This window comes from Buttiauxella cochleicola (assembly GCF_021282435.1).
Taxonomy (GTDB): Bacteria; Pseudomonadota; Gammaproteobacteria; order Enterobacterales; family Enterobacteriaceae; genus Buttiauxella; species Buttiauxella massiliensis.
In genome coordinates, this window is record NZ_JAJSOT010000005.1 from 284984 (window position 1) to 392545 (window position 107562).

78 protein-coding genes, 1 rRNA gene and 1 riboswitch (1 of these 80 running past the window's edge) are annotated in these 107562 nt (G+C 51.4%); of the genes, 34 read left to right on the forward strand and 45 right to left on the reverse strand.

The features are described 5' to 3' along the window. The 5 genes in view from LVQ77_RS14175 to LVQ77_RS14195 are tightly spaced (at most 26 nt apart) and all read left to right on the forward strand, a layout consistent with a single transcriptional unit that may run on beyond the window. A protein-coding gene (locus tag LVQ77_RS14175; protein ID WP_232904725.1) for a cadherin-like domain-containing protein crosses the window boundary here: on the forward strand, window positions 1-11864 show its 3' portion. The gene continues 865 nt to the left of window position 1, outside the view; 11864 of the gene's 12729 nt are visible here — the last part of the coding sequence; its start codon lies off the left edge, out of view; the stop codon is at window positions 11862-11864. A 26-nt stretch (window positions 11865-11890) separates the two neighbouring features. Next, the gene (locus tag LVQ77_RS14180) at window positions 11891-13798 is read left to right on the forward strand and encodes a TolC family protein (protein ID WP_232904726.1); all 1908 of its coding nucleotides are present in this window, start codon (window positions 11891-11893) and stop codon (window positions 13796-13798) included. Between the two features lie 8 nt (window positions 13799-13806). Next, window positions 13807-14634, forward strand: a complete 828-nt coding sequence (locus tag LVQ77_RS14185) for an efflux RND transporter periplasmic adaptor subunit (RefSeq protein ID WP_232865396.1) — start codon at window positions 13807-13809, stop codon at window positions 14632-14634. Continuing rightward, window positions 14634-15983, forward strand: coding sequence for an efflux RND transporter periplasmic adaptor subunit (locus LVQ77_RS14190; protein WP_232904769.1), 1350 nt, complete (start codon window positions 14634-14636; stop codon window positions 15981-15983). The genes LVQ77_RS14185 and LVQ77_RS14190 overlap by 1 nt, the downstream gene beginning before the upstream one ends. Continuing rightward, complete coding sequence (locus LVQ77_RS14195; RefSeq protein WP_232904727.1) at window positions 15977-18088, forward strand: site-2 protease family protein; 2112 nt, start codon at window positions 15977-15979, stop codon at window positions 18086-18088. Before LVQ77_RS14190 ends, LVQ77_RS14195 begins: the two co-directional genes overlap by 7 nt. A gap of 235 nt (window positions 18089-18323) precedes the next feature. On the opposite strand, the gene LVQ77_RS14200 is transcribed toward LVQ77_RS14195, so the two are convergent. Beyond that, window positions 18324-20888 carry an ATP-binding protein gene (locus LVQ77_RS14200; RefSeq protein ID WP_232904728.1) on the reverse strand — a complete coding sequence of 855 codons (2565 nt, stop codon included), beginning with the start codon at window positions 20886-20888 and terminating at the stop codon, window positions 18324-18326. Window positions 20889-21039: 151 nt separating this feature from the next. On the opposite strand from LVQ77_RS14200, the gene LVQ77_RS14205 reads away from it, so the two are divergent. The 10 genes from LVQ77_RS14205 to LVQ77_RS14250 all read left to right on the forward strand — a co-directional run bounded on the left by LVQ77_RS14205 (window position 21040) and on the right by LVQ77_RS14250 (window position 30601). After that, on the forward strand, window positions 21040-22566 hold the full coding sequence (locus tag LVQ77_RS14205; RefSeq protein WP_232904729.1) for a sugar ABC transporter ATP-binding protein: 1527 nt from the start codon (window positions 21040-21042) through the stop codon (window positions 22564-22566). Continuing rightward, on the forward strand, window positions 22556-23578 hold the full coding sequence (locus tag LVQ77_RS14210) for an ABC transporter permease subunit (protein WP_051880616.1): 1023 nt from the start codon (window positions 22556-22558) through the stop codon (window positions 23576-23578). Before LVQ77_RS14205 ends, LVQ77_RS14210 begins: the two co-directional genes overlap by 11 nt. 33 nt (window positions 23579-23611) lie before the next feature. Continuing rightward, entirely contained in the window at window positions 23612-24544 is a 933-nt protein-coding gene (locus tag LVQ77_RS14215; protein ID WP_232904730.1) for an ABC transporter substrate-binding protein, read from the forward strand. A 127-nt stretch (window positions 24545-24671) separates the two neighbouring features. Further along, window positions 24672-25355, forward strand: coding sequence for a D-lyxose/D-mannose isomerase (locus LVQ77_RS14220; RefSeq protein WP_232904731.1), 684 nt, complete (start codon window positions 24672-24674; stop codon window positions 25353-25355). Between the two features lie 37 nt (window positions 25356-25392). Beyond that, window positions 25393-26253, forward strand: coding sequence for a ketose 1,6-bisphosphate aldolase (locus LVQ77_RS14225; protein ID WP_232904732.1), 861 nt, complete (start codon window positions 25393-25395; stop codon window positions 26251-26253). A 155-nt stretch (window positions 26254-26408) separates the two neighbouring features. Continuing rightward, the gene (locus LVQ77_RS14230) at window positions 26409-27419 is read left to right on the forward strand and encodes a carbohydrate kinase family protein (RefSeq protein ID WP_232904733.1); all 1011 of its coding nucleotides are present in this window, start codon (window positions 26409-26411) and stop codon (window positions 27417-27419) included. 150 nt (window positions 27420-27569) lie between these two features. Continuing rightward, complete coding sequence (locus LVQ77_RS14235) at window positions 27570-28298, forward strand: fimbrial biogenesis chaperone (protein ID WP_232865388.1); 729 nt, start codon at window positions 27570-27572, stop codon at window positions 28296-28298. A gap of 38 nt (window positions 28299-28336) precedes the next feature. Further along, on the forward strand, window positions 28337-29338 hold the full coding sequence (locus tag LVQ77_RS14240) for a fimbrial protein (RefSeq protein ID WP_232865387.1): 1002 nt from the start codon (window positions 28337-28339) through the stop codon (window positions 29336-29338). After that, window positions 29331-29492, forward strand: coding sequence for a fimbrial biogenesis chaperone (locus LVQ77_RS14245; protein ID WP_232865386.1), 162 nt, complete (start codon window positions 29331-29333; stop codon window positions 29490-29492). The genes LVQ77_RS14240 and LVQ77_RS14245 overlap by 8 nt, the downstream gene beginning before the upstream one ends. Window positions 29493-29782: 290 nt before the next feature. Beyond that, window positions 29783-30601, forward strand: a complete 819-nt coding sequence (locus tag LVQ77_RS14250) for a fimbrial protein (RefSeq protein WP_232904734.1) — start codon at window positions 29783-29785, stop codon at window positions 30599-30601. Between the two features lie 936 nt (window positions 30602-31537). Here LVQ77_RS14250 and LVQ77_RS14255 read toward each other — a convergent pair. Further along, window positions 31538-32272 carry a response regulator transcription factor gene (locus LVQ77_RS14255; protein ID WP_232904735.1) on the reverse strand — a complete coding sequence of 245 codons (735 nt, stop codon included), beginning with the start codon at window positions 32270-32272 and terminating at the stop codon, window positions 31538-31540. Between the two features lie 270 nt (window positions 32273-32542). Between LVQ77_RS14255 and fdhF the strand changes: the two genes are divergently transcribed. The 4 genes from fdhF to actP all read left to right on the forward strand — a co-directional run bounded on the left by fdhF (window position 32543) and on the right by actP (window position 38994). Beyond that, window positions 32543-34690, forward strand: coding sequence for a formate dehydrogenase subunit alpha (gene fdhF, locus LVQ77_RS14260; RefSeq protein ID WP_232865383.1), 2148 nt, complete (start codon window positions 32543-32545; stop codon window positions 34688-34690). Window positions 34691-34898: 208 nt separating this feature from the next. Beyond that, window positions 34899-36857, forward strand: coding sequence for an acetate--CoA ligase (gene acs, locus LVQ77_RS14265; RefSeq protein ID WP_232865382.1), 1959 nt, complete (start codon window positions 34899-34901; stop codon window positions 36855-36857). Between the two features lie 167 nt (window positions 36858-37024). Then, window positions 37025-37339, forward strand: coding sequence for a DUF485 domain-containing protein (locus LVQ77_RS14270; RefSeq protein ID WP_232865381.1), 315 nt, complete (start codon window positions 37025-37027; stop codon window positions 37337-37339). Then, complete coding sequence (gene actP / locus LVQ77_RS14275) at window positions 37336-38994, forward strand: cation/acetate symporter ActP (protein ID WP_232865380.1); 1659 nt, start codon at window positions 37336-37338, stop codon at window positions 38992-38994. Before LVQ77_RS14270 ends, actP begins: the two co-directional genes overlap by 4 nt. Before the next feature lie 233 nt (window positions 38995-39227). Here actP and LVQ77_RS14280 read toward each other — a convergent pair whose 3' ends face one another. After that, window positions 39228-40784, reverse strand: coding sequence for a hypothetical protein (locus LVQ77_RS14280; RefSeq protein ID WP_232904736.1), 1557 nt, complete (start codon window positions 40782-40784; stop codon window positions 39228-39230). 60 nt (window positions 40785-40844) lie between these two features. Here LVQ77_RS14280 and LVQ77_RS14285 point away from each other — a divergent pair, with 60 nt between their 5' ends. Further along, on the forward strand, window positions 40845-42140 hold the full coding sequence (locus LVQ77_RS14285; RefSeq protein WP_232904737.1) for a Gfo/Idh/MocA family protein: 1296 nt from the start codon (window positions 40845-40847) through the stop codon (window positions 42138-42140). 30 nt (window positions 42141-42170) lie between these two features. Here LVQ77_RS14285 and LVQ77_RS14290 read toward each other — a convergent pair whose 3' ends face one another. Both LVQ77_RS14290 and LVQ77_RS14295 read right to left on the reverse strand, forming a co-directional pair. Beyond that, window positions 42171-42860, reverse strand: a complete 690-nt coding sequence (locus LVQ77_RS14290; protein ID WP_232865377.1) for an LrgB family protein — start codon at window positions 42858-42860, stop codon at window positions 42171-42173. After that, window positions 42853-43278 carry a CidA/LrgA family protein gene (locus tag LVQ77_RS14295; RefSeq protein WP_232904738.1) on the reverse strand — a complete coding sequence of 142 codons (426 nt, stop codon included), beginning with the start codon at window positions 43276-43278 and terminating at the stop codon, window positions 42853-42855. The genes LVQ77_RS14290 and LVQ77_RS14295 overlap by 8 nt, the downstream gene beginning before the upstream one ends. A 103-nt stretch (window positions 43279-43381) precedes the next feature. On the opposite strand from LVQ77_RS14295, the gene LVQ77_RS14300 reads away from it, so the two are divergent. Continuing rightward, complete coding sequence (locus LVQ77_RS14300) at window positions 43382-44272, forward strand: LysR family transcriptional regulator (protein ID WP_232904739.1); 891 nt, start codon at window positions 43382-43384, stop codon at window positions 44270-44272. Window positions 44273-44320: 48 nt separating this feature from the next. On the opposite strand, the gene LVQ77_RS14305 is transcribed toward LVQ77_RS14300, so the two are convergent. From LVQ77_RS14305 to soxR, 4 genes are all read right to left on the reverse strand, one after another. Next, window positions 44321-45967 carry a Na+/H+ antiporter gene (locus tag LVQ77_RS14305; RefSeq protein WP_232865374.1) on the reverse strand — a complete coding sequence of 549 codons (1647 nt, stop codon included), beginning with the start codon at window positions 45965-45967 and terminating at the stop codon, window positions 44321-44323. 394 nt (window positions 45968-46361) lie between these two features. Beyond that, the gene (locus LVQ77_RS14310) at window positions 46362-47711 is read right to left on the reverse strand and encodes an NCS2 family permease (protein ID WP_232904740.1); all 1350 of its coding nucleotides are present in this window, start codon (window positions 47709-47711) and stop codon (window positions 46362-46364) included. Between the two features lie 367 nt (window positions 47712-48078). Further along, window positions 48079-48741, reverse strand: coding sequence for a glutathione S-transferase family protein (locus tag LVQ77_RS14315; protein WP_232904741.1), 663 nt, complete (start codon window positions 48739-48741; stop codon window positions 48079-48081). Window positions 48742-49025: 284 nt separating this feature from the next. Further along, window positions 49026-49484, reverse strand: a complete 459-nt coding sequence (gene soxR, locus LVQ77_RS14320) for a redox-sensitive transcriptional activator SoxR (protein WP_232904742.1) — start codon at window positions 49482-49484, stop codon at window positions 49026-49028. 86 nt (window positions 49485-49570) lie between these two features. Here soxR and soxS point away from each other — a divergent pair, with 86 nt between their 5' ends. Further along, on the forward strand, window positions 49571-49894 hold the full coding sequence (gene soxS / locus LVQ77_RS14325; RefSeq protein ID WP_232865371.1) for a superoxide response transcriptional regulator SoxS: 324 nt from the start codon (window positions 49571-49573) through the stop codon (window positions 49892-49894). Between the two features lie 236 nt (window positions 49895-50130). Next, window positions 50131-50412: a YjcB family protein gene (locus tag LVQ77_RS14330; RefSeq protein WP_232865370.1), complete on the forward strand. Its 282-nt coding sequence runs from the start codon at window positions 50131-50133 to the stop codon at window positions 50410-50412. Window positions 50413-50482: 70 nt separating this feature from the next. Here LVQ77_RS14330 and LVQ77_RS14335 read toward each other — a convergent pair whose 3' ends face one another. The 3 genes from LVQ77_RS14335 to ssb1 all read right to left on the reverse strand — a co-directional run bounded on the left by LVQ77_RS14335 (window position 50483) and on the right by ssb1 (window position 53185). After that, entirely contained in the window at window positions 50483-51259 is a 777-nt protein-coding gene (locus LVQ77_RS14335; RefSeq protein WP_232865361.1) for an ABC transporter substrate-binding protein, read from the reverse strand. Window positions 51260-51273: 14 nt separating this feature from the next. Next, window positions 51274-52452 carry a M20 aminoacylase family protein gene (locus LVQ77_RS14340; RefSeq protein ID WP_232904743.1) on the reverse strand — a complete coding sequence of 393 codons (1179 nt, stop codon included), beginning with the start codon at window positions 52450-52452 and terminating at the stop codon, window positions 51274-51276. A gap of 193 nt (window positions 52453-52645) precedes the next feature. Next, entirely contained in the window at window positions 52646-53185 is a 540-nt protein-coding gene (gene ssb1 / locus LVQ77_RS14345; RefSeq protein WP_232865359.1) for a single-stranded DNA-binding protein SSB1, read from the reverse strand. A 228-nt stretch (window positions 53186-53413) separates the two neighbouring features. Between ssb1 and uvrA the strand changes: the two genes are divergently transcribed. After that, entirely contained in the window at window positions 53414-56239 is a 2826-nt protein-coding gene (uvrA, locus tag LVQ77_RS14350) for an excinuclease ABC subunit UvrA (protein ID WP_232904744.1), read from the forward strand. Between the two features lie 5 nt (window positions 56240-56244). Here uvrA and LVQ77_RS14355 read toward each other — a convergent pair whose 3' ends face one another. The 5 genes from LVQ77_RS14355 to dnaB all read right to left on the reverse strand — a co-directional run bounded on the left by LVQ77_RS14355 (window position 56245) and on the right by dnaB (window position 61844). Continuing rightward, on the reverse strand, window positions 56245-56598 hold the full coding sequence (locus tag LVQ77_RS14355) for an MmcQ/YjbR family DNA-binding protein (protein WP_064515391.1): 354 nt from the start codon (window positions 56596-56598) through the stop codon (window positions 56245-56247). A gap of 352 nt (window positions 56599-56950) precedes the next feature. After that, window positions 56951-57664, reverse strand: a complete 714-nt coding sequence (gene aphA / locus LVQ77_RS14360) for an acid phosphatase AphA (RefSeq protein ID WP_232865356.1) — start codon at window positions 57662-57664, stop codon at window positions 56951-56953. A 170-nt stretch (window positions 57665-57834) separates the two neighbouring features. Continuing rightward, window positions 57835-59028: an aromatic amino acid transaminase gene (gene tyrB / locus LVQ77_RS14365; RefSeq protein WP_232904745.1), complete on the reverse strand. Its 1194-nt coding sequence runs from the start codon at window positions 59026-59028 to the stop codon at window positions 57835-57837. Window positions 59029-59194: 166 nt separating this feature from the next. Continuing rightward, complete coding sequence (gene alr, locus LVQ77_RS14370; RefSeq protein WP_232904746.1) at window positions 59195-60274, reverse strand: alanine racemase; 1080 nt, start codon at window positions 60272-60274, stop codon at window positions 59195-59197. Window positions 60275-60437: 163 nt separating this feature from the next. After that, window positions 60438-61844 carry a replicative DNA helicase gene (gene dnaB / locus LVQ77_RS14375; protein ID WP_034492420.1) on the reverse strand — a complete coding sequence of 469 codons (1407 nt, stop codon included), beginning with the start codon at window positions 61842-61844 and terminating at the stop codon, window positions 60438-60440. A 78-nt stretch (window positions 61845-61922) separates the two neighbouring features. Here dnaB and LVQ77_RS14380 point away from each other — a divergent pair, with 78 nt between their 5' ends. Then, on the forward strand, window positions 61923-62906 hold the full coding sequence (locus LVQ77_RS14380; protein WP_232904747.1) for a quinone oxidoreductase: 984 nt from the start codon (window positions 61923-61925) through the stop codon (window positions 62904-62906). A gap of 214 nt (window positions 62907-63120) precedes the next feature. On the opposite strand, the gene dusA is transcribed toward LVQ77_RS14380, so the two are convergent. The 3 genes from dusA to LVQ77_RS14395 form a co-directional block, all read right to left on the reverse strand. Further along, window positions 63121-64119 (reverse strand): tRNA dihydrouridine(20/20a) synthase DusA, encoded by a 999-nt coding sequence (dusA, locus tag LVQ77_RS14385; protein ID WP_232904748.1) that lies wholly within the window; start codon window positions 64117-64119, stop codon window positions 63121-63123. Window positions 64120-64213: 94 nt separating this feature from the next. Further along, entirely contained in the window at window positions 64214-65521 is a 1308-nt protein-coding gene (locus LVQ77_RS14390) for a conjugal transfer protein TraF (protein WP_232865351.1), read from the reverse strand. 171 nt (window positions 65522-65692) lie between these two features. Further along, the gene (locus LVQ77_RS14395) at window positions 65693-66196 is read right to left on the reverse strand and encodes a cupin domain-containing protein (RefSeq protein ID WP_232865350.1); all 504 of its coding nucleotides are present in this window, start codon (window positions 66194-66196) and stop codon (window positions 65693-65695) included. 105 nt (window positions 66197-66301) lie between these two features. Between LVQ77_RS14395 and zur the strand changes: the two genes are divergently transcribed. Further along, window positions 66302-66817 (forward strand): zinc uptake transcriptional repressor Zur, encoded by a 516-nt coding sequence (zur, locus tag LVQ77_RS14400; protein ID WP_151994223.1) that lies wholly within the window; start codon window positions 66302-66304, stop codon window positions 66815-66817. Window positions 66818-66904: 87 nt separating this feature from the next. On the opposite strand, the gene LVQ77_RS14405 is transcribed toward zur, so the two are convergent. The 4 genes from LVQ77_RS14405 to LVQ77_RS14420 all read right to left on the reverse strand — a co-directional run bounded on the left by LVQ77_RS14405 (window position 66905) and on the right by LVQ77_RS14420 (window position 69763). Beyond that, complete coding sequence (locus LVQ77_RS14405) at window positions 66905-67114, reverse strand: CsbD family protein (protein ID WP_034492637.1); 210 nt, start codon at window positions 67112-67114, stop codon at window positions 66905-66907. 157 nt (window positions 67115-67271) lie between these two features. Next, window positions 67272-68603 (reverse strand): MATE family efflux transporter DinF, encoded by a 1332-nt coding sequence (gene dinF, locus LVQ77_RS14410; protein WP_232904749.1) that lies wholly within the window; start codon window positions 68601-68603, stop codon window positions 67272-67274. A 74-nt stretch (window positions 68604-68677) separates the two neighbouring features. Beyond that, a complete protein-coding gene (gene lexA, locus LVQ77_RS14415; RefSeq protein ID WP_064515371.1) occupies window positions 68678-69286 on the reverse strand; it encodes a transcriptional repressor LexA in 609 nt (202 codons plus the stop codon). A 108-nt stretch (window positions 69287-69394) separates the two neighbouring features. Continuing rightward, window positions 69395-69763 carry a diacylglycerol kinase gene (locus LVQ77_RS14420; RefSeq protein WP_064515369.1) on the reverse strand — a complete coding sequence of 123 codons (369 nt, stop codon included), beginning with the start codon at window positions 69761-69763 and terminating at the stop codon, window positions 69395-69397. Between the two features lie 126 nt (window positions 69764-69889). Between LVQ77_RS14420 and plsB the strand changes: the two genes are divergently transcribed. Continuing rightward, entirely contained in the window at window positions 69890-72319 is a 2430-nt protein-coding gene (plsB, locus tag LVQ77_RS14425) for a glycerol-3-phosphate 1-O-acyltransferase PlsB (RefSeq protein ID WP_232904750.1), read from the forward strand. A gap of 172 nt (window positions 72320-72491) precedes the next feature. Here the strand turns inward: plsB and ubiA are convergent, their stop codons facing one another. From ubiA to malK, 5 genes are all read right to left on the reverse strand, one after another. Continuing rightward, on the reverse strand, window positions 72492-73364 hold the full coding sequence (ubiA, locus tag LVQ77_RS14430) for a 4-hydroxybenzoate octaprenyltransferase (RefSeq protein WP_064515365.1): 873 nt from the start codon (window positions 73362-73364) through the stop codon (window positions 72492-72494). Beyond that, entirely contained in the window at window positions 73364-73873 is a 510-nt protein-coding gene (gene ubiC / locus LVQ77_RS14435) for a chorismate lyase (RefSeq protein ID WP_232865347.1), read from the reverse strand. Before ubiC ends, ubiA begins: the two co-directional genes overlap by 1 nt. Before the next feature lie 299 nt (window positions 73874-74172). After that, window positions 74173-75129: a maltose operon protein MalM gene (gene malM / locus LVQ77_RS14440; protein WP_232904751.1), complete on the reverse strand. Its 957-nt coding sequence runs from the start codon at window positions 75127-75129 to the stop codon at window positions 74173-74175. Window positions 75130-75277: 148 nt separating this feature from the next. After that, the gene (locus LVQ77_RS14445; RefSeq protein ID WP_232904752.1) at window positions 75278-76627 is read right to left on the reverse strand and encodes a maltoporin; all 1350 of its coding nucleotides are present in this window, start codon (window positions 76625-76627) and stop codon (window positions 75278-75280) included. Window positions 76628-76672: 45 nt separating this feature from the next. Further along, window positions 76673-77782 carry a maltose/maltodextrin ABC transporter ATP-binding protein MalK gene (malK, locus tag LVQ77_RS14450; RefSeq protein WP_064515357.1) on the reverse strand — a complete coding sequence of 370 codons (1110 nt, stop codon included), beginning with the start codon at window positions 77780-77782 and terminating at the stop codon, window positions 76673-76675. 393 nt (window positions 77783-78175) lie between these two features. Here malK and malE point away from each other — a divergent pair, with 393 nt between their 5' ends. From malE to malG, 3 genes are all read left to right on the forward strand, one after another. Beyond that, window positions 78176-79366: a maltose/maltodextrin ABC transporter substrate-binding protein MalE gene (gene malE / locus LVQ77_RS14455; RefSeq protein WP_232904753.1), complete on the forward strand. Its 1191-nt coding sequence runs from the start codon at window positions 78176-78178 to the stop codon at window positions 79364-79366. Window positions 79367-79557: 191 nt separating this feature from the next. Next, on the forward strand, window positions 79558-81102 hold the full coding sequence (gene malF / locus LVQ77_RS14460; RefSeq protein WP_232865343.1) for a maltose ABC transporter permease MalF: 1545 nt from the start codon (window positions 79558-79560) through the stop codon (window positions 81100-81102). Window positions 81103-81114: 12 nt separating this feature from the next. Beyond that, window positions 81115-82005: a maltose ABC transporter permease MalG gene (gene malG, locus LVQ77_RS14465; RefSeq protein WP_134186071.1), complete on the forward strand. Its 891-nt coding sequence runs from the start codon at window positions 81115-81117 to the stop codon at window positions 82003-82005. A gap of 91 nt (window positions 82006-82096) precedes the next feature. On the opposite strand, the gene psiE is transcribed toward malG, so the two are convergent. The 6 genes from psiE to pgi form a co-directional block, all read right to left on the reverse strand. Beyond that, on the reverse strand, window positions 82097-82504 hold the full coding sequence (psiE, locus tag LVQ77_RS14470; protein WP_134186069.1) for a phosphate-starvation-inducible protein PsiE: 408 nt from the start codon (window positions 82502-82504) through the stop codon (window positions 82097-82099). A gap of 238 nt (window positions 82505-82742) precedes the next feature. Beyond that, the gene (locus LVQ77_RS14475; RefSeq protein WP_232904754.1) at window positions 82743-84839 is read right to left on the reverse strand and encodes a YjbH domain-containing protein; all 2097 of its coding nucleotides are present in this window, start codon (window positions 84837-84839) and stop codon (window positions 82743-82745) included. Next, complete coding sequence (locus LVQ77_RS14480; RefSeq protein ID WP_232904755.1) at window positions 84839-85561, reverse strand: capsule biosynthesis GfcC D2 domain-containing protein; 723 nt, start codon at window positions 85559-85561, stop codon at window positions 84839-84841. The genes LVQ77_RS14475 and LVQ77_RS14480 overlap by 1 nt, the downstream gene beginning before the upstream one ends. Beyond that, window positions 85558-86196 carry a YjbF family lipoprotein gene (locus LVQ77_RS14485; protein ID WP_232865340.1) on the reverse strand — a complete coding sequence of 213 codons (639 nt, stop codon included), beginning with the start codon at window positions 86194-86196 and terminating at the stop codon, window positions 85558-85560. The genes LVQ77_RS14480 and LVQ77_RS14485 overlap by 4 nt, the downstream gene beginning before the upstream one ends. 62 nt (window positions 86197-86258) lie before the next feature. Continuing rightward, a complete protein-coding gene (yjbE, locus tag LVQ77_RS14490; protein ID WP_064515341.1) occupies window positions 86259-86504 on the reverse strand; it encodes an exopolysaccharide production protein YjbE in 246 nt (81 codons plus the stop codon). Window positions 86505-86877: 373 nt separating this feature from the next. After that, window positions 86878-88527, reverse strand: coding sequence for a glucose-6-phosphate isomerase (gene pgi, locus LVQ77_RS14495; protein ID WP_232904756.1), 1650 nt, complete (start codon window positions 88525-88527; stop codon window positions 86878-86880). A 211-nt stretch (window positions 88528-88738) separates the two neighbouring features. Here pgi and LVQ77_RS14500 point away from each other — a divergent pair, with 211 nt between their 5' ends. Together LVQ77_RS14500 and lysC are read left to right on the forward strand one after the other, a co-directional pair. Beyond that, window positions 88739-90544, forward strand: a complete 1806-nt coding sequence (locus LVQ77_RS14500; RefSeq protein WP_232904757.1) for a cation:proton antiporter — start codon at window positions 88739-88741, stop codon at window positions 90542-90544. A gap of 51 nt (window positions 90545-90595) precedes the next feature. Then, window positions 90596-90812: riboswitch (Lysine riboswitch) on the forward strand. 118 nt (window positions 90813-90930) lie between these two features. Continuing rightward, entirely contained in the window at window positions 90931-92286 is a 1356-nt protein-coding gene (gene lysC, locus LVQ77_RS14505; RefSeq protein WP_232904758.1) for a lysine-sensitive aspartokinase 3, read from the forward strand. Between the two features lie 45 nt (window positions 92287-92331). On the opposite strand, the gene LVQ77_RS14510 is transcribed toward lysC, so the two are convergent. Further along, complete coding sequence (locus tag LVQ77_RS14510; protein WP_232904759.1) at window positions 92332-92670, reverse strand: helix-turn-helix domain-containing protein; 339 nt, start codon at window positions 92668-92670, stop codon at window positions 92332-92334. Continuing rightward, complete coding sequence (locus LVQ77_RS14515; protein ID WP_232865333.1) at window positions 92667-93026, reverse strand: type II toxin-antitoxin system RelE/ParE family toxin; 360 nt, start codon at window positions 93024-93026, stop codon at window positions 92667-92669. The genes LVQ77_RS14510 and LVQ77_RS14515 overlap by 4 nt, the downstream gene beginning before the upstream one ends. A 235-nt stretch (window positions 93027-93261) precedes the next feature. Between LVQ77_RS14515 and LVQ77_RS14520 the strand changes: the two genes are divergently transcribed. Beyond that, complete coding sequence (locus LVQ77_RS14520; protein ID WP_064515331.1) at window positions 93262-93534, forward strand: YjbD family protein; 273 nt, start codon at window positions 93262-93264, stop codon at window positions 93532-93534. Window position 93535: 1 nt separating this feature from the next. Here the strand turns inward: LVQ77_RS14520 and rluF are convergent, their stop codons facing one another. The 3 genes from rluF to metH form a co-directional block, all read right to left on the reverse strand. Then, window positions 93536-94414 carry a 23S rRNA pseudouridine(2604) synthase RluF gene (gene rluF, locus LVQ77_RS14525; RefSeq protein ID WP_232904760.1) on the reverse strand — a complete coding sequence of 293 codons (879 nt, stop codon included), beginning with the start codon at window positions 94412-94414 and terminating at the stop codon, window positions 93536-93538. A gap of 144 nt (window positions 94415-94558) precedes the next feature. Next, window positions 94559-96187: a Na/Pi cotransporter family protein gene (locus LVQ77_RS14530; RefSeq protein WP_151994241.1), complete on the reverse strand. Its 1629-nt coding sequence runs from the start codon at window positions 96185-96187 to the stop codon at window positions 94559-94561. Window positions 96188-96423: 236 nt separating this feature from the next. Further along, window positions 96424-100107: a methionine synthase gene (gene metH, locus LVQ77_RS14535; RefSeq protein ID WP_232904761.1), complete on the reverse strand. Its 3684-nt coding sequence runs from the start codon at window positions 100105-100107 to the stop codon at window positions 96424-96426. Between the two features lie 184 nt (window positions 100108-100291). On the opposite strand from metH, the gene iclR reads away from it, so the two are divergent. Then, window positions 100292-101125: a glyoxylate bypass operon transcriptional repressor IclR gene (iclR, locus tag LVQ77_RS14540; RefSeq protein ID WP_151994243.1), complete on the forward strand. Its 834-nt coding sequence runs from the start codon at window positions 100292-100294 to the stop codon at window positions 101123-101125. On the opposite strand, the gene aceK is transcribed toward iclR, so the two are convergent. The 5 genes from aceK to rrf form a co-directional block, all read right to left on the reverse strand. Continuing rightward, complete coding sequence (gene aceK / locus LVQ77_RS14545) at window positions 101122-102864, reverse strand: bifunctional isocitrate dehydrogenase kinase/phosphatase (RefSeq protein ID WP_232904762.1); 1743 nt, start codon at window positions 102862-102864, stop codon at window positions 101122-101124. The genes iclR and aceK overlap by 4 nt on opposite strands. A gap of 59 nt (window positions 102865-102923) precedes the next feature. After that, a complete protein-coding gene (gene aceA, locus LVQ77_RS14550) occupies window positions 102924-104234 on the reverse strand; it encodes an isocitrate lyase (RefSeq protein ID WP_232865330.1) in 1311 nt (436 codons plus the stop codon). A 31-nt stretch (window positions 104235-104265) separates the two neighbouring features. Continuing rightward, entirely contained in the window at window positions 104266-105864 is a 1599-nt protein-coding gene (gene aceB, locus LVQ77_RS14555) for a malate synthase A (protein WP_232904763.1), read from the reverse strand. Window positions 105865-106123: 259 nt separating this feature from the next. Beyond that, on the reverse strand, window positions 106124-107053 hold the full coding sequence (gene metA, locus LVQ77_RS14560; protein ID WP_034457009.1) for a homoserine O-acetyltransferase MetA: 930 nt from the start codon (window positions 107051-107053) through the stop codon (window positions 106124-106126). A 389-nt stretch (window positions 107054-107442) separates the two neighbouring features. Continuing rightward, a 5S ribosomal RNA gene (rrf, locus tag LVQ77_RS14565) occupies window positions 107443-107558 on the reverse strand. Window positions 107559-107562: the final 4 nt, after the last annotated feature.

Genomic DNA, 107562 nt, shown 5'->3' on the forward strand with positions numbered 1-107562 from the left:
ATGCTGTAGGCAATTTGGTTAATGGTGCTCAATCAGGGAAGACACTGGAGTTCGTTGGCTCAGTTGCAAATGCGCAAGCCTGGTTAAACTCACTTAAATTTACTGCAAGTGATACTGAGCTTGGCAAACAGTCAGCTTCCACGGATGTGCAGTTTTACATCTTAAGCCTGTCCGGTAACGACAGCCTCGTCACACATATTACGGTAACCCCTTCCAACGATCCGGTGACGATTGTAGACAGCACCTTAACTGTGCCTGAACGTGGTACGGGCACCGTGATTACGGAAACCACGCTAGCGGCTATCGATCCTGATGTGCAGATTGGTGCGCAAAGTGCATCGCAAATTGTCTACAGCGTAACGGCAATACCGCAATACGGTTACCTGACGCTCAATGGCACGCGTCTGGGCGTCGGCTCGGTATTTACTCAGCAGGATGTGCGCGATAACAAGCTGGTGTATGTCCACACCGCAACGGGTACTGCGCAAAATACCGCTGATAGTTTTTCTGCCAAAGTGAACGACGGTGCCACGCCAATTAACCTTTCCGATACAGTCACTGTCACCCTTCAGATTGCGCCAGAAAACCAACTGCCAACCATATCCGGTGGCGGCATTGTCTTTGAAGGCCAGCCTGCAAACGCGGTGAATACCGGGAATGTTGGGCAATATATCGTTGCTGGCAGCGGTGGCGATACACAGGACGCCGTACTGACCTTAACCATTACTTCACTGCCAGAGTTCGGCACTCTTTATTTTAAGGGTTCACCAGTAGTTCTGAATCAGCAGATTAGCTATGCCGAACGTGATCAATTGACCTATGAAAACGACGGTGCAGAAGGCAATACGCAGGACAATTTTGGCGTACGTGTTACTGACCAGGGTGGCGGCACAGGAATTCCTGCCAGCAGCGATGCAGTGATTGCACTGACGATTCAACCGGTTGATGACGACCCGTACCTCAATCCAGATTCGACATTGCATGCGCAAGTCACAACAGGCCCGAATAACGTGGTGCTGCAACCAGAAATGCTGGCAGCACTCGATAGCGACTCGTCGGCAGATCGCGTGAGTTTTATCGTTGATACTCGAGGGTTAACACACGGTTATCTGACCTTGAATGGTCTGCTGATGAAAAGCGGCGACACCTTTACGATGGAAGATGTCGCCGAAGGTCGGGTTGTTTATACGCAATACATTGCTTCCCGTACCGGCGGGATAGACGTGTTTAATTTCCGGGTCATCGACCACTCCACTGCATTGCGCTGGAACCCCGATGGTACAACGTTCACGCGCCAGGGCGGGATATGGGATGGCGAGACGGCTAACGACCAGCTTACCCATATGCAATTCACCATCGACCTGGCTACCACTGATAACCCCAACAACCCTGACCCTGGTGGCCTGCCGATATTAAATGTCCCGGCAGAGACTACAAACTCAGGGTATATCGGCACCGATGTGCAAAACCCTGGCAACCCGTCGCATGGCGTGCTGAACGAGGGCGGGACATTAACGCTGTCCGGTACCGGGAAAATCACCGAAAACACGCCTGGCATGAGTTATGTCGTGCAGGGCGCGACGCCTGAGCAAATCGTTTACACCTTCCTCGGCAGCGCCAGCGGGCAAACTGGCCTGACTATCCTGAAAAGTGATGGTCAGGGTGGTTATCGAGTTATCAACGCGTTCGGCACGTTTACGCAGGCCGATTTGAATAAGGGGTTAATCAGCGTTCGCCACGACGGCGGCGAAAACTTCATGTTCGACGGCAGTTTCTCGGTTTCGGCAGGCCAGGTGACACTAGATTCACGAGGCAACCCGGTTGCGGTGACCTGGAACCCGACGCTGGTCGTGTTCGTCACCCCGATTAACGATGCCCCGGTGATTTCAGGTTCTTCAAACACCGTTTTAGCGGAAGGTGAAACAACCGTTATTACCAGCTCGCAGCTACAGTTGAGCGACCCGGATGATGTAAACAGTGGCTCATCGTGGGAAGGGTCGGCTTTGCGACCTGATGGCACAAGCAATAACTACGCTTACAACAACGATGTCAGCGGAGCAGGCGCACTCAAATTTGGCTTCCTGACGCTGCCTGCTGGCGGTGCGCTGCAATATTATAATGGCACCAGTTGGGTCACCATCACCAACGCGGATATCGGCACATTGCAGCTAGATGCCAGCATTTTGAAAGGCGATGGCACCAGCGGCCTGCGTTTTGTCAGCAACGGTTCTGAAGTCCGTAGCACCAGCTTTACCACGTATGCAGTGGATCGCTGGGGTTTGCAGTCGACTAACAACGCCACCGTGGGCATTACCATCACCAACGTCAACGATGGCCCGAAAATCCCGCAGACGCCTGACACCCCAGATATCGTGGTACCTCCAGATTCGCCAAACCTTGTGGGTGGCGTTGAAGGCCGGCCTCCGGCTAACAACCCGGCGACCGTGGTTGAAGGCGGCTATGTTCAAATCAATAGTTCGCAGCTTCAAGCTTATGACCCGGACAGCACCGCCGAGCAGGTGCAATATACCGTCACCACAACGCCAACTCATGGCCGCCTCGCGTACTCAACCGATGGTGTTAACTTTAGCGTCCTGGGCAACGGTTCAACGTTCACGCAGGCTGATATTAACAACGGTCGAATCTATTATCTGAATAACGGTGATGAAATCACCGGCAATGGTCAGAACGCCGATGGCTTTAATTTCACGCTTTCAGATGGTGATAAAGAGCAGGCCAATAACCACTTCGCCATTAATATTACGCCGACGAACGACAAGCCCACCGTCACCGCACCTTCCGGTCCTATTGATATCGGTCTTTCGCATGCGGTGAATGGTTTTACTATTGCCGACCCGGATATTACTGGCACGAACAGCTCGGTGAACATCCTCCAGACCACCGTGCGTTTGCTGCACAGTGATGGCAGCGCTTTCACTCAGGCCGAATATAACGGCATCAGGCTTTCCGCTAATGCCGCAAGCGGCGCAACGATCACCGGTGGAACGAACGGTTATCTGGTTCTGACAGGCACCGTCGCGCAAATCAACAGCGCGCTTGGCGGCTTAACCGTGCTGTTCCCGAACGACCGCAATGCCATCTACCAGGTACAAGTGATTGCCGATGACCGCTTGCGTACCGCAGATGGTCAACTAACCGGGCAAGCGAACGGCGGCCCAGTTAACCAACCGGCTAACCCGGCATTTGGCACATCACCAGGCATTGTCGATAGCCAAAATTACAACTGGTATGCGGATGGGGTTCCGGCAGCAAACGGCAATATCACTGCCAACCAGGTGGTAATTTTCGCCTCGGAAGTCAACGATCCAGGCCACCTGGTTGTCGGTAATCCCAATAAATCCACCTATGAAGATCAACCGACGTTTATCGGCGGTGATTTTGTCATTACTGATGTTGAGTCCACGGCCTTTGGCAAACCGGTAACCGTGACGTTAACCGTCCCACAAGGGCAACTGGGGATTGGCGGCTTAACTGATGACAGCAGCACGGTTATAAACGGTGTGACGATTAAGGGCGATAACTCTGGCCGACTTATTCTTACCGGCACCGCCAACGCTATTCAGGCATTGCTTAATGACTCGGTAAATGGGCTCACTTATCAAAGTGCTGCTAATGCTAACCACGACCAAAATGGTGCGGCAGCAGGCGATGTGACGCTCAATGTGCATCTGGATACGTCAACGGCGACCGTCGGCGACACCTCGGGCGTACCGCCTGCCGATGTGCAAATCGCAATAACCATTATCCCGGTGAATGACCCGCCGACCATCACCGCGCCGTCGGGCAGCGTCTTGCTCGACAACAACGCACCAGGTGGCAACAGCGTGGGCGGTTTTGTGATTGGTGACCCGGATATCACCGACGCAGGCGGCATTGCGGCGGGTGAAAACGATATTGTTCAGGTCACGGTGCGAATCACCGACGCGAACGGCAACCCATTGTCGGTTTCGCAGTATCGCGACCAGCAAAACTCTGCCATCACAATTTCTTCGCTCAATACCACGACCGGTGTGTTTGTGCAGAACGCCAGCCAGGATGGTGTTAACCCACCATCCAACGGGCAAAACGCACCGTTGGTGATTACCGGAACCCTCGCGCAAATCAACGCTTACCTCGCGCAATTGCAGGTCAGTATGCGCGGTGTAATCCTTGATGATGCAGACCAGTATTTCCGCGTCGAAGTGATTGTTGACGACCGGGTGCGTAGTGCGAACGGTAACCTGATTGGCGGTGCCAACGGGGGTAATAACGTTGCCGCAAATGGTGTAGGAACCACACTTCCTCCAAACACGGTTATCAGCCCTTACGCGGCGATTCCTGGCGGGCTTGAGCAAAACGTCGCATCAACTTACCGCGTCGTATTCCAGAGTAGTATCAACGACCCGGCGCAAATCACACTGGGAGGCAACCCGGCGCTGACGACTAATGAAAACAGCGCCACCGTCACGCTACCGCCGATTACCATCAGTGATTCGGATGCGGGCAGCGAGACCATGACGGTGACCGTGAAATTGCCCAATGGCTTTGTTTTTGTTACACCAACCGGCAGCGGCGGCACTGTTACGGGTGCTGGTACCGATACACTGACCTTTACCGGCTCTTATGCCCAGGTAAATACGTACCTGGCGGGTCTGAGAGTTACGCTGCCCGATGCACCAGGCAGTGCAAACCGCTCTGACTGGAACGGGAATTTCGGCGTGACCGTCACGGTCAACGATGGCGGCAACTCCGGCTCACGCCCTGACACGCTACCCGGCAGCGCGACCAACCCGCAACAAGACCCAGGACAAGTTTCTTACGAGGATGGTGTGGGCGGCACTTCATCGGCGCTCATTACCACGCGCGTATTCACCTTTACGGTCAATCCGGTTAACGACGCACCAGTGGTTGTCGGTACGCCATCGGTAACCATCCCGACTCTTGAAGAAGATACCCTCAGCGGTTCAGTTGGGGGCAAAACTGTAGGTTCACTGTTTACAGGTTTCTTTAATGACTCTCGTGACACCATTGATAACAGCGCGAATGGTGGAAATGGTGGCAGTAGCGCCGATTCGTTTTATGGCGTAGCCATCACTAACCACACCACCAATGCCGCACAAGGCGAATGGCAATATTCTCTTGATGGCACTACCTGGCTGGCGGTCGGTAACCGCAGTGACGCAAATGCGCTGATACTCACCGCCAACTCATCGCTGCGCTTTGTCCCGGCTCCAGACTATTTTGGTACTCCGTCAACGCTTGGCGTGCGCCTGGTCGAAACTAACAATAATGGCGATGTTTCCACTACGCCTGCGGTTCCGGCCAATGGTGCGGTGACCAATATCAGCGGCGCTGGTGGGCACGGCGGTACGTCAATTTACAGTGAAGCCCTCGTCACGCTTAGCACTATGGTCAGCAACATTAATGACCGACCAACGCTTGGCGATAAAACAGTTTCCATCGCTGAAGATACCAACGGTGCGCAAACCATCGGGAATATATTCCAGTCGGTTTATGGTGATGCCACCGATAACCAGACTGCAATTGCAGGCGGCGGCAACGCCAGCGGCCCACTGGGTTATATCGCGATTTATGGCGATACCACCGATGCCAGTAAGGGCCACTGGGAATACTTCAATGGCACAACGTGGGCTGCAATCCCATCTGATGTCACTGCAAACAATGCATTTGTACTGGCAAGCGACACGCAGATGCGATTTGTTCCCCTGCCAGATTACAACGGGCCTGTGACCGGGGGCTTGCAGTTACGCGCCTCAGATACCACTGACACAGCGTTAGCGGGTGTGTCTAACGGGCGGGTGAATTTCTTCGACTTCGCCAAAGACAACGACCCAACTTCGCACTGGTCGAATACCGCCACGCTTTCGGTCAACATCACGGCGGTAGCTGATGCTCGTGATGACACCTTCTCCACCCACTCCAACGTGCCGTTGGTGATGCCGGGAAGCGATCTGCTGCTAAACGATACATTCGGTAATACGGATAAAGTCGTTACGCAAGTCACTCAGCCGACAAACGGCACCCTGTCGTCTGTTAATGGCGTACTGACCTACACGCCGAACCCTGGTTTTGTGGGAACCGACAGTTATATCTATACCGTCGTAAGTGGTGGTGTGGAGGAAACCGCGAAGGTGACTATTAACGTCACCAACCTTGCGCCAGTTGTGGGCAACGAAATCCAGACCATTGATGAAGACACCCCTGCTACAGGCAACGTCTTAACCAACGACCGCGATCCCGATGGCGACGCGCTCACGGTGAAAACCTTCACTATTGATGGGATAACGTACGATGCGGGTGACACCGCAACACTTGCTAATAACCATGGCACGCTGACCATGAATGCCGACGGAACTTACACCTACAAGCCTGGCGGAGACTGGCATGGTGATATCGTCGTAAGCTATGTGGTTACCGATGGTAATAGCAATGGCAATACCACCGGGCAGTTGGGTGTGCATGTGGCCTCGGTTGATGACGCCCGCGATAATATCGAAATCGAACATACCGGTACCGTTATCACCACCGATGTGATGGCAAACGACACGTTCGTCAACCCGGACAAAACCGTCACAAGCTTTACCCAGCCTGAAAACGGTGTGGTGACTCTGGGGGAAGACAATAAGCTGATTTACACCCCGAACCCCGGTTTTATTGGTAGTGACAAATACACCTACACCGTGACCAGCGGCGGCATAGAAGAAGTTGCAAACGTGTTTATCTTTATGACTAACACGCCGCCAACCGCCAGCAACCAGTTTGCTGTGACAGACGAAGATACACCGGTTAGCGGAGATGTCTTGCGTTTGATTATTGACCCGGACGGTGACCCGCTGCATGTCGTCGACTTCCAGATTGAAGGCTCGCCTACGAACCATCCGGCAGGTGCAACAGTGACGATTGACGGCAGTGGGACTTTCGTTCTCAATGCCAACGGCAGCTATACCTTTACGCCTGTTAAAGACTGGAACGGTATCGTCCCGACCATCACGTTTAACGTTTCCGATAACACCGGTGGCTCACCAACACAAAGCTCGCTGGATATCACCGTTCGGCCAATCGATGATATCGCCAACGATTCTGTCTCCACCCATGCGGGCAAACCGATAACCATCGATCCGTTTATCAATGACCTCTTTAGTAACCCTGACAAAAAAATAACTGGCGTCACTGCGCCTGCGCACGGCACGGTAACCATCAGCGCCGACGGCAAAACGGTGCTCTACACGCCAAACGCCGGTTATGTCGGTAACGATGTATTTAATTACACCGTGACCAGTGGCGGCATTGAAGAAACCGCTGCGATTACCGTCACCATGAATAATTTCGTGCCTACATTACGCAGCACGGCAGACCGCACACTCGAAGACACCCGACTGGATGGCAATCTGCTCACCACGGCAAGAGATGGCGATGGCGACACCATCAGGGTGACGGATTTCACGGTTGACGGCACGACGTATACGGTAGGAATCCCGGCAGTTCCGGTAGTGATTGCAGGCAAAGGGACGCTGACCATCAATAGTAACGGAACTTACAGCTTTGAACCGGTGGCAGACTGGAATGGCATAGTGCCACCGATCTCCTTCACCATCAGCGATGGCAACAATGGAGGCCAGGCGACCAGTACTCTGGTGATTCAAGTGCGGTCAGTGGTGGATATTGCCCCAGATACCGCGACGACTCACGCGGATAACTTTGTCGCCATTAACGTGCTGGGTAACGACACCTTCAGCAACGATACGCAAATCGTCACCGCTATTCGCGACAACACCACGCTTGGGCAAGTGTTTGTGCTGTCTGATAACACGATTCGCTACTCCCCACCGCCAGGATTTGTGGGCAGAGATACATTTACGTATACCGTTACCAGCGGCGGCATTACCGAAACCAGCACCGTAACGGTCATCGTCACCAACGCCGCACCAGTCACCACTGATATGAACCTGTCTATGGATGAAGATGGCGCGCAGATTAGCGGCAGGCTGACGGTTTCCGACCCGGACTCCGACGTGGTGCGCGTGACCTCGTTCCAGGTAGATGGCATGAACGGTGTGTTCGCAATTAACCGATTCGGAACTGGCACCGCCGTGATTCCGGGTGTCGGCACCTTTACGCTCTCTTATGATCGCAGTTATACCTTCACACCTATCGCTGACTGGAATGGCAACGTCCCGCAGATAACCTACGTAGTAACCGACGACAACGGCGACACCCAGGTTTCCGGCAAGGTGAATATTATCGTGAACCCTGTCGTGGATATCGCTGATGACAACATCTCGCTTCAGGCGGGAACGTCTTCTTCGGACAATCTGCTCACTAACGACAGTTTCGAGAATAGCGATAAAGTTATTACTGAGGTCACTCAGGGAACCCACGGCACCGTCACCATCGGCAGCAATGGCATTGTGACCTACACGCCACAGCCTGATTATGTCGGAACAGATTCCTACACCTACACCGTCACCAGCGGCGGCAGAACGGAGATCGCTACCGTAAACGTGACGGTAACGAACACCGTGCCAGTAGCGGCACCCGACGCGCAGACCAATGTGGAAGACACTACGCTTGTCGGGAACGTGTTAAGCAACGATACCGACAGTAACGCCACCGACACGCTTAGCGTCACAAGCTTTACCTTACCGGGTGAAACGGTGCCGCATTTGGCCGGAGAAACTGTCACCATTACCGGAATCGGCGCGCTAACACTGAATGCTGACGGCAGCTATAAATTTGTACCGGTAGCTGACTGGAACGGGGCAGTGCCCGTGGTGACCTACAACATCAGCGACGGTCATATCGGCGGCACCGCCAGTAGCACGCTGACCCTTGTGTTGACTGAAGTTGCGGACATTGTTGACGATTCAAGCTCCACCCATGCTGGCGTGCCCGTCACCATCGACGTTCTGGCTAACGATAATTTCGAAAATGGCGGCAAACAGATTACGGCCACCAGCAACGGCGCATTTGGCACCACCACCATCGTTAACGGCAAGGTGGTTTACACCCCTGTTGCTGGGTATGTTGGCCGCGACAGCTTTACCTATACCGTAACAAGCGGTGGCATAAACGAAACAGCTACCGTAACCGTGGATATGACCAACACGCCACCTGTGGCGAACCCGGACACCAGCACCACGCCTGAAGACAGCACCGCCTCCGGCAATGTGCTGGCCAACGACACCGATGCGGATGATGCAGATAAAAATGCCCTCACCGTGACCGGATTTACCGTCAACGGCACACTGTATACACCAGGCACTGCGCTCACTCTCACCGGGATGGGTGTATTGACCATGCAGGCCGATGGCCGCTGGAATTTCGTGCCGGTTGCAGACTGGAACGGCACCTTACCGGTGGTGACTTACCAAATCAGCGACGGCAATACTGGCGGGGTTTCCAGCGCCTTGTTAAGCATTACCATCGCGCCAGTACAGGACGCCTTTAACGATAAAGTCTCCGTCCACGGCAACAGCTCGGTGACTACCGATGTGTTCGCCAACGACACCTTCACCAACGGCGATAAAATTATCCAGACCGTGACTCAAGGCAGCCACGGTACGGTGACTATCGAAAACGGCAAAATCACCTACAAGCCAAACGTGGGTTATGTCGGAACAGACAGCTACACCTACACGGTGCTGAGCGGTGGAATTCAGGAAACCGCCACGGTCAGCGTCACCGTGGAAAACACCCTGCCGATTACACGGCCAGATGTTAATGTCACGCCGGAAGATAATGTCGTCACCGGTAATGTACTGCTGAACGATTCCGATCCTGACGGTGATCCGCTGACCATCACGCAATTCAATGTCGATGGGCAGACCGCTCCGGCAGGGTATCCGGTGATTATCGCAGGCGTGGGTGAGTTCACGTTGCGCGCCGATGGCAGCTACACGCTGACCCCGGTCGCAGACTGGAACGGCAGAGTGCCGACTATCACCTACACGGTTAACGATGCGCTGATCGGCGGGAACGCCACCAGCACGCTGAATATTATTGTTTCACCAGTGGTCGATATTAACGCCGATAGTGCCACCACCCATGCGGGCAACTCGGTAACGACCGATGTGCTGGCTAACGATAGCTTCAGCAATCCGGATGCCACTATCACCGCGGTCACCAACGGGACAAATGGCACTGCCACGTTGCAAAATGGCCAGATTATCTACACCCCACGCAGCGGTTTTGTCGGCACAGATACTTACACCTACACCGTGACCAGCGGCGGAGTCACAGAAACCTCAACCGTGACTGTTTTTGTCACCAACGACGCGCCAGTGGTTAACCCGGAAGGGGTTATCACTCCACAAGGTGAGCCTATCTCTGGGAATGTGTTAACCAACGATCGCGACCCGAACGGCGACCCAATTTATCTTTCTGGTTTCCAGGTTGGCGGCAACAGTTACAGCGCGGGCGAAACGGCCGTGCTGGCGGGCGTTGGTAGCCTGACGGTTCTGCGAGATGGTAGCTATCGCTTTACTCCACTTGCCAGCTGGCGCGGCTTCGTGCCTCCGGTGACTTACACGGTGAGCGATGGCAACGAAGGCGGCGAAACCAATGGTAGGTTGCGCATTCTGGTTGCACCGTCGGTGGAAATTTCGGTGCATGAAGATGGCCTGACACCGCTTGATCCTGGTGCTCAGGAGGTTAACGGTACGCTAGATATTCTGTCGCTCGACAAGCTGCAAACGCTGACCTTCCAGGGGCGCGTCATCACCGCAGAACAGCTTTTGCGCCTGAACCCTCTGTCGCCAATTACTATCGAAACCGTGACGGGCACCATCAAGCTACTGGCTTACTACAGCAGTGCAGACGGTGTTGCGCGGCTCGATTACAACTTCACCTTGCGTGAAGCGGTGTCGCAACCGGGGCTTGTCAGTACACACAACGACTACGCAGTCCAGGTGAACGGCACCACCATCGGGCAACTACGCATTACCGTCTTCAACGACAACCCGAGCGCCACCGATGACAGCGCGGAAATCTTACAGGACCAGAACCAGAATTCGGCCAGCGGTAACCTGTTTAACGATGACCGCATAGGTGCAGATGGCGCGGCGAGCAATGGCCCTGTCACGGGCGTCGTGTCAGAAAACACCGGTAATGCAGGCACCATTGGCGGCTCAAGCGGCGGCCAATACGGCACGCTCACCCTCGATAGCCAGGGCAACTGGCGCTATGAAGTGAACAGTAGCGACCCTCGTGTGGCGGCACTTGAAGCGAACGCAACACTCACTGAGGTGTTTGTTTACACCATCACCGACAGCGATGGCGGTGTCAGCGAAGCACGTCTCACCATTTTGATTCACGGCGTCACGGCGATGCCAAACGTCGACGAGCGTAATGGCGACCAGATTTTTGGCCGTGAGGAAGAAGAAACACTGCCCGCCTACAGCCAAAGTTACGAGCCGGGCTTGTTTATTCTGCCGCTCGTCTATGATTTACAAAGTGATGCAGTTGGTCTGCAAACCCGGCTTAACAGCCAGTTTGCGGCCTATGGTTATGGGATAGAGCATGCGAATGCACCCGTTATGCAGCAGGCAGTACTGTTCTCCCGCTGGTACAGCGACACGCGTGAGCAGCGCACTTTACCTGGCTTAGAAAATAACGCCCTTGGGCAAAATTCGCTTGGGAACTCATTTGGCCCGTTTGGTATTGGACAAGCAGATGAGCGTAGCTCATTTGCTCAAACGTCGGTCACGCAGGAAGCGACGCAGGTTGAACAACCGACCGTTATCGCATCGGGAGCACAACCTTTATCCATGCAGCTTGCTGCGTTGGAAAAACAAACTTTGGCGTCTGGAAAGCACATTACAGTCCCGACAATCACTCGCCGGTAACTGCCTGTTTAAGATGGAAAAAAATAATGAACGCATATGTTGTGGCGCAATATAAAAAACGTGGCGTGCCGTTAATCAAACCTGTTGCTGGGTTGATTGCGGTACTGATTTTGGCTGGCTGTGGCACCATTAAACCGGAACCGTTAACTCAGGATGAGATAACCGCGCGAGTGAATCGTGACCGGGCAGAAATGTACCGTGGGCAAGAATCCCTAAGCGGCCCGATGACGTTGTCCGATGCCATGGCGCGAGCGTTGAAATATAACCTCGACTACCGTCTGAAAATGATGGAAACGGCGTTGTCGCGCAGTTTGTTGGATGTCTCGCAACAAGACATGCTGCCAAAGCTGATGGCAGATGCTGGCTATCGCTGGCGTGATAACGATTCAGGCGGCACCAGTATCGGTATCGATGACGGGCTCGTCAGCTTGCGCCCTTCTACGTCGGAGGAACGCGAACACTATCTTTCCAGCGCGACATTCTCCTGGGATCTTCTCGATTTCGGTATGAGTTATTACCGCGCCAAACAACAGGCCGATGAAGTCAATATTGCGGAAGAACGTCGCCGTAAAGTGCTGCAAAACATTGTCCAGGAAGTACGTGATGCCTACTGGCGTGCATTAGGCGCGCAGCGTTTGCTCGACGAAACCCAACCGCTGGCCGAGCAAATTGCCCAGGCGCTGGATAAAACCCGTGAAGCAGAACAGGCTGGTATCTTGCCGCCAATTGAAGGGCTGGAATATCAGCGCGCCCTGCTTGATGCCATGACCTTGCTGAACCAAAAACGTCAGCAAATGGAATTGGCAAAAAGCGAGCTGACCGCGCTTATCAACCTGCCGCCGGGAACACCGCTAGTGTTGCAAGACACACCAACACCGCTGGCACCCCCTCCGACCAACATCGATAAGCTTGAGCAAATGGCACTGGAGCGTCGCCCGGAACTGCGTGAGGAAGATTACAAAACGCGCATCGACAGCTATGAAACCAAGCGCCAAATCGCCTCGTTATTCCCGAGCCTGAATCTGTTCGCTGGGTTGAATTACGACTCCAACCAATATCTCTACAACAACAACTGGATTGAAGGCGGCGTCGGTGTCTCGATGAACCTGTTTAAGCTGCTGAGTATTCCGGCAATCAGTACCGCCAACGATGCTCGCGCACAAACCGATGATGCACGCCGTATGGCGCTGAGCATGGCGGTTCTGACGCAAGTTCGTGTCGCTACCGAACGCTACAAGCTCGCCTCTTATGACTTCCAGATTGCCGAACAATCGGCGCAAGTCGACCAGCGTCTGGCGAGTATTTCTCGCGCAGGTTCTGATAACTCACTGACCAGTGACCTGGAAACATTGCGTACTCAGGCACGCTCGATTGTTTCACGCTTCCAGGAAGCTTCATCGTATGCCGAAGCACAGGCCGCCTATGGCCGAGTGCTGAACTCTGTGGGTATCGATTTACTGCCAGATCAGGTTAATCAAACCGATGTTGCCAGCTTATCGCGACAAATTGCCACCAGCTTGCGCCAACAAGAGAGCAGCGTATTTGCTCGTACTGCCGGTATTGTCGTGGAAAAACACCCGATATCTGTGCAGATCACGCGCCTGCCATCTGGCGTTTCACGTGCCACCGTTTCGCAATCCGTTGGCCGGGTGATTGAAGCCAACCACCTGTCACTTGAGCCGTCACCGAAAAGCCTCACCTTGCAAATGGGCTTCAACATTGGTGCCAGCAACGGCACACGTAAAGGTGTGTGGACTATGCGGGTGATAGATGCAGACGGCGCTGAAGTGCTGACTCGCCAGTACACAAGCTATCTGCCAAACGAAACCAGTACACGCTCCATCAGCGCGCTTGCCGAAGCAGCTACATTATCTATTACCACTGATTTACAAAGACTTGCAGGGGCAACCCCTGTTCTGACTGCGACGCCATGAGGCTGTGTATGAATAACAATAAAAAGAGCACATCTGCTCTACTACTCTCGCTAGCCTGTTTTTCTGTGCCAGCCTTTGCCGCCAATCCTGTTTTTGCGGCTCCTGCTGAGGTAAAAACACCTGCCGCGCAAGGCAGTACCACGGTGCGCTTCCTGGTACTCGCCAACCGCGAAAGCCCACTTTCAAGCGTGGTGCCTGGGCGAATGGCGAAAATCAATGTGCAACTGGGCGACCCCGTTACCCAGGGCAAAGTGCTGGCGAGCATGGATTGTAGCGATTTAGTGGCGCGTAAAAACGCCGCCGAAGCGGAGTTTCACGCAGCTCAACTGCGCTATGAAGCCAAAGCAAAACTGCAGGGATTACAATCAGCTGCTGCACTTGAAGTGGGTTTAGCCGCCTCTGAAGTCAACCGTACCAAAGGTCAGGTCGGCATTTTTGACGCCCAACTGGCGCAGTGTCGCTTTGTGGCACCGTTCAATGGTCGTGTAGCCAAAATCTACGTCAAAGAAGGCCAGGGGATTGGTGCTGGTGCGCCTGTGATTGACCTGGTCGGCAGCGGCACGTTGCGCGCGCGTTTAAACGTGCCTTCAAACTGGGTCGCATGGTTGAAAATTGGTTCGCAGCTTAATGCCTCCGTGGGTGAAACCGGCAAGCAATACCCGCTCACCGTGACGAATATCAGCGGCAAAGTCGATGCGGTTAGCCAGACTATCGAAATTGAAACTCGCTTCCCGGAAAAAACCGATGACGTGTTGCCAGGTATGAGCGGGCAAGCCGTTGCTATCTGCCCACCTGATGAAAACCGTTGCCTGAAAAGCGGAGCTGCAAATTCGTGATGTCCAGTACAGCCTTCTACCAGCTAGCAGCCCGGGTAGAAGCGATAAGCAACTCCGCCGAGTTAGGCTTCGCTATATGTAACGAAACACGCCAACTGGTGGATTACCGCCAGGCGGCGCTGTTGTCTCTCACCTCATCCAACCGCGCAAAACTGGTCGCTCATTCAGGGCTTAGTGATACCGACAATAATACCCCGTATGCCTTATGGCTTTCTGACGTAGCAAAAGAGATTGCGCCACATTGCCGGGCACTACCGCCAGAAGCTCGCGTGCTGGCACTTTCACCCGCGCAACTCAGCGAAACCCTCGCCCCGCAGTGGGATGAATGGTTGCCCGCAAATGTTTGGGTGTTGCCATTAACCGGTGCCGACGGAGAGATTCACGCGCTATGGTTTTTGGGCCGTGACGACCCGTGGCCAACAACGCTCGCACCAACATCCCCGGAGTTTACTCTGCTGCAACTCAGCGGGTTGTACGGTTATGCATGGTGGGCTTTAACGGCACAACCATCGCGTTTCAGGCAATTCTGGCAGCGCAATACCGGGCGTCGTCTCGGTTATATCGTGCTGGCGGTGTTACTGGTGCTATGTATTCCGGTGCGTGAATACACACTGGTGCCTGCCGAAATTATCTCGCTACACAGTGAAGTGATTGCCGCCCCTGATTCCGGTGTGATTAAACGCATGGTCGTGCTGCCAAACAGCGATGTGGTGAAAGGCCAGGTGCTGGCAACGCTCGATGACACCACGTTGCATAACCGCCTGGCGGTGGCACAGGCGGAGTTGGAAACCACTGAAACCACGTTGCATCAGGCTTCACAACAGGCGATTGAAGACCAACAGGCCAAGTCAGAACTGGCAATGGCCGAAGGCAAATGGCGCGAGAAAAAAGTTGAAGTTGAATCGATAACCCGCGACCTCGAAAAGCTGACCATTCGTGCTCCTGATAACGGCGTATTTGTCTATTCTGACCCGGACGACTGGGCTGGTCGCCCGGTGCAAACCGGTGAGCGAATTGGCTTGCTGGCAGACCCAGATAATCTCGGCGTTCGCGCCTGGGCCCCGGTAAGTGAGTCCACTAACCTGAAGCATGGCGCACCGATGAAAATCTTTTTGAAAGTCGCCCCCCTTGATTCACTGGACGCAAAACTGGGATACGCGGGTTATCAAACGGTGGAAGCACCAAACGGTGTTGCCAGTTATATGCTGCGCGGCACGCTGGAAGGTAAACCTGCTGTTGCACGTATTGGCTTGCAGGGAACGGCACGCGTAACGGGTGATTGGGCAATGCTCGGTTACTTGTTACTACGTCGCCCTATTGCCACGTTACGTGCCGGGAGCGGATGGTGATACCCGGTGCTGCAACGGCCCCAGCCTGGCCTGCGCTACGTGATGAACTGCGACTTAACAGCGCTGGTACCAACCGCGACGGTTCTCCAGCATGGCATCTGGCTGATCCCGTGCGTAATCTGTTTTTTCGCCTTGGCTGGCTGGAAATCGAAATTCTCAAGCGCTGGCAACTGGCGGATGCCGGGAAAATAGCGCAGGCGATTAATCAGCAAACCACGCTGAATGTCGATGAAGAAGATATCAAAGCTTTTGTGCTGTTTTTACAACAACAACAGTTGCTACGTAGCGCCCGCTATCGCCCGGCATCCTCTGCCTGGAAGTGGTTGTTACATAGCTATTTGTTTATCCGCATTCCGCTGGTTCACCCGGAAAAAGCCCTGCGTAAAGCGCTGCCGTGGTTAAAGCCGCTGTTTAGCAAAACCTTCCTGTGGTTAACGCTGTTTGTCGCGATTACCGGCATTGTGCTCGCCGCTCGCCAGTGGGACACCGTGGTTGCGACCTTGCATAACTCGGTGAACTGGCATGGCGCGGTGGCCTTCGCTATCGCTCTGGTGTTTTCCAAATGCTGGCATGAAATGGGCCACGCACTCACCGCCACTAAGCACGGTGTGCGGGTTGGCCACATGGGGGTTGCGCTGCTGGTGATGTTGCCTATGGCCTACACCGACACCGGTGAAAGCTGGAAGCTCATCCGTTCGCGCGACCGTTTAAAAATTGCCGTCGCCGGAATTGCCTCAGAATTAATTCTGGCTGCATGGGCCACTTTGCTGTGGTCATTTGCACCTGAAGGCAGCGTCAAAAACGCGTTATTTTTCCTCGCGACCACCGCCTGGATTATGACTGTCGTGGTTAACGCCAGCCCGTTTATGCGTTTTGACGGTTATTACATTCTGAGCGACATGCTCGATTTTCCAGGGCTGCATGAACGCGCTGGAAACTGGGCAAAGCGTGCGATGCGCTGGCATCTATTTGGTATCAACGATCCCAAACCCGACAACGTCACCCCGGCCTTTGCCCGCTTTCTGACGGTATTTGCCTTCGCCACCTGGATTTATCGCCTGCTGCTGTTTATCGGTATTGCGGTCGTTATCTATCACGCCTTTTTTAAGGCGTTGGGTGTGATTCTGTTTTTGATAGAGATTGTGACTTTTGTGGTGCAACCGATGATCCGAGAAATCAAACACTGTTGGGCGCGGCGTGCTGAAAGCCAGCCTTTCCAGCGCCGAAGATTGCTGCTGATTGCTATCGCCGCGCTGCTGGTTATTTTTGTGCCGTGGTCGAATAAAGTGAATCTGCCTGGGGTGATTGAAGCCGGTTTTGTACAGCCGATTTATACGCCGTACGGTGCACGCCTCGAGAAGATTCTTGTCACCGATGGGCAGGAAGTGAAAGCCGGGCAACCGCTGTTCGAGCTAATTGCACCACTGCCAGAAACCTCGCAGCGAAAAGCTGAGGAGATGCGCCGTGCATGGGAGTTCAGCGCGCGCGGTGCGTTAGGGCTTGATAAAGATGGCCCGGCAAAACAGGTTCTGGCAGAGCAAATGGCGCGCCAGTATTCACTCCAGCAAAGTGCTGGCAATAATGAATTGCTGCGTCTGAGACTGGTTGCAGCCTCCAGTGGCCGTATTGAAGATAGCGATATTTCGCTGCAACCCGGTAGCTGGATTTCCCCAGCCACACACATTGCCACGCTGGTGAATGCCGATCGCTGGCGGGTCAAAGCGCTGGTAGGTGAAGAAGATTTGGGGCGCTTACGCGTAGGGGCTCAGGCAAAAATTTATCAAAATGATGAGTGGCAGCCGCTTATCGGGCGCGTGGTTTCTATCGACCACAATGTCGTCACTCGTCTGCCATCTTTGTTGCTGGCTAAAGATCACGGCGGCCCGGTGCAATTAAACCCAACCGCGCAGGCAAAAGATTTGCGTCCACAGGGCGTTTGGTATCGCGTATCCATTGAAGGTGACGGGAAAGCGGCGGCGGCGGTTAACCGGGAAAATCTCGCGGATATTTCTGTTGAGAGTAAACGCCAGAGTCTCGCGCATCGCTGGTTTAATAGCGTGTCATTGATGCTGATTCAGCAGACGGGCATGGGGAAAGATGGGTAAAGTCTGGTGGGATAGGCTTCAAAGTCAGCCCCTCTTTGCAGAGGGGCTAAGTCCTTGCTACAGGATGATCAATGAGGTGCATATCAATTGATGAGGCGGCTAAGTTGCATTCCTAAACCCACCCACTTCCTCCTGGGATACTGGAAGGGGTCTTTCTATTAATGTCTGTTTCAGGACCCGGAGTCAATTGTTTGACGATGACCTTTTCATTGATTTGCAAACCTGACACAAAATTTTATTGATGCCGTGCTCGCCGTAAAGCCTGGGCCAGTTTTTGCTGATTAAACGGTTTACGCAACAGTTCGACTTGCGGCAATTGCTGCCCGCTGCGGCGCAAATCCTGTCCACTGATTAATAGGCATGTGACGTGTGGATAATGTTGCTGGGCATGCTGTACCACATCAGCGCCACTCATTGGCCCTGGCAGCATTAAATCACTGATTAAAATCTGAATGTCCGGCACATCTTTCAGCAATTGTATTGCCTGCTGGCTATCACTGGTTTCTAACGTCAAATACCCCAGCTGATGCAACTGCTCGCACAACGTCTGGCGCACATCGTGTTCATCTTCCAGCACCAGAACCAGTTGGTCTTCATCAGAGTTCACTGCCAGCGGTTCGGGTAACGTTTCACTCACCGCCTGTGCTGGTGCGCGCGGCAATTGTAAACGCACCAACGTTCCCTGCCCCGGCGCACTTTCAATTTGCACTCGCCCGCCGGACTGGCGCACAAAACCATACACCATTGATAAACCCAACCCACTGCCGCTACCCGTCTGCTTGGTGGTGAAGAACGGTTCAAATACTTGAGCTTTTACTTCCGCCGACATGCCATGACCACTGTCGATAACTTCCAGCGCTACCATATCCTGCTTACGCCCGCTCGAGCGCACCACGCGCTGATTCCAGGTGCGGATTTTGATAGTGCCGCTTTGTCCTTCCATCGCATCGCGGGCATTCATCACCAGGTTAATAATCGCGTTCTCCAGCTGGTTAACGTCAATCCATGCAGGCCACGCCGGGTGCTGCGCTTCTATTTCAAGAGTGAGTGCCACGGGCAAAGAATGGCGAATCAGCGGGTCGAGGTTTTCCAGCAGGTTTTTCATCGACACCGCATGCGGGTGCAGCGATTGTTTACGGGAAAACGCCAGTAAACGTTGAGTCAGTTGCGCCCCACGTTCGGCGGCTTTTAAGGCACGTTGAATACGTATGGCATCCGGGGAGTCTGAAGATGTCAGCTCAAGGCTGCCAATAATCACCGCCAGCAGATTATTAAAATCATGTGCCAGGCCGCCGGTTAACTGCCCCACCGCTTTCATTTTTTGGCTGTGAACCAGCGCCTCTTCCAGTGCTTTACGCTCACTACGTTCAAGCACCACGTTCACCATGCCGCGCCCAGGCACCGGGCTAAAACGCAGCTCGATGGTGCGGTTATCCGCAAGCCGCAGCTCCTGCGGTTTGGGTAGTGGGCGTAAAAGGTTTTCAAGGATATGTTCCTGAAGCGGTGTGACCTGTTTGAGCAGACTCATATAATGCTGCCCACGTTGCAGGCGTTCCGGTGCCAACCCCAGCAACAACGGGTATTGCGGGTTCCACACCACCAGAATTCCGTCGTTATCAAACAATGCAAAACCATCGCGCATAGCGTGGAAGGTGGTTTCCAGTTGAGTACTTTTTTCTTTCAGTAATTTCGATGTGTGTTCCAGCGATGCGGTGTTTCTCGCAAAAACGTTAAACGCTCGCGCCAGTTCGCCCAACTCATCGCGCCGCTGTAAGGCTGGCACGCTAACATCGCGCTCACCCCGCGCCAGGCGCGTCATCGCATGGGAGATTGCCGTCAAATTCGAGCCAAGATTGCGGTAAATATACCAACCCGCAAATCCGGTAATCACTATCGCCAGCAAGGCAAACAGGCCGATAAAGGCAATCATTGATTGCAGCTCTTTATGGCTTTGATTGGTGCGGCTAACGGACTCCTGCGCCACTTTTTGCACGTACTGGTTAATGTCCCGGTTCAAAAACGCCACCAGCGCTTTAATGTGGTACATGTACCAGGAAATCCCTAAATCGCTGTTTTCAAGCTGCTGGGAAAGTGGCAACAATTGCTGCAAATGAGTCGCGAACTCCTGCAATATTCCATCGACTAAGGGCGAGTCATCATGTACCGGGAGTTGCGCCATGACTTCGGTAAGCTGCACAACCGTGGCTTTTGGGGAAGGCGTTTGAATGGCAATAAGGATCAAGCGATCCATTTCGGTTAACAGCCGCGCTTCCGGAGTCGCCCGCCCGTCACGAGCATTAATATCCTGAATATGATGCAAGTAACTTTGGTTTTGATACAACGCACTAAGCAGCGCGTTGCGCTCCAGATGGCGGCGATGACCCAACTCCAACATCCGTGTGACGCTGCTTTCCAGTTCATTGCTGCGCTCGGTAATGCGCTTCACCAATTCCGGTTCCCGGCTGGCGAGTGGTGCATGCGCCAGGTGGTTAAGCGAGTTCTGGAGTGCCTGCTGTGTTTGCTGCAAACGCTGCGCTTCGCTCTGATATTCCAGCGCGCCAACCACCTGCGTGAGGCGCACCGCTGCTGTCGCCACATTCGCGGTATCCCGCGCCAACTCCATGCTGCCGGACATATCACTTAGCGTTTGCCCCTGCACCTGCTCCTGCAAACGGCTGGCATGATTAAAGCCGAGAATTGCCACGCCGCACACCATCAACGTCACCGCCACCACCAGCAGGTTAAAGGAGAGCAGGCGGCCACGGGCGCTGGTGAGAAAGGGCGTGCGGGGTGCAGGCATGGCTTGGCTCCATTCAGGTTTGTTTCAATGAGTTAAGCAGTCATATGAATTCTTCACCAACATGACAAATATGAATGGGTTCTGACATCTTCCATTTACCTGCGCGTGATTGACTGGCAGCAATCGAAACCTTACCTGCAGGAGTCGCGCCATGAGTAGCGTTCCCATTCTGGAGATGCGCAATATTGCCAAGTCATTCGGCAAGTTTTATGCGTTGAAAGGTGTCGACTTAACCGTGTTTCCTGGCGAAATACACGCCTTGATGGGGGAAAACGGCGCGGGAAAAAGCACGCTGATGAAAATCCTCGCTGGTGCCTATATCGCCACCAGCGGCGAGATTTTAATTAACGGTGAACCGTACAGCATCAAGGGGCCAAAAGACGCACTCAACGCGGGCATCACGCTGATTTACCAGGAGATGCAACTGGCCCCGAATCTGACCGTTGCCGAAAATATTTTCCTTGGCAGCGAGTTGTCTCGCGGTGGTCTGGTCAAGCGCAAAGAGATGGTGATGCAGGCTCAGACGGTTATTGACCGCCTCGGCGCGCAGTTTAAGGCCAGCGATTTGGTTTCGCGCCTGACCATCGCCGAGCAGCAGCAGGTAGAAATCGCTCGTGCGCTACACCGCAACAGCCGCATTTTAGTGATGGATGAACCCACTGCAGCGCTCTCTTCACGTGAAACTCACCGCCTGTTCGAGCTGATTATGCGGCTACGCGACGAGGGCATGGCGATTATCTATATCAGTCACCGCATGGCGGAAGTGTATGAGCTTTCTGACCGCGTGAGCGTGCTGCGCGACGGGCAATATGTCGGCAGCCTGACGCGCGAACATCTTAATGCCAACGAGCTGGTACGCATGATGGTAGGCCGCCCGCTAAGCGATCTATTCAATAAAGAGCGCGACATTCCACAAGGTGCCGTGCGCCTGAACGTTCATCATCTGACGGACGGCGCAAAAGTGCAGCCGGTCAGCCTGCAGGTGAAATCCGGCGAGATAGTCGGCCTTGCGGGGCTAGTCGGTGCCGGGCGTTCTGAACTCGCACAGCTGATTTTTGGCGTGCGTAAATCCACCGGCGGCACGATAGAAATCGACGGGCTGCCCGTAAAAATTCACTCCCCTCGTGAAGCGATTAGCCACGGTATCGGTTTCCTGACCGAGAACCGCAAAGAGCAAGGCTTGTTCCTCGAACTGGCAGCGCAAGACAACATCACCATGGCAACACTTGAGCGCGACGCGCACTACGGCTGGCTGGATCGCAAAAAAGCCCAGACCATTTCTGACGACGCCATCAGCTTGCTCAATATCCGCGTGCCGCATGCACAAGTGCGCGCAGGGGGCTTGTCCGGCGGCAACCAGCAAAAACTTTTGATCTCACGCTGGGTGGCGATCGGGCCACGCATTTTGATCCTCGATGAGCCAACGCGTGGTGTGGATGTCGGCGCGAAAAGTGAGATCTACCGGATCATGAGCCAGATGGCAAAACAGGGTGTGGCGATCCTGATGATCTCCAGCGAATTGCCCGAAGTGGTCGGCATGAGCGACCGGGTGTATGTGATGCGCGAAGGCAGCATTGCCGGGGAGTTGCACGCCGCTGATATCACGCAAGAGAACATTATGACGCTGGCAACCGGCGTTGAAGATGCCCACAAAAAGGTGGTTCAACATGGCAACTAATCAACCTAAAGAAACGCCGCTGGCGCACACAACTCCCCAGCAAGTCGCCAAATCTGCCTCGCTGAAAAAAGCGCTGTTTGGTGATTTGATGCAAACCGTCGGGATTTTGCCGATTTTGATCCTGATCGTCGCCGTTTTTGGGTTTATCACGCCTAACTTTTTTACTGAATCTAACCTGCTGAATATCGCCCGCCAGTCATCGATCAACATCGTGCTCGCCGCCGGGATGACGTTCATTATTTTGACCGGTGGGATCGACCTTTCCGTGGGCTCGATTCTGGGCACCACGGCGGTGACCGCAATGGTGGTTTCGCTAATGCCGGGTTGGGAATCGCTGTCGATCCCTGCTGCGCTGATGATGGGTACCGGGCTTGGGCTGTTTAACGGCATGCTTGTCGCCTGGGCCGGGCTACCGCCGTTTATCGTCACGCTCGGCACTTATACCGCGCTGCGTGGAGCGGCCTATTTGCTGGCCGATGGCACCACGGTGATTAACTCCAATATCAATTTTGAATGGATAGGCAATTCGTATCTTGGCCCGATTCCGTGGCTGGTCGTGATAGCGCTGGCGGTGATTGTTGTCTGCTGGTTCATTCTGCGACGCACCACGCTCGGTGTTCATATCTACGCGGTCGGCGGCAATATGCAGGCCGCACGCCTGACGGGCATCAAAGTGTGGCTGGTGTTGCTGTTCGTCTATGGCATGAGCGGGCTGCTTTCCGGGCTTGGTGGCGTGATGAGTGCTTCGCGACTCTACAGCGCCAACGGCAACCTTGGGATGGGTTATGAGCTGGATGCCATCGCCGCGGTGATTCTCGGCGGCACCAGTTTCGTCGGCGGTATCGGCACGATTACCGGCACGCTGGTCGGCGCGCTGATTATCGCCACGCTCAACAATGGCATGACGCTGATGGGCGTTTCGTATTTCTGGCAACTGGTGATCAAGGGTGCGGTGATCATCATTGCGGTGCTGATCGACAAATACCGTACCCGTCACCATCAAAGTGCATAACAACAAAACTCTACCCTATGTGAGGAAAACACCATGCGTTTGAAGCTAATAGCCACTGTTCTCATGCTTGCCGCAGCGCCTTTCGTTCAGGCAAAAGAGCTGAAATCCATCGGGGTAACGGTGGGCGACCTCGCCAACCCGTTCTTCGTGCAGATCACCAAAGGTGCCGAGCTTGAAGCCCGTAAACTTGCCGGTGATAACGTGAAAGTGACGCTGGTTTCCAGCGGTTACGATCTCGGCCAGCAGGTGTCGCAAATCGATAACTTTATTGCCGCGAAAGTGGACATGATCATTCTGAACGCGGCGGACTCTAAAGGGATCGGCCCGGCAGTGAAACGTGCGAAAGATGCCGGGATCGTGGTAGTTGCGGTTGACGTGGCAGCGGAAGGTGCAGATGCAACAATCACCTCGAACAACACTCAGGCGGGTGAAATGGCCTGTAAGTACATTGCGGATCGCCTGAAAAACAAAGGCAATGTGGTGATCATCAACGGACCTCCAGTTTCTGCGGTGCAGAACCGTGTCGAAGGCTGCCAGATCGAATTTAAAAAGCATCCGGATATCAAGGTCCTTTCTTCTAACCAGAATGCCAAAGGCAGCCGCGAAGGTGGCCTTGAGGTGATGACGTCTTTGCTTGCTGCAAACCCGAAGATCGACGGCGTGTTTGCGATAAACGATCCGACAGCGATCGGTGCCGATCTGGCAGCAAAACAAGCCCAGCGTAACGAGTTCTTTATCGTTGGCGTGGATGGCAGCCCGGATGCCGAAGAAGCCCTGAAACGCGGCGGGAATACGCTGTTTGTGGCAACGCCTGCCCAAGACCCGCAGGTGATGGCGGCAAAAGCGGTGGAGATTGGCTACGACATTCTGCAAGGCAAACCTGCACCTAAAGAGCCGGTGCTGATTCCGGTAACCATGATCGATAAAAACAATATCGGTACGTATAAGGGTTGGACGGTGAAATAGTTTTTGCTACTGCCTGCCATTTTTGTCGGATGGCGGCGCAAACGCCTTATCCGACCTACAAAGCGTTCATTTGTAGGTCTGATAAGCGCAGCGTCATCAGACAACAGCGTGAGGAAAACACTGCAAAATGAAACGTTCTGAAGTGAATAACATTCTGTCTCAAACGCACCATTTCTTTATGCAGCACGACGTGCATTTGCCTCCCTTCGCCTCTTACGACCTGACAAAGTGGCAGCAGCTCGATAAACAAATCTGGCAGGAAGTATTTGATTTGAAACTCGGTTGGGATGTGACGGCCTTCGGCGGCAACGATTTTCTGGCTCAAGGGCTGACGCTATTCACGCTGCGTAACGGCTCGCCCGACGGCACACCGTACGCCAAAACTTATGCCGAAAAAATCATGCATGTCCGCGAAGGGCAGCTCACGCCGATGCATTTTCACTGGCGCAAACGCGAAGACATTATCAATCGCGGCGGCGGTAATTTAATTGTCGAGTTGTGGAATTCTGACCAGTTCGAACAGACCGAAGAGAGTGATGTCACGGTCAGCATTGATGGTTGCTGCCAGACACACGCGGCGGGCAGCCAACTGCGTCTCTCACCCGGCGAGAGCATTTGTCTGGTGCCCGGTATTTACCACAGTTTTTGGGGCGAGCCAGGGTATGGCGACGTGCTTGTTGGGGAAGTGTCGATGGTCAATGACGACGACCGCGACAATCGTTTTCTCAAACCGCTGGAACGCTTTAATTCCATCGTTGAAGACGCACCTGCGCGGCAGTTGCTGTGCAACGAATATCGCCAGCACTTTTAATTTCCAACCCTATTTTCCAACACCAGGGGAAACTATTATGGCTTTGATATCACTTAAGGATGGGCTGGCTCACGCTCGTAAAAACGGCTATGCCCTCGGCGCTTTTAACGTTCTCGACAGCCACTTCCTGCGCGCCCTTTTTGCCGCGGCAAGGCAGGAAAACTCACCGTTTATCATCAATATTGCCGAAGTCCATTTTAAGTATGTCTCGCTGGATTCTCTGGTCGAAGCCGTCAAATTCGAAGCGGCTCGCCACGATATTCCGGTGGTGCTCAATCTTGACCACGGCCTGCACTTTGAAGCGGTAGTTCGCGCTTTACGCCTCGGTTTTAGCTCAGTCATGTTCGATGGTTCTACACTTGAATATGAGGAGAACATTCGCCAGACCCGCGAAGTGGTGAAGATGTGCCACGCTGTAGGTGTCTCGGTTGAAGCTGAGTTGGGTGCAGTGGGCGGTGATGAAGGCGGTGCATTGTATGGCGAAGCCGATAGCAACAAGTTTACCGACCCGGCAGTCGCACGCGATTTTGTCGACAGAACCGGTATCGACACGCTGGCCGTCGCCATCGGTAACGCGCACGGGAAATATAAAGGCGAACCGAAACTCGATTTCGACCGCCTGGCCGCGATTCGTAGCCAAACGGGCATACCACTGGTGCTACATGGCGGTTCCGGCATTAGTGACGAAGATTTCAGAAAAGCGATCACGCTTGGCATTCACAAAATCAATTTCTACACCGGAATGTCACAGGCAGCGCTGGGTGCCATTGAGCAGCGCATGAATCAACGTCACGCCATTTATGACGAATTCGCCGAGTTATTGCTGGGCATTGAAGAGGCGATTACGGATGTCGTTGCACAACAGATGCGGATTTTTGGCAGTTCGGACAAGGCTTGAGCCTATCCCAGTAGGCGTAATTGTTGCAGATCGTTTGGGCTCGGACTGCGCGGAAAAACCGCAGCGTACACGTAGTACGTGAGGATTTTGAGCACAGCCCAGGACCAAACGAACAAATAAGATAGCCTAATGGGTTAGGCTCTTAAGGAAAGGTTATGACAGAGCGCAGCGGGATTATTGCCGCCGGAAATATGTTGGTCGACCATGTGCATCAAATTGTGCAGTGGCCGCAGCGTGGTTGGCTTGCCGAAATCGTTCACAGCGAACGATCGACCGGCGGTGCGCCGTTAAACGTGTTGCTGACTTTAGCCAAAATGCATGTCGGGCTGCCGCTTCAGGCAGTAGGCCTGGTGGGTGACGACCACGACGGCGATTACATTATGGCAATGTTGGATCAGTATCATGTCAATCGCCAGCATGTGCACCGTACTACTTTTGCGCCAACATCAATGTCTCAGGTGATGACCGACCCGAGCGGGCAGCGCACTTTTTTCCACTCGCCAGGTGCTAATCGCCTGCTCGACTTACCCGCCTTTGACCGCCTTGAGTCGTCATTCAAAATCTTCCATCTCGGTTATTTATTGCTGCTCGATAGCCTGGATATGGAGGATGCAGAATACGGCACGCGCAGCGCACGTTTGCTGGCGCAGATGGCGCAACAGGGATATGAAACCTCACTTGATTTAGTCTCCCGCCAGGGCGACCCTCGCTATCGTCCTATGGTGCTCCCTGCCCTGCGTTGGCTGGATTACCTGGTGATCAATGAACTCGAAGCCGGTGAATTTAGCGGGTTGGAAATCCGCCGTACGAATGGCGATCCGCATATCGAAAATATCGCCCAGGCAGCGGCTTTGCTGCTGGATTCGGGCGTTCGGCAACGAGTGGTAATCCACTGTCCGGAAGGTGCCTGGGGTGTTGAACCAGGCATGGAAGGCGTGTGGGTGCCGTCATTCAGATTAACTCAAACGGAAATTATCGGCAGCGTCGGTGCGGGTGATGCTTTCTGTGCCGGAATATTATATGGCTGCCATGAAAAATGGTCGTTGGTCGATAGCCTGAAATTAGCTCACGCCTGCGCGCGTGCAAATTTATTATGTGCAAATGCAATTGATGGCGCTAAGCCCTTGGCAGAATTACAGAGTTTTATCAATGAATACAAAATATAAATCAAATAAATAAAATACATTCAACCAACTAATAATTAAGATTATACCTCAAATACAGTCAAGTACTCTCTATCACGGGTTGAATTGTTGACCGCTTAAATTATCCTCCATAGGATGGTTGGCTATGGATGAATTTCCGGGAAGAAAGTTATGAATATTTATTCTATTGGCTTATTTGGTTTATTACTATTTATCAGTTCTGCTCATGCTGGCATTCTTATCAACAGTACGCGGGTTATCTACCCGGCAGACTCTCCTGAAGTCACACTCGGCATGACAAATAATGCCACCACACCCCGTTTAATCCAGTCCTGGATTGATGACGGCGATTCCAATGCCTCCCCAGAAACGGTGTCAGTCCCTTTTGTGGTCACCCCCCCCATTTTTCGCATAAATCCCGGCCAGGGGCAGTCGCTGCGAATTGTCTTCACCGGCGGTAACGTCCCAAAAGATCGCGAATCGGTATTCTGGCTTAACATATTAGAAATACAGCCAAAACCAAATGTAAATAAAGACACGATAGACAGTTATTTGAAATTTTCCGTGCGCTCCCGCTTAAAGATTTTTTTCCGCCCGAAGGGGTTAACTGGCTCACCGGACGGAGCGCCCGCCACCCTGACCTGGCGTTTAATCCAGAATGGAAGCGGCTTTAACCTCGAATGTATAAACCCCTCTGCATATAACGTCTCCATCAGCAATGTCAGGTTCAAAAATGAAGCTGAAAATGCTGAGGTTAACAATAACGGTATGTGCCCGGCTAAAGGGAAAAAGCTTTTTCCTGTTAATAAACCTGTAGCGTCTGCGGCATCAAAAATAGTGTTTATCACAATTGACGATTTAGGTGGTTTTAAAACAAATGAAGCTGATTACCGGCGTTGATATTTCCTATGCCTGCGGTTTTTATTGAGATAATAAAAATGAATAAAAAGCAGTTAGCCACACTTATGATTTTTTTTGTGATGTTTTCATTAAGTTCATTGAGCTGGGCGGGTTGTAGTAGTTCAACTTCTAACTACACGATAACGAGCCCGAAACAAACCATCACCGTTGCACGCAATAAAGCGCTCGGCCCGATAGGTACCGTAATGTCTATCAGTAATGGGCCTGGCGTGGTCATAACATGTACAGGAGGAGCAACAAACACCTATCTGAAATTTGGTACGTTATTAGAGCCTTCAAATACTCCCGGGGTTTACAAAACGAATGTGCCCGGAATCGGCATCAAAGTATGGGATGATTTTCAAGGGACTCTCGTAGTAAGCAATGATCTTCAAAAATGGTACAACGTCTCTACTGGCAGCGGTTATGGTGGGACAGCCTGGCTTACTGGCATAAAAATGCAGTACTACATCATTGGCCCTGTTGAAACGGGTACGGTTTCATTTCCGAGTAATATTATCGTTGAAGCCTGGGCAAATACGACAGCGAGTGCTAGTACTGTCGGCGCGGCCCGATATAACATATTGAACTGGAGTGGAACTGCCGATGTTACAGCAGCCGCCTGTGAAACCCCGAATATCGATGTCAATCTTGGCACTATCGATAGAGGTATATTTATACGCAGCGCTACCAGTCCAACCAAGTCTTTTGATTTTAAAATTAATAACTGTGGGACCGGCATTGCTACAGTGAGTTACTTATTTAAGCCTGCACCAGGGGTGAATATAGTCGGTACCGGGAATAACCAATACCTTACTCTGGATAGCAGTTCCACAGCCAAAGGGCTTGGCATTCAAGTATTGTACGAAAATGGCAACAACGTGCCCTTTAACACTAAAACTGCTCTCACAGGCTATAGCACTAGCGGTGGTAGCTACACAATTCCTATGAAAGCGCGCTATATCCGCACACGCGACGTTGGAGATGTAGAAGTCGGTACTGCGAGCTCTACGGCAGAGTTTGAGATGTGGTATGAATAGCTTTATGGCGGCATCTTTCCCTATTATGCTTGAATTACTGGTTCTCAGTTCAGCGCAGGTGGGTGTTTTTATCCACAGTACTCGGCTGTTCTACCCGGTTGAGAACTCTGAGACCTCGCTCGGTGTGACAAATAATGCCACCACACCGCAGTAGCATCCACAGCATCAAAAATAGAATTTATCACAATTGACGATTTGGGTGGTTTTAAAACAAATGAAGCTGATTACCGCCGTTGATATTTAATATCCCTATTTTTTATTGAGATGATAAAAATGAATAAAAAGCAGTTAGCCACACTAATAATGTTTTGGGGACTGTCTTCATTAAGCTCAATAAGTTGGGCGGGTTGTAGTAGTTCAACTTCTAGCTACACGGTGACAAGCCCAAAACAAACCTTCAAGATGCCGCGAGATATAACAACACGAGGCCCAATAGGTTCCGTGATGTCTATTTCCGCAGGATCCTCAGTGCACGTGATCTGCACAGGAGGAGCAGCAAACACCTATCTGAAATTTGGCGCGCCACTAGAGCCTTCAGATATTCCTGACGTTTACAAAACGAATGTGCCCGGAATTGGTATCAAAGTATGGGATGATTTTAAGGGGACCGTCGTAGTAGGTAATGACCTTACGAAATGGTATTACCCTGGGTCTGATAATTATAATGGGAATGCATTTATTACTAATATAAAAATGCAGTACTATATCATTGGTCCCATTCAAACAGGCACGTATACAATACCTGTTACCGTTGAAGCCTGGATGAATACAACAGCAAGCACCGCTGGTGGCGCCAGATATAATGTATTGAACTGGAATGGATCTGCCGACATTACAGCATATGCCTGTGAAACGCCGAATTTCCCGGTCAATCTTGGCACTCACGATAGAGGTATATTTATAAAGAATGCTACCAGTCCAACCAAGTCTTTTGATTTCAAGATTAATAACTGCCCTAGCGGCATTACCAAAGTGAGTTACTTGTTTAAGCCTGCACCCGGTGTGAGCCTCGTCGGTACCGGGAATAACCAATACCTTACTCTGGACAGCAGTTCCACAGCTAAAGGTCTAGGTATTCAGGTAATGTACGACAATGGCAACAATGTAACCTTTAACACGAAAACTGCTCTCACAGGCTATAGCACTAGCGGTGGCAACTACACAATTCCGATGAAAGCGTGCTATATCCGCACACGAAACGTTGGAGATGTCGAAGTAGGTACAGCGAGCACCACCGTGGAGTTTGAGATGTGGTACGAATAGCCTTATAGCGGCATCTTTCCCTATTATGTTGCAGTAACAGTAACGAATAAGCGGTCTTTGCGTGGGGGGGGGATTTGCCTCTTACTCCGTTGTTGCTTACACCATGTGTATACAAATGTAATCACAACGAGGGCCGCATATATGGCAACTCTGAACATCCGCATCGATGACGATTTAAAAGCGCGTTCTGGTGCACAGCTTACCGGTGCAGGTCGCACCGCCCGCGAACGAATGCTCCCCACAGACACATAGCCTGCTATCGCGGGCTTTTTTATTGGAGCATGTAATAAGACGTTATGGTCAATGTCAGGCGTTCAGGAGCCGTAAACGATAAAAGCCCTGACTGTAGTAGTCAGGGCTTTTAAGGTGCTGCTAACTTAGGATTTAACATTAAGATACTTAGTGGATTTTTACTGCTATTTGGTACTACTTTAAATGCACAAGTTCTTACAGATAATATCGGGTTTCGATCATTCCCCCCTACGTTATCGGTTTAAAACAAGATCAAGGAAAACTTATTTGACCTCGTACATTCCCCATTTCGCGATATATACTTTTGATGCGTGGCTTTACGTCTTTCGCGATATTTAAACCATTGCAGTTCAATGCTTTCGCGAACCCATAACACATGAAAAACAAAGCCTTACATCATCGCGATTTTTACTTACACTTCATGTTTCATTGACGTATTTAATACTTTTAAACCTAACGGCAATATATCTATCACACCGCCGTTAAACTCTAATCTACGTTTTTTTCCTGCTATGTCAACACTGTTTTTTATTACATGTTTATGTAGTCAGTATTTCTGAAAGCGGACTTTGAGAATGAGGGTATTGCCGGGCAGCAGTGACAAAAAAAGCCCCTGAATGGGCTGAATGGTGCCGAGCGTGAGGGAGCGTAGCCAGAAAGAGGCGGCTTGAACTATGGAGGGTATTAAGCCGCATTATGCTCCGCCTGAATAACATCGGCCGAAAATACATATCCCACACCGCGTATAGTCCGGATTAATGCCGGTTGATGCGGGTTCGGCTCTATTTTTTTACGGAGCCGCATAATCAGCACATCAATCGTTCTGTCGAAGACTTCGAGGCTTTCGCTGTGGGTCAGTTCTAACAACCTTTCACGCGACAATACTTTGCGTGAATTCTGCATCAACGCCAGCAGTAAGCCGTATTCCCCTTGTGTCAGATCAACCTGCTCCGATTGTGCGTTAAAGAGCTGGCAGCGCTCGGTATCCAGTCGCCAGCCGTTGAAATGCAGACCGCAGGTTTTGGTGGTTGTCGTTTCTAACGCCAGCGCGCCAGAGCGGCGCAGCACCGCTTTGACTCGCGCCACAACAACACGTGAATTAAACGGCTTGGCGATGTAATCATCGGCCCCCATTTCCAGCCCGACGACCACATCAGACTCACTCCCCAGGCCCGTCAGCATCACCACTGGCAGGTCCGGACGTTGGCGCTGAATTTGTTGCAACACCAGCAGCCCATTAATGTCAGGCAAAATCATATCCAGCAATACCAGCGCAATTTCTGGAAACTGGGCAACAACTTTCAGCGCTTCATTCCCTGTGTGGCAAACCCTCACGTCAAAAACGTGCTCATTAAGTACCTCTCGCAGCACGTCACAGATTGCCTGGTCATCATCCACCAGCAAAATTGCAGGTTTCATGGTTGTACTCCGCGATGGATGCATTGGGAAATTATAAGTGTGGGTGATTGTTGAAGGAGTGGCGCGAAAAACACAAATGCCCATGCTGAAAATTCAACCAGTGTCACAATCCCTCCCCTGCTCGACACGTCACTTTTGACGATGACCTGTTTTTCGTCAGCGTTTTGTTGCTTTTATCACCGTAAGATACCCGTAATACCCCCTGTTTCTATATGGCATAGATAATGCATATAGACCTCCAAGTAAGTAATAATGACTGGAGCAACACTGATGAAAAAAGTCGTCACGGTTTGCCCCTATTGTGCCTCGGGTTGCAAAATCAACCTCGTGGTCGATAACGGCAAAGTCGTCAAGGCGGAAGCGGCTCAAGGTAAAACCAACCAGGGCGATCTTTGCCTGAAGGGTTACTACGGCTGGGATTTTATTAACGATACTAAAATCCTCACTCCGCGCCTCAAATCACCGATGATTCGTCGCCAGAAAGGCGGCAAACTCGAAAACGTTTCCTGGGATGAAGCACTGAACTACGTCAGTACTCGCCTGAGCGAAATCAAAGCGAAGCACGGCTCTGATGCCATCATGACCACGGGTTCTTCCCGCGGTACAGGCAACGAAACTAACTATGTAATGCAGAAATTTGCGCGCGCCGTTATTGGTACCAATAACGTCGATTGCTGCGCACGCGTTTGACACGGCCCTTCGGTTGCAGGTCTGCACCAATCGGTCGGTAACGGCGCTATGAGCAACTCAATCGTCGAGATTGAGGATACCGATTTAGTGTTTGTGTTCGGGTATAACCCGGCAGATTCACACCCTATCGTTGCTAACCGCGTAATTCGCGCCAAGCAAAAAGGGGCGCAAATCATTGTTGTCGATCCGCGTAAAATTGAAACCGCGCGCATCGCCGATATGCATTTGCAGTTAAAAAATGGTTCTAACATCGCCCTGCTTAACGCAATCGGGCATGTGATTATCGAAGAAAACCTGTATGACCAGTCATTCGTGGCTTCTCGTACTGAAGGTTTCGACGAGTATCGCAAAATTGTTGCTGGCTACACGCCTGAATCTGTTGAAGAAATTACTGGCGTTACTGCGGCAGAAATTCGCAGTGCAGCACGCATGTACGCTAATGCGAAAACTGCCACGATTCTGTGGGGCATGGGTGTAACCCAGTTCTATCAGGGCGTGGAAACTGTTCGCTCGCTGACAAGCCTTGCGCTGATGACCGGCAACCTGGGTAAACCGAACGTTGGTGTTAACCCGGTTCGTGGTCAGAACAACGTTCAGGGTGCCTGCGATATGGGCGCGCTGCCGGATACTTATCCTGGCTACCAGTACGTTAAAGATGAAGCGAGTCGCGAGAAGTTCGCCAAAGCATGGGGCGTGCCTTCACTGCCAGCTCATACGGGCTATCGCATCAGTGAGATCCCTCACCGTGTCGCACATGGCGAAGTTCGTGCCGCTTACATTATGGGTGAAGATCCGCTGCAAACGGATGCCGAGCTTTCGGCTGTTCGTCAGGCGTTTGCCGATATGGAACTGGTGATTGTACAAGACATCTTCATGACCAAAACCGCGGCTGCGGCCGATGTGATTTTGCCATCCACCTCCTGGGGTGAACATGAAGGCGTTTATACCGCCGCTGACCGTGGCTTCCAGCGCTTCTTTAAAGCAGTTGAGCCGAAGTGGGACCTGAAAACGGACTGGCAGATTATCAGTGAAATCGCCACCCGTATGGGTTACCCAATGAGCTACAACAACACTCAGGAAATCTGGGATGAGTTGCGCGGCCTGTGCCCAGATTTCTACGGGGCAACCTACGAGAAAATGGGCGAGCTGGGTTATATCCAGTGGCCTTGCCGCGATGTTGCTGAAAGCGATCAGGGAACCTCGTTCCTGTATGACGGCAAGTTCGACCGCGAAAACGGCCTGGGTGAGTTCTTTACCTGTGACTGGGCACCGCCAATCGACAAAATCACCGAAGAGTACCCGATGGTGCTTTCAACGGTGCGCGAAGTCGGCCACTACTCTTGCCGTTCGATGACCGGCAACTGTGCGGCACTGGCAGCCCTTGCGGATGAACCTGGTTATGCGCAAATCCATATCGATGATGCCGCTCGTTTGGGTATCGAAGATGAAGCGCTAATCTGGGTGAATTCACGTAAAGGTCGAGTCATCACACGTGCGAATGTAAGCGAGCGTCCTAATAAAGGTGCCGTTTATATGACTTACCAGTGGTGGATTGGTGCCTGTAACGAGTTGGTGACTGAAAACCTCAGCCCGATTACTAAAACGCCGGAGTATAAATACTGCGCCGTACGTGTCGAGCCGATCGCCGATCAGAAAGCTGCCGAGCAGTATGTGATTGACGAGTACAACAAGCTAAAAGCCAGCTTGCGCGAAAGCGCGGCAGGTTAATCTTCCCAAAGAAATAAGCCTAAGAGCTGCCAATTGGCAGCTCTTTTTTTTGCCTTTTGCCCCTCTCCTCACAGGATTTATTGATTAGATTTTCAACAATTTAATTAATGCGTGATCTGTCGCCCAAAAAGTAAACAAAGCTTCCAATAGCCCCTACGATTAACGTTTATGTGACATATTATTAACATCCTGAAAGGAGAAAAAAAGCATGAGCCAAATACATAAACACGCCATTCCCGCAAATATTGCGGACAACTGCCTGATAAACCCGGAGCAATACCAATCCATGTACCAACACTCGGTACATGACCCCGACGCATTTTGGGGTGAGCAAGGCAAGATCCTTGATTGGATCAAGCCTTACCAAAAGGTGAAAAACACCTCTTTCGCACCCGGAAACGTCTCAATCAAATGGTATGAAGACGGCACGCTAAACCTGGCCGCTAACTGCCTGGACCGACACCTGAAAGATCGTGGCGATCAGACAGCGATCATCTGGGAAGGCGACGACGCCACCCAGAGTAAAACCATTACTTACCGTGAACTGCATCGTGAAGTGTGCCGTTTCGCCAATACCCTGGTGGAACTAGGTATCAAGAAAGGCGATGTGGTGGCGATTTATATGCCGATGGTGCCGGAAGCCGCCGTGGCGATGCTGGCCTGCGCGCGCATTGGTGCAGTGCATTCGGTGATTTTCGGTGGTTTCTCACCGGAAGCCGTGGCCGGGCGCATTATCGATTCCAGCTCCAAACTGGTGATCACCGCCGATGAAGGCGTTCGTGCCGGGCGCTCGATTCCGCTGAAGAAAAACGTCGATGACGCGCTGAAAAACCCAGGCGTCAAAACTGTCGAACACGTTGTGGTTCTGAAACGTACCGGCGGCAATATCGAATGGCATGAAGGTCGCGACCTGTGGTGGAACGAGCTGGTTGAGAAAGCCAGCGCGCACCACCAGCCAGTGGAAGTGAATGCCGAAGATCCGCTGTTTATCCTTTACACCTCCGGTTCAACCGGCAAGCCAAAAGGTGTACTGCACACCACCGGCGGTTACCTGGTTTACGCCGCAACCACCTTTAAATACGTATTTGATTACCATCCGGGCGACGTGTACTGGTGCACCGCCGATGTGGGCTGGGTCACCGGCCACAGCTATTTGCTTTATGGCCCGCTGGCGTGTGGTGCAATCACGCTGATGTTTGAAGGCGTGCCAAACTGGCCAGCGCCAAACCGCATGGCGCAAGTCGTTGATAAGCATAAAGTGAATATTCTCTATACCGCACCAACTGCCATTCGCGCTTTGATGGCGGAAGGCGATAAAGCTGTCGAAAACACTGACCGTTCGTCGCTGCGTATTCTGGGCTCTGTCGGCGAGCCGATTAACCCGGAAGCGTGGGAATGGTACTGGAAGAAAATCGGTAACGAGAAATGCCCGGTGGTAGATACCTGGTGGCAGACCGAAACCGGCGGCTTCATGATTACTCCAATCCCTGGTGCGACCGAGCTGAAAGCCGGTTCTGCCACGCGCCCATTCTTCGGCGTGCAACCAGCCCTGGTGGATAACGAAGGTAATCCACAACAAGGCGAAACAGAAGGCAACCTGGTGATCACCGATTCATGGCCAGGCCAGGCGCGTACGCTGTTTGGCGACCATGAGCGCTTCGAGCAGACCTATTTCTCAACCTTCAAAAATATGTACTTCAGCGGTGACGGCGCGCGTCGCGACGAAGACGGTTACTACTGGATCACCGGGCGTGTCGATGACGTGCTGAACGTTTCCGGTCACCGCCTGGGCACCGCAGAAATCGAATCGGCTTTGGTGTCGCACCCGAAAGTCGCTGAAGCCGCCGTCGTCGGCATTCCGCATAACATTAAAGGCCAGGCGATTTATGCCTATGTGACGCTAAACCACGGCGAAGAGCCGACGCCGGAGCTGTATACCGAAGTGCGCAACTGGGTGCGTAAAGAGATTGGCCCGCTTGCTACCCCGGATATTTTGCACTGGACAGATTCACTACCGAAAACCCGTTCCGGCAAAATTATGCGCCGCATTTTGCGCAAAATTGCCGCAGGCGATACCAGTAACTTTGGTGATACTTCAACGCTTGCCGATCCGGGCGTTGTTGAGAAGTTACTGGAAGAAAAACAATCAATTACCATGCCTTCGTAACATTCTTGATGTGCTCTGCCCTCTCACTTTCTGTTGTAGGGCGGATAAGTGCAACGTCATCCGCCACCGTTTTTAAGGTGGATGACGCTTCGCTTATCCCCCCTACGCCGTTTCAGCCGGTATGAGGGAATTATAAAAAAACCAACCATACCTGTGGAGACTGTGTGATGAATGAATCCATTTATCAACGGATAGAAGACAGTGCGCATTTCAGGGAGTTAGTCGCTAAACGGCAACGGTTTGCCACCATTTTGTCCATCATCATGCTGGTGATTTATATCAGCTTTATCCTGCTAATTGCCTTCGCGCCAGGCTGGCTGGGTACGCCTTTACACGCAGGCACAACCGTGACGCGCGGCATTCCTATTGGTGTTGGCGTGATACTGATTTCCTTCTTCCTGACAGGCATTTATGTCTGGCGAGCGAACGGTGAATTTGACCGTCTGAATAACGCAGTGCTGCGCGAGGTGAAGGTATCATGAAACGTCTTCTCGGCCTTGCTGCCGCACCGCTGCTAAGCCTGCCAGCCTCCGCGTTTGCTGCGGATGCGATTACGGGGGCGGTACAACGCCAGCCCACGAACTGGCAGGCAATTATCATGTTCGTGATTTTTGTCGCCTTTACGTTGGGTATTACCTATTGGGCGTCAAAACGAACCCGCACGCGTAGCGATTACTACACCGCGGGCGGCAATATCACTGGCTTCCAGAATGGCCTGGCGATTGCGGGCGACTATATGTCCGCCGCGTCGTTCCTCGGTATTTCGGCGCTGGTATTCACCTCGGGTTACGACGGCCTGATTTATTCGCTAGGCTTTTTAGTCGGCTGGCCAATTATCCTGTTCCTGATTGCAGAACGCCTGAGAAACCTCGGCAAATATACCTTTGCTGATGTGGCTTCGTATCGTCTGAAACAAGGACCGATTCGCATTCTGTCGGCCTGCGGCTCTCTGGTGGTAGTGGCACTTTACCTGATTGCCCAGATGGTGGGCGCGGGCAAACTTATCCAGCTGCTATTTGGCCTGAACTACCACGTTGCGGTGGTGCTGGTTGGCGTGTTGATGGTGATGTACGTATTGTTCGGCGGCATGCTGGCGACTACGTGGGTGCAAATCATCAAAGCCGTGTTGTTGCTGTTCGGCGCAAGTTTCATGGCCTTTATGGTGATGAAACACGTCGGCTTTAGCTTCAACAATCTGTTCGCTGAAGCGATTGCGGTACACCCAAAAGGTGTGGCGATTATGAGCCCAGGCGGGCTTGTGAAAGACCCGATATCGGCGCTGTCGCTGGGGTTAGGTTTGATGTTTGGTACCGCCGGTTTGCCACATATTTTGATGCGCTTCTTCACTGTGAGCGATGCCCGCGAAGCGCGTAAAAGCGTCCTGTATGCCACCGGTTTCATGGGATATTTCTACATCCTGACCTTTATCATCGGCTTTGGCGCAATCATGTTAGTGGGTGCAAACCCTGCCTTTAAAGATGCTGCTGGCGCACTGATTGGCGGTAACAACATGGCAGCGGTTCACCTCGCTGATGCTGTGGGTGGTAGCTTGTTCTTAGGCTTTATCTCGGCAGTTGCCTTCGCCACCATTCTTGCGGTGGTTGCCGGTTTAACGCTTGCGGGTGCATCTGCAGTTTCCCATGACCTCTACGCCAACGTGTTCCGTAAAGGGGCATCTGAACGTGATGAGCTGAGAGTGTCGAAAATCACAGTTGTGATACTGGGCGTGGTGGCAATCGGCCTTGGGATTTTGTTCGAGAACCAAAACATCGCCTTCATGGTTGGCCTTGCGTTCTCCATTGCGGCGAGCTGTAACTTCCCAATTATTCTGCTCTCCATGTACTGGTCAAAACTGACTACACGCGGCGCGATGATTGGCGGCTGGCTCGGCTTGCTGACAGCGGTTATCCTGATGATCCTCGGCCCAACCGTTTGGGTTCAGGTTCTTGGACACGCAACGGCAATCTTCCCGTATGAATACCCGGCGCTGTTCTCGATTCTGGTGGCGTTCGTGGGGATTTGGGTGTTCTCAGCAACCGATAACAGCCCGGAAGGCAATCTCGAACGTGAGAAATTCCGTGCTCAGTTCATCCGTTCCCAGACCGGGATTGGCATTGAACAAGGTCGCGCACACTAATTAGCGTTATCCGTTCCCGGCTCGTTTGAGCCGGGAAATTTCTTCTCCGTTTCATCTCACACTTTCCCCCGCGCTACGTGCCGCTACTCACAGTTTATTGCTCGCAACACGTGATAAGCATCACAGAGAACTTCTCCATTTTGGGAGGCTTCTCGCGAATTCAGCCATTGTTTGCTTCAGCCACGTCGCACTCACATCTTCTTGCACGACAACCCTCATCCACCTTCTTATGATTATCCCAACAAGCTACCTGCAAATCCGCGTAGCCGTTCGGCATTCAACAACAACGAGACGTAGTGCGGACTCCCAGGCGGTGGCGAATCAGCCCAGCGCTCAAGCGTATCGGCAAAACGCAGTAATGTTTCCCGGTGCGAAACCGCAGTTTTTACCACCTGAACTGTATCGCCATAGTGTTCACTGATTTGCAGGTCGCTGACGGCAAATGCCACCTGCGAGAACAACTGGCCGTACATTTCAGCATTGCGCCAGGCCGCTTCGAGGCACTCCAGTGTGTCGTTGTGGCAAGTGATGCGCAGCTCGCGCAGTTGATGCAAGGCCGAGGTTGCAAGGAAATGGGCACTCTCTTTTTCAAGCCCGATCAGCTGGCGTTGTTCAGCACCAAGTAGAGGATCGTCAGTCGGGAATAACGGTTGAAAAGCCTGAGCCCAGTTAGCGCTGCGAATATCCGTATGCAGGAGTTGCTGGGCCTGAGCGTAGCTTTCCGGGATCTGGCTTTGGTAGTGCATCCGACGGCCCAGAAGATTCGGCGTTTTGCAAAGCCAGTCGTAGCTCGATGCGTACAGCGCACTAAATCGCTGGCGGTCGGACTTGCTGCGAAAGCCGAGTTTTTGCTGCTCAATCCAGGTGTCGATGGTGTTTGCCGGTTGAGCCTGGTTAGCATGGTTCAAACCAATAAGATTTATGGCGTTGGCAGAATCCATCGTCAGGCCATCTGGCAGCCACTGCCACGAAACGCGCGAGGTGATGGTTTCAATATTGTGGTCAACGAGGCTGGTTGCCCAACTCAGACGCCCCTGGATCTCATCAGCCAGGAAACACGGCAGGATCGTCCAGCCGTAACCGGTGCCCCAAAGATCGTATTCGATCCACTTTTTATGGCCGGTGAGCGAGACAATATGTGGATGGTTGGCAAAGCCGGGATGGTAATCCAGTTCGGTGGCTTTAATGGACGCGCGAACATCATCCGGCAGGCCCGAGAGTACGCGGGAAAGCTGCTGGCGAGGCCAACTGGTATCAATGAAATCACGCAGGATGAGTTTTTTACCCTCGGCACGTAACAGGCTCCAGACTTGATGCAGACTTTGCTGCCAGCCCTCAGTCTGAAACTGCGGAGTGGTCAGGCTTAATATCAGGCCGCCGAGGTGCGGTAATAACGGCAGTAATTGGGACAAAATCGACGAATAAAACTGCTGCCAGAAATCGGGCGTGCTGCGCTCATCAAAAGAAAACTCCGGAAATTTACGCCTGACGATGTCATCGGTGGGAGCGGCTTCGCCTTGCAGCCAGAAGCTGAGGTTATTTTCCTGCAAATAAACACTGACTTTTTTTAAATATTGCAGGGCATTTTTTTGTTGGTGAATAAGGTTTTCAACGTCATGCCGGTAACTAAGTGGTGACGGAATGGCAAGTAACGAAAGTAATTCCTGCTGATGAAGAATAATGCCCGTAAAACCATGCTCTTTGGCAGCATTAACACAGGAAATAAACCACGGCCAGTGCCAAATAAACGGGCTGTTTAACTCCATTAATTGATGCGGAACCAATTTCATCTGAATTACCGGAAATAACGAATTTATCAAAAATACCATGACTTCATGAATGAGGACATTATGAAAAAATATGCATTAGTGGGCACTGGCGGACGCGCTGGTTTATATATCGAAGCCATCAGCGGTAAATGGAAAGAGAATTCGCAACTGGTGGCAGTTTGCGACACCAACCAGACGCGCATGAATTACGCCAATAAACTGTTGAGCAATGCAGGTGCAGCGCAGGTATCAACCTGGAAAGCGGCGGATTTTGAAACCATGATCCGCGAGACGCGCCCGGATATTATCATCGTCACCACTATGGACCGCACCCATGACGATTACATCGTGCGTGCACTGCATGCCGGTTGTGATGTGATTACCGAAAAACCGATGACGATTGATGAGCAACGCGCTTTGCGCATTCTCGACGCCATCGAAGAAACGGGTCGCCAGGTGCGCGTGGCATTTAACTATCGTTACGCACCGCATCACAGCAAAATCCGCGAGTTGCTGATGGAAGAAACCATTGGCGAGGTGTTTTCAGTGCATTTCGAATGGCTGCTGAACACCGAGCATGGCGCAGATTATTTCCGCCGCTGGCACCGCGAAAAACGCAACAGCGGCGGCCTGCTGGTGCACAAATCGACCCACCATTTTGACCTGATGAACTTCTGGCTGGGCAGTTATCCGGAACGTGTTTATGCCGAAGGCGGTTTGCGTTTTTATGGCAAAGAGAATGCGGAAAAACGCGGAGTGGCACAGTTTTATCCTCGAGCTCATGGCTTTGCTGCGGCGAAAGATGATCCGTTTGCGCTGCATATGGAAGAAAATGCGCAGCTTAAAGCGCTGTATCTGGATGCGGAGCATGAAGATAACTACTACCGCGACCAGAGTGTTTTCAGCGATGGAATCAACATCGAAGACACGTTATCCGTGCTGGTGAAGTACCAAAACCAGGTACAGATGACCTATTCGCTTAATGCGTTTTTGCCGTGGGAAGGGCTGAATGTGGTGTTCAACGGCAGCCGCGGGCGGCTTGAGATGAAACTGGTGGAAATGTCTTATGTGAATGCCGGTGGCGACCGTGAAAACGAAGGTAGCCTGGAAAGCTGCGATATCACCGTGTTCCCGATGTTCGCCGCACCTTACAAAGCCGACTTCAGTATTGGCGCGGGCGGCCACGGCGGTGGCGACAACGCGATGTTGGCCGATTTGTTTGGCGAGCTGAGTAACGACCCATTAAAACGCGCCGCCGATCACCGCGATGGGGCAATGTCGATTTTGACCGGTATCGCCGGGAATATTTCAATGCAGCAACAGCGCCCGGTTTGGTTTAAAGAGTTTGAGTTGGTTTCACGACTGAAAAGTAAGTAAGCGCTTACTGGGTGGATTAGCCACCCGGTATTAAAACATCAACCAGCTTAGCAACGGCGCGATCAGCACCATCACCACACCGGAAAACATCATCACTAAACTGGCGACCACACCTTCCTGCGGACCAAGTTCGTAGGAACGTGCGGTACCAGCGCCATGAGAAGCGGCACCAAAACCCGCGCCTTTTGCCATTCCTTCACGAATGGCGAGGCGCAAAAACAGCACGTCGCCCACCGCCATACCAAACACGCCCGTCACTACCACAAATAACGCCACCAACTCCGGCTGCCCGCCGAGTGGTTTGGCTGCGGCTAATGCAAAGGGTGTGGTAATCGAACGTACCGCCAGGCTACGTTGAATTTCATCGGGCAAAGTAAATAAACGCGCCAGCCAAACCGAACTGGTTACCGCAACAACAGTGGCGGTGATAACCCCCGCCGAAAGCGACATCCAGTGGCGTTTAATCACATTTAGATTGTCATAAACCGGCACTGCAAAGGCGATAGTCGCCGGGCCAAGCAGCCACAATAACCAGTGCGCTTCACCCATATAATTTTGATAGGAGATATGACCAAAAACTAACATCGCCACCAACAATACCGGCGTTAAAATCAACGGCATCAGAGGCAATTTTCGAAAGCGGCGATAGAGTTTTTTATTGGCAAAATAGAGCCCAAGGGTAATAACCAGGCACAACAAACTCAGCTGAAAGTTACTCACCACGAGCCTGCCTGCGAGCATTTCGCGCCAGCTCATAACGATAAACTTTATCCACCACCAGCGCAGTAGCACCCAGTACCAGTGAAGTGCTGATGGCAATCACGATGAAGATACGCCAGCCATCTACCATCAGTAATTCGGCATAGTTCACCACCGCGACCACGGCGGGCACAAAGAACAGCAGCATTTCAGCTAATAACCAGCGGGAACCCGCACGAACCCACTTCAGCGGTACCACTCGGCAGACAATCAACACCAGTAACAGCACCATTCCCACGAGGTTTGCAGGGAGCGGTAAATGCCACCAGTCAACCAACTGTTGGGCGAGAATGAACAATCCTGCGTAAAGCGCAACTTGCACCGGCACCTGAATACGGCGGAAAAGAACAGGCGTAAAACCACGTAACGCCAGGGCCATGAGATTGGCACTCCAAAGAAATGTGAGCTTGTAATTATAGTTAGCTCACTTCAACGATAGAAATGAATTAAAATCATCACAGGTATAGTCAACAGGAATAATTATGGACATCAGGACGCTACGTTATTTTGTTGAAGTGGTTCGCCAGCAAAGTTTTACCCGTGCGGCCCAAAAGATGTTCGTCACCCAGCCGACCATAAGCAAGATGCTACGTAACCTCGAAGATGAGCTGGGTTGTACTCTGCTAATTCGTGATGGCCGCAAACTATTACTGACTGATACCGGGGAGGTGGTTTATCAACGAGGATTAACCATTTTGGCGGAATTTCGCCAGTTGGAAGCCGAACTTGGTGATATCAACCATCTCAACAAAGGCGTGTTGCGCCTCGGTATTCCGCCGATGGTAGGCATGTTGATGGCCGGGCCGATTAGCCTGTATCGCCAACGCTACCCCGGCGTTGAACTAAAGATTTCTGAGTTTGGCGGTTTAACGGTGCAGCAGGCAGTGCTTAATGGCGAACTGGATTTAGCCATGACCGCGTTGCCTTTTGAAGATGAGCACCACACTTTCTGCTCGTTACCTTTGCTGCATAATCCGCTGTGTGTGCTGGTTCCGCGCTCCGGTCCATGGACCACACGAGAAAGCATCGACCCCATAGAGCTTGCCGGACATCCTCTGCTTATCTACAACGAGGATTTCGCGTTAAGCCGCCAGTTAATTCAGCTCTTCCAGGAACATGGGTTTACTCCGCGGATTGCGGTACGTAGTGGTCAGTGGGATTTTCTGGCCGCGATGGTGCAGGCCGGTGTAGGGATTGCGATTCTACCGGAGATTATTTGCCAAAAACTGGATAAAAATACGCTGATGTGGCTGCCATTAAACAGCGATTTAACGTGGCAACTGGCGATGATTTGGCGCGATGGGGTTTATATTTCGCAAAGTGCGCAGGCATGGATTGCCTGCTGTAAGGAGTTTTGGCCGGTCAGTTCATAGCGCCCTCACTCCAATCCTCTCCCCCTGCAGAGGGAGAGGAATAGTCGATTACTGCTGTTCGACCAACAACGCTTCCAGCAAATCCAAATCGTGCAGCAGCTTCATCAACGTCTCGTTGCTGATTTTCTGCGTGGCGCGTAAATGGTAAAGCTCGGCACGCTCGGAGCGAAGTGCAGCCAGGCGGAACCGGCGCTCAAGGTTCTCTTCAAGCTCACTACTTTCTACATCGTTACGCCCGTCAGCCCGGCGGCGTAGGTTCCCGATAACCCGCGAACTGACCTCTTTTAACAGCTGGTCATCGATGTTTTCGTTCACGTCGGCGTGCAGGCGCTCTTCCATTTTCTCGATGGCGACAATCGCCACTTCTGCCGTGGCAGCGCGGGCAATACGTTCTTCCTGGCGCGCCATAGATTTGTCGGGAACTTCGACGTTACGCAATAAAATCGGCAGCATAATGACCCCGGTAAAGAGCGAGAACAGAATCACGCCGGTGGCAAGGAAGATAAGCTCATAACGCGCCGGGAAAGGCGTGCCATCACCTAACAGCAACGGAATGGACAACACACCGGCAAGGGTAATGGCCCCGCGCACGCCAGCAAACGATGCAATACACAGCTCGCGCATGGTGTAAGAGCCGAATTCCAGCGGGCGCTTTTTCATAAAGCGTAAACTGATGCGTTTCATCGCCCACAGCCACAAGAAACGCACGCCAATCAGGGCGAAATAGATAAGCCCGACGTCGACAAACAGCATCCATAATTCGACGTTCGGATCGGCGTTTGCCGCTGCAATCGACGTTTTCATGATGCTGGGTAATTGCAGGCCTAACAGCAAGAACACCATGCCGTTGAACACAAATTCGAGCATCGCCCAGACGCTGTTTGCACGTAAACGCATTGCCAGTGGCGCGCTGCGTAATACGCCAGAACGGGTGATCGTCATACCCGCAGCAACGGCTGCAAGGATGCCGGACACGCCGATATGCTCGGCAATCAGGTAAGAAGCAAATGGCAACAGCAGAAGTAGCAGGATTTGCGTCGCGGGTTCGTCACCGCTCCAGCGGCTCATCAGACGCAGCGATTTGCCGTACAACCAGCTGACTGCAATTCCCGCCAACAGCCCGCCTATCGCCACTTTGAAGAACTCGAGCGTGGCACCGCCGACAGTAAACACCATGGTGCCCACCGCCACTGCGACTGCCATTTTCAGCGATACCAGGCCAGAGGCGTCGTTCATCAACGCTTCACCCTGCAAAATCCCCATGATTTTCTTTGGAATTCGCCCTTCTCCGACAATACCCGAAAGCGCCACGGCGTCGGTCGGCGAGAGTACAGCTGCCAGTGCAAAAGCCGGAATCAACGGTATTCCTGGCACCAGGAAGTAAATCAGGAAACCAATGCCGACAACGGTGACCAGCACCAGAACCAACGCAAGGCCGATGATTTCCCGCCCGTGATTGAGGAATTCGTGAGTCGGCGTTTTCCAACCATCCGCAAATAGCAGCGGCGGAATAAACAGCACCAGGAACAGTTCCGGGTTGAAGTCGACATGCAAACCAAAGTGCGGCCAGGCGAGTACGGCACCGATTGCAATTTGCATTAACGGAAGCGGGATCTGGAATGGCAGCATGCGTGTAGCTACCCCAGAAAGAGAAACCACAAGGGTCATGATGAGAATGGTAAAGAAGATTTCCATACTGTCCTTAGTCGAGGTGTTTTGTGAAACCCTTTTTGCAGGATGTTGTGTTACCCAATAGTAAAACAACTTTTTATACCCGAAGGAAACAGGAAATAACTTGAAGTGGTTTTGGGAGGAGTACTCAGAGTTTTTACTCTAAATAATTCGAGTTGCAGGTAGGCGGCAAAGGAGCGAATCCCCAGGAGCTTACTAAAGTAAGTGACTGGGGTTCGCGAGCGCAGCCAACAACCCTGCAGCTCGAAGTATGACGAGTATTCCGGGTTTTTACTCTAAATAACTCGAGTTGCAGGTAGGCGGCAAAGGAGCGAATCCCCAGGAGCTTACTAAAGTAAGTGACTGGGGTTCGCGAGTGCAGCCAACAACCCTGCAGCTCGAAGTATGACGAGTAAAATTAAATTGCCCAGCCGCCTGCATAGAACGCGACTAAAGCTATTGCGATAACCACGGTTCCGATGTTCAGCTTGCGCCACTCACCAGAGACGATACGGCCAATCACCAGAGTTGCGAAACCAATCATGATGCCGGTAACGATGTTACAGGTCAGCACGATAAATACCGCAGTAATCAGGCCCGCCATGGCATCAACAAAATCTTCAAAATCGATTTTGCCCACGTTGCTCAGCATCAGCAAACCAACATACATCAGCGCCGGAGCGGTTGCGTATGCTGGAACCAGATAAGAGAGCGGCGAGAGGAACAGAATCAGCAGGAACAGCACACCAACGGTGATTGCTGTCAGGCCGGTTTTACCGCCTGCAGCAGTACCTGCCGCAGATTCAATGTAAACCGCAGCAGGAGCCGCACCCACCAGGCCTGAGAACACGGAGCTCAGGGAGTCGGTAGTTAGCGCTTTGCCGCCATCGATGATTTGACCGTCTTTATCCAGCAGATTTGCCTGGCCCGCAACGGCGCGGATAGTGCCAGTTGCATCGAATACCGCAGTCATTACCAACGCCAGAACGCTTGGCAACACCACTGGGTTCAACGCACCCATGATATCCAGGCTACCGATCAGCGAGTTGCCCGCTTCATCTTTCAGCGAAGGCATAGCGAAAATGCCAGAGAAATGAACGCTTGGGTCGAAAATCAGGCCAAAGATAGAAATACCGACGATGGTCAGCAGAATGCCGCCAGGGACTTTCAGTTTTTCCAGACCGATGATCACCGCAAGGCCAATCAGCGACATAATAACCGGGAAGCTATCGAAATGGCCGAGCGCAACAGGCAAGCCATCCAGCGGGTTTTTAATGACCAGGCCGACACCGTTTGCAGCAATCAGCAGCAGGAACAGGCCGATACCGATACCAGTACCATGCGCAACACCCATCGGTAAGTTACGCAAAATCCAGCTACGAATACCGGTTGCAGAGATGATGGTGAACAACACACCCATCAGGAACACGGCGCCTAAAGCAACCGGAACGCTGATGTGTTGGCCGAGCACCAGGCTGAAAGCGGTAAACGCAGTCAGTGAAATGGCACAACCGATTGCCAGCGGCAGGTTTGCCCAAAGGCCCATGACAAGTGAGCCAACACCGGCTACCAGGCAAGTCGCCACAAAGACCGCCGCAGGCGGGAAACCTGCTTTACCGAGCATGCCCGGTACGACGATTACGGAGTACACCATCGCAAGGAAGGTGGTTAAACCCGCTACAACTTCCTGACGAACGGTGCTACCACGCGCAGATATTTTGAACCAGGCGTCAATGCCGCCGGTTGCACGCGGAGAATGATTAGACATAGTGAAAAATCCCCTGAGATTTTTATGATTACGTTGGTGTGCGTGGTGGACAATCCACTGCCAGTTAAACGTTTTAAATCGAATTTATCCCTGTGCTGCGTTTATGACAAAAAAGGGCGTCACAAAAAAAGCAAACGTTTAACTCCACGCATACAAACTGGGTGTCAAAATTAAGGCAAACGATTATCCGGCCTTCTTACATGGATTTTCAACCGAACTTTGCCGCTTTTTACCGAAAAATGCGTTAGAAGGTTAAAATATCGCCACCTGGTGCGCAAACGTTATCGTCGATGCGCAATTTAGCAACAATGATGCAAGATACGGGGAATGCATTTTCCTGGCTCATAGGATTTTTCGATACCTGCACTTAAGGTATTTCGAACGGGCCGCCCTGCTGAATGGCTCTCTGCCAGGCCGGACGGATTTGGATTTGGTTATACCAGTTTTGTAAATTCGGCAGATCGTTTATACCGCCGCGAGATAGTAAAGCGATAACAGGGAAACTCATCTGAATATCTGCGGCACTTAGCGCTTGTCCGGCAAACCACGGCGTTTTTTGCAGGCAATCTTCGAGGTAACGCGCATGCGTCAAAATCTGTTTATTGAGATACGCTTTTTGCACACCCTGCCCTAATAAATTTCCCACCGGACGCAGCAACCACGGCACCGGCGCTTTGCCCAGGCTGCCAAATACCAGTTTCATCATTAATAACGGCATCAACGATCCTTCGGCGTAATGCAGCCAGAAGCGATAACGCAGTTTGTCCTCGCAGGAAATCGGTTTGAGGCGGCTTTCGGGGTCGTAGGTTTCTTGCAAATATTCGATGATGGCCCCAGATTCCGCGATGATGTTGCCGTTATCTTCCACCACCGGCGATTTCCCCAGCGGGTGCACGGCTTTTAACGAGTCGGGCGCAAGCATGGTCGGTTCGCGTTGGTAGCGCACAATTTGGTACGGCACCTGAAGCTCTTCAAGCATCCATAAAATACGCTGCGAGCGGGAGTTATTAAGGTGATGAACGATAAGCATGAGGTAACCTTCTGTTTAGCAAGATGCGTTAACTATAGGAAACGCTGAGAAGTCTGCAGTATTAGAATTGTTCAAAAAACACGCGAGTTTGCCTTGAAACCTGACTGAGCCAGGCTACACTTAAGTTGTCAGCGCAATCCGGAACCTCCTGAGAATGTGTGATTGAGGGACGCTGATGTCGGGGGAAACCCTCCTTGCGAAAAGCGGGATAGATCGAAAGACAAAGACCGGGTAATAAACTAAAGCGCCGAAGTTGGGCGCTTTAGTTTTGCCTGCTATTGAGGTTAATCATCTTCCAGTAAACGAGCGCCCGTCCCCTCTTCACCGAGTTTATCGCCTGGGTTTCGCAGCGGGCAGTCAGCACCCGATAAACAACCGCAACCAATGCAGCCATCAAGTTCATCGCGCAGCGCGGTCAGCATATTGATGCGCCGATCGAGTTCTTCACGCCATTGCGACGACATCTTTTTCCAGTCGTTTTTATTGATTTTATGGCCGTCGGGCAACACGCCAAACTCTTCACCAATGGTCGACAGCGGAATGCCGATTCGCTGGGCGATTTTAATAATGGCGACGTTTCGCAGCACATCACGCGTGTAACGACGCTGGTTTCCACTGTTTCTTCTGCTTTTAATCAGCCCCTTGCTCTCGTAGAAGTGCAAAGCCGAAACGGCCACGCCGCTACGCTTCGCCACTTCGCCAGGACTGAGTAAGGGTTTAAAGCGCAGTAATTTCTTTTCCATAATGCTCTTTACCTCAAGTTAACTTGAGGAATTATACTCGCTGCCAACAAAACCTGCTAACGAACAAACAGGCTTGAGGATGGCTTATGGCACACCAGGACATTATTCAAACTTTGACTGAATGGATTGACGATCACATTGATCAACCGCTGAACATTGATGTTGTGGCAAAAAAATCAGGCTATTCAAAATGGTATCTTCAGCGGATGTTCCGCACCGTGAAGCGCCAGACATTAGGTGAATACATTCGCCAACGCCGTTTGTTGATGGCGGCCAAAGAGTTGCGTAGCACCCAGCGACCAATTTTTGATATCGCGATGGACTACGGTTATGTCTCTCAGCAGACATTTTCGCGTGTTTTCCGCCGTGAGTTTGACCGTACACCCACTGATTATCGTCACCACGCCTGACGGGATGTGCCGCAATATTGTTACCTGAACACGCAAAGATGGGTCAGAAAATGCGCCATACAACTGGCGATTAAAAGAACAAATGTGATATAGTTCACAAATCCTGTGAGACAGGATTTTTATTACATTTTCTGCACCCTATTCATTCCCCTGACGGTCCCGAGCTGTAATTGTTGCGCTTTATGTCGCGCATAACCGTTGAGCGTAATGAGTTATGTGATTAAGGAACAATTTTCATGGCGGCAATTACTACCAGCGTTTTATTGATGCGCTGGCCTTTAGTCAGTGCAGTGCTGATGTTTTTAGCCAGCACGTTGAATATCCAGTTTCGCAAATCCGATTACACGTTTTTTGCCATCGTCAGCAGCATGCTGGGGATTGCGTCTGCTTTGTGGTTTGCGACCGGTTTATTAGGGTTAGAACTGGCTGATTTCCCGGTTATCTGGGCATCGTTTAAAGACATCATGATTGAGATCTCAAGCCATGCACCGCCTGAGTGGCCAATGGTAATGACCTGATTGCCAGGATTAGAATTGATAACGGCCTCATTGCGAGGCCGTTTTTGTTTTACTGGCAAGCCGCTACACATTACGTCCCGGAATAGATGTCGAAGCTAAAGTATTTCGAGGCGAGCTTTTTATAAGTGCCATCCGCAATAATCTGGCTTATCGCTCCATTGAGCGCTTCACGTAATTCGGTATCATCCTTTCGCAAACCAATTGCAGCACCGGCACCGAATAGTTCAGGGTCCTGCAACGCTCCGCCTATCATGGCAAAATCTTTACCCTGCGGTTTATTCAGGAAACTGTATTCCGCCATTACACCAGACAGCACAGCACCATCAATACGCCCGGATTCTAAATCCTGCACCACCAAATCAGCCCCCTGATAAGCAACGACATTTACGCCAGAATTACGCCAGTTTTTATTGGCATAAGCTTCTTGAGCAGATCCTTGCTCAACACCAATCGTTTTACCTTTTAACTGTTCAAGCTCAGGTTTGATGTTGGTATTTTTATGTGCGACCAGAAATACTGGGCCGTTATAAATTTTATCGGTAAAGGCGACCTGCTCTTTTCGTTTTTCCGTCATATACATCCCGGAAAGAATGGCATCAAACTTTCTGGCTTGCAGCGCAGGAATAATCGCATCGAAGTTATTCTCTACCCACACGCATTTCGCCTGAAGTTTCTCACAAATAGCATTCCCTAAATCAATATCAAAGCCGACTACCTTGCCATTAGCGTCTTTTGATTCAAAAGGGGCAAATGTCGGGTCCACACCAAAACGAATTTCTTTAATATTATTTGCCAATGCCGAAGTTGTCGCTAGCAGAGCAATTAATGGCAGAATATATTTTTTCATATTAGCTCCAGTAGTTAACGACAATAAGTTTGGACTAAGCGGGAAAAGAACGAGGCGCCGGTAGAAATAATGTCATCATTAAAGTCATACCCTGGGTTATGCACCATACAGCCACCCTTATCGCCCTTCTCTCCATTCCCTAACAGGAAATAACTGCCCGGACGCTCTTGCAGCATAAAAGCAAAATCTTCGCTGCCGGTCGAAGGGAGAACTTTATCGAGCACCGCATCTTTACCAAAGAACTCAACGGCCAGCTCTCGGGCAAACGCCGTTTGCTCATCATCATTAATCAGCACTGGATAGGAGTCGTAGACTTCCACTTCACAACTTGCACCAAAACTTTTAGCAGTAAAATCTGCTAACTCTTCAATTCGTTTAATCAGCAGATCGCGGATCTCCGGCTTCATCGCGCGCACGGTCAATTCCATTACCGCAGTATCTGGAATAACGTTGGAAGCAATGCCCGACTGGAATGTTCCCACGGTAACAATCGCGGTTTCACCCGGCGTGACATTACGAGAAACAATGGTTTGCAACGCGGTAATTAACGCAGCCCCAGTGACGATTGGGTCGACAGTACGATGTGGATAAGCACCGTGGCCGCCATAACCTTTGATGGTAATTTTTACCGTATCCGCCGAGGCCATAAAATTGCCGGAATAGAACCCGAGCTTCCCAGTTGGCAACCCTGGCATATTGTGCAGAGCAAAAACGCGGTCACATGGGAAACTGTCGAATAATCCGTCTTTAATCATTAAATCTGCACCGCCAATCGCTTCTTCGGCTGGCTGGAAAATAAGATGCACAGTGCCGTTAAACTCACAGGCATTTGAGGCAATATATTTCGCTGCAGCTAATAAGATAGTGGTGTGGCCATCATGCCCGCAGGCATGCATTTTGCCAGGTACTGTACTGGCCCAGGGTAAATTGGTTTCTTCAAAAATAGGTAATGCATCCATATCAGCACGCAGGCCAATAGATTTATTCGAATCCCCTTTTTTCAAAGAACCCACAACACCAGTAGTGCCAATTCCTCGAGTGACTTTATATCCCCAGGATTCAAGTTGCTTTGCTACTAAATCACTGGTTTTAAACTCTTCCAGACTTAATTCTGGGTTTGCATGCAGATAATGACGTATTGCAATCATCTCATCTTCTGATGCTTTTATTTCTGGAATAACGAAATCCGTCATGCTGCGCTCCGGTGGAGTTATAAGTGTTTGTGTTTGCATAAACAACTTAGCTGGATAACGTTTTAATGCAAGCAGGAATACTTATGACGCGGAGTGAAACATTCAAAATATTAATAGATAATTTTGATGTAAGTGTTAAAAAGAAAAACCCCGCGAACGGGGTTTTTAATAATTCTAAATGCCAGAACCAATATTAGAATGGAATATCGTCATCGAAATCCATTGGTGGTTCATTGTTAGATGGTGCTGGAGCGCTCTGCTGCGGGCGAGATTGTTGCGCGCCGCCGCTGAACTGGTTACCACCTTGCTGCGGTTGCTGAGGCTGACCCCAACCACCTTGTTGTTGGCCTGGAGCACCGCCGCCGGCAGGAGCACCACCCGCTGCACGTCCACCCAGCATTTGCATGGTGCCGCCAACGTTAACCACGACTTCGGTAGTGTACTTTTCAACACCAGCCTGGTCAGTCCATTTACGAGTTTGCAATGCACCTTCGATATAAACCTGGGAGCCTTTACGCAGGTATTCGCCTGCTACTTCTGCCAGTTTGCCAAACAGCACTACACGGTGCCATTCAGTTTTTTCTTTGGTTTCGCCGGTTTGCTTATCGCGCCAGGACTCTGACGTGGCCAGAGTAATGTTGGCAACTGCGCCACCATTTGGCATGTAGCGTACTTCCGGGTCTTGACCCAGATTCCCGACGAGAATCACCTTGTTTACGCCTCTGCTGGCCATGATCGTGTCTCCTGAAACGTTTAATAAGTAGTGTAAACCCTCGATTCTACCACGCCACCCCTAATCTTTATAGCTGCGGGATGCATTCCAGAATCTCGGTAGGATATACATTATTGCATTAAAGCACTGGATATCCATTCAGGTTTTATTGTGTCATAATTAGCCGTTTGTGATCGTCGGCGGCCTCCAGTGCGGCCTGGCAAAGAGCGTTTAAACCGGGAAAGGTGAATGGATAAGATCGAAGTTCGGGGCGCCCGCACCCACAATCTCAAAAATATTAACCTCGACATTCCACGCGACAAGCTGATTGTCGTGACTGGGCTTTCGGGTTCTGGCAAATCCTCACTGGCTTTCGACACCTTATACGCCGAGGGGCAACGTCGTTACGTTGAGTCTCTCTCCGCCTATGCGCGTCAGTTCCTGTCATTGATGGAAAAACCTGATGTCGACCACATTGAAGGCTTGTCGCCTGCGATTTCTATCGAGCAGAAATCTACCTCGCACAACCCGCGTTCCACCGTCGGCACTATCACTGAAATTCATGACTACCTGCGCCTGCTATATGCCCGCGTAGGTGAGCCGCGTTGCCCGGATCACAATGTTACTCTTGCGGCGCAAACCGTGAGTCAGATGGTCGATAACGTTTTAGCTCAGCCGGAAGGCAAGCGCCTGATGCTTCTTGCGCCAATCATTAAAGATAGAAAAGGCGAGCACAGCAAAACGCTGGAAAACCTGGCAAGCCAGGGATATATCCGCGCGAGGATCGACGGCGAAGTGTGCGATCTATCCGATCCACCAAAACTTGAGCTGCAAAAGAAACACACCATCGAAGTGGTGGTTGACCGTTTTAAAGTTCGTGAGGATTTAGCGCAACGTCTGGCCGAATCATTTGAGACAGCGTTGGATTTATCTGGCGGTTCTGCTGTTGTCGCCGATATGGATGACGAAAAAGCTGAAGAATTGCTGTTCTCGGCAAACTTTGCCTGCCCAATTTGCGGCTATAGCATGCGTGAGCTGGAACCTCGTCTGTTCTCGTTCAACAACCCGGCCGGTGCCTGCCCAACCTGTGACGGGCTTGGCGTGCAGCAATATTTCGACCCGGATCGTGTTGTGCAAAACGGTGAGCTTTCCCTTGCTGGCGGCGCAATTCGTGGCTGGGATCGCCGTAACTTCTATTACTTCACGATGATGCGTTCGCTTGCGGAGCATTACAAATTCGATATCGAAACGCCGTGGAACGAACTGACAGCCAGCGTGAAAAACGTGGTGCTTAACGGCTCTGGTAAAGAAAGCATTGAGTTCAAATATATAAACGACCGTGGCGACACCTCGGTGCGCCGCCATCCGTTCGAAGGCGTTCTGCATAATATGGAGCGTCGCTACAAAGAGACTGAATCTTCTGCGGTGCGTGAAGAACTGGCGAAATTTATCAGCAACCGTTCATGCGCAAGCTGTGAAGGTACACGCCTGCGTCGTGAAGCACGCCATGTGTTTGTCGAAAACACGCCGCTACCAACTATTTCAGACATGAGCATCGGCCATGCGATGGACTTCTTCCAGAACATGAAACTCAGCGGTCAGCGTGCGCAAATTGCTGAGAAAGTGCTGAAAGAGATTGGCGACCGCCTGAAATTCCTGGTGAACGTCGGTCTGAATTATCTGTCGCTATCACGTTCAGCTGAAACGCTGTCCGGTGGTGAAGCGCAACGTATTCGTCTGGCAAGCCAGATTGGTGCGGGTCTTGTCGGCGTGATGTATGTGCTCGATGAACCCTCTATCGGTCTGCACCAGCGTGATAACGAGCGCCTACTGGAAACTTTGATTCACCTGCGCGATCTCGGTAACACCGTGATTGTGGTTGAGCACGATGAAGATGCTATCCGCGCCGCAGACCATATTATCGATATCGGCCCTGGTGCCGGTGTTCACGGTGGCCAGGTGGTTGCTGAAGGCACCATGCAGGACATCATGGATGTGCCTGAATCGCTAACCGGGCAATTCCTCAGCGGCAAGCGTGAAATTGCCGTGCCGAAAAACCGCGTGCCTGCCGATCCCGAGAAAGTGCTGAAGCTTGTTGGCGCGAAAGGTAACAACCTGAAAGATGTCACGCTTACGCTACCGGTAGGTTTGTTTACCTGTGTGACCGGGGTTTCCGGTTCCGGGAAATCCACGCTGATTAACGACACCTTATTCCCGATTGCTCAAACTCAATTGAATGGTGCAACGCTTGCAGAACCTTCGCCGTACCGCGAAGTTCACGGTCTGGAGCATTTCGACAAAGTTATTGATATCGACCAAAGCCCAATTGGTCGTACACCTCGTTCAAACCCTGCAACTTACACCGGCGTGTTCACGCCTGTGCGTGAGCTGTTTGCAGGTGTGCCGGAGTCACGTGCGCGAGGTTATACGCCGGGTCGTTTCAGCTTTAACGTGCGTGGTGGGCGTTGCGAAGCCTGTCAGGGCGATGGCGTGATCAAAGTCGAAATGCACTTCTTGCCGGACATTTACGTGCCGTGCGACCAGTGCAAAGGCAAACGCTACAACCGCGAAACGCTGGAAGTTAAATACAAAGGCAAGAGCATCCACGAAGTGCTGGATATGACCATTGAAGATGCTCGTGAGTTCTTTGATGCCGTACCTGCGCTGGCGCGTAAGCTGCAAACGTTAATCGACGTGGGTCTGTCTTACATTCGTCTTGGGCAGTCAGCAACGACGTTGTCAGGCGGTGAAGCACAACGTGTGAAACTGGCGCGTGAACTTTCTAAGCGCGGCACCGGGCAAACGCTGTATATCCTCGATGAACCGACGACTGGCCTGCACTTTGCCGATATTCAGCAATTGTTGGAAGTTCTGCATCAGTTGCGCGACCAGGGCAACACCATTGTGGTTATCGAGCATAATCTGGACGTGATTAAAACCGCAGACTGGATTGTTGACCTTGGCCCAGAAGGCGGTAGCGGCGGGGGCGAAATTCTCGTTTCCGGTACGCCTGAAACCGTGGCGGAATGCGAGGCATCACATACCGCTCGTTTCCTTAAGCCTTTGCTGAAATAGTCGAATCAGTCAGAAAGCTGCTGCCTGGTTTGCTGAGGCAGCAGCGATAATGCCTGCTGATACGAAGCATCCACCAGGTAGTAAATCTGCGAGTCCGGAAGTGTGCCATCCAGGTAAAGCGTGCTCCAGTGCGCTTTATTCAAATGCGCGCTAGGATGCACATCACTATGTTGTTCACGTAATAAGTCGGCAAGTGCCGGGCTGGCTTTTAACGACACCGCCGGGCGTGCTTCCACGTCATGCACCATCGCATACATCACATCCGCCACCTTTATTTGTGTGGCCTTCCAGTCGCTATGAACCGTTTGTTCCGCTCCGGGTTTGTTCATGCAGTACTGCAATAGCTCCGAATTGGTCATTTTATTCCCCTTGAGAGACTCCCGTGAAAACGATGTGCTGGCCAGTTTAAGTCGCTGGCACCTCTAAGTGTGCGAGCAACTAGCCAAAAGGTAAAACTCAACGGGGAAATTTTGATGAAAAAAACGGCGACGGGATTGGTATTGCGTCATTAAAACCGATTTTACCCTAAATAATTCGAGTTGCATGACAAAAGGCTTTAGCCTTTTGAGCAGCGCTTGCGCTGACCTCGACAGAGGCGAGGCTTTGCCGAGTAACGCGGCAAGTGAACTCACCCCTGGAGCTTACTAAAGTAAGTGACTGGGGTGAGTGAGCGCAGCCAACACACCTGCGGCTTGAAGTATGACGGGTAAATTAATATTCAGAGTTAACAATCACTTCTTCGCCAAATGCCCCTGCTTTTGGCAATGGCTGATAGCTGGAGTTTGAAGCGCGTAGCAGGCGAATACCTCTCGCACCTACGTCCTGAGCGGCAGTAATATCGCCGTCTGAGTCACCGTAGAACACTTTGATTTTCTTATCTTTCAGCCACTGCGTCTTCGTATTTTGCCCAGGTTTATCACCAGCAAAAATAACCGGGTTAACGCTGGCTTGCGGGATCAGGAAATCATTTTGTAGCGTTTGGGTCACGGTTTCTGTTTTGGTCTGGCTGCGGCCTGTCACAAAGTAGATGCTGTCGCCGCGTTTGAGGTGCATGGCGATAAGATTTTTCGCCACTTCTTTCGGCATACTGAACTCATCCCAGCCGTTGTTCATTTTTTCCCAGAAAGCAGGGTTTTTCAGGTAATCCTGTTTCCCTGGAGAAAACTCTTTTTGCCCTCGATAGAAGCCAGGGCTTGAGAAAAGCACCGTGTCGTCAATATCGAAACCAACCGCTATCGGGGCACGCCCCAACAGGCTATTTTCAATTTGAGCAACGGAAACCCAGTGAACAGGAACTTGCTGCGCCAGTTGCGCAACAGTCACACCAGGGTTGAGCTGAGCAGGTACAGATTCTTTAGCAACAACAGACTGATTCAATCCCAATAACAAACAAACGGCACTTAATGCCATAGTTAGCTTACGCATCATTTTCCCTTTAATTATGATTAGTGAGGGTGATAAAGCAGAACAGATGGTCAAAAATCAATTCGACCATACCGATGCGAAAGCGCCAGAGGAAGGAATTTTTCAAGATTTATCATAGAAAAAGGCGATGATCACACATCGCCTTTTTAAGATTAAAAGTAAGTGAGTACTTACATTACAGCTGCAAACGCCTGTGCCACACGCTGTACGTTATTGCTGTTAAGTCCTGCGACACACATCCGCCCGCTGGCGATCAGATACACGCCAAACTCATCACGCAGGCGGTCAACCTGTTCCGAGCTCAGGCCGGTATAGCTGAACATGCCACGTTGTTGCAGCAGATAGTCGAAGTTGCGATCTGGCATTTCCGCTTTCAGCACGGAAACCAAAGCCTGGCGCATATCAAGAATACGGCGACGCATGGTTTCTACTTCAGCCAGCCAGTTGGCTTTCAGTTGTTCGTCGTTCAACACCAACGCCACCACCTGCGCACCAAAGTTTGGCGGGCTGGAGTAGTTGCGGCGCACAGTTGCTTTCAACTGACCCAGTACACGGCTTGCGGTTTCTGCGTTTTCGCAGACAACAGAAAGGCCGCCGACACGTTCGCCATAAAGAGAGAAAATCTTCGAGAACGAGTTGCTGACCAACGCTGGCAGCCCGGCGCTGGCAATCGCGCGAATCGCGTAAGCATCTTGTTCCATGCCTGCACCAAAGCCCTGATAAGCGATATCAAGGAAAGGAATCAGCTCGCGAGCTTTAAGGATTTCGACGACTGCATCCCACTGGGAATCGGTCAGGTCAGAGCCGGTCGGGTTATGGCAGCAAGGGTGCAGCAGAACGATGCTTTGCGCAGGCAGTGTGTTCAGTTTTTCGAGCAGTGCTTCGAAGCGTACGCCGTTAGTTTCGTTATCGAACCACGGATACGTGTTCACTTCAAAACCGGCACCGCCAAAGATAGCGACATGGTTTTCCCAGGTCGGATCGCTGACCCACACCTGAGAATTTGGGAAATAAGTTTTCAGGAAATCCGCACCCACTTTCAACGCACCGGAGCCGCCAAGTGTTTGGATGGTCGCAATACGTCCTTCGAGCAGCGCCGGATGATTTGCGCCAAACAGCAGCGGAGCAATCGCGCTACGGTAGCTGTTCAGACCTTCCATTGGCAGGTAAATAGATGCGCCATGCGGCGTAGCATTCAGGCGTTCTTCAGCTTGAGCCACGGCCTGCAACTGCGGGATGATCCCATCTTCGTTGTAATAGAGACCAATGCTGAGGTTGACCTTGTCACTACGCGGATCAACTTTGAAACGTTCCATAAGGGAAAGGATTGGGTCGCCAGCATAGGCGTCAACTTTTTGAAACACGGTGAGGTTCTCCTGGTTTACAGTATCGCGGACAACCAATGTAAACCGGAAGTTGGGGCGAGATCGAGGGGTTTATAGCGGGAATTTGTAGAGTGGATAAGCGTTAGCTTCATCCAGCAAATTATACCGGATAGCGCATTGCTTATCCGGCATACAAAAAAGGATGCTAATCCAGATACTCCATCGCAACCCTTGACGTCAGGCGCGTGATAAGTTCGTAAGCACTCACTTTTGTGATTTCAGCAATACGTTCAACCGGCAGGCTATCGCCCCACATCACCACGCTATCACCCACTTTGTCTGCTGACTGCGGGCCAAGATCGACACAAATCATGTCCATCGCCACACGCCCGACAATTGGCACTTCACGACCATTCACCAGCACAGGGGTGCCAGAAGGCGCTGCGCGCGGGTAGCCATCTCCATAACCAATAGCAACCACACCCAGACGAGTATCGCGCTCGGCAATCCATGTACCGCCGTAACCGACCGCTTCACCGGCTTTGTGCGCACGCACCGCAATCAGACTGGAAGTCAGTGACATCACCGGCTGACAACCAAAATCTGTGCCGCACGATTGTTGCTCCAACGGAGAAACGCCGTACAAGATAATGCCTGGGCGAACCCAATCCATATGCGAGTCTGGCCACAACAGGATGCCACCAGATGCGCCAATAGAACGCTGACCAGGCTTGCCCGCGGTAAACGAATTGAAAATATCGAGCTGGCGCAGTGTGGCGTCAGATTCTGGTTCATCTGCACGGGCAAAATGGCTGACAATATTCACCGGCTGGCTGACGTTTTTGCAGCGGGAGAGACGCTGATAAAACGCCTCTGCTTCTTCAGGCAAGATGCCCAACCGATGCATGCCGGTATCCAGTTTCATCCACACGGTAATCGGATGGCTTAACTCAGCCTGTTCCAGTGCTTCAAGCTGTTCGATGCAGTGGATGGCAGTCTGGAAATTTTGCTCGGCAATGGTCGCAAGGTCGCTTGCATTAAAGAAGCCTTCCAGCAGCAGAATGGGCTGAGTGATGCCCCCGGCACGTAAGCGAACACCTTCCTCAAGACGGGCCACGCCGAAGGCATCAGCATCGGTCAGTGTTTGGGCTGTCTCCAGCAGACCATGCCCATATGCGTTTGCTTTCACAACCGCCACCATACGGCTGGCTGGAGCCAGTTCGCGCAGGCGTTGCAGGTTGTGTCGCAGAGCGCGGCGGTTAATTTTTACGGTTGCCGCTTGCATGTTCGTTCCTTGCTAAAAATTAATATTTGATCACGCAAATCCTCAAAATCATTCGTTTCACAACAAGGCGGCAAGAGAACTCGTCCCGATGAGCTTACTAAAGTAAGTGATTCGGGCGAGTGAACGCAGCCAACACAGTTGTGGCACGAAGGATGACGAGGATTTAGTCTTCGTCGTACTGAGGGCCTGCATAGTTATCGAAACGCGAGAACTGCCCGTTAAACGTCAGGCGCACGGTGCCGATAGGGCCGTTACGCTGTTTACCGAGGATGATTTGCGCGATGCCTTTCTCGTCACTGTTGTCGTTATAAACTTCGTCACGATAGATAAACATAATCAAGTCGGCATCCTGCTCGATGGAGCCTGATTCACGCAAGTCGGAGTTAACCGGGCGTTTATCTGCACGTTGTTCCAGGGAACGGTTAAGCTGCGAGAGCGCAACGACTGGCACCTGTAGCTCTTTTGCCAGCGCTTTTAGCGAGCGCGAAATCTCGGCGATTTCCAGCGTACGGTTGTCGGACAGCGACGGCACACGCATCAATTGCAGGTAGTCGATCATGATAAGGCTCAGGCCACCATGTTCGCGGTAGATACGGCGCGCGCGGGAGCGCACTTCCGTTGGCGTCAGGCCTGAGGAGTCATCAATGTACATGTTGCGTTTTTCAAGCAAGATGCCCATGGTGCTGGAAATTCGCGCCCAGTCTTCATCATCAAGCTGGCCGGTACGGATTTTGGTTTGGTCGACACGTGACAGCGACGCAAGCATACGCATCATGATTTGTTCGCCGGGCATCTCGAGGCTGAAAATCAGCACCGGTTTTTCCTGCAACATCGCGGCGTTTTCGCACAAGTTCATCGCAAAGGTGGTTTTACCCATCGACGGACGCGCCGCCACAATGATCAGATCCGATTTTTGCAGACCCGCTGTTTTCTTGTTCAAGTCCTGGTAGCCGGTGTCGACACCCGTTACGCCATCATGTGGCGTCTGGTACAGCGTTTCGATACGCGAGACTGTCGCTTCGAGGATTTGGTCGATACTTTTCGGGCCTTCGTCTTTATTCGCACGGCTCTCAGCAATCTGGAACACACGGGATTCGGCGAGGTCGAGCAAATCTTCACTGGTTCGCCCTTGAGGGTCGTAACCGGCATCGGCGATTTCATTCGCCACAGAAATCATTTCACGCACTACGGCACGTTCGCGCACGATATCAGCATAGGCACTGATGTTCGCAGCACTTGGCGTATTTTTTGATAATTCGGCCAGATAGGCGAAACCACCGACACTTTCCAGGTTGCCCTGAAGTTCCAGAGATTCAGAAAGCGTGATCAGGTCGATTGGCTTGCTCATTTCGAGCAAACGCTGCATTTCGGTGAAGATCATGCGGTGTGGACGGCTGAAAAAATCGTTAGCCACGACGCGCTCGGAAACGTTATCCCAGCGTTCGTTGTCCAGCATTAAACCGCCCAACACCGACTGCTCCGCTTCCAGAGAATGTGGCGGCATTTTCAGCCCTTCCATCTGACGATCGCGGGGTTCTTTCGGTTTGTTGAAGGGTTTATTTCCTGCCATAGTGAGGGAGTTACCAAAATCAGATAAGAGAGACGAGAGTTTACTCTATCTCCCTCCGAGGAAACAGAAGGAGTTCTCATGGCAACACGCATTGAATTTAGTCAGCACGGCGGACCAGAAGTCTTAAAAGTTGTTAAATTCACCCCAACCGCACCCGCAGAAAACGAAGTCCAGGTTGAGAACAAAGCGATTGGTATCAACTACATCGACACCTATATTCGCAGTGGTTTATACCCACCTCCGATTCTACCAAGCGGCCTCGGCACTGAAGCTGCGGGCGTAGTCAGTAAAATTGGCAACGCGGTAACACATATTAAAGTTGGCGATCGTGTGGTCTATGCACAGTCAGGACTTGGCGCTTACAGCAGTGTTCATAACGTACCGGCAGATAAAGTAGCAAAACTCCCGGACGCTATCTCTTTCGAACAAGCTGCTGCTTCCTTCCTTAAAGGGCTGACGGTCTATTATTTGCTTCGTAAAACCTACGATATTAAAGCCAACGAAGTTTTCTTGTTCCATGCCGCAGCCGGCGGCGTGGGGCTGATTGCCTGCCAGTGGGCAAAAGCGCTGGGTGCCAAATTAATTGGCACTGTCGGTTCTGCGCAAAAAGCAGAAAGCGCCAAAAAAGCCGGAGCCTGGCAAACCATTAACTATCGCGAAGAGAATCTTGTCGAACGCGTGAAAGAGATAACCGGCGGCAAGAAAGTGGCGGTGGTTTATGACTCGGTCGGGAAAGATACTTGGGAATCGTCGCTCGATTGCCTGCAACGGCAAGGTTTGATGGTGAGTTTTGGGAACTCTTCCGGCCCGGTGACGGGCGTGAATCTGGGGATCCTGAACCAGAAAGGCTCGCTGTATGTTACGCGTCCGTCACTAAATGGTTACGTCACCACGCGTGAAGAGCTGGAAGAAGCGTGCAACGAGCTGTTCTCGTTGATTGCCAGCGGCGTGATAAAAGTGGATGTGGCGGATAGCCAGAAGTTTGCCCTGAGCGATGCTGCACTGGCTCATGCAACACTTGAGAGCCGCAGCACGCAAGGTTCTAGTTTGCTGATTCCATAAAAGAATTTGGGCCTCCCGAGGGAAGCCCATTCTTTTTTTGTTCGCTCTGTATGTAGGGTACAGCGCGATGAATTCGTTTTTTTGCAACCCGGTAATAATGTCAGGTTTGGTAAATAATTAATATCCCACAGCCCGCGAACTTAGCCAGAAAGATGCGAGGTTGTGATCAACTCCGCAATACCTGAGCAATTCACACGGTTATTGCTGCTAAAATTTAGCGCTTATCCGCAACCAACGACAAAGCATGTTCCACAACGTCGATTCCTGCACCGGCTTTATGGGCATTTTCACTCAGATAACGACGCCATTGGCGCGCACCCGGAATACCCTGGAAAAGTCCCAACATATGGCGAGTGACATGGCCTAAATAAGTGCCGTTTGCCAGTTCACGCTCAATGTACGGATACATGGCACGAACCGCTGCAACGGTGTCGATTTCCGGCGAATCAATACCAAAAATCTCCCGGTCAACCGCCGTCAGCAGGCCAGGGTTTTGATAGGCTTCGCGCCCCACCATTACGCCGTCCATATGTTCCAGATGCGTTTTCGCTTCTTCCAGCGATTTGATACCGCCATTAATCGCCATCGTCAGATGCGGGAAATCACGCTTTAACTGATAAACACGCGGGTAATCCAGCGGTGGAATTTCACGGTTTTCTTTCGGGCTTAAACCAGAAAGCCAGGCTTTACGGGCGTGGATGATAAACATCTCGCATTCACCCTTCCCGGCTACCGTGCCAATAAAATCGCAGAGAAATTCGTAGCTGTCCTGGTCGTCAATGCCGATACGCGTTTTGACGGTAACCGGAATAGAAACCACATCACGCATCGCTTTAATACAATCGGCAACGCGCTGCGCATCAGCCATAAGACACGCGCCGAACATACCGTTTTGCACGCGGTCAGACGGGCAGCCTACATTCAGGTTAATTTCATCGTAGCCGCGCTCTTGCGCCAGTTTCGCGCAAATAGCCAATGCAGCCGGATCGCTACCGCCTAATTGCAGCGCGATAGGATGCTCGTCTTCGCTGTACGCCAGATAGTCCCCTTTGCCATGAATAATTGCACCGGTTGTCACCATTTCGGTGTACAGCAGTGTCTGGCTAGATAACTGACGCAAAAAATAACGGCAGTGGCGATCGGTCCAGTCAAGCATCGGCGCAATAGAGAAACGATGTGGCTGGAAAGGAGTCTGGCTGATTTGTGAGGACATAGGCACTGGCGTTTAAGGGCTACGGTTAAAAAAGGGTCGCTACTATAGCATAAAGCAGCGTCGGGACACCCGCTCGTCCCGACGGCTATTTTTATCAGAAGGTAACGCTAAGCTGCGCTCCGGCACCCCATGTCTGGTCTTCGCCGTATAGCCCCATTAAATCAACATGAACACGATTAAATGGCGCAAAACCAACACCGCCGGTAAAGACGTTGCTGTCGTTTGATTTGACGTCGGCACGATAACCCGCACGCACGGCAAGCCATGGCAGCGGCGTAATTTCTGCACCGACGCCAACGTACTGCGAGTCTTCTTCGCTTTTGAAGCCTTTGGTTTCGGTGAGATCACCATCGGCGCTAAGGGTGATGAGATCGTTATGCCAGGCTACACCAGCCGTCACCAATGGACGAATCTGGTACGTGTCTTTGTAGTTAGTTGTCTCACCGGTTCTGCCATTGGTGATCAGAATATCTTTGGTATCAATGTCACGCGAAATCAGGTTCTGACCGCTCAGACCAACCGTCCAGTTTTCGCCGAAATCGGCCGCCAGGCCCGCATCCACATTGAAACCGGTATCATCATTGCGATAGCGGCTGCTATTCCAGTCACTGCTATCGTAGTTATAAATCGAGGTGGTGTAGTTATAGAGCCAGGTTTTTTGCAACTTCGGTGTGACGCCAAAAGAAACCGGCACTCCACCGAGATCAAACTCCTTCGCAAGCGCCACGCCATAGTCAGAGACAATAGCCGCACGGCCAGAAGCAGTAGAATTCAGATTGCTGGTGATAACATCGGAGCCATTAATAGCGGCATCAAACGCAACGCCCCCGGCCACTGCCCGAGAACCGGCGATGCTATTGAGATAATCGATATCTTGCTGATCGATGGAAGAACTAACATGCGCACGTGCATAGGCTTTTGCGACAAAAGCCACTGAAAGCACGTCGTTTGGAATACTGACTGCGATACTGGCACCCGCCTTCGCGTTTGCCGTTTTTCCTTTCAGATCATTTAGCTCACCAGCCAGATCGCCCGCAGCACTCTGAAACTGACTGAGCGAACCATTTGGATTTAAAAGGATATCCTGCAGGGTGAGATCGTCGATAACGTTTTTGTATTGATCAACCTTATCGCTAATGTCATCAATCTGATCCTGCAGATTATCTTTATCCGTAATTTGCGCACTCACAGACGGCAGAATAACCGTCACTGTGTCGTCCTGCTTAGCCTTAGCCAGCAACGCGGGGTTCGTAAGCACCCCACTTCCGTAGCTCGCGGAAGCGACACCAGTACCACCCATTGCATCACTTCGTGCTTCAGACCATGTGCCCGCCGCATAAGCGTGATTTGCCATAAATAAAGATGCGGCGCTAAACGCCGCCAAAGTTTTCATTTTTTTCATTCACCACACGTCCGTCTGTTGATCAGATGTAATTACTGCCCCTGCCAGTTATGACTGAACAGAGGCGGACTATTGCTGTGAATAAAAGGCTGAAAAGTGGGCTGTTTCGCCCATCGAAATCCCGTTTCTATCCTTGAGGATTATGAGTTCAAAATTTCCATGCAAACTTATTTATAGTTTACCGTTCGGTTTTCGTGAAGGCTGACCGTCATGTGGGCCGAAAAATTGCGGGGGATGATCAATCCAGCGATCCTGTCGCTGTGCGGCATAGCCTGGGTTTAGCGGGTAATAAATTCGATTCTCAGCTTTATTTGCCTCCCCCACAATTAGCAGTCGGACTTCATGCTCTGTGTTGTTGATAAAGGTATGGCAGGTACCTGTTCCAGCGGGGAAACCAACGCTATCGCCAGGTTCAAGTGGGTAAAGGTGCCCGTTAATCCAAACCTGTGGATGCCCTTCGAGAACATAAGCAAACTCTTCTTCGCTGCTTTCAGCATGAGGATAAGATGTGCGGCGACCTGGTAGCAGGCGCTCATGATGAATTCCCAGGCGATTGAGACCCAGTTTGCGGGCCAGTGGCGCGCCAATAGAAAACCGCTCTGCGCTGTCTGGATAAGTCGAATCATCGTCACCTTCTATTTCCTTCCAGTGGCGAATGCAATCAGGTTTATTCATAACAAACTCCGGGATAGTCATCTCAAAAGGTTGTGGCTAAGCGCACCACTCGGCGTTTTTTGCGCGTTGTGATAAAGTGTAGGGCTAATCTACAGGGGAATACTGATGGACATCACGACTTCACAAAACGTGTTAGCGCAGGCTGAAAAACTATGCGAGCAGCGTAATGTGCGCCTGACACCACAACGTCTTGAAGTATTGCGTTTGCTGACTCAGCAAGCAGGCGCTATCAGTGCTTATGATTTGCTGGATTTATTGCGTGCCAGCGAACCGCAAGCTAAACCCCCGACAGTGTATCGTGCGCTCGATTTTCTGCTCGAACAAGGTTTTGTACACCGTGTAGAGTCCACCAACAGCTATGTGTTGTGCAATCTTATCGATCAGCCAACTCACTCATCTGCGATGTTTATTTGTGATCGATGTGGTGCGGTGAAGGAGCGTAGTGCGGAAGGTGTGGAAGATATCATGCACCAACTGGCGGCCCAGTTAGGGTTTGCTCTGCATCATAACGTTATTGAGGCGCATGGTTTATGCAGCGCGTGTGCAGAAGTTGAAGCTTGTAGCCACCCGGATGCTTGCGGGCATGACCACTCCATTCAGAGTAAAAAGAAGTCACGTTAGATTGGTTGGATTTGAGTTGAATGGAACGGTACATCCATGTACCTGGGCAGGGTAGCCTTGAGAACTAACACATCTAAGGGAAACTAATTACCAACGGTATTTGTTGCGAGTTTCCCAATCAACGACTTCTTCCTCTGCCTTATCCTTTTCGTACCCATAACGCTCTTGAATTTTACCGACAAGCTGATCGCGTTTGCCTTCGATGACAGTCATATCATCGTCAGTCAGTTTGCCCCATTTCTCTTTTACTGTGCCTTTAAACTGTTTCCAGTTACCGCCGATTTCGTCTTTATTCATAATAATATCCTCATCGTTCGGGGAAGAACTGCTAAAAAATTACCAACGTCCAATGTGCTGCCATTTGGCCAACACCACTCTATCTGCTGGACGTGATAATAATTGTAGTCAAGGATATGGTGGTACGGAGAAAACTAAGAATCTTTAACCATACGGCTTAACTTTGTACGTTGTTAAACCAGCTATTTTGCTGCCAGTGACGACGCCAAATCCAACCCAAAGACAACCCACGTAACGCCAGAAACACCGCAACGGATAGCCACAGGCCGTGGTTGCCTAAATACGGAACCGTGAAGAGCGTTAGCCCGAAACCAAGAGCGGCAACCGCCATACTATTACGCATCTCAGCTCCTCTTGTCGCCCCAATAAACATCCCATCCAGCAAGTAGCACCAGACACCGACTACGGGTAACACAATCTGCCAGTGGAGATAACGATCGGCCTGTAGCTGTAATTGGGGAATGGACGTCAGAAGAGAAACAATTTGTTCGCCAAATAGGGCATACACCACGGCAAACATGAGCGCGACTAAACCCGCCTGGCGACAGGCAGCACCCCAAACCTCGAGCAATTGGCCGCGATTCTTTGCGCCATAAGCTTGCCCGGAATGGGCTTCCACGGCATAGGCAAAACCATCAAGCGCATAAGCGGTAAACGTCAGAAGCGTCATTAATACCGCATTGACGGCGACAATTTCGCTACCTAAACGCGCACCAAAGATGGTCACTGATGCAAAGCACACTTGCAGTAATAACGAGCGCAACATGATGTCCCGATTGAGCGCCAGTAAGCGCCGAACATTGCCACGCCAGGACTGCTTAAGCATCTCAAAGCTGATACCACGCATGCCCATAACCTTCTTCACCATCAGCAATCCGATGAAAAATGTCGCGTATTCAGCAGTGACCGTCGCAAGTGCCGCCCCTTGAACATCAAGGTGCAACCCCATCACCAGCCACACATCCAGTACGATATTCAGAACATTGCCGACTACCAGCAAGATAACCGGAGCTCGTGCGTATTGAACCCCTAACAACCATCCTAGTAGAACCAGGTTGGCAAGCGAGGCTGGCGCACTCAGCCAGCGGATTTCAAGAAAGCGTTGTGCTTGTACGAGCACATCCTGATTGCCACCGACAATTTGTAAAGCGAGTGAAATGAGGGGATCGCGCAGTAAGACAATTGCCACCCCTGCCCCAAGTGCCAGCAATAGTGGTTGCACCAGTGCACGAGCTAACGCTGAGGGATTCTTGGCGCCAAAAGCCTGAGCAGTTAAGCCTGTGGTACTCATTCGTAAAAACAGCAGCAACATAAACAGGAAGCTGGTTGCTGTCGCACCAATAGCAACACCGCCCAAGTAAACAGGACTATCCAGATGACCAATAACAGCCGTATCGACAAGGCCAAGCAGCGGAACAGTAATGTTGGAGAAAATCATGGGTAAAGCGAGGCGCCAGAGCGCACGATCCGCTGTGGAGAATAATTGCATGACCTCTCCTGAAGGAGATCAAAGAGAATTAAGACAGTGATGCGCATTCTAAATGCGCATCACCTAAAGAGATTTTACAGCCAGTCGCCGTTGCGAATAACCCCAACAGCCAGCCCTTCAATTGAGAAGTTATGCTCGCGCAGGTCTACCACGATCGGTTCAAACTCACTGTTTTCTGGCAGCAGATGAACTGTATTGCCCTGTTGTTTTAAGCGCTTAACGGTAACTTCATCATCGATACGCGCGACAACAACCTGGCCATTACGCACATCCTGAGTTTTATGAACCGCAAGCAGGTCGCCATCCATAATGCCGATGTCTTTCATTGACATACCGCTGACGCGCAGCAAGAAGTCGGCATTTGGTTTAAACAGTGATGGGTCGACCTGGTAATGGCCTTCGATATGTTGCTGTGCCAGGAGTGGCTCACCTGCAGCAACACGCCCAACCAGTGGAATACCGGTCACTTCTTCCACCAACAGGCGGATACCACGGGATGCACCAGAAACAATTTCAAGCACACCTTTACGGGCAAGTGCTTTTAAATGCTCTTCAGCGGCGTTCGGAGAACGGAACCCCAGACGTTGAGCAATCTCGGCACGAGTCGGTGGCATGCCGGTCTGGCTGATATGATCCCGAATAAGATCAAACACCTCTTGCTGCCTGGTAGTTAACGCTTTCATTCCGCCCCCTGGGTGTTTATACAGTTATGCTGTGAGTATATACAGTCAAAGGTCAATTTGGAACCACAAATTAAGCAAAAAACCAGGCACTTAACTATTCTGGAAAGATCACCGCAAATGCGACCAAAGCAGCGTGACCCAGGTAATTACTGCGAGGATAATTGAAATTAATACAGCGGCCGAGCCCATATCTTTGGCGCGTCCTGAAAGCTCGTGATAATCAGTGCCAACACGGTCGACAAGTGCCTCAATAGCGCTATTGAGGATCTCGACAATCATGACCAGCACGACTGAGCCGATAAGTAGAATGCGGGTAATGGGATCGACATCTAACCAACATGCGATGGCAATGGCGATAACAGCAGAAACGCCTTCCTGGCGGAAAGCTGCTTCGTTGATCCAGGCTGCTTTGAGCCCTTTCCATGAGTAGCCTGCGGCTTTGATGATACGGGTAAGTCCAGTGGTACTGCTCGCCATTTTAGGAAACCTTTTCAAATTATTTGCATCAATGCTTGTCAAAATTATAACGCCACAGAAATCTGGGTGAGATTCTGATATTCTTGCGGCGAATTTGCATCATTAACCTGAGGCTTTACATCGTTTATGTCAGGCTGGCCAAGAATCTACTACAAATTACTTAATTTACCATTAGGCGTTCTGGTAAAGAGCAAGTCCATTCCGGCAGATCCACAGGCCGAACTGGGCTTAGATCCCACACGCCCAATAATGTATGTTCTGCCTTATAACTCAAAGGCGGACTTATTAACCCTGCGCGCGCAATGCCTCGCGCACAACTTGCCCGACCCTCTCGAGCCGTTAGAGATCGACGGTGCGGTATTGCCGCGCTATGTCTTTATCCATGGTGGCCCGCGTGTGTTCACCTACTACACGCCAAAAGAAGAGTCGATCAAGCTGTTCCATGATTATCTCGACTTGCACCGCAGCAATCCAAATCTGGATGTGCAGATGGTGCCGGTATCGGTGATGTTTGGCCGCTCTCCGGGTCGCGAAAAAGGCGAAGTTAACCCGCCACTGAAGATGCTTAATGGCATTCAGAAATTCTTCGCAGTCTCGTGGCTTGGGCGCGACAGCTTTGTGCGGTTCTCTGCACCTGTTTCGCTGCGCCAGATGGCAACCGATCACGGTACAGACAAAAAAATCGCCCAAAAACTGGCACGCGTGGCGCGTATGCACTTTGCTCGCCAGCGCTTAGCGACTGTTGGCCCGCGTCTGCCGGTGCGCCAGGATCTGTTCAATAAGCTTTTGGCTTCAAAAGCTATTGCCCGTGCAGTAGAAGATGAAGCGCGCAGCAAGAAAATCTCCCATGAAAAAGCACAGCAAAATGCTGTTGCCTTGATGGAAGAGATTGCGGCGAACTTCTCTTATGAAGCCGTTCGTTTGACCGACCGCGTATTAGGTCTGACGTGGAACCGTTTGTACCAGGGCATTAACGTTCACAATGCTGAACGCGTTCGCCAACTGGCTCATGACGGCCACGAGATTGTTTATGTGCCCTGCCACCGCAGCCACATGGACTACATGCTTCTGTCTTACGTGCTCTATCACCAGGGGCTGGTTCCTCCGCACATTGCAGCTGGTATCAACCTGAACTTCTGGCCAGCAGGCCCGATTTTCCGTCGCCTGGGCGCGTTCTTTATTCGCCGTACCTTTAAGGGCAGCAAACTCTACTCCACCGTGTTCCGTGAATATCTTGGCGAGCTGTTCAGCCGTGGCTATTCCGTTGAATACTTTGTGGAAGGTGGCCGTTCTCGTACCGGCCGTTTGCTAGACCCGAAAACCGGCACGCTGTCGATGACCATTCAGGCCATGCTGCGCGGCGGTACACGTCCAATTACATTGGTGCCGATTTACATTGGCTACGAGCATGTAATGGAAGTGGGGACTTACGCAAAAGAACTGCGCGGTGCGACTAAAGAAAAAGAGAGCTTCATGCAGATGGTTCGTGGGCTGAGCAAGCTGCGTAACCTCGGCCAGGGCTATGTTAACTTCGGCGAACCAATGCCGTTGATGACATTCCTCAACCAGCGAGTGCCTGAGTGGCGTGATTCAATCGACCCGATTGAGGCCATCCGCCCGGCATGGTTAACGCCAACGGTTAATGAAATTGCTGCCGAACTGATGGTGCGTATTAACAATGCAGGCGCGGCAAACGCCATGAACCTGTGCTGTACCGCGCTCCTGGCATCGCGCCAGCGTTCACTGACGCGCGAACAACTGACCGAACAGCTCAACTGTTACCTGAGCCTGTTGCGTAATGTGCCGTATTCACCGGACGCTACCGCACCAGACCAGCCAGCAGAAGCGCTTATCGAACACGCGCTGCAGATGAATAAGTTTGAAGTAGAGAAAGATACGATTGGTGACATCATCATTCTGCCGCGTGAGCAGGCAGTGCTGATGACTTACTACCGTAACAACATCCTGCATATGCTGGTGTTACCTTCTCTGCTGGCTGCAATTATCACGCAGCATCGCCACATTTCCCGCAGCGAGCTTCTGCGTCAGGTTGAGCTGCTCTACCCGATGCTGAAGTCTGAGTTGTTCCTGCGTTGGGAAAAAGCGGATCTTGCCAGTGAAATGGATGCGCTGCTTAATGAACTGGTTCGTCAGGATCTGATTACCCTTACGGGTGAAGAAGTGGTGATTAACCCGGCACGCTCACGCACTATGCAGCTTCTGGCGGCAGGTGTTCGTGAAACGCTGCAACGTTACGCGATTACTTTCTGGCTGCTGAGTGCAAATCCATCGATTAACCGTGGGACGCTGGAGCGCGAAAGCCGCACCGTTGCCCAACGTTTGTCGGTGTTGCATGGCATTAATGCACCGGAGTTCTTCGATAAAGCTGTATTCACCTCGCTGGTATTAACCTTGCGTGATGAAGGGTATATCAGCGACACCGGAGATGCAGAACCCGCCGAAACGATGAAGGTCTACCAGATGCTGGCAGAGCTGATCATGCCGGATGTGCGTTTGACGATTGAAAGTGCGACGTCGCAGGCTGCGACCGAGTAAAAAATCTGGCGGATAAACGAAGTGTCATCCGCCATTTAGTTTCTTATACCCGAGCTACTTCGAGATGCAGGTAGGCGGCAATCGAACGAATCCCGATGAGCTTACTCAAGTAAGTGATTCGGGTGAATGAGAGCAGCCAACAACCCTGCAACTTGAAGGGCGATGGGTATAATTAGAAGTGTAGGTAACTCAACACCAACCCTATAAACAGCACCAGACCAACATAGTTATTGTTCAGGAAAGCTTTAAAACAAGCATCACGGTCACGATTTGCCGTCAGCCGTTGCTGATGGACAAAGAGCATCCCCGCCAGCGCAATAGACCAGTAGAACGCCCCACCTAATCCGTTTAACCAGCCAATCACCGCCAACAACACCATCACCGTAAACTGCAAAATACCGATAATCAGATTGTCATAGCGGCCAAATAAGATGGCTGTGGATTTAATGCCGATTTTCAGATCGTCATCGCGGTCAACCATTGCGTACTGCGTGTCATAAGCCACAGCCCAGCAAATATTGGTTAAAAACATCAGCCAACAGCTAAGTGGAACAGACTCGCTCACTGCGGCAAATGCCATCGGGATTGACCAGCCAAATGCGGCCCCGAGCACCACTTGCGGCAAATGAGTGTAGCGCTTCATAAACGGATAAACCCAGGCAAGCGCTAACCCCGCCACCGATAATAAAATCGTCATGGTATTTAGCGTCAGTACCAGTAAAAACGAAAGCACTACCAGTACCGCAAATAAGATACGCGCTTCTTTCTCGCTTACAGCCCCGCTCGGCAATGGCCTGTGCGCCGTACGCTTCACGTGACCATCAAATTTACGGTCCGCGTAGTCATTTACCACGCAACCCGCAGCGCGCATCATCCACACTCCGGCTATAAACACGCATAAAATGGTTAGCGGAGGCACTCCCGGTGTCGCAAGCCACAGCGCCCATAGGGTGGGCCATAACAACAAAAGCGAGCCAATTGGCTTATCAAGTCGCATCAGACGTTGATACGCCTGCCATTTACCCTGTTTCAGACTCCACTCCATTATTTTTCCTCTCGATACAACGGAGAAGCAGGAAGGAATAACTCGGTTAGCACCAGCGGCTTTCCAGCTAATCTCAGGCGGGAACGACGCCCCCACTGCTCCGAACTGCGGCCAATCTCAATAAAATCCCGTGTCAGGGAAGATGAACTAAACAGGTAGCGTCCAAGCGGCGTGGTTCCGAGCCTTTGTAAAGCAAGCTCTGGTCCTTCAAGGGTTGATTCAGGGACCACAGTGCGCCCCAAAAGCCAGGGCACATCGTCACCGCAAAGCACAACTTCGCGCAACCAATAACGGCTGGACTCAGGCAACATATTAGCTTCAGGAAGAACGACATGCGATTCGAAAAAACCTTCACGCACAATGCGGGCAGTAACCCTGGAACAATACTGCTCAAAGCGTTTGGTCATTGAGTCTTCAAGCAACAGCCAGTCAAGGAGTGACGCACTCAACCCTTCTGGAATCGCAGCTTCAAAACGTAAGGCGCGCAGTGGCGAAAGCGCGTCAGACATGGGAATTTCTCCGAAACAAAACCGAAAATCATTGTAACGCAGAATAGGTATAGCGGGGCAGGGAAAAGCTCACAAGCGTTTAACAATGCCGGGAACAATGCCGGGGAACAATGCTAACCCTTCTAAATCATTCGAGTTGAATCAAGGCGGCAAACGAGAAAATCCCTCTGAGCTTACTAAAGTAAGTGATGAGGGTTTTTGAGCGCAGCCAACGCAGAGTCAGCTTGAAGGATGACGAAGGAAAAAAGGTGCGCCCGGAGGCGCACCAAACTTCAAACATCAGCACTGCGGGGAAACCATCACCCCTTGCCTTTTACACTGCTGATAAAGGTTTTACGGGCGCTAGTTGATCCCAGACGTTCAGCTTCATCCAGAAGTTTCAAGGCTTTATCAACATCGCCTTTCGCTACTGCATCTTTGATAGCCTGATTGAAGTAAGCTTCTGTATCGTTTAACACTGGCTCAGACTTTTTGGCTGGCGCTGCTTGAACAGGTGTCGCCGCTGTGGCAGCAACAGCTGCCGGGGCAACATATGTTGCAGCTGGTGCGGCAGTATTGCCCACTGTCACCGGGCCTGGGCCTGATGAGCCAAATAATGGGCCAACCAAGATGCTGGAGCTTGAAGAGGTTTTCACTTTCACCTTCAACAGACCTTCAGGGGTATGACGGGCAATCGGGTCTGGGATATCCGGTACCGCATTACCCGTACCTTTTGCGTAGGCTTTTGCCGGGTCGAGCATTTTAGTGGTTTGCTGTGTATCTTTATTGGTGGTGAAAACCAGTAAATACACTTTTTGCTGACCCAGCGCAGGCGTCAGTTTAATCACCCCTTCCAGACGGTCGGCGGACATCACGCCGGGTTCCTGGTAGGTAAAGAAGCTTGATGGGAAATACGCAGCAGGCGTCATGTTCTGGTCAAGAACCAGCACGTTAGGCGCAAACACCTCGTTGTTTTTCACTTCGCTGGTCAGCGTAATATTCAGCTCGCCAATGTTGGCAGGCACGCTATATGCCGCGACCGGGCCGGTAATATCGCCCGCGCTCAGGCGCTGTCCGGCAATAGAAAGATCGGTAGTTTGGGTTTTCGACTGGTCGATTGGCGTCCATTGCAATTGTTGCAATGCAGAGGCAGGCACCGCTGGAGCGGCCGAAATATCCTGTGGAACGATGTTGACGTCAGCCAGGCTTACAGCGGGCAGGCTGGCGAGCAACCCTGCGGAAAGGCAGAGTGCCAGAAGACTTTTTTTCATTTTCATTGTTATAAACCTCGAATGGGGAAGCGGTGGAAAGTTAGCCAGGCAATAGCGCTTTCCATCGAAACAGGCATTGGCATACAAGGGTAATAATGATGAGGAGCCCAGTGGCGAGCCCCTCATCGAGTCATAACATCAGGTTAAAGCAGTATTACCACCAGATTTCCATCTGGGCACCGAAGGAGAACTCATCGCTGTCACCGCGACCGAAGGACATGCCGTTAAAGCCGTCGCTGGTTGCTTTGCCGAAGTTCGGGTTGCCAGCAGCGCTACCGGAAGTGTCGTAGCCCCATTTCTCATCCCACTTCGCATAAGTTGCGAAGACACGTAAAGCCGGACGGGACCAGATGCTGTCGCCTGCCTGCCATTGTTGTGCCAGGGTGATTTTGTACTGGTTGTTGGTGTCGCCAGTGTTCTGGGACTTCACGTTGTCGTAACCGACTTCCAGCAAGGTACTCATGATTGGCGTCCATTTGTACATTGGACGAATACCGACGGTCCACCATTCGGTGCCGTTGTTGTTATCCCAACTGATGTCCTGGTACATACCCACATACATCAGGTCCCAGTTATCTGCCAGGGTAATCGCACCGTGGTCGATGACACGCACCAGATGGCCGTTGTTGTTGATGCCATAAGCGTACAGGCTGCCATCTGCGTTATTGCCGATGCCAACACCTGCGCCTTGAGACTGACCTTTGCCCTGAGAAGTCATGGCGTCGGTCGCGTACTGAACAACAAACTTGTTATAGCCTTTCAGCATGCTCTGGGTGTGTTCAGCAGTGAACATCCAGCCATCTTTGGTTGCATTTGGCTGCAGGTAGTAATCGTCGTTAACGTTGGTATGACCGTAGTCCACACCGAACTCCAGTGTGCCGCCTGGGTTAACTTCCATCTGGCCTAAACGCACGTCGAAGACGTCGTTCGCAGTGGCTGAGGTGTAATCACGAATATTGTCGCTGGCGAATGAAGAAGAACCGCCTGCTTCAGAAGAACGGGTTGCAGCAAAGGAAAGTTTACCGAAGCCCACATCGACGTTTTCCAGACCTGCACCAGGACCAGAAATATCCCAGTAGTAGAAGTCGATCATGTGAACGTCATGACGTTGATAGAAACGCTTACCGGCCCAGATAGTTGCGCCTGGCAGTGCATCAATCAGGTTTTTACCCTGCACGTTGGCTTCACGGAATGCCGGGCTGGTTGCTTCCCAGTCATTCTGCTGAGCGACGGAGTACGCCACGTTAGTATCGAAGTAGAAGCTCTTATCGCCTTCTTTCCAGACTTCCTGGCCAAATTTCAATTCCGCATAGGTTTCACATTCGTTACCAAGACGGTATTTAGATTGAGCACCAGTTGCCTGGAAACACTGTTGTGCACCGCCGCTACCGGTCCAGCCGATACCAGAACGGGCATAACCGTGGAAATCCACAGCCAGGGCCTGAACAGACATAACGCCTGCCGCTACGGCGACTGCCAGTGGGAGTTTGCGCAGAGTAATCATCGTTCTATCTCCTGAGATCATTGCTTTTCTTTTTTATGGGAATGCTTAAACACCTGGCTCTTGATGCAACCGACGACATGCGGTGCCATCTTCTCGGAACAGATGGCAACGCTCTGGCGGCAAGCCAATAGCGAATGTGGCACCCTCTTTTACCAACACCACGTCATTCTGGCGGTACACCAGGTTCTGACGGATGGCGGGGATTTGGATATGAATCTGAGTTTCATGACCAAGCTGTTCAACAACCTGCACTTCGCCTTCGAGAGTGACGTCAGCGATGTCGCTTGGCAGTAGGTGTTCCGGGCGAATACCAAGGGACATGTTGGCACCGACCTGAACTTCTTTGCTTTCCACCGGCAGCCAGACTTGCTGGCGGTTCGGTAATTCAACCTGCACCTGATCAATGGCAGTAGCGGTGACTTTTACTGGCAGGAAGTTCATTTTTGGCGAGCCAATAAAACCCGCAACAAAACGATCCGCCGGGTAGTGATATAGCTCGAGTGGTTTACCCACCTGCGCGACGCGGCCTGCGTCCAGCACCACAATTTTGTCGGCAAGCGTCATCGCTTCAACCTGGTCGTGGGTGACGTAAATCATGGTGCGACCAAGGCGCTTATGCAGTCGGGAAATCTCAATACGCATCTGCACACGCAGTGCCGCATCAAGGTTTGAAAGAGGTTCATCAAGCAGGAATACACGCGGTTCAGCCACCAGCGTACGGCCAATAGCTACGCGCTGACGCTGTCCACCAGAAAGTGCTTTCGGGCGACGTTCTAATAAATGTCCCAGTTGTAAAGTTTCTGAAACCTGGGTGACACGCTGATTGATATCGCTTTTCTTGGCACCAGCAAGCTTCAGGCCGAAGGACATGTTTTCAGCAACGGAGAGATGGGGATAAAGAGCATAAGACTGGAATACCATGCCGACGCCACGCTCAGCGGGAGGGATGTCGTTCATGCGAGTATCACCAATGAATAAATCACCGCTGGTGATCGTTTCCAGACCCGCAATCATGCGTAACAGTGTGGATTTACCGCAGCCTGACGGTCCAACAAAAACCACGAACTCACCTTCTTGAATGTCGAGGTTGATATCTTTCGATACCACCACATCACCCCAGGCTTTCGTTACGTTCCGTAGCTGTACGCTTGCCATGTACTTCTCCCTTCATTCCGTCACTCTGCTAAACGGCAGGTGATTCAAGATGTGTCGGACTATGAATGATCTATACATTTCGTGAATCCTCCACCCTGCTGTTTTTAATGGGGGAGGAGGCGGGAGGATGAGAAGCGAGTTTCTGCAACCGGTTACAGCAGGCGCGACAGTTTTTCGTGATCGTGGTTTCAAATTTCTGGGTGGTTTTGTGTGCTCTGGTACACATAACTGTCAGTTATGGAATGCAGATCACAGATACCAGGGTGGGGGCGTAGGGCTAAGGAGGATGAGAAGCACTTGCCATCTGCGCAAACTGGCATCCGTAAAGCCACTACCTTGACCTTGATGTATCCACGCGCATAGCAAACCACCATTCAAAGGATGGGAATAAATATGAAAATTAAAACTGGCGCCCGCATCCTCGCTCTGTCTGCCCTGACAACGATGATGTTTTCCGCCTCTGCACTGGCAAAAATAGAAGAAGGCAAACTGGTCATCTGGATTAATGGTGACAAAGGCTATAACGGCCTTGCCGAAGTGGGTAAGAAGTTTGAGAAAGACACCGGTATTAAAGTCACCATCGAACACCCGGACAAACTGGAAGAAAAATTCCCACAAGTTGCGGCAACTGGCGATGGCCCGGACATCATCTTCTGGGCACACGACCGTTTCGGTGGTTATGCACAATCTGGCCTGCTGGCCGAAATCACTCCAGACAAAGCTTTCCAGGACAAACTCTATCCGTTTACCTGGGACGCAGTTCGTTACAACGGCAAAATCATCGCTTACCCAGTTGCGGTTGAAGCGCTCTCTCTGATTTACAACAAAGACCTCATACCTAATCCGCCGAAAACCTGGGAAGAGATCCCAGCACTCGATAAGCAGCTGAAAGCGAAAGGTAAGAGTGCGTTGATGTTCAACCTGCAAGAACCGTACTTCACCTGGCCGCTTATCGCTGCTGACGGTGGTTATGCGTTCAAACTCGAAAACGGCAAATACGACGTGAAAGATGTGGGCGTGGATAGTGCAGGTGCGAAAGCTGGCCTGAGCTTCCTGGTCAACATGATTAAAAACAAAGAGATGAACGCGGATACCGATTACTCCATCGCAGAAGCGGCCTTTAACAAAGGCGAAACCGCGATGACTATCAACGGCCCGTGGGCATGGTCCAACATTGATAAGAGCAAAATCAATTACGGCGTAACGCTGCTGCCAACCTTCAAAGGTAAAGCATCTAAACCGTTCGTTGGTGTGCTCAGTGCCGGTATTAACGCCGCCAGCCCTAACAAAGAACTGGCGAAAGAGTTCCTGGAAAACTACCTGCTGACCGATCAGGGCCTGGCTGACGTTAACAAAGACAAGCCATTGGGTGCCGTTGCACTGAAATCCTACCAGGATCAACTGGCGAAAGATCCACGTATCGCCGCCACCATGGATAACGCCCAGAAAGGCGAAATCATGCCGAACGTGCCGCAGATGTCTGCGTTCTGGTATGCCGTTCGCACCGCCGTCATCAACGCAGTTAGCGGTCGTCAGACTGTTGATGAAGCGTTGAAAGATGCTCAGGGACGTATTACTAAGTAAGTATCTGGTCAATTCCCTCTCTGAAAAGAGAGGGAAAATAATAATATGATTAGATACCCAAAATAATTCGAGTTGCACCGAGGCGGCAAGAGAATGAGTCCTAATGAGCTTAGTAAACTAAGTGATTTGGGCGAGTTCTCACAGCCAACAAAGAGGCAACTGGAAGTATGAAGGGTATAGAGGAAGACCCCATGGATGTAGTTAAAAAGAACCACTGGTGGCAAAGCGATGCACTGAAATGGTCAGTCATCGGCCTGATGGGACTGCTGGTTGGTTATCTTGTCGTATTAATGTACGCCCAGGGGGAGTACCTGTTCGCCATTATGACGCTGATTTTAAGCTCACTTGGCTTATACATTTATGCAAATCGTAAGGCTTATGCCTGGCGCTATGTTTACCCGGGCCTTGCTGGCATGGGGCTGTTTGTTCTGTTCCCACTGGTTTGTACCATCGCCATTGCTTTCACCAACTACAGCAGCACCAACCAACTGACTCAAGAACGCGCACAGCAGGTGCTGATGGACCGCCAATATCAGGCGGGAAAAACCTTTAACTTTGGCCTTTACCCGGCGGGCGATGAATGGCAACTCGCGCTGACTGACGGCGAGTCAGGCAAGAATTTTATCTCTGATACCTTTAAGTTTGGTGGTGTTCAACACCTGAAACTGAAAGACGCCGATGCTCTTCCGGCAGGTGAGAAAGCCAATCTGCGCGTGATTACGCAAAACCGTGCGGCGCTGACGCAAATCACGGCTGAAATGCCTGATGAAAGCACGCTGACCATGAGCTCCCTGCGCCAGTTCTCCGGCACACGCCCACTTTACACTGAAGGTGAAAAGGGTGAACTGACCAATAACCAAAGCGGCGTGAAGTACCGCCCGAATAACAGCATTGGCTTCTACCAGTCTGTAAATGCCGACGGTAACTGGGGCAACGAGCAGTTAAGCCCAGGCTACACCGTGACTATCGGCTGGAAGAACTTCCTGCGTGTATTCCACGATGAAGGGATTCAAAAGCCTTTCATGGCCATCTTCGTCTGGACGGTTATTTTCTCAATCCTTACCGTAATTCTGACCGTTGCAGTAGGCATGATTCTGGCGTGTGTCGTGCAGTGGGAATCGCTGAAAGGCAAAGCAATTTACCGCGTGATGCTGATACTGCCCTACGCAGTGCCATCGTTTATTTCTATCCTGATTTTCAAAGGCTTGTTCAACCAAAGTTTCGGTGAAATCAACATGATGTTGAGTTCACTGTTTGGTATCAAACCGGCCTGGTTTAGCGACCCGACCACTGCGCGTTCAATGATAATTATCGTGAATACCTGGCTCGGTTATCCGTACATGATGATTCTGTGCATGGGCTTGCTGAAAGCGATTCCGGACGACCTGTACGAAGCCTCTGCAATGGATGGTGCTGGCCCGTTCCAGAACTTCTTTAAGATTACGCTGCCTCTGCTGATTAAGCCGCTGACACCGCTGATGATCGCAAGCTTTGCCTTTAACTTTAACAACTTCGTGCTGATTCAACTGTTAACCAACGGTGGTCCGGATCGCCTTGGAACCACCACGCCTGCGGGCTACACGGACTTGCTGGTGAGCTACACCTACCGCATCGCCTTTGAAGGCGGCGGCGGTCAGGACTTTGGTTTAGCTGCGGCTATCGCCACGCTTATCTTCATTCTGGTTGGCGCACTCGCGATTGTTAACCTGAAAGCCACCCGCATGAAGTTTGATTAAGGAGCAACAAACATGGCTATGGTTCAACCCAAATCTCAAAAGCTGCGTTTATTTACCACGCACCTTTTATTACTACTGTTTATCGCCGCGATCATGTTCCCGCTGCTGATGGTTATTGCGATTTCGCTGCGTCCGGGTAACTTCGCGACAGGCAGCCTGATCCCGGATCAAATCTCCTGGGAACACTGGAAATTAGCGCTCGGTTTCAGCGTACAACATGCCGATGGCAGCGTAACGCCACCGCCGTTCCCGGTGCTGTTATGGTTGTGGAACTCGATCAAAATCGCGGCGATTACTGCGCTGGGTATCGTGACGCTTTCCACCACTTGTGCCTACGCTTTTGCCCGTATGCGCTTCCCTGGCAAAGCCACACTGCTGAAAGGGATGCTGATTTTCCAGATGTTCCCGGCGGTGCTGTCACTGGTGGCGTTGTACGCCTTGTTTGACCGCCTCGGCCAGTACATTCCGTTTATCGGCCTGAACACGCACGGTGGGGTGATCTTCGCCTATCTTGGCGGTATCGCGCTGCATGTCTGGACGATTAAGGGTTATTTCGAAACGATCGATAACTCGCTGGAAGAAGCCGCAGCACTGGATGGCGCAACTCCATGGCAAGCCTTCCGCCTGGTGCTTTTACCGCTCTCTGTACCGATTCTGGCGGTGGTGTTTATTCTGTCGTTTATCGCCGCAATTACTGAAGTGCCGGTGGCATCGTTGTTGTTGCGCGATGTTAACAGCTACACCCTGGCGGTCGGTATGCAGCAATACCTCAACCCACAAAACTACCTGTGGGGCGACTTTGCCGCAGCCGCTGTACTTTCTGCAATCCCGATTACTGTCGTGTTCTTACTGGCGCAGCGCTGGCTGGTGAGCGGCCTGACGGCTGGCGGGGTGAAGGGTTAAGATTTCCTGTTAGTTATTGCTTTATCTGTAATGCCACTGTACCCCTCATTTGACTTTGTATTTTCTTCGGCGGCCCTTGGGCCGCCTTTTTTTATTCTCGTTTTAAACGGTTGCTGTTACACAGCCACAGGGTAATCACCAGCACCAGGATTGCACCGGAGTAAATCAGCACATCGCGCGGATCTTTATGGTCGATGATGATGAGACGCACAATGGCAGTGATACCGATATAGATAAAGTAGCGCAGCGGGAAGTGATAACCCGACTGAAAGTATTTAACGATCAACGCGATAAATTCGAAGTACAGGAAGTAAACCACCAGCCCTTCAATCAGCTGGTACTTGCTGGCTTGATCGGTGGGTGCAAATAACGATGTGGCTAAATGCAGCGTTTCTTTACCCAGGAAGATTATGAGGATCAGACCAAGCGCAAGCAACGCCAGATTGAGGACCATTTGCATAACTTTAGCGATGAGCTCAACGCCGGGGGTGGTTGTCATAGGAACGCCTCTTGTTCTGGTATAGAGGTGTTGTTATACGTTAAAAATGTGATCTTCATCTCAATTTTTTACTTATATAACCGTTCGCTGCCGGAGGATGGTCCTTATGGCAGATTGGTGACGGTTCCGTTCACCTGGTATTCAGTGATAAATGAAATTACCGAAGCGGTGAACGGAAAACCTCCGATCACCCATCCTCGTAATTATTGGAACCCCATCAGGTTCCAATAAACCCTCGTTACCTGAAATTAATATCCCGATCGCTCGTCATCCCATACAACTCAAACTTGCGTCCCACCATCTGCCCACCGTCACGCGTCAGCGGTGTCCAACTCACTTGCGCCCGGCTGCGTGTTGGTGAAGACGAGAAGATATCCAGCGGCACATTGACGTAGAAACCTTTGGTGAAGTCCCCTTCCCCGTACTCTTCTTTCGACACGTTGGTAATGGTCGCATAAGTGCCGACAACCACGCCGCTGTCGAAGCGTTTGGAGATTTCCAACGTGCCACCCTTATCTTTCGCCAGATATTGGCCGATGCTGAGTTTAACCAGCACGTCATCAGCAAACGGTGGCGTCCAGTAACCGGTAATGTGGCCGGTTGGCGCGCTGTAATCGGTGAACTTCATCATGTCCTGCGCACTACGCCAGTCACGCTGTTTGACGTAGTTAGCGTTGGCACCAATCGCCCAATTGCTGTCGACCGGGCGGTACAACACTTCCGCGCCCACCCCGCCATACATGGTTTCGAGATAACCGCCGTACACCTGCCCATACCAACTATTACCTAAATACTGGAAGTAGTTAGCTTGCAGGTTGTTGACGTAAATATCGTTCTCAACGTAGTCACGGACGTGGGTACGCACGCGCGGCAGTGTCGAGTCGTTCGGTGGATTGGTGTAGTTAAATTTGTCGTAGTTATTGGCGATATTGGCAAAGAGGCTACCCGTGGTTAGCAAATGATCCGTCACCCACCAGTCAGCAGTTCCCATCACGCCAACCTGATACATGTAGAAACTTTCTGGCCCGCCGACAGACTGGTTCAGCACCGGGTTAATCGAGAAATTCACCTTCGATTTATCGATGTAATAACCCTGCTCGGTTTTCTCCGGAACGACCGGCTCAACACGTTTTTGCACAAGCTGTGTTTCATGCCCCAGCGGCTCGCCTTCCAGATGGTTTTGCAGGCTGGCGACATCCGTTTGGGTCGTCACCTGCGGCATATTCAGGCGGGTTTCCGTCACGCGGATGGTGCGAATATTCTCCGGCAGGTCATTCATGATAATGCGGTTAGCACGCTCGATGCCTTCACGGGAGTCGCGGTATTTCACCTGCTCACCCGTGACATATAGGGTGTCGCCTTTCACCTGAATATTCGGGTTTGCCAGGCCTGCATTGTATTTAAGAAGCGTCAGCTGATTTGCGACAACCGTCGGCTGTAAAATTTCATCTTGCGGCTGCGGCTGGTATTGCGGGCGGCGATTATCGTTATAGCCAGGGCGCAAGTCGTTAAAGTTAGTTCGCAGCGTGACACCAAACATAAAGGTATTGCCGCGCTCGTAGCTGACGTTAACGTCGGCCCAATCGGTGACACGATAAATAGCGCCGACGTTAAAGCTGCTACGTTGCTCAAGTTTTCCGGCAAAATCCTGAGTGTAATTATTGCCTTCATATTCCGCTTTAAGGCGCAGCGGCTGCCATGGAGTCTGATATTCGACACCACCGAACAGTGACGCCGGGCCGTGGAACATGCCACTAAAGTTGAACGATCCCGCCTGGTTATAGCTGTTATCGCGATAGCAGAAGCCATCGCTCACTTCACAAAACGGGTTTTTCACATTGCCGCTGGTGCCCATGTAGCCCCAGCCCATGCCGAGGCTAAAATCGAACGGTCCCCAGGCTTTGCTCGCCACAACATATTCGCTATCGAACAAACCGGTGCCGCCTAAGTCACGCACCCCCACCGACACCTGCGGCAGGTAATAGCCTTCTTCCCAAAGGCGAACTTTCATGTCGAAGGCTTTATCTTTGTAAGTCTGGTTACCCGAGAAAGCCTCAACGCTGCTGTACTCTCTGGTGCGCACGTCGGTGTAGCGCAAAGTCGTTTCCAGCCACGGGAAAAGCTGCACCGAGGCAGAGTAGAAGCGGTACTGATCGTTATCGCGATAGTTAAGGCTAAACTCACCTTCTCGCGCCATGCGTGCAGTCGGTGTTTGCAGCAAACCCACACCGCCAAAATCCGATTGCGACGGGCCTACTGGGTCTGGAAAGGTTTCTGCCTGGCAGGCAGTAGATACAGCCAGCGCGAGCAGGCTGTAGAGATATTTTTTGTTCATCAATCCGGTCTCCGATGAGTCAGAGAGTTAAGGATTTGCTGATTCAAGTCGTTGAAATCAGAATTAAATAGTCGCTCTTTAAAGCCGACAAACAGGATGCTGCCCGGCGTGAGTTCAACATGGCGGTTATTCCAGTAGGCCACTGGCGCTTTTTGGGTTTTGCCGTCCGGGTAAATCACCCATGCGAAACTGCGGTCGGCTCCGCTGAGTTTGTCGACACCATCGAGATATTCGTCGACACTGCGCCCGGCAACAAAAGGCTTCGCGCCAGGCGAACTTACCAGCCCCATCAGCGTGATTGTGGAGGGCTGTGGCCCGGCCCACAGGCTGTAATCGCCTTGCAGCGGAACATTGGCGCGAGGGTGAACACGCACCCAGTCGGGGTCGAGATCGACAAACTGCCGCCCGGTAACGTGAATGGCCTGCATCTGTTGGCGCATGCCGTTGATGGCTGCGGCATCGTCACCATCTTCTTCGGCGGCGAAACCCGATAAAGCGGTTAACAATTTCTGGTGCTCTTGTTCTGCAACCGCTGTTGCCTGCCGTTCGCTAATTACCGCGCCTGGCCACCAGGCCCGCGCAAGTGAGGGCTGCGAGACTAAATCACCGAGGCGTTCTACGTTGGTGAGTTGCTGATTGCCGGGGTAAATAGTCACGTTTCCAGCGGCGTAAGAAAGCGTGCTGCTTAGCGCTAAAAACAACATGGATGCTGTTAATTTCATTCTTTGGCCGCCTTCAACAAAATCGTAGTGACAGGCCAATAATCCGGGCCAATATATTGTTTTGACTGACGTATATGACCTTCGCTGTCTATCCAGAAGCGGTTATGCCAGGTTTTGCCATCGGCGGTGATTTCTTCATCGAGAACACGAACGGGCGTGGTGCTTTCAGCAACTTTTAGCGTGTCGGTGCCATCCCAGGTAAAGGTTGAATGCGCTGTCGCCATTCGCGCCTGCTGATGCTCAGTCCAGGCAATTTGCCGCGTCCAACTCGCGCCATCGGTTATCTGATTTGCATGTACCAGCGGGTCGTTTGGCGTATTAGTCACTTGCTGGAGGTTGTCGCCAAGACCGGTGGTTTTTACGATGCGGCCCTGTTCGGTGACGATCATCGCCCGGTCTTGCGTTACCCATTTTTGCTGGCCGTTTTCGTCATATGCCAGAACGACAAATATTTGCGGGCCGTTATTGATGCTCATGTACTGGCTGGCGTAGCGCATATTCTGAATATCGTCATGGGTAAGCTGTACGCCATCACTGCCGACAATACTGTGCCAGAGCGATGAGCCAAGACCTTTAGTGGTGGCAGAGCAAGCCTGAAGTAACAGGCAAACAAGAAGAATTACGAGTCGCTGCACGAGGTTTCCCCGGAGTCGAAATAACCACACCGAAGTGTGGTTAGGATTAAATCACCCGGGATTTATCGGGTGCTGGTCGTTGTGGTTGTTGTGGTCCCAGTATTGGAACCATCACCGCCACCGGTTGCAGCAAGTGCTACACCCACTGCTGACCCGACAGTGCTGGCACTGGCCGCAGTAGAACTCCCTGCGGACTCGTAAGTAGCTTGTGCACCAGCGGCTTCACCTACAGCAACCGGATCTGCACTCGCCGCACCAGCTGCTGCCAGCGTGAATATGGCTAAAGCGCCATAAAGAACTTTCTTCATAACAATTTCCCTTCATTGAATGAATGGAGATTTGCCCAAAAGGAATTTCAGGCGCTTTCGAGTATACACAACAAGTAATAGCGGCAGACCGTAGCGAGGAATAAGGAGTGAGCTTTAAGATAATTGGAAATATAACTATGCTGGGAAAACTTTTATTTCATTTAAATGATAAAAAACAGACAGTTAAAATATAATAAAGAGAAAATATAATCTTATTAATCCGAAAGTAAACCTGCTGAATTATCAGGTTATAGGTTTTTTTAGGATTAACCTCAGCGAGGTAATTCGAGGATATTAAGCGACAAGGGGAATTATCTTATTTAAATAAATAAGCCGACCATAAGGCCGGCTTATATTTAATGCTAAATGCTAATTAAGCACGCCAGGATTTGTAACGGTTAATTAAACCGTTCGTAGAACTGTCATGAGTGCTGATTTCAGCCGCATCACCCAGCTCTGGCAGAATACGGTTAGCCAGTTGCTTACCTAATTCCACGCCCCACTGATCGAAGGTGAAGATGTTAAGAATTGCACCCTGAGTGAAGATCTTGTGCTCATACAGCGCAATCAGTGCACCCAGGCTGAACGGAGTGATTTCACGCAGCAGGATGGAGTTGGTTGGACGGTTACCTTCGAACACTTTGAACGGCACAACGTGATCCAGTGTTTTAGGATCCAGACCCTGAGCTGCATATTCCTGCTCAACCACTTCGCGAGCTTTACCAAATGCCAGTGCTTCTGTCTGAGCAAAGAAGTTAGACAGCAGTTTTGGATGGTGGTCAGAAAGCGGGTTGTGGCTGGTCGCTGGTGCGATGAAGTCACAAGGAACCATTTTGGTGCCCTGGTGAATCAGCTGGTAGAACGCGTGCTGGCCGTTAGTGCCAGGCTCGCCCCAGATAATTGGGCCAGTCTGGTAATCCACAGCATTGCCGTTACGGTCAACATACTTACCGTTGGATTCCATGTTGCCCTGCTGGAAGTAAGCAGCGAAACGATGCATGTACTGGTCGTATGGCAGAATTGCTTCAGTTTCAGCGCCGAAGAAATTGTTGTACCAGATACCGATCAGCGCCAGCAGCACTGGCAGGTTCTGTTCTGCCGGGGTGTTAGCAAAATGCTGGTCCATCGCGTGTGCGCCAGACAGCAGTTCTACAAAGTTTTCGTAACCCACAGACAGGATGATGGACAAGCCAATTGCGGACCACAGGGAATAACGGCCGCCGACCCAATCCCAGAACTCAAACATGTTGGCAGTGTCGATACCGAACTCGCCAACTGCTTTCGCGTTGGTAGACAGCGCTGCGAAGTGTTTCGCGACGTGTTTGTTATCACCAGCAGTTGCCAGGAACCAGTCGCGCGCGCTGTGGGCGTTGGTCATAGTTTCTTGTGTGGTGAAGGTTTTAGAAGCAACCAGGAACAGCGTGGTTTCCGGGTCAACGTTCTTCAGCACTTCGGCAATGTGAGTGCCATCAACGTTAGATACAAAGTGCATATTGAGGTGGTTTTTGTACGGACGCAGTGCTTCGGTCACCATGAATGGGCCGAGGTCTGAACCGCCAATACCGATGTTCACAATGTCAGTAATCGCTTTGCCGGTGTAGCCTTTCCAGTTACCGCTGATGATGCTCTCAGAGAAGGTTTTCATCTTCTCAAGCACCGCGTTCACTTCTGGCATTACATCTTTGCCATCAACAATGATTGGCGTGTTGCTGCGGTTACGCAATGCAACGTGCAGCACGGCGCGATCTTCAGTGCGGTTAATCTTCTCGCCAGAGAACATGGATTTGATTGCGCCTTGCAAATCCGTCTCTTTTGCCAACGCTTGCAGCTTGGTCAGGGTTTCTTCGGTGATGCGGTTTTTGGAGTAATCCACCAGCATTAAATCGTCGAAAGTGGCGGAGAATTTACCAAAGCGGTCAGCATCCTGAGCAAACAGCTCAGCGATTGTGACGTCTTTCATTTCGTCAAAATGCGCCTGTAAAGCCTGCCATGCAGCGGTCTGCGTTGGGTTGATATTTTTCATAGCGTTACCCTTTTGATTTGAGAACTGTGACTGCGGTCAATTGTATATCCACAAAACAGGATTTGTGATGATTTTTCTACCATTGCACCGGGAATACCGTTTCAGATTATGTGGCCGTGAAAAAGTTGCCGGGTGGGACTCAGCCCTCGGTGACCCCGTCTACACTGAGAAAAACAGTATGGCTTCGTAAACCAGGTAAGGTAAAAATTTTATGGAACTGTCCGTACCTCTTTTGTTGGTGGTTATCACGATCAGTTCGCTGGTAGCGCAATGGCTGGCGTGGGCAATTCGGCTTCCGGCCATCCTGCCTTTGCTGTTATTCGGTTTGATTCTTGGCCCGTTTACTCACGTGCTCAACCCTGATCAATTGTTTGGCGAACTGCTGTTTCCTATTGTCTCCTTGTCGGTCGCCATTATTTTGTTCGAGGGTGCCCTGACCCTGCGTTTTGATGAGATTCGTGGATTAGGCGGCGTGGTGCGTAATCTGGTGAGCATAGGAATGCTGGCGACCTTTGGGGTTATCAGCCTCGCCTGTTGGGGGCTATTGGGCTTAGACCCTGCGTTAGCCGCACTGGTGGGCGCCGTTACGGTTGTTACCGGCCCGACAGTTATCGCACCGCTAATGCGCGTGGTGCGTCCCAATGCCGCGATTAATCAGGTGCTGCGTTGGGAAGGGATTGTTATCGACCCGGTCGGTGCGATCTTCACATTATTAGTTTTCGAATTTATTACGCTGCGCCAGGAAGCGGGCTCGAACCTGCACCTGGTGATTATCTTCGCGCAAACAGTGGTGGTCGGGTTAGCCTGCGGCGGGCTATTTGGTTGGTTACTGGGTACGGCTTTAAAGCGCGTCTGGTTTCCGAGTTATCTACAAAACTTTGCGGTACTGGCGGTGGTCCTGCTGACCTTTGGGCTATCAAACACGCTAGCCGATGAGTCAGGTTTATTGGCCGTCACGTTACTGGGCATATGGCTTGCGAATATGCGTGATGTGGATGTCAGCGATATCGTCGCCTTCAAAGAAGAACTCTCCGCAATTCTTATCTCAGCACTATTTATTATTCTGGCAGCACGCCTCGATATTCATGGCGTGCTGGCGATGGGTTGGCCGCTGGTTGCTTTGCTGCTGGTGATTCAGTTTGTCGCCCGACCATTATGTATTGCAATTTCTACCCTCGGTTCGTCGTTAACCCTGCGCGAAAAGCTGCTGTTAAGTTGGATTTCTCCGCGCGGCATTGTCGCGGCGGCAGTGAGTTCGTTATTCGCGCTGACGCTACAAAAAAGCGGTTACGAGGGAGCGGATAAACTGGTGAGCGTGGTGTTCGCCATTATTATTGGCACCGTAGTTTTGCAAAGCCTGACCAGTGGACCGCTTGCCAGGTGGTTAGGTGTACAACAACGTAAACCTCGTGGTGTGCTGATTATTGGGGCGAATACTGTCGCGCGAACGCTCGCCCACGCGCTGGTGAAACAAAATATACCTGTCATTCTCACCGACAATAGCTGGGAATATTACCGCCTGGCACGCATGGAAGGGTTACCGGCCTATTACGGCAATGCCTGGTCGGAACATGCGGAAAACTTTCTCGATTTAAGCAATACCGCCCAGGTGCTGGCACTTTCGCCAAACCGCCATCAAAACGCGCTGGCGGTGTATCACTTCAGCCATATTTTTGGCAACGATAAGGTTTTCGCTATTCGTTCCGGTTCCGCTTTGAAAGGACGAGGCAGCAACGAAAGCGCACGCTTTCGCCGCCATGAGAAACTTTTTCCTGAAGATGTCACCTGGAGTAGTTTGAGCAGTCTGTTAGCCAAAGGGGCGACCATAAAAGCGACACGTCTGAATGAAAATTTTGGCTGGATGGAATATCTGGAGAAAAATCGCGGAGTTGTGCCACTTTTTGCTCGTCTGGAAGAAGGAAAAACTGTTGCGATAAACGGTAAAACGACGCCAACACTGCCCTGCACGTTGATTGCACTGGTCCAGACAGATAAATCTCCGGCTTCCAGGCGTTGACATCTGGCGCATAAAATTTTATTTCTATACGGCTACTTGCTCACTTGTGAGTAAGCCAGAAGAGGCGCGCCGCCCAGGTATCGTGTTTGAGGAGCCAATCCGCAGACGACACAGGAGGGGGAGCGGCGCCGAGGTAGTGTGCGTATGGCAGCGTGCATTATCGGCCACGGGGGCTGAATCCCTTGGGCTGTCACCAGGAGCACTAGTGCTTCATATTCCCCAATTTCGCAAAGGAGTTGGGGAAACAAGGTGGGGCGCTTCTGGGTGAATCGTAGTTCAAGTTTACTTTTCTACGTCCTCCCCTATCCCGCTCTTCCCTTGTGCCAAGGCTGATTAATTTTTTTGCCATTCCCATGGCTGTTTCTTTGACACGAGGCTGTACCGTAATGTCCTATCCACAAACCGTTATTGCCAAATTTGGCGGCACAAGCGTAGCTGATTACGACGCGATGAACCGCAGCGCCGACGTGGTGCTGGCTGATGAAAACGTTCGCGTTGTTGTTCTTTCAGCATCTGCGGGTATCACCAATTTGCTGGTTGCGTTGGCAAGCGGCCTGGAAGCAACAGAGCGTTTTGTTAAGCTCGATGCGATTCGCAAAATTCAATATGACATTGTTGAGCGCCTGGCAAATCCGCAAATCATCCGCGAAGAAGTTGAACGCCTGCTTGAAAACATCACCACACTCGCTGAAGCGGCATCCCTTGCTACTTCAACCGCGTTAACTGATGAGTTGGTTAGCCACGGTGAATTGATGTCTACGCTGCTGTTCGTGGAGATCCTACGCGAACGCAAAGTCGATGCCCAATGGTTCGATATCCGCAAAATCATGCGCACCAATGACCGCTTTGGCCGTGCTGAACCAGATGTCGCTACATTAGCAGAACTGGCAAACCAACAGCTTCAGCCACGCCTGGCTCAATCTCTGGTCATCACTCAAGGTTTTATTGGTAGTGAAGCGAAAGGCCGCACCACCACGCTTGGACGTGGCGGCAGCGACTATACAGCGGCTTTGTTGGGTGAAGCACTGCATGCCAGCCGCGTTGATATCTGGACTGACGTGCCGGGGATTTACACCACCGACCCACGTGTAGTGCCAGCCGCAAAACGCATCGACAAAATTGCTTTTGAAGAAGCAGCTGAAATGGCAACATTCGGCGCAAAAGTACTGCATCCAGCGACATTAATGCCAGCGGTGCGTAGCGATATTCCGGTGTTTGTCGGCTCCAGCAAAGACCCAAAAGCAGGTGGTACCCTGGTTTGTAACAAAACAGAAAATCCACCTCTGTTCCGTGCTCTGGCATTACGTCGTAAACAAACCCTGGTGACGCTCAATAGCCTGAGCATGCTGCACTCCCATGGTTTCCTGGCGGAAGTGTTCAACATTCTGGCGCAACATAATGTTTCTGTTGATTTGATTACCACTTCAGAAGTTAGCATTGCGCTAACGCTCGATACCACGGGTTCAACTTCCAATAGTGATAGCCCGCTGACCACGTCGCTGCTGACCGAGCTTTCCTCACTGTGCCGCGTAGAAGTGGAAGAAAACCTCGCCCTGATTGCCATCATCGGTAACAAACTTTCCCAGGCCTGCGGCGTGGGCAAAGAGGTGTTTGGCGTTCTCGACCCCTTCAACATTCGCATGATTTGCTATGGCGCATCCAGCTACAACCTGTGCTTCCTGGTGCCTGGCGACGACGCTGAAAAAGTAGTGCAGAAACTTCATCACAATCTGTTTGAATAAAACGAAGTGGTAAACAAATGGCCCGGGAAACCGGGCTTTTTGCTTTTATCCTACAGAAACACTGACTGGCTTGCCGATACGGCTGAGCATGTTAACTAATGCATCAATGGTAAATTTACTGGTTTTCTTGTTCACGACATCCGACACGCGAGGACGAGAAATATGCAACACCGCCGCCACTTCTGCCTGCTTGAGTTGATGCGCCTCGATCCACTGAGATATCTCTTCCATCAGCTGCTCTTTAATGGCTTTGGCATTCGCAATTTCATTTGTTGAGTCAGAATACAGTTGTTCCGCCTCTTCGGAGGAAAAACCAAGGTCGAGAAAAATGTTCGTTCCCGCAGGCGTTATATGTCGAATACGAGTATCGATTTTTGCAGTCATTCAGGACCCCTTCGGTAGTGGCATACCGCTTTATATCGGGCGCTTGTAACTTCTTTATCGGGCCCGGTCATTTTCTGTGTTTTCTTCTTAAAACAATGTAATACGTATATGGCCTCGTCGAATTTTGCAACATACATGACGCGGAAAATACCGGTATCTTCGCGCAATCTTAGCTCGCATACCCCAGCCCCAAGCTCAGAAATTATCTTCCAGTTTTCGGGAGGTAAATCGTTTTGCACTCTGTGGAGCTGATAACCTGCATCTCTCTTTGCCGTAGCTGGAAACGTAAGAAAGTCTGAATAAGATGTTCCAATCCAAACGATCTCTTTTTCCTGAACGCCAGATTGCCTGACCATTTGACATTCCCTTGTATAAAATTTTATACCAAACTCGAGATTAGAAAAACATAATCCTTACCTGCAGATAAGCTGCCTTTTTTAATTCAGGGAGTAAAAGAAGAAGTGTTTAACTACGAATGAGGTTCGCAAAATATCCTGGGGCGGCTGCAAATTGCATGCAGAAAGCTGATTTTTACTGAGCCTGGGAGCAGTTTGCTTTACACTGGAGGCCACTTCTTAAGAGGCCGCAATAATGTCCACATCAAGACTGACACAACAAGACATGACCGAAGCCGAGCAGCGCGAATTGAAAACGCGGCTTGACCGCGCACGCATCGCCCATGGTCGCCCCCTGACAAACTCAGAAATCAACCACGTTAAAAAAACTTATATTGACCAACTGATAGCAGCACGTGAACAGGAGGCCAAAAAAGTCCGCCAGATTAAAAAGCAAAAAGCGGCAAAACCAGATACATCTGCAACTTATTCCTGGTCTGCAAACAGCCATTCACGTGGGAAGCGCTAATTTAGCGCCCCTTCTTCTTGCGCCCTGGCTGAGCAAAACGTTTACGTGAAGCTAGCTCTGCCGGGGTTTTAGCAGCACTCTTCGGCCCGCTAACGACAGGTTTTTTCACCGCAACCGCCTTCGGTTTAGCTTTTGCTTTGGCCGCCGGTTTCGCTTCAGAAGACGAATTCTCAATCAGCTTAAATAATTCAACTAACTCATCGTCAGTCAAATCACGCCACTCACCCAATGGCAGCCCTTTCATGCTGACATTCATGATGCGAGTACGTTCAAGCTTCGTCACGTCATAACCAAAGTGTTCGCACATACGGCGAATCTGGCGGTTGAGCCCTTGCACCAGCGTGATACGAAACACAAAGGGAGCTTCTTTCTTCACTTTGCATTTCTTGGTTACAGTTCCTAGCATCGGAACGCCCGCTCCCATACCGCGAATGAACTCATCGGTGACTGGTTTGTTTACCGTAACGACATATTCTTTTTCGTGGTCATTCCCGGCACGCAGGATTTTATTCACCAGATCGCCATGATTGGTGAGGAAAATCAGACCCTGAGAGTCTTTATCTAAGCGCCCAATCGGGAAAACGCGTTTGCTATGGTTAACGAAATCGACAATGTTGTCTTTCTCACCATCTTCGGTGGTACTTACAATGCCCACCGGCTTATTGAGTGCGATAAGTACCAGGTCGTCTTCGTCACGGGGTTCGATTAATTGACCGTTGACCTTCACCACATCTCCGGCAAATACCTGATCGCCAATCGCGGCGCGTTTGCCGTTAATAAAAACATTTCCCTGTTCGATGTAACGATCGGCGTCGCGGCGGGAGCAGATACCGCTATCGCTAATGTATTTGTTCAGACGTATAGATGAGTTGGTCAGCATGGTTCCTCCGTAAAACCCGGAATATACATTACATGAAGGGCGATGCGAACAGACTCGGGCAACAAACGCGAAGTTCATTGCCCGCAAAGGGGGTTATTTGGCAGGCATCGCCGCAATTACGGCTAATTGAAAGTGCCTTTTCGATCAGTACTCGTCCCTTTCGTCATCATCAGGCTGTTCAAGTACGCTGTATGCGACCGCGCAGAACAGTGAGTTCAGGCGCTTCATATCACCAAGCAAACCGAGGTGTAGTGAGCTGGTTTCAATACTCTGCACGTTTTGCTGATGCAGGCGGTCAACGTGCGCGTGTGAGAATCGGCGGTTAAGAATACGGAAGCGATGTTTATTACGGCGCAAACGGCGCGCACTGTTCACGTCGGCTGAGAAAAATACCGACAGGCTGAGCTTCAGGTTGCTGGTTAACTGTTGGAGCAGAATATCCAGTTCTTTCAGGCCATCTGGCGAGAATGCCCGACGAGTGGCCAACGATTTATCCGCTACCTCACTCCCCATACGCTCAAGAATATCTGCCGCCTGTTCCAGGTTTAGCGACATTTCAATAATCTCTGCCCAGCGGCGGGATTCGACTTCGGCCAGCTCCTCTTTTTGCATTTGCGCCATATACAGTTTGATTGCGGTATAGAGCACATCCACATCATCGGCGAGCTTACGCAGTTCCTTCTCCTGGCGTGGCTCTCCGTGCATCACTTTGCTCCAGGTTTCCAACATTTGCTCCAGCACATCACCCATACGCAAGGTTTCACGCGCTGCGTTGGATAGGCCTAGTGCTGGGGTATCCAGAGCCGTTACATCAAGATGTTTCGGCTTCATACGCGCATCAACTTCAGGAGTCTCACTAATTACGTTACGGCAAAAACGTGCCATTACACCGGCAAATGGCACCATTGCAAGGCAGCGAATCAGGTTGTAGAACACGTGGAAGTAGATAACCAGTTCAGATTCAGGCTGGGAGAGTTTTTGCATCGCATCAGCAAGAATATGTACGAATGGCAGCACAATCACGCCGCCCACCAGCTTGAACAACAAACTGCCGAGTGCAACACGGCGGGCAGCGGCGTTAGCGGTGCTGTTATTGATCATCGCCAACAGGCCAGAGCCGAGGTTGGCACCAATCACCAGACAAAGCGCGACATCAAACGAAATAATTCCAGCAGAAGTCAGCGTGGCGGTCAGCAAAACCGCAGCAAGGCTTGAATAACTGATGATGGCGAACATTGCGCCAATCAACGCATCGAGCATGATATCGCCAGTTAACGAGGCGAAGATGACCTGCACGCCGGATGCCTGAGTAATTGGCGTCACCGCAGCAACAATCAACTCCAGCGCCAGCAAAATCAACCCGAGGCCAATGCCCACGCGGCCAAGTTGTCCGGCGCGCGTTTGTTTGCGGCTGAGGAAGAAAATAACGCCAATGAAGATGAGTAGCGGAGAAAGCCACGAGAGATCAAAGGTCAGGATTCGCGCCATCAACGCGGTACCAACATCCGCGCCCAGCACAATCACCAATGCAGGGGTAAGCGCCACCAGATCCTGTGCCACAAAAGAGGTGACCAACATTGTGGTGGCGTTGCTGCTTTGCACCAGTGCGGTTACGCCAATACCTGCGCAAAAGGCGAACGGTTTTTTTTCAACACTGCGGCTAAGTACGCTACGGAGATTTGCACCGTAAACGCGCATGATGCCGGTACGCACAATGTGCGTGCCCCATACCAGTAGCGCCACCGCAGAAAGTAGATGCAGTAATGTCAGCACTCATTCTCCCAGTCAATTGACGTTAAGAAATTCCTTCTCTTTCCAGTATATAACGCCTGGCAAGATTTAAACGTTTCGGGATGTAAGAAGGGGAAAAGGAAGGAATTCAGTGATCGACCGTCGGCGTAGCAGCCAGTTTGAACTCGGGCAGCGCACAGCCCCTCACGTACACGTAGTACCTGAGGGGGCGAGTACTGCCCAGGTTCAAAATGGCAAGTAAACCAGGTCGAAGCGGATTAGTCCGCGTCGTAACCGAGGTTAGGCGCTAACCAGCGTTCAACATCGGTGACAGACATCCCTTTACGGCGCGCATAATCTTCCACCTGGTCACGCTGAATCTGCGCCACGGCGTAGTATTTGCTGTCAGGATGGCTGAAGTACCAGCCGGAAACAGACGCACCTGGCCACATGGCGTAGGATTCGGTGAGTTTCATCCCCACCACATTCTCTACATCCAGCAGTTCCCAGATAGTCGCTTTTTCAGTGTGTTCCGGGCAGGCCGGGTAACCCGGTGCCGGGCGAATCCCTTGGTAGTTTTCGCGAATAAGCTCTTCGTTGCTGAGGTTCTCCGTTGGCGCGTAGCCCCAGTAAACCTTGCGCACACGCTCATGCAAATATTCCGCAAAAGCCTCAGCCAGACGGTCGGACAACGCTTTCACCATGATTTTATTGTAATCATCATGCTGCGCTTCGTAGCCTTCTGCTAACGCGTCTTCTTCCATGCCACCGGTGACCGCAAACGCACCGATGTAATCTTCTTTACCACTATGCTTTGGTGCGACAAAGTCAGCCAGACAGTAGTTGGCAAAACCGACTTTCTCGGTCTGTTGGCGCAAATGGTGTGCGACAGTTTGCACATGGGTGCGGGATTCATCACGATAGATTTCGATGTCATCATCCACACGGTTTGCCGGGAACAGGCCGACGACACCACGTGGGGTCAGCAGTTTTTCGTTATGCAGTTTGTCGAGCATGTCGTTGGCATCTTTAAACAGGCGTTTCGCCTCTTCACCCACCACTTCATCCTCGAGGATGCGCGGATATTTCCCGGCCAGCGACCAGGTCATAAAGAACGGCGTCCAGTCGATGTAGTTACGCAGCGTTTCGATGCTTGCCGTGACTTCCTGCACACCAGGGCGATGCGGGACTGGCGGCGTATAGCTTGCCCAATCAAATGCGAGATCGTTTTCACGGGCAGCAGCAAGTGACACTGGCGGCGTGCGTGGTTTTTTACGCGCGTGTTGGGTACGAACAGTGACATATTCTTTGCGCGTGCGTTCCACAAACTCGTCGTGCTGAGTCGGAGAGAGCAGTGCTGCCACGACACCTACGGTACGTGAGGCATTCTGCACATAAACCGTTGGCCCACTGTAATTCTGCTCGATTTTCACCGCCGTGTGCGCTTTGGAGGTTGTCGCACCACCAATCAGCAGCGGCAGCTTAAAGCCCTGGCGCTCCATCTCTTTGGCGACGTTCACCATTTCATCCAGCGACGGGGTAATCAAGCCAGACAGACCGATAATATCGGCCCCCACTTCACGAGCTGTTTTCAAAATCTTCTCGGTTGGCACCATTACGCCAAGGTCGATGATTTCGTAGTTGTTACATTGCAGCACCACACCCACGATATTTTTGCCGATGTCATGAACATCGCCTTTCACCGTGGCGAGCACGATTTTACCGTTGGTAGATCCTTTCTCTTTGCTGGCTTCAATGTACGGTTCGAGGTACGCCACCGCCTGTTTCATCACGCGTGCCGATTTCACCACCTGCGGCAGGAACATTTTCCCTTCGCCGAACAGGTCGCCGACCACGTTCATGCCGTCCATCAACGGGCCTTCGATAACCTGAATCGGGCGTTCAGACTGCTGACGGGCTTCTTCTGTATCGAGTTCAATAAACTCAGTGATACCTTTCACCAGCGAGTATTCAAGACGCTTTTTCACATCCCAGCTACGCCATTCGGCTTGCTGTGCGGCCGCACCGTCGTCACTTTTGCTACCGCGATATTTCTCGGCCAGATCCAGCAAACGTTCGGTGCTGTCGTCTCGACGGTTAAGAATTACGTCTTCTACCGCATCGCGTAATTCTTGGGAGAGATCGTCATATATCGCCAGTTGCCCGGCGTTAACAATCCCCATATCCATGCCGTTGCGAATGGCGTAGTAGAGGAATACCGCGTGGATCGCTTCGCGCACCGGGTCGTTACCACGGAAGGAGAACGACACATTCGATACGCCGCCTGAAATCATCGCATGAGGCAATTCGCGCTTGATGTCGGCACACGCACCGATGAAGTCCTGTGCGTAGTTGTTGTGTTCTTCAATCCCGGTCGCAACTGCAAAGATATTCGGGTCGAAAATAATGTCTTCCGGAGGGAAGCCGACTTCTTCGGTCAGAATTTTGTAGGCGCGGCGGCAAATTTCAATTTTGCGCTCGCGGGTATCCGCCTGGCCGACTTCGTCAAACGCCATGACCACCATCGCGGCACCGTAACGGCGCACCAGTTTGGCGTGATGGATAAACGGCTCAACGCCCTCTTTCATGGAGATGGAGTTAACAATGCCTTTGCCCTGAATACACTTCAGCCCTTTTTCGATGACGTCCCATTTTGAAGAGTCAATCATGATGGGCACGCGGGCAATATCTGGCTCACCGGCAATCAGGTTGAGGAAACGCACCATCGCCGCTTCGGCGTCGAGCATCCCTTCATCCATGTTGATATCGATGATTTGCGCGCCGCTTTCAACCTGCTGAAGTGCTACTTCCAACGCTTCGTTATATTTTTCTTCTTTGATCAGGCGCTTAAACTTGGCAGAACCGGTGACGTTGGTACGTTCACCCACGTTGACAAACAGGCTATCGGCGCCAATGTTCAGCGGCTCAAGGCCCGCCAGACGGCATGCCACTGGCAGGTCTGGTATTTTACGTGGGGCAACGCCTTCCACGGCTTTGCTCATCGCCGCAATATGTGCCGGCGTGGTACCGCAGCAACCGCCAATAATGTTCAGGAAACCTGCCTGCGCCCATTCGCCAATCTGGCGCGCCATCTCAGTTGCATCGAGATCGTATTCACCGAAGGCGTTCGGCAAGCCTGCGTTCGGGTGTGCGGTAACGTAGCAATCAGCGATGCGTGAAAGCTCAGCGACGTACTGGCGCAGTTCGTCAGGTCCCAACGCACAGTTCAGGCCGAAGGTCAGCGCGTCAGCATGGCGTAATGAGTTATAGAAGGCCTCAGTAGTCTGGCCGGAAAGGGTACGGCCTGAAGCGTCGGTGATGGTGCCGGAAATCATGATCGGTAGATCAACACCCAGCGCTTCAAATTCGGTTTTAACCGCAAAAATAGCGGCTTTGGCATTCAGGGTATCGAACACCGTCTCAATCATGATGAGGTCAGATCCACCTTCCACCAGCGCACGTGTAGATTCACGGTAGGCTTCCACCAGCAGATCAAAGGTCACATTACGGAATGCCGGATCGTTCACATCAGGTGAAATAGATGCAGTACGGTTAGTTGGGCCTAACACACCTGCCACGTAGCGAGGTTTTTCTGGTGTGCGTGCTGTCCATTCATCAGCACAGGCACGGGCGAGCTTCGCCGCCTCAAAGTTGATTTCTGCCGACAGGGATTCCATTTGGTAATCCGCCATCGCGATGGTTGTTGAGTTGAAGGTGTTGGTTTCGACAATGTCGGCACCCGCTTCAAAATAGGCGTAGTGAATAGCGGCAATGATTTCTGGCTTGCTCAGCACCAACAAGTCGTTGTTCCCTTTCAGGTCACAAGGCCAGTCCGCAAAGCGCTCTCCGCGAAAATCGCTTTCATCAAGACGGTAGCTCTGGATCATGGTTCCCATACCACCATCCAGTACCAAAATGCGTTGTTGCAACTGCTGATGCAGTTTTTCTAATTTATTGCTCACTCTAACTCCCACCTGTTTACCCAAGCCTGTCAGCCCACAAGGCATACTGTCATAACTTGTAATAGTCGCAAAGCAATGGAACATGAGACATGTTCACCTGACTGATCCGATGAGTCCAATGCTGGTTGCATTATCGCCAAATAAAACGAAAATGATTTCCACGATACGAAAACAGGAGTCAGTTATGGTTGCTGCCGTTCCCGCTAAACGTGGAAAAAAACCGCGCGCTGCCACAGTCGCCGCACCACAACCCACCGGACAGGTTCAGTCGCTTACTCGCGGCCTGAAATTGCTTGAATGGATTGCTGAATCACACGGTAGTGTTGCCCTTACCGAGCTGGCACAACAGGCTGGTTTACCTAACTCCACGACTCATCGTCTACTGACCACCATGCAACAACTTGGCTTTGTGCGCCAGATCGGCGATCTCGGACACTGGACGATTGGCGCGCATGCGTTTGTGGTGGGTAGTAGCTTCCTGCAAAGTCGTAATCTGTTGGCCATTGTTCACCCGATGCTGCGTAAGCTGATGGAAGACTCCGGCGAAACGGTGAATCTTGCGGTGCTCGACCATAGCGATCATCAGGCGATTATTATCGACCAAGTGCAATGCGCCCAGCTTATGCGGATGTCAGCCCCAATCGGCGGCAAATTACCCATGCATGCATCGGGTGCAGGAAAGGTGTTTCTCGCGAATTTGAGTGACGACCAGGTCGCAACTCTGCTGCATCGTAAAGGGTTGCATAGCTATACCCCTGCCACACTGACCTCCCCACTGCATCTGAAAGAAGATTTGGCGCAAACGCGTAAGCGTGGATATTCATTTGATGATGAAGAACATGCGCTGGGGCTGCGTTGCGTGGCGGCGTGTATCTATGACGAACATCATGAAGCCTTTGCGGCGATTTCCATCTCCGGCCCAATATCACGCGTGACAGATGACCGCGTTACCGAGTTGGGCGCGTTAGTAATTAAAGCGGCGAAAGAGATTACTCAGGCATACGGCGGCGGGCGCTAACCCGCCTGCTTTAAATCGCCAAAACGAAGAATAAATCTTTGGCGTTTACGATAAGCAAAGACATCTTCTACGTGGCCATTGCGGATACGTTCCTGCAACGCACGCCAATAATCAGCTCGGAACAAGTCGCTGTGCATTTCATCGAATATCTGGCGAATACGCGGGTCAGCGCATAAGTAGTGACGAAACTCTTCCGGGAACACGTCGCCCAGTGCCACGCTGTACCACGGCTCGGCAGAGAGTTCGTCCTCAGGGTAACGCGGCGGCGGTACGTTGCGAAAATTCACTTCGGTCATATAGCAAATTTCATCGTAATCGTAGAACACCACGCGCCCGTGCCGGGTTACGCCAAAGTTTTTAAACAGCATGTCGCCTGGGAAGATATTGGCGGCGGCAAGTTGGCGGATGGCGTTACCGTATTCTTCCACTGCGTCGCGTAATTGCTGCCCTTCCACCTGCTCAAGCCATAAATTTAGCGGCACCATTCGGCGTTCAATATAAAGATGGCTGATGGCGATCCGGTCACCGAGGTCGGTCAGTTTTTCAGGCACTTCCTGCTGTAATAACGCCATCAATGGCTGGCTAATCTGATGTTTAGACAGCACAAAATTCTCAAACTCCTGGGTATCGGCCATACGCCCGACACGATCGTGCTCTTTGACCAGCTGATAGCATTCGCGCACACGTTCAGCAGTGACCTCTTTTTGCGGCGCGAACTTGTCTTTAATCACTTTGAATACCCGGTCAAAGCCAGGCAACGTAAACACCAGCATCACCATGCCACGAATACCTGGCGCTTCAATAAACTGCTCATCAGTGGCAGAGATATATGTCAGATATTCGCGGTAGCTTTCGGTTTTACCGTGTTTCTGGCAGCCAATTGCCATATACAGTTCGGCAGTCGTTTTACCTGGCAACAACTCACGCAACCACTCCACCAGAGCCGCAGGTTGTGGCGCATAAACCATAAAATAGGAACGGGCGAAACCGAAGACAATGCTCGCTTCGGCGGCGCTGGTTAAACAAGTATCAACGACCAGATAGCCGTCATCAGTGCGATGAATTGGCAATAAAAACGGTACCTTACCGTTCGGCAAGACCAACTTACCCACAAGCCAGGCGGCTTTATTGCGATAAAACAACTCATTGGCGACTTCAAGGGAAGCATGCTGCAAAGCCTCAGAGCCAAAGGTTTCGGTCAGATGCGCGATGATGTAACCCGCGTCTCGCGCCAAATCTTGCCACGGCAAACGCAAAGGTAAATCTCTTAGCAAAGAACGCAAAAGCGGCTGCCAACCTAAAGCTGGAGTAAAGGACTTTGATAGCGGACGAGGGATCTCACGAAAGCGCTTTTCTTCCTGAGAACTAAAGATAAAAAGCCGCTCGGGAGATAACGAGCGGTGATCGAACAGTCGACAATAAACAGAATTGAAAAAGCTTTCGGCAATTTCAAAACGAGGGTAATCGGGTAACAATTGTGTGTACTGCGCTTTGACACGCAGTAAAAACTCGTCGTCAGTATTGTGACTGCCAGTGATGCAACGCAATTGCTCCACCACCAGGCCAACGTGGTGATCGTAGAGATGGATACGGCTTTTCATCGCTTGCTGAACTGCATGCCAGTCTGCTTGCTCAAAACGCTGCTGGGCTCCCGCGGTCACTTCAAGAAAGCGGCCATACTGTGCGTCAAAACCTTGCAGGATGGTGTGGGTAATTAACAGTTCCAGCCGTCGCGTCATAGGTTACCTCACAGCATAAAAACGGCGGATGACGCGCTGCGTATCCGCCCTACGAAAACTTAGAACTGATCTTCTTCCGTTGAACCGGTTAACGCTGTAACCGAAGAAGCGCCGCCCTGGATAATCGTCGTCACGTTGTCGAAATAGCCGGTGCCCACTTCCTGCTGATGGGAAACGAAGGTGTAGCCTTCAGGTGCTGCGGCAAATTCTGGCTGCTGCACTTTTTCCACGTAATGGCGCATCCCTTCACCCTGTGCATAAGCGTGTGCCAGGTCGAACATGTTGAACCACATGCTGTGAATGCCCGCCAGTGTAATAAATTGGTATTTGTAGCCCATTGCTGACAGCTCCTCCTGGAACGAAGCGATGGTTTTGTCGTCGAGGTTTTTCTTCCAGTTAAACGATGGCGAGCAGTTATAGGCCAGCAATTTGCCAGGGAAGCGTGCATGAATAGCTTCAGCAAAGCGGCGAGCCTGTTCAAGGTCTGGTTTGGAGGTTTCACACCACACCAAATCGGCGTATGGCGCGTAAGCCAGCCCACGACTGATTGCCTGCTCAATACCTGCATGGGTGCGGTAGAAACCCTCTTGCGTGCGCTCGCCGGTAATGAATTCGCGGTCGTATTCGTCGCAATCAGAGGTAATCAAATCTGCCGCATCAGCGTCAGTACGAGCGATAACCAGTGTTGGGACACCCATTACGTCAGCCGCAAGACGTGCCGCAACCAGTTTCTGAATCGCTTCTTGAGTAGGAACCAATACCTTGCCGCCCATATGGCCGCATTTCTTAACCGATGCGAGCTGATCTTCAAAGTGAACGGCTGCCGCACCGGCCTGAATCATCGACTTCATCAGCTCAAAAGCATTCAGTACGCCGCCAAACCCAGCTTCAGCATCGGCCACGATCGGCAGGTAGTAATCGACATACCGCGGATCACCTTCTTCAATGTTCGATGCCCACTGGATCTGATCGGCGCGACGGAACGTGTTGTTGATCCGATCAACCACCGCAGGTACTGAGTTTGCTGGATACAGCGATTGATCCGGGTACATGCTGGATGCAAGGTTGGCATCCGCCGCCACCTGCCAGCCAGAAAGATAGATAGCTTCGATACCTGCTTTCGCCTGTTGCAAAGCCTGCCCACCAGTTAATGCACCGAGGCTATTGATGTAACCCTTTTTCGATTCGCCATGCAGCAGACGCCACATTCTCGCTGCGCCATTTTGCGCCAGGGTACATTCCGGGTTTACCGAACCGCGCAATTTAACGACTTCTTCTGCAGTGTACGGACGTTTGATGCCTTCCCAGCGTGGTTGCGTCCAATCTTGTTGTAATTGTTGGATTTGTTGGTTGCGTGAGGTTTTAGTCATGGCAGATGCTCCATATTATTATTGAGTAAAATTAAGCAAGCAGGCGGTAGCCTGGCAGCGTCAGGAAGTCGATAAGCGTATCGGAAGTGGTGATCTGCTCCATCAGGCGAGCCGCTTCATCAAATCGCCCCTGGCTGAAACGTTTGTCACCTAGCTCCTCCTGAATAACGAACATCTCTTCGGCCAGCATTTGGCGGAACAGTGCCTTAGTGACCGTCTCACCGTTACTCAACGTTTTTTGATGGTGGATCCACTGCCAGATAGAAGTTCGTGAAATTTCCGCAGTCGCGGCATCTTCCATCAGACCGTAGATCGGCACGCAACCATTGCCTGAGATCCACGCTTCTATGTACTGCACAGCAACACGAATGTTGGCGCGCATACCTGCTTCGGTGCGTTCACCAGGACATGCTTCCAGCAGTTGTGCCGCAGTAATTGGCGCATCTTCTTCACGCAGAACATGCAGCTGGTTTTTGTCTTCCCCCAGCGCTTTGCTAAAGACCTCCATCACAGTGTCGGCAAGACCCGGATGCGCAATCCATGTGCCGTCATGGCCGTTGGTCGCTTCCATCTGCTTATCCGCTTTGACTTTGTTGAGTACCCACTCATTGCGTTGGCTGTCTTTACTTGGAATGAATGCCGCCATACCGCCCATAGCGAAAGCACCGCGACGATGACAAGTTTTGATAAGCAGACGGGAGTAAGCGTTCAGGAAAGGCTTATCCATCGTGACGGACTGGCGATCGGGAAGAATGCGGTCCGGATGATTTTTCAACGTCTTGATATAGCTGAAAATGTAATCCCAGCGGCCGCAGTTCAACCCAACGATATGATCGCGCAACGCATGCAGGATCTCATCCATCTGGAATACCGCCGGCAACGTTTCGATCAGCAATGTGGCTTTGATAGTGCCGCGCGGCAGAGAGAAATGATCCTCAGTAAAGCTGAAGACTTCGCTCCACCAGGCCGCTTCCTGCCAGGATTGGGTTTTTGGCAGATAGAAATACGGGCCGCTTCCTTTAGCCAGTAGAGAATCTACGTTGTGGAAGAAGTAGAGTGCGAAGTCAAACAGGCTACCAGGGATAGGTTCATCGCGCCAGGTGACATGTTTTTCCGGTAAGTGCAGGCCACGAACACGGCACACCAGTACCGCCGGATCAGGCTTCAACTGATAAATTTTACCTGCTTCGTTTGTCCAGCTAATGGTGCCGTTTATTGCATCACGCAGGTTGATTTGGCCATCGATAACTTTGTTCCAGCTTGGTGCCAGTGAGTCTTCAAAGTCGGCCATGAACACTTTGACGTTAGCATTTAAAGCGTTGATCACCATCTTGCGTTCAACCGGGCCAGTAATCTCGACACGCCTGTCCAGCAAATCTGCTGGGATCCCACGAACAGACCATTCAGATTCACGAATGGAACTGGTTTCCGAAATAAAATCCGGAAGCTTTCCAGCATCAATTTCCGCTTGCTGTACGGTGCGTGCCGCCAGCAGCTTATTACGTTGCGGTGTAAAGCGGGTGACGAGTTCACTGAGAAACTCTACTGCATCAGGCGTCAGTATCTGTCGCTCTGGTTCACCAAACGGTTGGCTAAAGGCCAACTCTGCGCTAACTGTCTGTTGTGTCATTGGATCTCTCCCCTCATTTCATCCCGTCAATAACGCCAATTCTATCTGGTACGTCCAGTGTCTGGTTTTCACTCAGCAGAGTTAAGACTACTTCATGATTTTTTAAAATCAAAAACTATTTCCATTTTTGATTTTAAAATCATTTATCACATTGATATTTATGAATTTAAAAATTATTCATTGAGGGAAGTGGTTTTTAGAAAACAAAAAAGGCACCTAAAGGTGCCTTGATCGTAGATGTGACGGGATGCTGAAACGCTTAATCGAGCGTTGGGTTCATATGACGCAGATCGAATGGTGTGATCTGATAAACGTAGTAGTTCAGCCAGTTTGTGAACAGTAAATTCCCATGGCTACGCCAGGTTGCATGCGGTTTCTTTTGCGGGTCATTACCCGGGAAATAGTTATAAGGCACATCGGGATTCAGACCTGCTTCTACGTCGCGGAAATACTCACCAGAAAGCGTGTGCGAATCATATTCCGGATGGCCAGTCACAAATGCAATGCGCTTGTCTTTACTGCCAAAAAGATAAGCATCCCCTTCTTCTGACTCGGCCAGAACTTCGAGATCGGTGTAGTCACGAATCAACGATGCAGGGAAATCGGCATAACGCGAGTGTGGTGCCAGGAAAGTGTCATCAAAGCCGCGAGTTAACAGTGCGTGTGGGTAAGTGAGGTTATGCTCATATACGCCAGACAATTTCTCTTTACGCGTTTGCTTAGGAATACCGTAAAGAATATTGAGTGCAGCCTGTACAGCCCAACAGACAAATAGCGTTGAGGTGACGTGATCTTTAGCCCAATGAATTACTTGTTCGATCTGCGGCCAGTAAGCCACATCATTAAACTCAACCAGACCCAATGGCGCACCGGTAACGATAAGGCCATCAAAATTTTCATCCTGAATATCGTCGAAATTACAGTAGAAGTTATTGAGGTGCTCAGTTGGTGTATTACGGGATTCACGCGAATCAATGCGCAGCAGCTGAACGTCAACCTGTAGAGGAGAGTTAGAAAGCAGACGTAAAAACTGGTTCTCCGTCTCAATCTTTTTCGGCATCAGATTAAGTATGAGTACCTTTAGCGGACGGATCTCCTGATTGCTTGCGCGCGATGTAGTCATAACAAAGACATTCTCATCCCGCAGGAAATTGACAGCTGGTAACTCATCCTGCACCCGAATCGGCATAACCTTATATCCTCACAACATACGTTTAAACGTTTAGACATCCAGATAGCTGAAGATAACTCGCCGACTGTCAAATGTCGAGTATTCATAAGATAGTTGAAAATGTTTCACTTAAGCACAGATTTTATAGGCAGTGGAATAGACTGGTTAACAGCCGGTACTTCAGTAGATTATATGGATGGAGTTGGCTTGCTGAGAGGGGAATATGAAAGATAATTGCATAAATCGCAGACAGCAAAAAGCCCTGAACATCAGTACAGGGCTTGTATTCGTATCATCCTGATACTCACCTCTCCGGGGCCGTCGCAAGCGACGTGCAACATTGCTCCCGACTAAGCAAGCACAAAAAAGCCCCATGCTTTCGCATGAGGCTTGTTTGTTTATTTGGAGCCTGGCAGTTCCCTACTCTCGCATGGGGAGACCCCACACTACCATCGGCGCTACGGCGTTTCACTTCTGAGTTCGGCATGGGGTCAGGTGGGACCACCGCGCTAGTGCCGCCAGGCATA

Coding starts and splice junctions, on each gene's coding strand:
- yjbE (WP_064515341.1), bottom strand. CDS start 86,504: ATGAAGAAAGTTCTTTATGGCGCTTTAGCCATATTCACGCTGGCAGCA.
- LVQ77_RS14340 (WP_232904743.1), bottom strand. CDS start 52,452: ATGACGGATTTCGTTATTCCAGAAATAAAAGCATCAGAAGATGAGATG.
- LVQ77_RS14405 (WP_034492637.1), bottom strand. CDS start 67,114: ATGAATAAAGACGAAATCGGCGGTAACTGGAAACAGTTTAAAGGCACA.
- LVQ77_RS14195 (WP_232904727.1), top strand. CDS start 15,977: ATGGTGATACCCGGTGCTGCAACGGCCCCAGCCTGGCCTGCGCTACGT.
- zur (WP_151994223.1), top strand. CDS start 66,302: ATGGACATCACGACTTCACAAAACGTGTTAGCGCAGGCTGAAAAACTA.
- aceA (WP_232865330.1), bottom strand. CDS start 104,234: ATGACTAAAACCTCACGCAACCAACAAATCCAACAATTACAACAAGAT.
- LVQ77_RS14210 (WP_051880616.1), top strand. CDS start 22,556: ATGGCAACTAATCAACCTAAAGAAACGCCGCTGGCGCACACAACTCCC.
- LVQ77_RS14380 (WP_232904747.1), top strand. CDS start 61,923: ATGGCAACACGCATTGAATTTAGTCAGCACGGCGGACCAGAAGTCTTA.
- LVQ77_RS14395 (WP_232865350.1), bottom strand. CDS start 66,196: ATGAATAAACCTGATTGCATTCGCCACTGGAAGGAAATAGAAGGTGAC.
- LVQ77_RS14510 (WP_232904759.1), bottom strand. CDS start 92,670: ATGACTGCAAAAATCGATACTCGTATTCGACATATAACGCCTGCGGGA.
- LVQ77_RS14190 (WP_232904769.1), top strand. CDS start 14,634: ATGTCCAGTACAGCCTTCTACCAGCTAGCAGCCCGGGTAGAAGCGATA.
- LVQ77_RS14300 (WP_232904739.1), top strand. CDS start 43,382: ATGGACATCAGGACGCTACGTTATTTTGTTGAAGTGGTTCGCCAGCAA.
- malF (WP_232865343.1), top strand. CDS start 79,558: ATGGATGTAGTTAAAAAGAACCACTGGTGGCAAAGCGATGCACTGAAA.
- malE (WP_232904753.1), top strand. CDS start 78,176: ATGAAAATTAAAACTGGCGCCCGCATCCTCGCTCTGTCTGCCCTGACA.
- soxR (WP_232904742.1), bottom strand. CDS start 49,484: ATGGAAAAGAAATTACTGCGCTTTAAACCCTTACTCAGTCCTGGCGAA.
- dinF (WP_232904749.1), bottom strand. CDS start 68,603: ATGCAATTATTCTCCACAGCGGATCGTGCGCTCTGGCGCCTCGCTTTA.
- aphA (WP_232865356.1), bottom strand. CDS start 57,664: ATGCGTAAGCTAACTATGGCATTAAGTGCCGTTTGTTTGTTATTGGGA.
- LVQ77_RS14355 (WP_064515391.1), bottom strand. CDS start 56,598: ATGACCAATTCGGAGCTATTGCAGTACTGCATGAACAAACCCGGAGCG.
- LVQ77_RS14180 (WP_232904726.1), top strand. CDS start 11,891: ATGAACGCATATGTTGTGGCGCAATATAAAAAACGTGGCGTGCCGTTA.
- lexA (WP_064515371.1), bottom strand. CDS start 69,286: ATGAAAGCGTTAACTACCAGGCAGCAAGAGGTGTTTGATCTTATTCGG.
- ubiC (WP_232865347.1), bottom strand. CDS start 73,873: ATGTCTGACGCGCTTTCGCCACTGCGCGCCTTACGTTTTGAAGCTGCG.
- LVQ77_RS14225 (WP_232904732.1), top strand. CDS start 25,393: ATGGCTTTGATATCACTTAAGGATGGGCTGGCTCACGCTCGTAAAAAC.
- ubiA (WP_064515365.1), bottom strand. CDS start 73,364: ATGGAGTGGAGTCTGAAACAGGGTAAATGGCAGGCGTATCAACGTCTG.
- LVQ77_RS14235 (WP_232865388.1), top strand. CDS start 27,570: ATGAATATTTATTCTATTGGCTTATTTGGTTTATTACTATTTATCAGT.
- dnaB (WP_034492420.1), bottom strand. CDS start 61,844: ATGGCAGGAAATAAACCCTTCAACAAACCGAAAGAACCCCGCGATCGT.
- plsB (WP_232904750.1), top strand. CDS start 69,890: ATGTCAGGCTGGCCAAGAATCTACTACAAATTACTTAATTTACCATTA.
- LVQ77_RS14295 (WP_232904738.1), bottom strand. CDS start 43,278: ATGGCCCTGGCGTTACGTGGTTTTACGCCTGTTCTTTTCCGCCGTATT.
- LVQ77_RS14200 (WP_232904728.1), bottom strand. CDS start 20,888: ATGCCTGCACCCCGCACGCCCTTTCTCACCAGCGCCCGTGGCCGCCTG.
- LVQ77_RS14285 (WP_232904737.1), top strand. CDS start 40,845: ATGAAAAAATATGCATTAGTGGGCACTGGCGGACGCGCTGGTTTATAT.
- soxS (WP_232865371.1), top strand. CDS start 49,571: ATGGCACACCAGGACATTATTCAAACTTTGACTGAATGGATTGACGAT.
- LVQ77_RS14205 (WP_232904729.1), top strand. CDS start 21,040: ATGAGTAGCGTTCCCATTCTGGAGATGCGCAATATTGCCAAGTCATTC.
- actP (WP_232865380.1), top strand. CDS start 37,336: ATGAAACGTCTTCTCGGCCTTGCTGCCGCACCGCTGCTAAGCCTGCCA.
- LVQ77_RS14255 (WP_232904735.1), bottom strand. CDS start 32,272: ATGAAACCTGCAATTTTGCTGGTGGATGATGACCAGGCAATCTGTGAC.
- LVQ77_RS14515 (WP_232865333.1), bottom strand. CDS start 93,026: ATGGTCAGGCAATCTGGCGTTCAGGAAAAAGAGATCGTTTGGATTGGA.
- dusA (WP_232904748.1), bottom strand. CDS start 64,119: ATGTCCTCACAAATCAGCCAGACTCCTTTCCAGCCACATCGTTTCTCT.
- LVQ77_RS14500 (WP_232904757.1), top strand. CDS start 88,739: ATGGAACTGTCCGTACCTCTTTTGTTGGTGGTTATCACGATCAGTTCG.
- LVQ77_RS14420 (WP_064515369.1), bottom strand. CDS start 69,763: ATGGCGAGCAGTACCACTGGACTTACCCGTATCATCAAAGCCGCAGGC.
- iclR (WP_151994243.1), top strand. CDS start 100,292: ATGGTTGCTGCCGTTCCCGCTAAACGTGGAAAAAAACCGCGCGCTGCC.
- LVQ77_RS14240 (WP_232865387.1), top strand. CDS start 28,337: ATGAATAAAAAGCAGTTAGCCACACTTATGATTTTTTTTGTGATGTTT.
- LVQ77_RS14390 (WP_232865351.1), bottom strand. CDS start 65,521: ATGAAAAAAATGAAAACTTTGGCGGCGTTTAGCGCCGCATCTTTATTT.
- malM (WP_232904751.1), bottom strand. CDS start 75,129: ATGAAAATGAAAAAAAGTCTTCTGGCACTCTGCCTTTCCGCAGGGTTG.
- LVQ77_RS14330 (WP_232865370.1), top strand. CDS start 50,131: ATGGCGGCAATTACTACCAGCGTTTTATTGATGCGCTGGCCTTTAGTC.
- LVQ77_RS14335 (WP_232865361.1), bottom strand. CDS start 51,259: ATGAAAAAATATATTCTGCCATTAATTGCTCTGCTAGCGACAACTTCG.
- pgi (WP_232904756.1), bottom strand. CDS start 88,527: ATGAAAAATATCAACCCAACGCAGACCGCTGCATGGCAGGCTTTACAG.
- ssb1 (WP_232865359.1), bottom strand. CDS start 53,185: ATGGCCAGCAGAGGCGTAAACAAGGTGATTCTCGTCGGGAATCTGGGT.
- malG (WP_134186071.1), top strand. CDS start 81,115: ATGGCTATGGTTCAACCCAAATCTCAAAAGCTGCGTTTATTTACCACG.
- LVQ77_RS14245 (WP_232865386.1), top strand. CDS start 29,331: ATGAATAGCTTTATGGCGGCATCTTTCCCTATTATGCTTGAATTACTG.
- acs (WP_232865382.1), top strand. CDS start 34,899: ATGAGCCAAATACATAAACACGCCATTCCCGCAAATATTGCGGACAAC.
- LVQ77_RS14305 (WP_232865374.1), bottom strand. CDS start 45,967: ATGGAAATCTTCTTTACCATTCTCATCATGACCCTTGTGGTTTCTCTT.
- LVQ77_RS14475 (WP_232904754.1), bottom strand. CDS start 84,839: ATGAACAAAAAATATCTCTACAGCCTGCTCGCGCTGGCTGTATCTACT.
- metA (WP_034457009.1), bottom strand. CDS start 107,053: ATGCCGATTCGGGTGCAGGATGAGTTACCAGCTGTCAATTTCCTGCGG.
- aceK (WP_232904762.1), bottom strand. CDS start 102,864: ATGACGCGACGGCTGGAACTGTTAATTACCCACACCATCCTGCAAGGT.
- LVQ77_RS14520 (WP_064515331.1), top strand. CDS start 93,262: ATGTCCACATCAAGACTGACACAACAAGACATGACCGAAGCCGAGCAG.
- LVQ77_RS14185 (WP_232865396.1), top strand. CDS start 13,807: ATGAATAACAATAAAAAGAGCACATCTGCTCTACTACTCTCGCTAGCC.
- rluF (WP_232904760.1), bottom strand. CDS start 94,414: ATGCTGACCAACTCATCTATACGTCTGAACAAATACATTAGCGATAGC.
- LVQ77_RS14230 (WP_232904733.1), top strand. CDS start 26,409: ATGACAGAGCGCAGCGGGATTATTGCCGCCGGAAATATGTTGGTCGAC.
- lysC (WP_232904758.1), top strand. CDS start 90,931: ATGTCCTATCCACAAACCGTTATTGCCAAATTTGGCGGCACAAGCGTA.
- LVQ77_RS14280 (WP_232904736.1), bottom strand. CDS start 40,784: ATGAAATTGGTTCCGCATCAATTAATGGAGTTAAACAGCCCGTTTATT.
- alr (WP_232904746.1), bottom strand. CDS start 60,274: ATGCAAGCGGCAACCGTAAAAATTAACCGCCGCGCTCTGCGACACAAC.
- LVQ77_RS14250 (WP_232904734.1), top strand. CDS start 29,783: ATGTCTATTTCCGCAGGATCCTCAGTGCACGTGATCTGCACAGGAGGA.
- LVQ77_RS14310 (WP_232904740.1), bottom strand. CDS start 47,711: ATGTCTAATCATTCTCCGCGTGCAACCGGCGGCATTGACGCCTGGTTC.
- LVQ77_RS14480 (WP_232904755.1), bottom strand. CDS start 85,561: ATGAAATTAACAGCATCCATGTTGTTTTTAGCGCTAAGCAGCACGCTT.
- LVQ77_RS14220 (WP_232904731.1), top strand. CDS start 24,672: ATGAAACGTTCTGAAGTGAATAACATTCTGTCTCAAACGCACCATTTC.
- LVQ77_RS14270 (WP_232865381.1), top strand. CDS start 37,025: ATGAATGAATCCATTTATCAACGGATAGAAGACAGTGCGCATTTCAGG.
- uvrA (WP_232904744.1), top strand. CDS start 53,414: ATGGATAAGATCGAAGTTCGGGGCGCCCGCACCCACAATCTCAAAAAT.
- LVQ77_RS14315 (WP_232904741.1), bottom strand. CDS start 48,741: ATGCTTATCGTTCATCACCTTAATAACTCCCGCTCGCAGCGTATTTTA.
- LVQ77_RS14215 (WP_232904730.1), top strand. CDS start 23,612: ATGCGTTTGAAGCTAATAGCCACTGTTCTCATGCTTGCCGCAGCGCCT.
- malK (WP_064515357.1), bottom strand. CDS start 77,782: ATGGCAAGCGTACAGCTACGGAACGTAACGAAAGCCTGGGGTGATGTG.
- LVQ77_RS14445 (WP_232904752.1), bottom strand. CDS start 76,627: ATGATTACTCTGCGCAAACTCCCACTGGCAGTCGCCGTAGCGGCAGGC.
- aceB (WP_232904763.1), bottom strand. CDS start 105,864: ATGACACAACAGACAGTTAGCGCAGAGTTGGCCTTTAGCCAACCGTTT.
- psiE (WP_134186069.1), bottom strand. CDS start 82,504: ATGACAACCACCCCCGGCGTTGAGCTCATCGCTAAAGTTATGCAAATG.